The organism is Microbulbifer thermotolerans, assembly GCF_900112305.1.
Classification (GTDB): domain Bacteria; phylum Pseudomonadota; class Gammaproteobacteria; order Pseudomonadales; family Cellvibrionaceae; genus Microbulbifer; species Microbulbifer thermotolerans.
The window spans coordinates 114,685-210,914 of sequence record NZ_FOKT01000008.1 but is presented as its reverse complement, the minus strand read 5'-3'; the positions used below and the strand labels follow the sequence as shown (position 1 = coordinate 210,914).

Sequence of the window (96,230 nt, the reverse complement as noted above, 5' to 3'; positions counted from 1 at the left end):
TGTATGGAAGTGTGGTCCGAGGTTTCGGGCCTATCAGTCATTTTGGCCCGGATCGGGTTCAGATCCACATAGGCCATACAGGCCGCCAGGGCCCGCTCGTCGAGCAATGCCTGAGACTTGAATCTACCTTCCCAGAAACGACCGGTGCAGCCATCCTCCCGATTGGCTTGTCGGGCAATAGATTCATTGAGCATCCGCATAAACCAGCTGATATCCATCAGCCTTGCTCTCCATTCTGCGGCCACCTCCCTCAGCCGGGCCAGTTCTGCGCCGTTCAAGGCTTCGCTGCGAGCAAAACGTTGGGATAGAGGAGAGCCTTTACAGAGTTGATGCCAGCGGTCCACCACCTCGCGCAGCGTCCAGGCTTCAGCCTGTGCAGCATTGATATGCAATACCACGTGGTAGTGGTTGCTCATGATTGCATAGGCACAGATATCCAGCGCAAATACCTCGGCTAATTCCAACAGCCGATCTTCGATCCACTGCCTTCGGTGTTCGAAGCAGCGCCCGGAGCGCTCATCCCATCCGCATAGGAATGCACGGCGTACGCAGCGGGAGACGCAATGATAGTAGGGCGTCGCTTAGAGAGAGCTGGGAATTGCTCGGGCCTCCCATTTGGCTATTCATCCAGCTGTATAGATGAATAGTATTTTCTATGAGCTAAGAAGTGTTGCAATATACCCGGCGCCGAAAGCTTTATATTTTATGTGTGCCTATGAAATTTCCTATGAAATTGTGTTTTACTATGGGTGTCTATGCAATTGCGTTTTGAGTCGTAACGATTGTTTTTCATAGTTGGCACCATCGAGCCAATTATGGCTGAGGCTTGGCGTATAAGGGGACAGAGCATTCTGGTGCCAATTGTGCCTTGGGATATGGGGCGTGGGAGAATTGGTCCAGAGTTACGATATCAATGTTAGTATTTTAGGAGATAAAAGTGCTAAATTTTACATTTAAATTGAATGGCAAAGAAACCACTTACTTGGTTTCAGGTAAGACTAAGTATTTAGCCTACTCCGGTTTAGGCGCACACAAAAACAAACCAGAATTTGTATGCTTGCCAAATAAAGGGCCTATCCCAAAAGGAGAGTATTACATAGTTGATCGAGAATCTGGTGGAAAGCTTGGATGGCTACGAGATTATCTAAGTGGCAAAGATGAGTGGTTTGCCCTTTATGCTAATGACAAAAAAATTGATGATTACACTTTTTGCGAGGAAGTTAAGAGAGGAAACTTTCGGTTACATCCTGAGGGGCCATTGGGAATCAGCAAAGGATGTATAACTCTAACAAGCAAAGTGAAGTACGATGAGCTTAGAAAAAAACTGCTCAAGGCTAAAAAAACGATAATTCCTAACACAAATATTAAAACGTATGGGGTGGTTGTTGTATCATGAAAGCACTATATATTAAGGGAATAGCAATTTTCATAATCACAATAATTTTAGGTGTGTTCTGGTTAAGAAATCCTCAATTATTTCCTAAACCTCCAGAAGATATAGCGCTATTTATAATTAATTTTTTTGGCGCAGAAACACAAGAAAGTATCGCTAACATTGAATTAATATACGTGTTTTTTGTTGCAGCCATAATGTCCACTGTTATTGTAACATTAATACCATATAAAAAAATACTAACAAGTTTGTCAAAAAGACGCTCCTGATGTCGCGCATTTTACAAATGCGCTATGCGAGCTGTACAAACTATGAGTAGTTATCAGTGCTTTGACTGTTCTCGTGTTATTCCGGTAGTTGATGAACAATGTGAGAACTGCCTCCTTTGTGATAGCTCCAATGGGCAAATTATAAGTAATGAGAGGCTTGATGAAGCGTTGAATTCTGGAGAAATTTTTGAAATTGATCCAAAGACAGGAGGGCGTAGAAAAAATAAACGTTAATAGACTTCTACTATTGATTGCTCAAAAGATGGAAGGGAAATTCCAATGAAATATATTTATTTGATTTTGGCCTGTTTGTTCTTTTCAGGGTGTGCGCAAACTTCAGTCTTAATGTTGGAAACATCTGCTTATTATTCGCCAACGAGCAGCGTAGATATAATCGGTGAGCCCCCTAAGCGTCCATACAAGAAAATAGCAATGCTTGAATCAACAGGACCCGTAAATACACCAATGACAAAGCTACTTGAAAGCATGAGACAAAAGGCAATGACTATAGGCGCTGATGCAGTTATGCCTGTTCAAGATGCCAGCTACCAGCAACAACAGGGTGTAATATACAACCCTTGGCTTGGCGGCTATCAAACTACCGCAGGTGGCACTGTTCCTAAAATTAGAGGTATTGCGATCAAATACAGTGAGTAATCGCATAATCAAACGATGCAGGGACGGCCAACGAAAAAATAGGATGAATGAGAAAATATGACACCCATAAATTGAAAAAAATGGCTGGGAGGCTTCTTTATATTCAGTCCGCTGTCGCCAGAGTTTGCTGGAGGGTGTTCAAAATTTTGTGTCAGCCAAATAGTCTCACAGCCAAATAGTCTCACCATTAAAAAATGGACACCCACTAATTGAAAAATTGGTGGGAAATCTGCTCCATTCTTAGTTCACTATTGCCAGAGCTTGCTATACGGATAAGTAGACCCGGAGCCCTGTATGGAATTGCGTCAAACAGCTTTGTTGTGGCGAAGCAGTCCTTCGCAGAAACCCGCGATGGAATTTTTCAAAAGAAAGGCAAAACTTTAGGAAGTGATCGGTGGGGATAGGTAGTAGGGAACGGTGAACAAAATTGGACACCCACTAATTGAAAAATTGGTGGGAAAGCTGCTGCATATTCAGCCCACTATTGCCAGAGCTTGCTATACGGACAAGTAGACCCAACGTCCTGTGAGGAATTGCGCCAAACAGTTTTGTTGTGGAGTAGCAGTCCTTCGCAGAAGCCCGCGATGGCGTTTTTCCGTGACAGGAAAAATTTTAGGAAGTGATCGGCGGGGATAGGTAGCGCTCGCAGTCGCGGATACCGTGAGACCAGCGTTTGCCGAGCTGCTGACAGGCATTGCGCACCGAGTGTGCGGCGCCAAACAAGCACTTGAAGCGGCTTTCAAAGTTTCGGTTCAAGTAGATTCAGTGCCGTGGGTCGATCTGCAGTCGCTCGAGAATCGGCGGCAGTTGTTTGTCGATCGCGCCGCGCTTGTCTTCACGAAGGCAACGGCCACTCCAGTCCACCAGCTCCAGATAGTCCTGCAACTGAAACGGCAGTCCTACAGGCATGGGTTCTCGCGGATTACCAACCAAGGGAAAGAGCTGTTGTGGCTGCTTGCCATCCTGAGCTGCCCATATGCGCCGTTGTATGGAAGTGTGGTCTGAGGTTTCGGGCGTATCAGCCATTTTGGCCCGGATCGGGTTCAGATCTACATAGGCCATACAGACAGCCAGGGCCCGCTCGTCGAGCAAAGCCTGAGACTTGAATCGGCCCACCCAGAAACGACCAGTGCAGCCATCTTCCTGATTGGCTTGCTTGGCAATGGATTCATTGAGCATCCGCATAAACCAACTGATATCCATCAGCCGTTCGCGCCATTCTGCAGCTACTTCCTCCAGCCGGGCCAGTTCCGCAGCGTTCAAGGCTTCGTTGCGGGCAAAACGTTGGGAAAAAGGTGAACCTTTACAGAGTTGATGCCAGCGGTCTACTACCTCACGGAGCGTCCAGGCTTCAGCCTGTGCGGCATTGATATGCAGTACCACATGGTAGTGGTTGCTCATGACTGCATAAGCAAAGATATCCAATGCAAATACCCCAGCCAGCTCCAATAACCGATCTTCGATGCATTGCTTCCGGTACTCAAAACAGCGCCCGGTGCGCTCATCCCGGCCGCACAGGAATGCGCGACGCACACAGCGGGAGACGCAATGGTAGTAAGGGGTAGCTTCGAGAGAGATCAGGGATTTGCGCGGGAGTCCCATTTTGACTATCCATTCATATGTATGGATGAACAGTATTTTCTATGAGGTAGAGAATGTTGCAATATAGCTGGCGTTGAAAGCTTTTTGTTTTGTGGGTGTCCATGATTCGGCGAATTTAAGACATAATTGGATCGTTTGGCTTACAAAGCACTATAAATTGGATACTTTTAAGAGTCCTGTGCCTGATATTAGAAGGGAGGCCTATGAACAAGCAAAGAATGAATCCCAAGGCATAACAAAATTATTAACCTGACATTTTGGGCTACGCTTCGTTCTGTGCATTCGTTACGCTCATTATTGCACAGCACTACACTCCACCAAAATGCAGGTTATAACGGCGTTATGTTTTCTCTGCTAGCAGCGACAAGGGTAAGAGATTCTATATGAGCAGTAAATTTACATATCAATCAGATGATTATGGTCGACAGTCGCAAAGATTTGTGATCCCTTTGTATATCAAGGATGAATTAGAAAATTACGAATATTCATCCACAGCGACACTTGTCAGATATAAAGGCCATCATTTTATAATCTTTGCTGCACACGCATTAGACAGTGGGGTTGAATTTGAGAATGTCTACACTTTCGGTAGCGATGGAGATTTTCATCAGATTATGAGCTTTGCAATAGGCCATCAAGCATTCGAAGAAGAGGATATAGTTATAGTTGATTGCTTTAATAAAGTATTAGAAAATAAGAACTACTTTAATCTTGATATAAACAGCATGAATGGATTTGATAAAAAACGCTTTGCTTGGATTGGGTTTCCAGCAAGTAAGTCTAAATTAAAAAAAGTACATAAAAGCAGTTCTAAAGAATCTTTGAAAAATAAATTTGTATATATTGATGAGGGTGGAAGTTACTTTAAAAATGCTAAGTACTTCACGATAATTTCGAAAATAGTAACAAATAACAAAATTCAGATTTCTGGGATTTATAATAGAAAGGGTGTAAATTTGAGATACCAAGGTGATGTGAGCATGGGGCCGCATCCTCAAGGAATGAGTGGTGGTGCTATGTATTTTTTTTCAAATAACCGTACATTAAAAGATAGCCTTGATGACAGCTTTCGGTTTGCAGGTATAGGTATCGAATACAAAAAAGATAACTCGATTATTGGTGTTTCTAGGCCAAAAATAATTGAGCTAATAGAAAGGTTTGACAGCGAAAAACCCATGCAATTTAAACTTGTTTCAAATAGCCAATCCGAGGTAGAGGCTTCCGAAACATAACAAGCGACTGTGGTTCAAGCGCGAGGGTGTTCAAAATTCTGGAGCCCGATAACAAAAATGGACACCCATCAATTGAAAATTCCCATCAATTGAAAATTTGATGGGAAGGCTACTGCCTATTCAGTCTGCTGTTTCCAAAGCATGCTGTATGAGTAAATAGATCCAGTGTCCTGTGTGGAATTGCGCCAAACAGTTTTGTTGTGGCGCAGCATTCCTTCGCATAAGCCTGCGATGTTATTTTTCAAGGAAAGGTAAAACTTTAGGAGATGATCGGCGGAGATAGATAGCGCTCACAGTCGCGAATACCCTGCGCCCAGCGTTTGCCGAGCTGCTGGCAGGCATTGCGCACCGAGTGTGCGGCGCCAACCAAGCACTTGAAGTGGCTTTCAAAGTTTCGGTTTAGGTAGAGCCAGTGTCGTGGGTCGATCTGCAGCCGGTCGAGAATCGGCGGCAGTTGCTCGTCGATCGCGCCTCGCTTGTCTTCACGAAGGCAGCGGCCGCTCCAGTCCACCAGCTCCAGATAGTCCTGTAACTGAAACCCCACTGGCATGGACTCTCGCGGATTGCCAGCGAAGGGAAAGAGCCGCTGTGGCTGTTTGCCATCCTGAGCTTCTGATATACGCCGTTGTATGGAAGTGTGGTCTGAGGTTTCGGGCGTATCAGCCATTTTGGCCCGGATAGGGTTCAGATCCACATAGGCCATACAGGCCGCCAGAGCTCGCTCGTCGAGCAAGGCCTGAGACTTAAATCGGCCTTCCCAGAAACGACCGGTGCAACCATCCTCTTGATTGGCTTGTCGGGCAATAGATTCATTGAGCATCCTCATAATCCAGCTGATATCCATCAGCCGTGCCCGCCATTCTTTGACTACCTCCTCCAGCCGGGCCAGTTCCGCAGCGTTCAAGGTTTCGTTATGGGCATAACGTTGGGAGAGCGGAGAGCCTTTACAGAGTTGATGCCAGCGGTCCACCACCTCACGGAGCGTCCAGGCTTCAGCCTGTGCGGCATTGATATGAAATACCACGTGGTAGTGGTTGCTCATGACTGCATAGGCACAGATATTCAGCGCAAATACCTCAGCCAGCTCCAACAGCCGATCTTCGATCCACTGCCTTCGGTGTTCGAAGCAGTGCCCGGTGCACTCATCCCGGCCGCACAGGAATGCGCGACGCACGCAGCGGGAGACGCAATGATAGTGGGGCGTGGCTTCAAGAGAGATCGGGGATTTGCGCGGGAGTCCCATTTTGGCTATCCATTCATATGTATGGATAAACAGTATTTTCTATGAGGTAGAGAATGTTGCAATATAGCTAGCGTTGAAAGCTTTTTGTTTTGTGGGTGTCCATGATTCGAAAGGTCTGGGGCACCTTGTTTTAGATGTTTTTCTATATGTTGTGGGTGGCAACGTAAGAGGAAAGGATTAGTGTATATCAGTGAAAAAGTAGAGTTTGGATTTATTCTGTTGGTACTAGTTTTTTGTGGCCTTTCATCCTGCAAGACAGCAAAAATTATTAAGTACGAGCATGAGCAGTCAGCAGAGTTTTATAAGAACTTTGAGTTTGGAGATAGTGCCCTCAACGCTTTCAAAGTTGATGATATTTTACTTGTCGTTGATATAAATAAGGTAACCCACACTAGCTATTTGGTTTGGCTAGGCTTATATTCAGATAAAGCCGGAAAATCTATAAATATTGAGCGTGCTATGGTTATTGGTGATGGTTGGGAAAAGAGCCAAAACTTTAACCGAGAATTGGTTTTAGATGCCTATGTCGATGATCATGAATTGTTCAGGTTTGATAAAGGTTTGAAGCTTTTTGAAGTGGATGAGGGTGACTTGAAGTCGGTTGTAAGTACAGGTGGGGAGTTGTCTTTAACTGTTTTTTATGATGTTGGTGGTGGCACTGAAAGTATAACTTTCATTCTCAAACAAAAAGTTGAGAAGCAGACTGTCTTTTCAACTTAAGAGAACAAAGCTGGACACCCACTAATTGTGAGAAAAAATTGGACATCCACTAATTGAAAAATTGGTGGGAAATCTGCTGCATATTCAGTCCACTATTGCCAGAGCTTGCTATACGGACAACTAGACCCGGAGTCCTGTATGGAATTGCGCCAAACAGCTTTGTTGTGGCGCAGCAAATCTTCGCATAAGCCCGCGATGTTATTTTTCAAGGAAAGGAAAAACTTTAGGAAGTGATCGGCGGAGATAGATATCGCTCGCAGTCGTGAATACCCTGCGCCCAACGTTTGCCGAGCTGCTGACAGGCATTGCGTACCGAGTGTGCGGCGCCAACCAAGGAAGTGAAGCGGCTTTCTAAGTTACGGCTCAGGTAGAGCCAGTGTCGTGGGTCGATCTGCAGCCGTTCGAGAATCGGCGGCAGTTGTTCGTCGATGGTGCCGCGCTTGTTTTCACGAAGGCAGCGGCCGCTCCAGTCCACCAGCTCCAGATAGTCCTGTAACTGAAACGGCAGTCCTACAGGCATGGACTCTCGCGGATTGCTAGCGAAGGGAAAGAGCCGCTGTGGCTGTTTGCCATCCTGAGCTGCCGAAATACGCCGTTGTATGGAAGTGTGATCTGAGGTTTCGGGTGTATCAGCCATCTTGGCCCGGATTGGATTCAAATCCACATAGGCCATACAGGCGGCCAGGGCCCGCTCGTCGAGCAGTGCCTGGGATTTGAATCTACCTTCCCAAAAGCGACCGGTGCAGCCATCTTCCTGATTAGCTTGTCGGGCAATGGACTCATTGAGCATCCGCATAAACCAGCTGATATCCATCAGCCGTTCCCGCCATTCTGTGGCTACTTCCTCCAGCCGGACCAGTTCCTTAGGGTTCAAAGCTTCGTTGCGGGTAAAACGTTGGGAAAGTGGAGAGCCCTTACAGAGCTGATGCCAGCGGTCCAATGATAATAGGGTGTAGTTTAAAGAGAGATCAGAGATTTGCGCGGGCGTCCCATTTGGTCCATTTGTGTGGCTGTATGGATGAACAGTGTTTTCTATAAGGTAGAAAATGTTGCAATATGGTTGGCGTTGAAAGCTTTTTATTTTGTGGGTGTCCATTATTCTTGTACGCGTATCAAGGTCTGCTGGAGTTGATTAAATGAGTATGTGGTCTTGGGGTTTTTCTGTCATTTCTTTATTTATTGCTGAGAATGTTATGGCGGTTGAAGATTTGTTTGAGAAAAATGCAGAGCTTGGGGTTGGTGTTGACTGTCAGAATTTGGAAGTTATTTATAAGCTTAAGAATAAAGGTAGAGGGTATCTTGGTTTTTCTAGATCGGAATTAAACTTAGAGCTCCATATGCCACACATCTTTCTGATTGTGGAAGAGGGTAAGCGTGCATCAGAAGCTTTACGATACAAGGGAAAGGTATCAGTTGAAGTGAAATCTCAAGAGAGATTAAAGTCCTCCTATCTGCTTTACCCCGAAGAGAGCGTGTATATTAGGAATTCGTTGTCGAAATATTATGATGTACAAGTGGGTAAGAATTATTCTATAGAAACGTCAATAAGCTTTAGTCTTCCTGCAGAGAATGCGATTGTTGGCACAATGTTAAGGTTTTCGCTTGACTGCGGTTCTCCAGGCGTTTCTTTAAAGTGGGTTGAATATGAGCTTTTTGATGGCTGGTATATGGATAAAGAAAGGCGCGTAGATTAGTAGAGGGGTAAACCCAAAGAAAAACTGGCAAAAAAACAAAACTGGACGCCAACAAAAAAATGACTGGCAAAAAAACTGGACACCCATTAATTGAAAAATTGGTGGGAAAGCTACTGTATATTCAGTCCACTATTGCTATAGCTTGCTATTCGAGTAAGTAGAGCTGATTTTCCGTGTGGAATTGCGCCAAACAGTTTTATTGGGGGGCAGCAGCCCTTCGCAGAAGCCCGCAGTGGTGCTTTTCAGGCAAAGGCAAAACTTTAGGAAGTGATCGGGGGGGGAGAGATATCGCTCGCAGTCGCAGATTCCGTGGGCGCAACGTTTTTCGAGCTGTTCGCAGGCAGGGCGCACTGAATGGGTGGCACCAACCAGAGACTTGAAGCGGCTTTCAAAGTTTCGGTTCAGGTAGAGCCAGTACCGAGGGTTGATCTGCAGCCGTTCTAGAATTGGTGGTAGCTGTTCGTCGATCGCGCCGCGCTTGTCTTCACGCAGGCAACGGCCGCTCCAGTCCACCAACTCCAGATAGTCCTGTAACTGAAACGGCAGTCCTATTGGCATCGGTTCTCGTGAGTTACCAGCGAAGGGAAAGAGCCGCTGAGGCTGTTTGCCATCCCGAGCTGCCGCAATACGCCGCTGTATGGAAGTGTGGTCTGAGGTTTCGGGCGTATCAGCCATTTTGGCCCGGATAGGGTTCAGATCTACATAGGCCATACAGGCCGCCAGAGCTCGCTCGTCGAGCAGTGCCTGGGATTTGAATCTACCTTCCCAAAAGCGACTGGTACAGCCATCCTCCCGATTGGCTTGTTGGGCAATAGATTCATTGAGCATCCGCATAAACCAGCTGATATCCATCAGCCTTGCTCTCCATTCTGTGGCCACCTCCCTCAGCCGGGCCAGTTCTGCGCCGTTCAAGGCTTCGTTGCGAGTAAAACGTTGGGATAGGGGAGAGCCTTTACAGAGTTGATGCCAGCGATCCACCACCTCGCTTAGCGTCCAGGATTCAGCCTCTCCAATATTGATATGCAGTACCACATGATAATGGTTGCTCATTACTGCATAAGCACAGATATCCAGCGCAGATACCCCGACCAATTCCAACAACCGATCTTCGATCCACTGCCTTCGGTGTTCGAAGCAGCGCCCGGTGCGCTCATCCCGGCCACATAGAAAAGCGCGACGCACGCAGCGGGAGACGCAATGATAGTAGGGCGTGGCTTCAAGAGAGATCGGGGATTTGCGCGGGAGTCCCATTTTGGCTATCCATTCATATGTATGGATAAACAGTATTTTCTATAAGGTAGAGAATGTTGCAATATGGCTGGGGTTGAAGGCTTTTTGTTTTATGGGTGTCCATGACTCGATGGAATCTTGCCTGCATATCAGGCGAGTAATGGCAATGGGTTGGTAGATTTACCGCTTACTGTGTCTGGGGAGATCAAGGTTATATGGAAAAAATAACAATAGGGATATTATGCGTTTGTTTGGCAGGCGCTGGTTCAACTCATATTTTTGACAATATATATTTTGGCTTATTTCCCTATCAATTCGCCCCAAAATGGATAAATGTATATTGGTCGTTATTAGGTTTATTGGATTTTTTTAGTGTATTTTTGCTTCTAAAGTACCGCAATTTAGGTTTGTTGTTTGTGTTAATAATTATGGTTAGCAATGTTGGTATTAACTCTTTTTCTCTATATTCTTTGAAGGTAATTAGTTCCAGTATTCCATTACAAGCACAAACGTTTTTTTTGGGGGTTGTTATTGGCGTCACACCGTGGCTCTGGAAAAGCAAAAACCAGGGAAGTTTTAAGCATGTCATATAGCAAAAGCCAAATTGGAAATTGGATGGAAACTGGATATCCACCAATGGAAAAATTGTTGGGAAGTCTGCTGCATATTCAGTCTGCTGTTGCCAGAGCCTGCTATACGGACAAGTAGAGCCGACGTCCTGTGTGGAATTGCGCAAAACGTTTTGTTGTGGCGCAGCAGTCCTTCGCATAAGCCCGCGATGTTATTTTTCAAGGAAAGTAAAAACTTTAGGAAGTGATCGGCGGAGATAGATAGCGCTCACAGTCACGAATACCCTGCGCCCAACGTTTGCCGAGCTGCTGACAGGCATTGCGTACCGAGTGTGCGGCGCCAACCAAGGAAGTGAAGCGGCTTTCTAAGTTACGGCTCAGGTAGAGCCAGTGTCGCGGGTCGATCTGCAGCCGCTCGAGGATCGGCGGCAGTTGTTCATTGATAGCGCCTCGCTTGTCTTCATGCAGGCAGCGACCGCTCCAGTCCACCAGCTCCAGATAGTCCTGTAACTGAAAAGGCAGTCCTATTGGCATAGGTTTTCGTGGGTTACCAACGAAGGGGAAGAGCTGCTGTGGTTGTATGCCATCCTGAGCCGCCGAAATGCGCCGTTGTATGGAAGTGTGGTCTGCGGTTTCGGGCGTATCAGCTATTTTGGCCCGGATGGGGTTCAGATCCACATAGGCCATATAGGCCGCCAGAGCCCGCTCGTCGAGCAGTGCTTGGGATTTGAATCTACCTTCCCAAAAGCGACCAGTGCAGCCATCCTCCCGATTGGCTTGTCGGGCAATAGATTCATTGAGCATCCGCATAAACCAACTGATATCCATCAGCCGCGCACGCCATTCTGTGGCCACCTCCCTCAGCCGGGCCAGTTCTGCGCCGTTCAAGGCTTCGTTGCGAGCAAAACGTTGGGATAGGGGAGAGCCTTTACAGAGTTGATGCCAGCGGTCCACCACCTCCCGTAACGTCCAGCCTTTAGCGTGTGCTGCATTGATATGCAATACCACATGGTAGTGGTTGCTCATGACTGCATAAGCACAGATATCCAGCGCAGATACCCCGACCAATTCCAACAACCGATCTTCGATCCACTGCCTTCGGTGTTCGAAGCAGCGCCCGGTGCGCTCATCCCGGCCACATAGAAAAGCGCGACGCACGCAGCGGGAGACGCAATGATAATGGGGTGTAGTTTCAAGAGATCAGAGATTTGCGCGGGTGTCCCATTTTTGCTATCCATTCATATGTATGGATAAACAGTATTTTCTATGAGGTAGAGAATGTTGCAATATGGCTGGCGTTGAAAGCTTTTTGTTTTGTGGGTGTCCATGTCCATGTCCATGTCCATGGTGACAAATTCATTCAGAAACTGGTGTTGTAATGAGTGGTGCGGCGCAAGACAAGTATATGGAGATAACGAATATGCGCTTGTATGAGAACGGATCTCTTAGTTCGCAAGATTATGTTTCGGCGGCTGGACAAGCTGGAGTCCATGCATTGAAAAGACATGCCGAGTTGGTTGTCAAGTATGGTGGAGAGAAAAATTTGGCGAGAGAGCAAACGTTGCAGGGAGATAGGTTTCCTGACAAACCAAGGAGTATGTTCTCCGTGACAACAGATATCAATCGCGCACGATACTTTGCTCGTGGAGGAGCGGTGTTTTCGGCCAGAGTTAACAAAAACAAATTGATAGAAACTCCGGTGAAAAGTAGTACTGAGCAAGAATATTTTATCCGAGCCCAAATTCAAATGGAGAGAATTGAATAATGGTTGATTATCAGTTAACTAATTTGCGTCGGCTCGTAGTTGATGGTGAGGATTTTTTTATTCTTGATCCCATAGCAGTTGAGAGGGTTTTATTGGAGGGGGCATCTATTGATGGGGCTTTACTCTTTTCTGAATCTCTTGCTGGTGTGGCTTGGGAAATTGTTAAAAAATATCCTGATCTTGATCTAGGTTTTCATCGTGGTTTGTTTTCTCGGAATAAATGGTGGGCTTGTGTCTTGTTTAACTCTGAAGAGAAAGGCCATCATCGAGTAAATCTTCAGAATGAAGTTTGCAGTAATTGTGGCTGGCAAGGGGTTATTGGTAACCCATTACAGTTTGAAATATATGCAGGTTCTGAAGATAGGGAAAAGGCTTTTGAGCGTGCAAAACAATTAAATCCGGTTAATTGTCCGAACTGTTCAGAGCCATTCCAAGTATTTGCAGTATGGGTTGGCGAGTAGATCTAACGAAAAAGGATGGAGAGGATTGAGTGATGGATAACTTGAACTCTGCTTCCTTACATTCAATCGTTGTAGATGAGGAAGAGATTTATGTTCTTTCAAATGATGAGTCTATAGCGGTTTTGGAAGGGGCTGATATAGGTGGAGTACCTCTTTCAGAAGTTGGCATTCCGCAGTTTTGGTGGAAAATAATTTCTGGCTCCGATCACAAAATTGGACACCCATTAATTGAAAATTTGATGGAAAGGCTCTGCATATTCAGTCCGCTGTTGCCAAGGCGTGCTATTTGGCTAAGTGGGCTCAGAGTCCTGTGTGTAATTGCGCCAAACAGTTTTGTTGTGGTGCAGCAGTCCTTCGCAGAAGCCCGCGATGTTATTTTTCAAGGAAAGGCAAAATTTTAGGAAGTGATCGGAGGAGATAGATATCGCTCGCAGTCGTGAGTACCCTGTGCCCAGCGTTTGCCGAGCTGCTGGCAGGCATTGCGCACCGAGTGTGCGGCGCCAACCAAGCACTTGAAGCGGCTTTCAAAGTTTCGGTTCAAGTAGAGCCAGTGTCGTGGGTCGATCTGCAACCGATCGAGAACCGGCGGCAGTTGCTCGTCGATCGCGCCTCGCTTGTCTTCACGAAGGCAACGGCCGCTCCAGTCCACCAACTCCAGATAGTCCTGCAACTGATACGGCAGTCCTATTGGTATAGGTTCTCAGGGGTTACTAGCGAAGGGAAAGAGCCGCTGAGGCTGTTTGCCATCCCGAGCTGCCGCAATACGCCGCTGTATGGAAGTGTGGTCTGAGGTTTCGGGCCTATCAGTCATTTTGGCCCGGATCGGGTTCAGATCCACATAGGCCATACAGGCCGCCAAGGCCCGCTCGTCGAGCAATGCCTGAGACTTGAATCTACCTTCCCAGAAACGACCGGTGCAGCCATCCTCCCGATTGGCTTGTCGGGCAATGGATTCATTGAGCATCCGCATAAACCAACTGATATCCATTAGCCTTGCTCTCCATTCTGCGGCCACCTCCCTCAGCCGGGCCAGTTCTGCGCCGTTCAAGGCTTCGTTGCGAGCAAAACGTTGGGATAGAGGAGAGCCTTTACAGAGTTGATGCCAGCGGTCCACCACCTCGCGCAGCGTCCAGGCTTCAGCCTGTGCAGCATTGATATGCAATACCACATGGTAGTGGTTGCTCATGACTGCATAAGTACAGATATCCAGCGCAAATATCTCGGCCAACTCCGACAGCCGATCTTCGATCCACTGCCTTCGGTGCTCAAAACAGCGACCGGTGCGCTCATCCCGGCCGCACAGGAATGCACGGCGCACGCAGCGGGAGACGCAATGATAATAGGGCATGGCTTCAAGAGAGATCGGAGATTTGCGCGGGCGTCCCATTTTGTCTACCCATTCATATGTATGGATGAACAGTGTTTTCTATGAGCTAGAGAATTTTGCAATATGACTGGCGTCGAAAACTTTTTATTTTATGGGTGTCCATGATTCGTTTCTCCGGTTAGAGTACGGGGCATGAGCAGTTACAGAATTTAATTTATAGTCTCCGCGAAGAGGGGAAATATGAAAAATTACTTCCTTTTTACCAGGAAGCAACGTTCTTCAGCATTGTTGCTTATTTTCAATGCTGGCGTGGCGCTTCTTCTATATTTGGCCGCACACAAGTATCTCCCTGATTTGACGAGCGATAAAGCTGCGTTAATACAACTTCTTGATGTTCTTGATATCGCCATTTGGGTTGTTGAAGTTATTTTGCTTGGGTTGGCGCTATGGTTTGGGATTGAAAATAAGCAGGTTAGGGTTTGTGTTACACCAACCACTTTGTCTTATTTTGACCCTACCTTCACTGATGTGAGCTGGGAGGTCGACATTTGCGATATTGCGGAATTAAAGCAAGTAAGTGATACAAGGCAAGAGTTTTTTTCAAACTTGATAGTGCTCAAAAATGGAGAGCAGAAGCAGCTAATGTACGGAAATTATCGCGGGTTTGATCGGCGAGCTTTTTTTGACGCACTTGTGTTGGCCAATCCGAACATCATTGTTCCAGAAAGTATATATAGCTACAAAATACAAAGACCGTCATGGGCTAAACGCATTCGGAAAAAGTTAGGATTAGATTAGCCATCACTGAAGAATACAGGAATGCAAGCGGCGGTGCTTCAAATGCTAGCGAAAATATTTAGTACGCTCACTTCCGTTCATTTCATGCTATGGCATTAAAAATCGTCAAAAACTTCGTCATTGCGGCTGTCATGGTGACATTTTTATGTTTCCCCTGTTTAACCAAGTGTCGATAGGTTCTGCCAGATTGCTGGGTTACGCTGGACTGCACTAAGTGTCGCCATATGCAGTGCAGGAATTTCATGGGCTCCCATGGGGTTGTAAATAGCCCCCTCTGGGGGGGTTCTCATATCACCCGCTCTGCAGGTGATTGCTGATTGGAGATTTCCTTATGGATTGTTGTTTTGAGGTGCAATCATTTTGCACTGAAGGTAGGGTCATGTAAAACAATGTTTTTCTTTTCTGGTGACGGATGGATTTATATCCGTAGGTATTTATAAACGATTATAGTGTTCTGCGGCTTTGCTCTTGACTGTGGTGGCGATCTAACAGCATTGCACGCTGATTGCGCTCCCACGCTTGTTTTTTGTGTGTTGCTATGCTTCGGTTTGCACAAAAACGATTTTCGTGATATGCGTGGAAGGGTAAGACGCTTTTCAGTTAGTCCATTGGAGGAATGATTTTGGGAAATGTTGTTGGTGCTGTAAGGTGGACGTTAAGAGCTGAGGGGGCTGCGCTGTTTATTGCTGCCCTCTGCCTTTATGCGAATTTTGAATTTAGCTGGTTGACTTTTGCTATTCTATTTCTTATTCCGGATCTCTCATTTTTGGGTTACCTTATAAATAACAAGGTTGGCGCTATTGCTTACAATTGTGCTCATAGCTTGGTGGGGGCAATCCTGATTTTAGGTTTGGGTTTTTTCAATGAGGTGCAATTGCTTCAGTTGCTTGGGCTGATATGGCTTGCCCATATTGGTTTCGATAGACTGTTGGGGTATGGATTAAAGTATCAGCGCGGTTTTGGTTATACGCATTTAGGGCTTATTGGTAAAGCAAAAAATATATAACCGACACGCTGTACCAGATAAGTGCAGAGATTGTTGTGTTTCTTCACGTGATCGGGGCGGTGGGTTGCTAGCTGTGGTTTTGTGAGGCGGTGTTCCTCTGTGCTTATTCAGTGCCCCCGTCTTCTACTTAGCTTGTCGTATGCAATCTGGCGGGCAGGCCCAGGTGTTAAAATTTAACACCTGGGCCATTCGACGCTCGTAATCAGAAGTGGTTTGATAAGCGGCAATACCAAAAGAACTTCTTCAATCCAGTTACGCGGAGGGTGCCTTTGATCAGTGAGCGCACCTGGCGTTTCAGTTGCTGTGCGGACCTCGCGTGAGGGATTTTCTGGTAGTGGCGCTGTGCTTCACGCAGCAGGGGGCTTACTTTGTTGAAGCGGCTGATAAAGCCTCCGTTGTGTATTGCCATGATGGCCCGGCAGAGGGCTAGAGCGTAGTGTGCCAAGGGGTCCAGTTTGTCTAAGTAAATTTCTGATATTTCCGATACCATTTCGTTCGTTACGCGTTTATTCGTAAGTATCCTGTCGAGGATATGCAGGCAGACGATATCTCCGCGATAGTTGTCTTTCGGCAGTTGATAGGCTGCCTCGAGAATCTCTACGCCAGATTGGTAGTCACCACACTCGCGATGGCTCAGGCTGACAAAGTAGACCATCCAGGCTTCGAGATTGTCTTGGCTCTGCCAGGTGGAATACCAATGTCTCATTTTGAACCACTTGAGTTTCTGGCCCCATAGTAATCCGTAGGTGCCCCAGTTGGGGGTATTTGAGGCAATCAGTGTTTCCAGGATTGGGGTAAAGCGGCGTGAAGGTAATACCTCATGATGTCTCAGCAGGTCCAGGTAGTATTCCAGGGCGCGTTGGGTGAAGGCGTCAGCGTGTTTGAGTTTCAGGAATTGCTTTTCGAACTTTTTGAAACTCATGTGCGATAATTGGTATATCGCCAGGCAATAGCCCGAGTAGGGATGCACGTTGTGATCCTGGCTTCGCAGCGCCTCGATTTTTTGGCTGGCTGCTGCCTGCAGTTCGCAGTCTGTTATGACCTGCCAGGCGGTCTGCATCACCCAATCGTTAGTTTGTTCGTGAACCAGCAGTTGCGACCATGTTTCCAGGAGTGCTGCTTCACCGCGCTCTTCGGCAGCTAAGATTTGCAGTTCACGGGTCAGAACGAAGGCGTCTTCACTGTAGGCCTTAATCAGATCTAACACTTCGCGAGCGCGGGACCAGTCTTTGGTTTCAATCAGCAGGTCAAGGTAGGTGAGGCCGTTGTACTGATTGGATGGCTCCAGGGCGAAGGCCCGTTCCAGTAATGGCAGGATTTCCGCGCTATCTTGCTCCAGGCGCTGCAGCCCTTCGGCGACGAAGGTGAGTACTGAGGCGTCGTTTGGATAGAGCGATTGGCAATGGCTAAGCGCTTCAAGGGCCAGGTTTTTTTCATGGCTATCCATCGCCCAGTTGGCGAGCAGCCGCCAGGCATCGTAGAGGTGGGGCGCCTCTCTGGCGACTTCCCGGATTTGTTCGATGGCCTGGGCGGTCTTGCACTGCTGTTTAGTCAGCCAGGCGCTGCGCAGGCGGATCTCGATTGGGACGGCACCCTTCCAGTAATCTGCTGTACAGTATTGAATCGCTCGCTCAAACTGTCCGGTTTCACCGAGTGCCTGGATTAGGCGGCAGGCGATATCAATATTTTGCGGTTGCACCTTGGCAAAGGCTGCCAGGACTTCGGCTTTCTCATGCAGGTCTTGGCGAAACTCTGCGTCTATCTCTGCCAGCAGGGCACTGTTGGGATAGGTTTGTCGCGCTGTGGCAATGTGCTTTTCGGCTGTTTCTCTTTGACCGAGCTCCTGAGACCACTGGCAGAGTTTGTGCCAGGCCCACCCGTAGGCGGGGTCCAGCTCAACACTTTTGGCTACGGTGTCGAGAGCTCGCTGAGTTTCTCCCTGTTTCCAAAGCAAGTCTGCCAGGTAACCATGAGGGATGGCATCGCAGGGAACTCTCTGGATGGCGGTTTCCAGCAAGGCTATGGCATCGTTGTATTTCCCTTGATATTCAAGCAGGTCTGCCAGTTGGTTGTAGGCTGTTGGCCAATTGGGGGCGAGTTGCAGTGTGTGTCGCAGTTGCTTTTCCGCTCCGCTTAGATTCCCCTGCAAGTGCAATATTTCGGCCAGCTTCAGGTGTAATTGGGGCACTAGAGGAAAGCGTTCTATGGCGGTAGCCAGTGTTTCCTCTGCCTGTTCTAGGTTGCCCTGAATCTGATAGCCGTTGGCCTGCGCCAGCCAGGACTGCCAGAGGTCAGGGCACTGTTGTAGAATCTGGTGCAGGGAGTCGAGCAGATCTTCTGCTGGGAGTAAGTCACTGGCGATCTTCTGGTAGGCGAGCACTCCGTCACCAAAAGTCACTGCAGATGTTAGCATCATTTGAAGGAAGGCGAGCAGCTCCTTTTTGTGCTCCTGGCTGTGAGCGCATTGCAGTAGTGGCTCAAAGGCCATGGTGCAGTCGGGAGACCGATAGATAGCCCGCTGGAGCACGTTAAAGGCCTGTTCTTTTTCCTGGCGCTGGAGATGCACTCGGCCCAACTGTGCCCATGCGTTGCTGTCCGTGCGGGAGATGCGGGTGGCCTCCAACGCATAGTTGAGTGCATCGTCCAAGCGACCGCGCTGCAAACAGATGTCCGCCAGTTTGAGATAGGCCCAGTTGTCATCCGGGTGGCTTTCAATCAATAGCTGACAGTAATTTTCTATCTGATCTATATCTTGGGTGGCCAGCCAGTTCAGGCGCATGCGCTGAAGCTGGTAATTGCCGGGAAATTCCGCGATTTTATTGTTCAGGAAGGTAATGGCTTGCTCATAGTGGCCCAATTCAATATATAGACGAGTTAAAGAATTGCAGGCTTCATAATTGAGCGGTTCACTGCTGAGAATATTTTGCCACAGATCGATAGCCTCACGGCGTTGTAGGCGGTGGGCGCAGATTTCAGCCGCTACCTCTAGGTATCGGTTGGTTTTTGTATGGGGTTTGGCTTTTTCGGCAATTCGCTCTGCTTCATCAGTGCGGTTCAGGTGCAGCAGGCGGCGTGCAGTAAATAGCATTAACTCTCCGTCATCGGGACGCAATGTCATGCCGTGGTAAAGAGTTTGCAGCCCCTCCTCTGTCCGCTCCAGTGCGTCGAGCGCTTGGAATAGGGAAATTGCGGGGCCGGGGGACTTTTTGCCAAATCGCTCGAAGCGGTCACGCAAGAATTCAATGGCTCTGTCGGGGCATTGGCGGTAGCGTTCTGCTCTGAAGTAACTGCTTGCGTAGTGCTCATTGGTTTCTTCGAGGCAGGCGACAAAGCGGTAAATGGCACTGCCGATTTCATACTCGATAGCGTCACAGGTCTGACAGGCATACTGGTAAAGTGTTTGTGGGTGCAGAGGGTTTTGCCGCAGTAGCTCTGACAGCATCTTGTCCACACGCTCTCTGTTTCGGTGGTCAATTCGCAGGCTGTCGGTGAGCCGGCTGCGGATTAAGAAATGGGCTTTCCCGCTTTCTTCCAGCGACTCCATATATTGCAGGGATTTTTGCACCGCGTTTATGCGCGAGAGTGTTTCGATTTTTCCCAGCTGCAGGTTGACGTCTTGGGGAAATTGTTCGAGCAGTTGCTCAGTGACTTGCAGGATTGCGTTGTCGTCTTGGCTGTAATAGGCGAGTTCCAGTTGTGCGTGTAGCGTCAGCCGGTGGTGAGGAGCCCGCGCGCGCATGCGTTCAGCGGTGGCCTGTGCGGCGGAGTAGCGGTGCTGTCTCAGTTCGTGTTGCAGCAGATAGGTCTCGTTATACAGGGCGGATGCACGCAGCTCCATATCGTCTAGCAGGTGTGCTTTTGCTGTTGGCACAACTGCGGTACAGCGCGGACCGCTGGAAGCGTAGTAGCGCTCGCTCTCTTCGATCAATATTTCCTGCAGGCGTGGGTGCGATGGGTCGCGCAGCAGGTAGGTGCCCATGGTGTGGTCGTAGCCGGCGATGACCTGGAGATGTGCGCTGCCCGGCTCTACAGTGCTGAGTAATACAGGGATGTCGCGGTCTATCAGCTGCTTGATCTGGGGAAAGTTGAGCTCAAACTCCTCCAGATGCCAGCCCTGTTCGATAAGCCAGGTGCGCTGATCGTAGTTGCTGGTGCCGTGGTAGCAGATGGCTTCGGCAATTTCATCCTGGTCAGCGGCGTGTCCCCAGTACTGCAATACGGTTGCTATGCTGGCGGGAGCGCAGGTCATATGGCGCTGCTGTATATAGGGCAGCGATAGAATCTTGCGTTGATCGTCTTCTTTCCGTTGGCGGATGGCGTCGGAAACCCGGTTTTGGTAGAAGCCTTTTTGCTCCAGGTAGGGGAGGGCTGCGTCATAGTCGCCGCGTGCGCAGTAAAAGTCCGCCCAGAGATTGTCTTGTTCTCGGCGTAGGTATTTCGGGCAGCCCCTTGCCATGAGCTTTTCCATTTTTTTCAGGCTGTCGTGGGCTGTTTGGAATTGGTGTAGTTCTATGGCGATTTGGCACAGGAGTCGCCCCATTAACAGAGACTGGCTGTTAGCCCAGTGGCGTTCGAGCAGTTCCAGGGCCTGTTGGCTTTGGTCGTTGCGCTGCAGGAGAATGGCATAGGTATGGATTGCGTCGAGATAGTCGGGCTCTGCGTCGCAAATCTGTTTGCACAGTTCCAGCGCCGCTTCGTGCTGATCGGCCTCCTGTAGCCGGTGAACCCGGCGGAGTTTTATCCAGAGCCCTGAGTCGAGTTTTTCGGCCTTTTCCAGGTAGAGGTCTGCGTTGACGAAGTCCCGGAATCTGGAATAGATGTCGGCCTTGATGCACATTAAATAGGCGCGGTCTGCACCCTCGGGAAATCCGTCGGGCGCTCCGCTAAACTCATGTGACTCATATATTTCCCAGGCGCGCAGTGGTCCTTTGCGTGTCAATAAGGCCTGCAGATAGTAGGGAAAGATGAATGGATCACGACCGTATCTTCTCCAAGTGCGGAAAATGATGGCATCTGCTGAACGGTGTAATCCCAAATGGCTTAGTGCTTTGATGGCGAGAATGCGCAGTTTTGTGTGCTGCCATTTCTCCATAGGGCCGTGGTCTTCTTCTGCACGGGCGAGTGCATCCAAATAGCGACCGCGTCTACAAAGTTCTAAGTAGTGGTTAATCTGATCTTTTAGTGGCGCAGAGGTTACTAAGTAGTCTTTTACTTCCATTTGTACTTCTATTTTTTAAACTGCCAGCTGGAGTGATTGATCCGCGTGAGCGCGTAGAGGGTTCGGGAGGGCGAAATCTCTTTGACATCTGAGAGCGAATTAATCAGAAGTCCCCCAATCTATAGGTATTTGGGGTGATATTCGTCGTAGTATTTCACAGAGCATGGATATTGGGGATCTGCCTGCACGCTTTCGGCAGCTTTTTGTGGTCGGGGGTAGGTTGTGGATCACTGGCGCTAACGTGGAAGTCAGGTAGGCGTGATCTCGGCAACAAACTGTTCTGGCTTGTCCGGTGTAATTACCAGGGTGCGCTGGGGAAAGCGCAGCACAACCGATTTGCTCAGGTCGGTAGCGAAGGCACGGTAGCGGCCCAGGCGTCTATTGTGGAACAGGCCGATGTAGCCAAAGAGTCCGCCGTTGCCGAAGATGCGGGTCGAGCCGTGCGTAGCTTGTGGATCTGATTTCACTTCGCTCAGACCCTGCAGAGAAATACGGGTTTTCCAGCCGGGCCGCAGTATAAACAGATTGGTGCCTTCGATGCGGTAGCCGCGAATAGCGAATAGGGCGCTAAGTAAAAGAGTGGCCGGCGGCAACCCTATTGCGACGTTATACAGTGTGGATTGCGCTTGAGGTGCCTTGCTGAGCAGCAGTATAGGGATAGCGAGCAGCAGGCTGGCAGTAATTGTCGTGATCCATTTTAGTTGTCGGCTCCAGGGCGCGCGGAATTGTGTCGGAGTCATTGGTCATCAATCGTGAGTTTGCCAATGGGAGGAATCATAACCCTGTTGTAGTGTTGCTGCCAAAGTGTTGTGTGCTGCTATTTGAACGGAAAGGTCAGTCAATTTGGTCGGAAAATATTCCCGGGTTAATTTTACAATGACCTTAAGGGCAACTATGAGGTTTGTATATGGATATGCCGGTTTCGAGGGAAGGGCAGCCGTCAGCTCTGGTAGTGGAGGGCGGTGCTATGCGCGGTATCTTCGCGGCGGGCGTTCTGGATACTTTTATCGAAGCGGACTATCTGCCATTCGACTTTGCTATTGGTGTTTCCGCAGGCTCGACCAACCTGATTGGTTATTTGGCGGGGGATCATGGCCGCAGCCGCCGGATTCTTCTGGATCATGCCCGCCGGACAGATTTTATCAATTGGCGACGCTACCTGAGAGGTGGGCATTTTTGTGATGTTAGCTGGTTGTGGCACGCTTCTTACGATGAAGTGCCGCTCAATGTCCGTCGCTATCTCGACAACAATGTACCTCTCTATGCGGTGACAACCAGTATTGTGACTGGAGAGGCCTGCTATTTGCGGGTGACCGAGGAAAATATGCATGAGGTCTTTCCCGCTTCTTGCGCTATTCCGCTTTTTTACCGCGACTTTCCGCGAGTGAATGGTGAGCCGATGACCGACGGGGGGCTGGCGGATTCTATCCCTGTGATCCGGGCCTACGAGCAGGGTGCGCGGGATATCGCTGTAGTGCTGTCGCGCCCCTTGGGGTATCGCAAAAGGGTGAGCCCGGCCCCGAAATTCATTCAGCAATTTTTCCATGGCCACGCGCGTCTGTTTGAAGCAGTACTCGGGCGAGCGGAGCGCTACAACCGCGCCTTGGAATTTATCCAGTCGCCACCAGCCGATTGCCGTATCCGTGTGATTGCTCCGCCGGCACACTTTCCCGTAGGGCGCTTTACCCGGGAGGCGGAGTTGTTGGAGCAAGGATATCTGTTTGGCAGGGAGGCGGGAATGGCGCACCTCCGCGGCAGGGGTATTGCAGTTTAAGTCATCGGCTGCAATTGCATATAGATAAATTGCTGCTATAGCCGCCTTTTTTGGAGGCAAGTAGCGTCCGTTTGCTAGCTATCGGAATATTCTTCTGATTTCTGCTGTGTTCATCCCATTGCCTGAGTGCCCTGGAAGCTAATCGCGGCGCTTATGGGGATTGAGCAAGGCTTCATTGGCGCAACAGAATCGCTTATCGGGAGTCCCTGCAGCCTGTCCGGGCAGCCGCAGTGGTGGCCGCTTTCACTCTCCCACCCCGGCTTTCCTATTGCTATACTCCGCGCCTTTTGGCGCCAGCAGCGCGTGTTTTCGGAGAATTCCATGTCTGATTCCCTGAGTGACTCTCTTTGTGATATCGGCTTTATCGGCGCCGGGGTGATGGGTAAAAACCTGATATTGAACCTGGCCGATAATGGTTACCGCGTGTGTGCGTTTGATCTGGACCAGAGCCGACTCAATGCGTTGCTGGATCAGCATATCCGAGAGCGCGGTGATTTGCCGCCCTTGGTGCAGACGTGCAATTCCTACACTGAATTGCTGGCCAAGGTGAAAGCACCACATTTGATCATTCTCTCTGTCCCCGCCGGTGCACCGGTGGACGATGTTTGCAACAAGCTGCTGGATGCCGGGTTGAAGGCGGACGATATCGTGGTAGATACGGGCAATAGCCTGTGGAGCGATTCGGTGGAGCGTTGTAAGCGCTACGAGGGGCGGCTGATTTTCTTTACCACCGCGGTTTCGGGTGGGGAGATGGGAGCCCGCTTTGGGCCGTCTTTGATGCCGAGCGGCGATCCCTACGCCTGGAGCCGTATAGAACCGGTTTGGCACGCCATTGCCGCCAAGGTGGATCCGGCCACGGGCCAGCCGATAGAGCGTTCTGTACCGGGTAAACCGGTAAAAGAAGGGGAGCCCTGTGCGGCCTATATCGGCCCCATAGGTTCCGGCCATTATGTGAAGATGGTGCATAACGGTATCGAGTATGCCGATATGCAAATGATTTGCGAGGCTTACCACGTGATGCGCAGCGCGCTGGGCATGGCGCCGGCGGATATCGCTCAGGTGCTGCGGGAGTGGAATAAAGGGCCGCTCAACAGTTACCTGATTAACATCAGTGCAGAGGTATTGGCCACCAAGGATGGAGAGACGGGGCAGCCGCTGGTGGATGTGATCCTCGACCGCGCGGGCCAGAAGGGCACCGGCTTGTGGACTGCGGTCAGCAGTTTGGAAGTGGGCTGCCCGGCGCCCAGTATCGCCGAGGCGGTTTTCGCCCGCGCGCTGTCTACCCGCAAGGTGCTGCGCACGCGGGCATCCAAAAAGCTGCAGGGGCCGGAGCTGGAGGCGGTCGGGCCGGCCCGGCGTGCCGAGGTAATTGCGCAGCTGCACGATGCTCTCTACTGCGCCAAGATTTGTGTTTACGCGCAGGGATTCGACCTGATGAAGTTGGCGGCACGGGAGCAGGGTTGGCAGCTGAATTTTGCTGAAATTGCACGTATCTGGCGTGCTGGCTGCATTATCCGCGCGGCTTTCTTGCAGTCGATCAGTGACGCCTATGAGCGCGATGTGAAGCTGTCCAACTTGCTGTTGGACGATTTCTTTGCCGGGCAGATTGCCGAGCGTCAGGGAAGTTGGCGCCGGGCGGTGGCGGATGCGACTCTAAATGGGATTCCGGTGCCGGCCCTGTCTTCGGCGCTGAGCTATTACGATGCCTTCCGCACCGAGTCCCTGCCCGCCAATTTGCTGCAGGGGCAGCGGGATTTCTTTGGGGCCCACACCTTCTCGCGGGTAGATCGCCCGGAGCAGGAGAAATACCACGTGCAGTGGAGCCGGCCGGAGCGGCCGGTGGTGACAGTGTGAACCCTGTCGCTCCGCCGCAGGGGCCTGTATCCGGCGGTGGGGCTGACTAGAAGGCCACTTCCTCGACTTCCGCCGCATGCCGCTCGGCCTCGGCGCGTGCGGCGCGCACCATGACTTCTTCGACACTGACGGATTCGGTATTTGCACCGCCGAAGGCGGCGAGCAGATCTTTGAGTAGGGCGGAGATTTCCAGTGTCATTACCGAAAAGTCCGCGTCGAAGCGTTGGGCCGCATTCTCCGAATCAATGCTGTCTGCCTTTTCGAGCAGCGCATCGCTGAATTTCAGCTTTTTGATCGCCAGCTGGTCGTCGACGATAAACTCGACACCCCCGCGCCAGACGAGCCCCAGTTTGTGAACCTGCAGTCCCGCCACTAGGTGATTGTGGATTTCCTCTGCGCAGAGATCCTGGTTTTTGCAGCGAATCACGCTGCCGCTGTCCTTGGGATCGCGCAGTTCTGTTTCGTGACCGAATTCGAACTGGGCCGGTGCCTCAGGTGCGGTTAACCAGTGGGTCATGGTTTGCTGGGGCAGGTTTTTGGCTGCCAGTGGCACCACTGCGAGGCTACTGATGGCCTCGCGCAGGTTTTCCAGCAGCTCTTCGGCAGCCGAGGCTGAGGCGGCATCGATCACGACCCAGCCGTCTTTCGGCGCGATATAGGCGTATTGCAGGCGCGATTTGGCAAAGGCTTTGGGGCGCATTTCCAGCAGCACTTCGTCTTTTAGGTTCTGCCGTTCTTTGCGCCCCACCTGGCGCGCCTCTTTGTCTGAGATAGCCTGAGCTAGCTCTTCCACTTTCTCGTTTACCACGGCAGCCGGGATCACTTTCTCTTGTTTTTTGGCACACACCATCAGGTAACCGTTGGCCGCGTGCACCAGTTGGTTGCCGTGGCGCCCCAGGGGTGGAACCCAGCCGTAACGGGCCGCGTCCTGGCTGCCGCAGGGCACGAACGCGTGCGGTTCCAGCAGTTCGTTCAATTTTTCTGCGGTAAGGGAGAATGCTTTGGTGAGGCGGTAGACGCGGAGATTCTTAAACCACATAGATCGGCCGTTGATTCTGTTGTTCGAAGCAGGCGGCAATTATGCGGAAGGCGAGCGATAACATCCAGGTGCTCTGTCTTGAATTGCTGTTGTTCAGCCGGTTGCTCAGATCTGCGGCGAAAGTTCCGAATTCCGAGAGCAGGGTAATTGCTTCTCCTTCGGCCAGCGCTCAGATGCTGCGCGCATCGCCCGGCACTAGTGACAGATATGAAGTGGCTACCCGCTTCCACCTGACCGAGGGCAAGAGAGGAAGTGGTGACCTGATAGGGTTCCGGGCTCGCGTCCTCAAGGGGGATCTGTGCTGGTGTAGGAAAAGTGGAGCAGGTCGATTTCTCGGGGCCGAAAGCCTGTGCCCGTACTTCCTGCTGGGTATTGTTCTGGCTGTTCGGAGTTGCGCTCAGGTAGAGGGTTCGGAAGTGTCCGTTCCGTCACCTGAGCGGTATTTCCGGGTCTGAAGAATTAGTGCCGGGAGGCGAATAACTCAAGATTTTTTAGTATGTATCAACGACCAAATTGCCGTTCTTGCTTTGATCATAAATTGTATAGGGTAATACAATAGTGTCTGTCGCCGCGGATGCGACACTATCGAACAGATAGAAACCAAGTTCCCATGCGTAATAGATTGAATTGCTGTTGGAGTGCATCTTGCAGAGGTTGTAGGACACTCCACTGTAAACTCTTGGAATGGATTCGCAACTCGAATTTTTTCTTTTGAGATTTGCTGAAATCTGGTGGTCGGATTTGGTTAAAGTGCTAACAGTGCCGCAGGCTGTAAGTGCTGTACAGATGAGTAGTATCCAAATCAGTCTCATTATTGTTCATCCTTTAATTTGTGCAGACTTAAGGAACTTCTGATTAATTCGCGTGGACGCTTTGGTTAGTTCCGTGGGGCTCAGGCAATAGGATGGCCATTTCGAAAACGCACGAGTAATTCCCTGTAGCTCCGACGGATACATCCCTGTATCCGTCGGTTTCGAAATGGCCATCCTGTCACCTGAGCTTCTCATCTAGCTCCAAAGAATTTTTACCGTCAGGAAGCGAATTAATCAGAGATTCCTTAATTTATTAAAGAGGCTCTGATTTATTTTTAGAATACTGTAGCGAATTTAGTGTGCTCAGACAATGAGGCACTTCCTTGTATCCACCGCTTTGGGGGGCTATCCCATTGCTTGAGAGACTTATCCGGGGCTGAAAAATCGCAGGACGCAAATTTATCAGAACCACCGTTGTTGTCAGGGGAAATGCAAAAGGTCCAGCGGATTCTTTCCGCTGGACTTATTGCTTGTGCTCCGATCAGTCTTTGGCGGGAATGGCTTGCACCACTTGCAAGAGATATTCCCAAAAGTTAGCCACGCTCTGAATATGCACCCGCTCCTCTGGTGAGTGGGCCCGGCGGATGGTGGGGCCGAAGGAGACCATATCCCAGTGCGGGTAGGGTTTGGCGAGGAGGCCGCACTCAAGGCCGGCGTGAATGACTTTTACCTCCGGCTCTTCGCCGGTCATTTCCCGGTAGATACTTTTCATTACTGCCAGCAGTGGCGACTGGGGATTCGGCTTCCAGCCGGGGTAGGCGTTGTCCAGCGAGGTTTCGGCGCCGGCCAGTTCAAAGGCGGCGGCGACATTGAGGCCGTGCTGGTCTCGGGCGCTGTCGGACAGGCTGCGCACCAGGCTCTGGATGTGCACTTGGCTTTTTCCGTCCGCAGTTTCCGTCACTACCCGGGCGAGGTTGTTGGAAGTGTCGGCAATGCCTTCCAGCGCGGTGCTCGGGCGTTCCACGCCGTTGGGGCAGCAGCGGATGGCGCGGATCAATTTTTGCTGGGTGTCGCGGTCCATCACAGAAGCGGGCATTTCCGCCGCATCCAGTGAAATGGTCAGCCCGCTTTCGTTGTCGAATTCGGCAATGATGTCCAGTGTTTCCCGCTGGGTGATTTGCACTAGCAAGGCAGCCTTGTCCGCCGGTACGGTCACAACACTGAATGACTCCCGCGGTATGGCGTTGCGCAGGCTGCCGCCATTGAGAGCGGCGATACGCAGATCGGCGATAGCGCGATTGGCCGCATCGAGAATGCGGTTGGCTATTTTATTCGCGTTGCCCCGTCCTTTATCTATGTCCAGGCCGGAGTGACCGCCTCTCAACCCGCGAACGCTGAGTTCGAAGGCCAAGTGCCCCTCAGGCACCGGTTCCGCTGAGTAGGGCAGCAGTGCATTGATATCCACGCCGCCGGCACAACCGATATACAGTTCTCCCTCACCCTCCGCATCCAGGTTCAGCAGCAGTTCTGCTTCGAAGTGGCCCGGTTGCAGATGCTTGGCTCCGGTCATGCCCGCCTCTTCGTCGATAGTGAGCAGGGCTTCGAGCGCGGGGTGGGGAATATCGGTGCTCTCCAAAAGAGCGAGTATGGCGGCCACGCCGATGCCGTTGTCAGCGCCCAGAGTGGTGCCGGTGGCGGTAACCCACTCACCGTCAATGCGCGGGCGAATTGGGTCTTTCAGAAAGTCGTGGTCGGAGTCGGCGTTTTTCTGCGGCACCATGTCCAGGTGCCCCTGCAGGGCAAGAGTTTTACGGTCCTCCATTCCCGGCGTGGCAGGTTTTTTAATAATGACGTTGCCGATTTCGTCCTGCTTCACTTCCAGCCCGCGCTCCCTACAGAAGTCGAGTACGTGGGCGACCACTTTTTCTTCGTGTTTGGAAGGGTGGGGAATCGCGCAGAGTTTGGAGAAGTGTTTCCACAGAGGTTTGGGGGATAGTTCGGCAATGGATGACATAGTGCTTCCTTTTTATCTGGACCGCCGGATGCAGCGGTCTGGGTTATCGCCGGGCTTTTGGCCCGGGACCGGAATTGTGCCCGTTTACCGAGTTCTGCAGTCCCGGTGCAACCGCATTGGCGCACCGGGGTTCTGCTGGAGGCTTATGCGTTTTCGGTGGCGACCAGTTCCAGGGCAATACGGCGCTTGTCGATATCGACAGCGCTTACCTTCACGGTCACTGGCTGGTCGAGTTTGTAAGTGACTTTGTTGTGGGTCAGTTTGAGGTATTTGCCATCAAACTCGGGCAGGTTTTTCTTGTCGCCATTTAGGCGAACAAAGCCGTCAATGCCATTTTCATCCAGCCTTACGCCGAGGCCTGCGCCGTTGACCTGGGTAATTTTTCCTTCGAAGACCTGGCCTGTCTTGTCTTGCAGATACTGTGCGTAGAGCCACTGCTCCAGGGCGCGGTTGGCCTGGCGGCCGCGGATCAGGCTGTCTTGAAGGGCCTCGACTTGCTCGTCACTCAGAGCCTTGGCCTGCTGACTCTGCGCGGCGGCACGCAGTACCCGGTGGTTGTGCAGGTCGTTGTATTTGCGGATCGGTGAAGTGACAGTGGCGTAGGCTTCCAGGCCCAGGCCCAAGTGAGCGCCGGGTTTGTTGGCGAGCTGGCCGGGGCGCAGCATGCGCTTGAGCACCGCGAGCAGGTCCTGCATTTGCGGTTCGCTGTGGTTCTCCAGATGCTTGACCAGCGCCAGGTAATTGTCCAGTTGGTGCAGATCTTTGTCTGCGTATTCCGGCAGGGTTTCCTTGAGCAGGCTTCTGATTTCACCCATGCGTTCGTCGCGGAAACCTAAATGCACGGAGAAGCAGCCCTTTTGCATCGCTGCGAGCTGGCGCCCGACGGAGATATTGGCGGCGAGCATTGCCTCTTCCACCATGCGCTGGGCGACGTTGCGCTCCTGTTTCTCGATGCGTTCGATTTTGCGCTGTTCGTTCAGGAAGATGGCGTAGTCGGGGCGCTCCTCCATAGTCAGCGAGTGGCTGGCGCGGTAGGCCGTACGCGCTGTGCAGAGGTCGGACAGGTTGCGCAGGCTTTCCTTTTGGTCCTCGGGCACGGCGCTGTCATCGCCTTCGATAAAGTTTGCTACCTGCTCGTAGCTGAGTTTGTGGCGGGAGCGGATGGCCGCGAACTCATAGCGGCTGTCGCCGATGGTGCCGTCGCTTTCGATATCGATATGCAGCACCAGAGCGGGGCGCAGCTCGCCCTGCACCAGTGAAAAGAGGTTTTCACACAGATCGTTGGGCAGCATCGGCAGGGTTTCGCCGGGCAGGTATTGGCTGTGGGCGCGCTTGAATGCCTCTTTATCCAGCGGGCTACCTTCTTCGATCAGGCAGGAGGGATCGGCGATGGCAATGTGTAGGGACCAGCCACTGTCGCGCTTGCTGACGGCAAGTGCGTCATCCATATCCAGTGTGGTCGGGGCGTCGATGGTAACGAAGCCCAGCTCCGAGAGATCTGTGCGCTCGGCGGTGATTGCCTCGATTCGCCCTTTGATTTCTTCCGCCTGCTTCATTGCCGCCGGGCTGAAGCGCTCCGGCAACTGGTGTTGGGCGACCACGTAGGCGTGTTCAATACCGGGCATATCCGGTTTGCCGATGACGGTTTCCACCTTGGCCTGGGCCTTGCCGTCCCGGAACGGGTGGCGGCTGATCTTGCAGGCGATGAACTCCCCCGGCTGCGCCTTGCCACGGGCTTTGGGCGGCAGAAAGATCCAGCGGTTCAGCCCCACTTCACTGGGCTGCACAAAGTGCCCCTGGCCCCGCTGTACATACTGGCCGACAAGGAATTTGAGCTCACTTTCCAGCAGTTCGTCCAGTTCGGCTGACAGCTTGCCTTTGTCCTCTTCGGTAAGGCTGACGCGCACCCGGTCACCGGGAAACACACGCTCCATTTCTGCCGGCGGCAGGAAGGCTTCGCGCCCGTCGTCCAGCACGACAAAACCAAACTTGCCGTTGCTGCCACGTACCCGCCCTTCGGCGAATTCCTTGTTGGAGCGGATGTCGGATTTCAGTTGTTTGAGTTTTTGGAGCGCGTCGGCATTCAGCATTGAAACAGTCTCTGCGGGTCGATTTTGCGCGCGGATTCTACCAGACCCCAGTGAAACGGGGTAACGCGCCAGCGCCGGTTTTCGCTCCGTACGGCGCATTGGTAGCGGCCTGCCGCCGTCGCGGGGACGCCAGGGGCGGTTTGATGACTGGGCCGCAAAGAGCGTTTCCGTGTGGTTGTTTATCCTAAATTGGCTGTTATTGCGTGATGTTTTCGCTTTGATTTGATGTTGGCGAGCAAAATTTGCAAACTCTATCTGCCCCAGGTGGATATAATCTTAGCTTCTTATAAAACAGATAAAGACTGTGGTTGTTCCCCAGCAGTGGAACCGGTCTCCGGAGAGGAACAGTAAATGAGTATTTTTTCCCATCCCGCCTATGACAAGCACGAACAGGTGGCTTTCTGCCAGGACGCCAAAAGCGGCCTGAAGGCGATTATTGCGGTGCACAACACCAATTTGGGACCCTCGCTGGGCGGCTGCCGTATGTGGCCCTATGCGGATGACGGTGAAGCGCTGAACGACGTACTGCGCCTCTCCAGAGGTATGACTTATAAATCCGCTATGGCCGGGCTGAAACTCGGGGGCGGCAAGGCGGTCATCATCGGAGATCCGCGCAAGGAGAAGACCCCTGAGCTGCTGCGCGCTATGGGAGACTTCATCAACACGTTGGGCGGCCGCTATATCACCGCTGAGGATTCCGGCACCAGCGTCGCGGATATGCATATCATCGGTGAGCGAACTCAGTATGTTTCCGGCCTGATCGCCGAGTCGGAGCACGGCGGTGATCCATCGCCCTCTACCGCTTACGGTGTATTTGTCGGCTTGAAGGCGGCGGTGGAGCACCGTTGGGGCAAAAGTGATTTGAGTGGCCTCAAGGTCTCCCTGCAGGGGGTGGGCAATGTGGGCTTCCGTCTGGCCAAGCTGTTGAAGGACGCGGGCGCTGAACTCTTTGTTACAGATATCTTCCAGGACAATATCGACCGCGCTGTCAGCGAGTTGGGCGCAACGGCGGTCAGTGCAGATGAGATCTTCGACCTGGACGTGGATCTCTTCGCCCCCTGTGCCCTGGGTGCCGTACTGAATGACGATACCATTGCCCGCTTAAAAGTGGGGGCAGTGGCTGGCGCGGCAAATAATCAGCTGACGGAGATGCGTCACGCTGCGGCCCTCGGTGAGAAGGGCATTCTGTATGCGCCGGATTATGTCATCAACGCCGGCGGCATTATCGATGTTTATTACCAGCAGCAGGGCGACTACGACCCCGCGCGTGTGAAGGCACATATTGAAACCATCGGCAGCACCATGCAGGAAATTTTCCAGCGCGCGGCCGAGACAGGTGAGACCACTGCGCACGTGGCCGACCGCATCGCGGAAGAGCGTTTTGGTCACGAGGACGCGTCAAAAAACATTGACCCGGCGGCCGCTTGATTATTGAGCGGGCATAAGTCCGTTGAGTCACTCTCTCCCCTGGAGCGATTTGCGTCATCGCTTCTCTTTGAGGTATTTATTTGGGCACTTCGGTGCCCGTTTTTTTGTCTGATACACCGCAATATGGCCAAATGCCCGGTGCTACGCTGACTGAAGTGCTAGAGTCCGCTGTAACGGAAGCCGGCGGCCGCCCGAACTACCTCTGGAGATATCCGATCTATGACACTGCGCAGCATTCTTATCATTTTCCTGTCCCTAGGAGCGCTCTCTCTCGGTGCCTGCGGTAAGCCGGATGAGGGGCGCCATCGTGTACAGGCTGTGGCTGGCGAGTCGGTGGATGGCGCCCGCGCGCAGTCCGACAACCCCGCCTATGTGGCGGCGCCCGAATTGGATATTCCGTTTTATAAGGAGAAGCTGGAGAACGGTCTGACAGTAATTGTGCACGAGGACCACAAGGCGCCAGTGGTGGCGGTCAATATCTGGTATAAGGTGGGCTCAAAGGATGAAGTGCCGGGCAAGACGGGCTTTGCACACCTATTTGAGCACCTGATGTTTAACGGCTCGGAAAACTATCCCGGCGAGTACTTCGAACCCTTTCAGCGCTCCGGTGCCACGGATATGAACGGCACCACCAATAATGACCGCACCAACTATTTCGAGACAGTTCCCACCGGGGCCCTGGATATGGCACTGTGGATGGAGTCTGACCGGATGGGCCACTTCGTGGGGGCGATTACCCAGGAGACGCTGGATGAGCAGCGCGGTGTAGTCAAAAACGAAAAACGTCAGCGCGAAAATACGCCATATGGTCAGGCTTTCGAGCGCATTGCCAGTGGCACCTTCCCGCCGTACCACCCCTATTCGTGGACAACCATCGGCTCCATGGAGGATCTGGACAACGCCAGCCTCGAAGATGTGAAGCAGTGGTTCCGGGACTACTATCAGCCAGCCAACGCAATACTGGTGATCGCAGGTGATATCACTGTCGAAGAAGCCATGGCCAAGGCGCGGCAATACTTCGGGAATATTCCCAGCAGTGGCGTGCAGCCGCGACTGAAAAACTGGGAATTGCCAGTGCAGCCCAATAAGCGCGAAGAGATGTTTGATCAGGTGCCGCAGACCCGCATCTACAAAGTGTGGAATGTTCCGGCGGTCGGCAGCGAGGAAGAGGATGCTTTGGACCTGATCACTTCTCTGCTGGCGAACCGCAAAAACTCGCTGTTATACCGCCGCCTGGTGCGCGATGAGCAACTGGCTACCAGCGTCAGCGCCTTTTATTACGGGCGTCAGCTGGCGGGCCAGCTGATGATTATTGTGGATGTCAAACCCGGTCAGTCGGTAGAAAAAGTGGAGGCAGTGCTGGATGAGTCGCTTTGGGCTTTCGTAAATAATGGTGTGGATGCCCGGGAATTGCGCCGTATCAAGCAGAGTGAATTTGCCAGCTTGGTAAAAGGACTGGAAAAAATCGGCGGCTTCGGAGGCAAAAGCGATATCCTCGCTCAGTCCGAGTTTTACTACGGTGACCCCGGTGCGCTGATAGAAGGCCTGCAGCACTACGCTGGTGTCTCCGCGCAGGAAGTTCAAGCTGTTGCCGCCCGTTGGCTCACACCGGAAAGCTATACCTTGATCATTCGCCCGCGGGAAAAGTATGCCACCTCGGAAAAAAAGGTCGATCGCAGCCGTTTACCGCCGGTGGATAAAAAGGTGGAGCTGGAGTTGCCCAAGCAGGAGTCCTTCACACTCGATAATGGCCTGAAAGTGGTGCTGGCGGAACGCCACGATACGCCGGTCGTGCTGATGAACCTGCAATTCAAAAGCGGCGCGGCTGCCGATGGCGACAAGCCGGGTCTGGCTTCCATGGCCGCAAGCATGTTGAGCGAGGGTGCGGGAGACCTGGATGCGCTGGCGTTCAGCGCGCGCCAAGAGGAGCTGGGGGCCAGCATTGGCACCGGTAGTGGATTGGATTACAACAACATCACTTTGAGTGCCCTCAAAAATCAGCTGGAGCCCTCTCTCGAGCTGTTTGCCAAGGTAGTGCTGGAACCGCTGTTCCCGGAGAAAGATCTTGCTCGGGTTAAGTCCAACCGGCTCGATGCTATTGCCCAGGAGAAGGCGCAGCCGCAGGGACTGGCGTTGCGCACCCTGCCGCCGCTGTTGTTTGGCGACAAGCACCCCTACGGGGCACCGTTGACCGGTTCCGGCACTGTTGAGGGAATTGAAGCAATTGAGCGCGATGACTTGGTGCGCTTCCACAATACCTGGGTGCGCCCGGACAACGCGGTTCTGATCGTTGTCGGTGATGTCACCCGGGAGGAGATCCAGGCGTCGCTGAACCGTGCACTGGCGGATTGGCGGGCGCCAAAAACTGAATTGGCGCGTATCGAGGTGCCGACGGTGAAGCGGCCGCAAAAGACCAGGATCTATTTGGTGGACCGTCCCGGTGCCGAACAGAGCTATATTATGGCCGGCCTGGTGATGCCGCCTTGGCAGCCGCAGGGAGCGGAAGCTTTTGAGGCGATGGCGGCGGTAATCGCCGGCAAATTTACTTCACGGGTGAATATGAACCTCCGTGAAGACAAACACTGGACTTACGGTGCCCGCGCTGTTTCTCTGGACACAGAAGGGCAGCGCCCCTATATCCTCTTTGCACCTGTGCAGACCGACAAGACGGCCCCGGCCATTCTTGAATTGTTGAAGGAATACCGCAGCTTCCTCGGCGATAAGCCGGTCACTGAGCGGGAGTTGGCGGACTACAGAGACGATGAAGTACTCAAGCAGAGTGCTCGCTTCCAGACCAAGGGGCAGCTGCTGTCGAGTATTGCCTGGCAGGTGGAGAAGGGCTTGCCGCCGGAGTATATCTCCGAATATCCACAGCGGGTGGAGGTACTGACGGTGGATGAGGTGGAGTCCTCTGCAAGGCAGTTCCTGCAACCAGATCAATTTACCTGGGTAATCATCGGAGACCTGAGTCGGATACAAAAAGAAGTGGAGGCACTGAATATAGGGCCGGTGGAAGTGCTGTCTCCCGGCGATTAGCTGGGCGCGGGTTGCGCTTGGTAAAAGCAAGGGGCCCCGGCCGGTTTCCCGGCGGGCGCCCCGAAATCAGTTGCTGTAGGTGCAAAGTTGATTTGGCGGCTCAAGCCTTGGCACTGGGGCGTGCGCTCAGTTGTCCATGCCAGCGCGCCAGGTGAGGGTACTTTTCCGGGGCGGGCCGCAATTGCACGACTTTGCCGAAATCCAGTATGCACAGCATGCTGAGATCCGCTACCGATAGGTAATCCCCTACCAAGTATTGGTTATCCGCCAGATGGTGGTCCAGCAAGTCAAAAAATTGCAGTGCCTTCTTGCCGCACTCTTCGCCAAAGTCGGGGAATACTTTCATGCGGTCTTTAAAGAAGCCGGTGCCGTGCTGGAAGCAGCCGCCGATATTCATCATCATGTTCAGATCGGCGCGGCGGTGCCACATTTCTACCAGTGCTTTCTCTTTGGGATCGCGGCCAAAGAGGGGTGGTTCTGGGTACAGCTCTTCGAAATAGCGCTGGATGGCGACGGATTCCGCGATGCAGGTACCGTCGTCCAGTTCCAGCACCGGAACTTTGCCGTTAATGTCCCGGCGCCGGTAATCCTCTGTGAGATTTTCCCCCTTGGTGATGTCCACTTGAACAAACTCGATATTGTCGATGCCTTTTTCCGCCAGGTACATGCGTACCCGGCGACAGTTGGGCGCGCTGGCGAACTCGTAGATTTTCATTGGGTTTCCTCTCGACGCGATTCTTGGGGTGAGCATAAGCTTGGGGTACATTGTACGCTTTGTCAGGGGCTCTGATTCATTCGCTTCCCGGCGGTAAAGATAGTTGGAAGTCAAATGAGCTGTGCGGGTGATGGGCTGCACTTCGAAACTACCTGATACCTGATACAAGAAGGTGCCCGGCGGCGCTAAAGGAAAGTACTCGAGCGCTTTTGAAGAGCGCATAGAGCTGACTACAGCGCTCACGCGAAAGAATCAGAGGTTCGCCTGAACGAACGACTTTAAGAGGGATTAAACGGGTGGGGCAATGACAACAAATACCAAAGGAGGCCACTTCCGCAACCGCGCTGCTGCTCTGTTGCTGGCCTTATTGAGCGGCCTGTGTAGCAGCTTGGCATCGGCGGAATCTACGGCGGTCTATGCGGGAAAACTGTTCGACAGCGAGAGTGGCAAGCTGTTGGAAAATCGCACTATTCATATTGTCGATGGCCGTATCGAGTCGGTGCAGAAAGGGTTTGCCAAGCGCGATCGGGAGCGTTTGGTGGATCTGCGCAACTACACAGTGTTGCCGGGGCTGATGGATATGCACACCCATCTGGCCTATGAGTATGGCCCGCGGACCTATATGGAGCCCTTCACCTGGAATCCAGCGGATTACACTTTGCGTGCCGTGGATACGGCGCGGCGCACTCTGCGGGCCGGGTTTACCACGGTGCGGGATCTGGGTGACAGCGACAATGTCACCATCAGTCTGCGCAAGGCGATAGAGGCCGGCACCATTGAAGGTCCGCGGATTTTTACCGCTGGCAAGGCCATCGCTACCACCGGTGGTCACGCCGACCCCACCAACAGCTTCCGTTACGACCTGATGGGTAGTCCCGGCCCCGCGGATGGCGTTATCAACGGTCCGGTCAGTGCTCGCGAGGCCGTGCGGCAACGCTATAAGGACGGTGCCGATTTGATCAAGATCACCGCGACCGGTGGTGTATTGAGTGTGGCCAGGAGCGGCCAGAATCCGCAGTTTATGCAGGATGAACTGGAGGCTATTGTCGCCGCGGCGAGGGATTACGGCTTTACAGTGGCGGTACACGCCCACGGCAAAGAAGGGATGGATCGCGCCATACGCGCGGGTGTCGACTCCATTGAGCACGGCACCTATATGGATGGGGAAACCATTGAGCTGATGCGGCGCCACAACGTCTGGTATGTGCCCACACTACTGGCGGGTGAATGGGTTACACAGAAAGCTATGCTGGACGGTTTTTTCCCCGAGGTGGTGCGGGGAAAAGCGTCCACCATAGGCCCACTGCTTCAAAACACCTTCGCCGATGCCTACAAGCGCGGCGTGAAAATTGCCTTTGGTACCGATAGTGGTGTCAGCCGGCACGGCGACAATGCGCGTGAATTCGCCCTGATGGTGGCCGCTGGTATGACCCCTGCAGACGCCATCCGCAGCGCCACCTGGAATGCGGCGCAGCTGCTAAAAATGGGGGATGAGCTGGGGAGTATCAGTGAAGGTAAGAGAGCGGATATTGTCGCGGTAAGTGGTAACCCGTTGGAAGATATCACTGAGTTGCAGCGGGTGGCCTTCGTGATGAAGGACGGAAAAATTTACAAGGCCCCATGACGCTACTACGCGCTTGCAATATTTCTTGATAAGGTCCGGAAGCCCTGAGTAATCAGCGCTTCCGGGCCACAGTTATCGCAATTCGAATACCAGGTCCAGGTTGACGGACAGGGTGGTTTCTCCGGGGGCTACCGGTGTGGCCGCGCTGTCTTTTGCCGCCGCTATCTCCGCGCGCATCATCGGCATTGGTTGGGGGATACGGCCTCCTTGTTCTGAAATGCTGACGATACGGCGCACCCTCATGTCTAGCGCTTTGGCGTAGGTTTCCGCTCGGGCGCGGGCTATGTCCAGTGCCCGCTTGCGCGCTTCGGCCAACACCGGTTCCGGCTCGCCGATTTCCAGGCTGGGCCCGTGGATTTGGTTGGCGCCGGCTGCGGCCAATGTGTCCAGCACCTCGCCCAGCGCCGGCAGATCGCGCACCTTGATACTGACGGTATTTCTAGCCTGGTAGCCGGTGATTTGGGGTTTGCGGCCCTGTTGGTAGTCATAACGCGGCGACAGGCTGATGCCACTGGTTTGTACATCTTTTTCGTCGATGCCGGCTTTTTTGATCGCCTTTATCAGTTTGTCCATTTGCGTGGCGTTATCGCGCATAGCTTGCTCGCTGTCTTCCGATTCAGTGACCACGCCCGCCGAAATGTTGGCTACATCTGGTGCTTGACTTGCCTCGCCGGTTGCGGAGATGGAAATGAGAGTGCCGCGCTCGGCCGGGGAGCGGTCGCCGCCGCAGGCAGTGGCCAGCAGGGTGAACAGGGCGATGGTGGACAATTTGACAACCTTCATGACGTTTTCCTTGTGGGTTGCAGTGAAAATTTTGTGACAAACAGAAGGCGGAACAGTAACCTCCGTTAGCTGAACAGGCACTGAGCGGGTTGCGTCAGCCGAATACCCGCCGGTAATCTTCCGCTTCGCCGTGATAGATCGCAAAGCCCAGGCGCAGTAACCGCTGGCGTCGGTCGCACAGTACCCCGCGGGATTCGAGTTCCCGCTGCAGCTGTTCCGATTTTTCCCCGCTGCCGCAGTCGAAGGCAAAGAAATGGCCGTGGCCGTTTTCCAGATCGTGACAGATGAGGTTGCTCCGGTTCAGAAGCGGGTGATGGGCTTGGTCCATCGCGGTGAGAAAGCGCCGCTGTGCGGCCAGTACATAGGAATGAATTTTTTCTACGGTGATGCCCTCGCGCTCGAACAGCTCGAAGACCGCAAGGCCTTTGTAAAGGGCTGAGTAATCCATGGTGGCGCCGGCAAAACGCAGCCAGTTGTCGTCAAACTGGACTCTGCCACTGCGGTTTTCCAGCTCCGTTAATTCGGCGAACCAGCCGGTATTCAAGGGGCGCAGTTGGCAGTTGGCGGGAATGGTCATAAAGCACAAACCTTCGCCGGCACCGAGGTATTTGTAGGAACCTGCGGTAAAGTAGACCTTGTCCGCGGCTTCGCTAAGATCAATGGGCAGGGCGAAAAAAGCGTGGTAGCCGTCGATAACAAATTCTGTGGATTGCGGTTTGCGCGCGGCGATCTTGAGCAGTTGGGGAAACTCGACGCCGGAATCAAAGAAAACCAAGCTCGCGTAGGCCAGTTGGTAGTCACCACGCTGGAGTTCCCGCTCGAAGCGGGCGGCCAGGGTAGCGTAGGGTTCTTTGGCAACGCGGGTGACTTCGATCGTTGGCAGCTCCTCCAACCGCTGCAGTTGACGGGCGAAGCTGTAGAATTCGCCATCGGTGGTGAGAATGCGCAGCGGCTTGGTCAAATCGAAGGCGCTGATCAAGCGGAAAACCAACTCGTGGGTATTGGGCGCTATAGCGACCCGGTCGGGGGCTGGTAAACGCAGGGTGCGCGCCACCGCAGCTTGCCAGGCCGGGATCTTCTTCTCGAACAGAAGGCGCCACTTGTCATCGGCCAGCATAGCGGCGTCGCGCCAATACTGTTGCGCTGCTTCGAAGGTCACGTCCGGCCAGTAGTGGTGGGAGTGGCACGCCATGTGCAGCGGGTTTTCAAAGCGGCTGCACTGGGATTGTAAAAATTGTCGATAGTATTTTTGATACATTTGGTTTTGGCGCCGGCAAACCGAGTGTAATAAATTGTTGCCGGCATTTTAGATGGTGACGGATAGAAGGAGTAGTACTGTGGAATATCTGCACACGATGGTGCGAGTTTCGGATCTGGATGAGTCTTTGGAGTTTTATTGCAACAAACTGGGGTTGCAGGAGGTCAGCCGCAAGGATTACGAAAAGGGCCGCTTTACGCTGGTGTTCCTGGCCGCTCCGGGCGATGCGGAAACTGCGCGGGAGAAGCTGGCGCCCTGCCTTGAACTCACATACAACTGGGACCCGGAAACCTATACCGGGGGACGCAATTTTGGCCATTTGGCCTACCGGGTGGATAATATCTACGCAACTTGTCAGCAGCTGATGGATAAGGGTGTCACCATTAACCGTCCGCCGCGGGACGGTCATATGGCGTTTGTGCGTTCCCCGGACGGCATTTCCATTGAGTTGTTGCAGAAAGGTGAGCCGCTGGAACCGCAGGAGCCCTGGGCATCCATGGAAAATACCGGCGAGTGGTAAGCATACCGGCAGGAGTGCTTGCAGGGGCGGGCGCAGTGCCCGTCCGCAAGGTTAGAGAAAGGCAGTGAAAAGATCTAATTGCGTATTACTGGCCGGTAAATCGGCAGCGGATCGCATCCGCGCGGAGGGGTTGCGCCAGGAGCAGTTCTCCACTCTGGTGGGGGCTTCCGGAGGGCCCAAGTGGCTGGTGATCAGTCAGCTTGACAGGGTGCTTATAGGAGAGTTTTTCAAGGGGCGCAGTCGGCCCATCGTAACTCTTGGTTCATCCATAGGCAGTTTCCGCAACCTGTGCTATGCGATGGAGGACTCCCTGGGCGCTCTGGAGCGCCTCGAGTACGGCTATATCAACCAAACTTATGCCTCCGCAAAACCCGCGCCCGCGGAGATCACCGCTGCCGCTGAGAAGATCCTTAAAGAAGTTCTGGGGCGGGGAGGGGCACGAGAAGTCGCGGAAAACCGCCTCTGGCACAGCCACTTTGTCACTGTGCGAGGGCGCGGCCTTCTGGCCAGCGAGCGGCGCGCACTGCTGGCGCCGGCGCTCCTTGCCTCAATGCTGGCAAACGCCCTGTCCAGAGACAGCTTGAGTTGCTTCTGGGACAGGGTGGTATTCCACTCGGGCAGCGCCGCCGGTGTTCGTTTCGACAAGCTGCGAACGATCAATGCGGCGCTATCGGAGGAAAATGTCTGCGATGCCGTATTGGCCAGTGGCTCGATTCCGCTGGTAATGGCCGGGGTGCAAAATCCACGGGGGGCGCCAGCGGGCAACTATCGCGATGGCGGTATCACCGACTATCACTTCGATCTGCGCTTCGAGCATCCGGAGGGGCTGGTCTTTTATCCGCACTTTTTCCCTTTTCTTGTGCCAGGTTGGTTTGATAAAAGCCTGCCTTGGCGCCGCGTCAGGGGGGATGCCATGGAAAACACATTACTGGTAGCGCCGTCCCCGGCGTTCGTTGCTCGCTTGCCCTACGGCAAGATTCCTGACCGCAACGACTTCTACCAGCTCGGCACCGATGAACGGTTGAAGTACTGGAATACCGTGGTGGATATGGGCAGGCGGGTGGCTGATGACTTCTATGAGCTCTGGCAGACGGGGGCCGTCGCCGATCACTTGATCGAAGTTGGGCGAGATGAAAGTCCTCACAAGCTGTCGCAGGTGGCAGCCATATGAGTGGTGCGCGGGAACTGGGAGTGTCCCAGGAGGAATTCCGTACCACCCAGGAGTGGGTCTACCACCAGGTGCGGGAGGCTATTCTGCGTGGAAAATTTTTGCCTGGCCATCCAGTCACGATTCGCGGGCTGGCCGCGGAGCTCGGCTGCAGTCCCATGCCGGTACGCGAGGCGCTGCGCCGCCTTACCTCCGAGCGTGCGCTGGAGTTGTCGGACACGCGGCGGGTGACGGTGCCCACTATGACCCCGGAAAAGCTGGCCGAGATTTGCGCGGCGCGGGTGGCGCTCGAGTGCCAGGCCGCGGAGCGGGCACTGCCCTATGTGGGCCCGGACGAGCTGGAACGGCTGCGCAGTCTGGACGACCGGGTCAGTGCGGCGCTTGCGGATGGAGATACGGAAGCGTATGTCACCGCTAATTTGGAGTTCCACTTCACCCTGTACCGTCTAGGTCGACCGCATATCATCCTGTCCTTGATAGAGAGTCTGTGGCTGCAGACGGCGCCTCTGCAGCACCTGGTTTTCCGGCGCTTTGGCGTGCAGGAACTGCCCGACCGGCACCGGGATCTTCTCGAGGCCATCTCCGCTGGTGACCCCGTGCGGGTGCGCACCGCCATCCGTCAGGATATCGAGGAGGGGCTTGGCTCCATCTCTGCAGAAGAGCTTTTATAACGATGTTTGCATATCTCCATATTGCCTTGCACTTTCTTGTGCCGGTGGGCATTGCCTGGTTTTTCTTCCGCACGGACTGGAAAAGGGCCGCGTTGATCATGCTCGCCGCCAATCTGGTCGATTTGGACCATTTTCTCGCCAGTCCCGTGTACGACCCTAACCGCTGCAGTATCAACTTTCATCCGTTACACAAGATGCTGCCGATCTCTCTTTACGGTGCCATGATGTTTCTGCCCTGGAAGCCGGTGCGCTACCTGGGGATCGGTCTGGTTACCCATATGTTGCTGGATGCCTTGGACTGTGGTGTCTAAAGGGCTGCTTGGCCTCTGTGGGCGCTGAAGTTGGTTTCTCGGCGCTCAAGCCATGCGCTTGTCGAAAAGGCGCTGGTGTCCCCTTGTCACTTGTATCCCCCTAGGGAACCTCTGATTAATTCGCGTGAACCTAGTGGTAGGTTCCGGGGCGCTCAGACAATAGGACGGACATTTCGAAAGCGCACGAGTATTTCCCTGTAGCTCCGTCGGATACCGCCTTGTATCCGACGGTTTCGAAATGTCCGTCCTACCACCTGAGCTTCACATCCGCCCTCGAAGAACCTCTGCCACCAGGAAATGAATTAATCAGAGGCTCCCTAGCTGCTGATTGCAAAGCTTTTATCTCCGTCACCGGTGCCTCTTACCCAACAGCGGAACCAGTGCGTGCGGTTCCGGCAGATCTTGCGCTCCGCCCGAACCCGCCCCTAAAATGTGATCACAAACGGGCCGGGCTGGACTTGGCCGCCGTGAATGACTGATGACGAATCGCATAGAGGCCGGCCCGTTGCCGGTCGTTGCAGCCAGATAGCCAGGAGTGAGCAATGAACAAGAGCGAACTGCAACAACAGGACCGGGAGCACTTACTGCACCCCTTTACCGATTTCCACGAGCTGGGTGAGCAGGGCACCCGGGTGATCACCGGTGCCGAGGGGGTCTATATCACCGATATCGATGGTCACAAAATGCTCGATGGCATGTCCGGCCTTTGGTGCTGTAACCTCGGCTACAGCCGCAGGGAAATTTCCGATGCCATCTATGAACAGCTGAATACCCTGCCTTTCTACAACAGCTTCTTCCAGTGCACCACCGTCCCATCTATTGAGCTGGCGGATGCATTGGCGGCAGTGGCTCCGGCGCACATGAATAATGTCTTCTTCACCGGCTCTGGCAGTGAGGCGAACGATACCAATCTGCGCATTATCCGCCGTTACTGGGACTTGATGGAGCGGCCCGAGAAGCGAATTGTTATTTCACGCAAAAATGCTTACCACGGTTCCACCATCGGCGGTGCCAGCCTGGGAGGCATGAGCGGCATGCACAAGCAGTTTCAGGCCCTGGACTATATTGAGCACATCCAGCAGCCGTACTGGTTTGGTGAGGGTGGGGATATGTCCCCGGAGGAGTTTGGCGTTTACGCTGCCCGCTGTCTGGATGAAAAAATCCAGGAGCTGGGGCCCGAAAACGTGGCGGCTTTTATTGCCGAGCCCATCCAGGGGGCCGGCGGCGTAATTATTCCTCCGGAAACCTATTGGCCGGAAGTAAAGAAGGTGCTGGATCAGTACGGCGATATCCTTCTGGTAATGGATGAAGTGATCTTTGGCTTCGGCCGCACCGGTGAATGGTTCGGCGCCGATTACTATGGCATGCAGCCGGATCTTATGACTTTCGCCAAGGCGGTGACCAACGGGTATTTCCCGCTCGGCGGCACCATGGTGGGGGACCGTGTGGCGGAGGTGATCAAAGCCAAGGGCGGAGAGTTCACCCACGGCTACACTTATTCCGCGCACCCGGCGGCCTGTAAAGCCGGTTTGGCGACTATCAATATCCTGCGCAACGAGAAGATCATTGAAAACGTGCGCGAAAATACCGCCCCTTATCTGGCCAAGCGCTGGGCGGAACTGGCGGATCATCCGATTGTTGGTGAGGCGCGCAGCCTCGGTCTGGTGGGTGCGCTGGAACTGGTCAAGGACAAGTCCAGCCGCGCGCGCTTCGACGACAAGTGCACTGCTGGCGGCGTCTGCCGGGATCTGAGCATCAAAAACGGTCTGGTCATGCGGGCTACTGGCGATACTATGATCATTGCTCCGCCGCTGATTCTGACTAAAGAGCAGGTGGACGAGCTGGTGGAAAAAGCCCGCCGGGCACTGGATGATACAGCCAAGGCACTGGCGTAATGGTCCCGGGATCGGGGACACCGAAAAGGCAATTTATGTCTACAGAAAAAGAACTTGCTCCGCAGACAGGGTTATTGCAGCAATCGCGGCGTTTCCTTGATGAACACTCCGAGCTGAAATGGATTGAGGGCTTTGTGTTCGATATCAACGGCGTGCCCCGTGGCAAATGGCTGCCCGCGGCGTCGGCGGAGAAGCTGCTCAAGGGCGGCCTGCAAATGCCGCGCAGTGCGGTCAGCCTGGATATCTGGGGGCGGGATATTGAAAACAGCCCGTTGGTGTTTGCCAGTGGCGACAGCGACGGGGTCTGTATCCCGGTATCCCCAATCTGCCTGGCACCCTGGCACCGGGAGGCGACGGCACAGCTGCATATGCAGCTGCATGAGGCGGATGGCTCCCCCCTCTATGCAGATCCACGCACCCAGCTGCAGCGGGTGGTGGAGAAATTGAAGGCGCTGGGATATACGGCGGTGTGTGCCACCGAGTTGGAATTTTATCTGCTGCGGGAAGAAGTAGATCACTTGGAGCGGCCGCGACCGGTCAGTGACAATGACGCTGACTTGGTGCCCTCCACCGATGTCTATGATTTGTCCGAGCTGGATGCCCAGCGGCATTTCTTCGCCGATGTGCGCGCAGCCTGTGTGGAGCAGGGGATTCCCGCGGATTCAATTCTCTCCGAGTGCGCTCCGGGGCAGTTTGAGATCAATCTGTTGCACAGTGCCGATGCGGTGCAGGTCGCCGACCAGACGCTGTTGTTCAAGCGTCTGCTCAAAGGGGTGGCGCGCAGCCACGGACTGCGCGTCAGCACCATGGCCAAACCGTTTGGCGGGCAGGCCGGCAACGGTATGCATGTGCACCTGAGTTTGGTCGACAGCCGCGGCAAGAATGTCTTCGATGACGGCAGTGAGCGGGGGTCCGATTTGTTGCGTCACGCTGTTGCTGGCATGCTGGCCAGCGCCAATGATGCTATGGCCTTCTTTGCGCCGCACAGCAACTCATACCGCCGTTTTCAGGAAAGTTCGCATGCGCCGCTCAACCTGTGCTGGGGTTACGACAACCGCACGACCACACTGCGTGTCCCGGCGAGCCAGCCCGAAGCGCGCCGTATCGAGCACCGCATCGCCGGTGCCGATACCAATCCGTATCTGGTGCTGGCGGCGATTCTCGCCGCTGTTTGTCACGGGCTCGAGCACAAGCTGGAGCCGCCGGAAGCGGTCGAGGGCGATGCTTATCAGGTGGAGAGTGAACAGCTCATCAATACCTGGAGCGGTGCGCTCGACCGCTTTGCACGCAGTGCCCTGTGGAAGGAATATCTTGACCCGCGGTTTGTCGAGCTATTCCTATTGTTGAAACACCAGGAGCTGGCGGAGATTGGCGCGCGCGTTACAGACGTGGAGTATCAGAGCTACCTGCACCGGGTGTGAAATTGGTGGCTTTCAGCTATTCGCTGCCTTCGCTGTGTATTGCGCAGGCCCCGGACATCGGATCCCTGCAGATGTTGGACTAGTGAGTCGGTCCGCAATAGCCTGGGAAACGGCTTTAGCGACAAGCGAGGCAGGGTGGAGCATCCTCTGCTATACCTAGTTTAAGCGCGTGACGCGCTTGAGACTCTCCTCCTGAAAGTGTGTTCGAGAAAGCTGGCCCGCCTCTTGGCGGGCATTTTTTTACTGCAGAAATTTGACGGTATTTCTTTCCTCAATTTTACTGGGGACTTGATGCGCTTGGCTGCAGTCGGAAACAGCCTGCCTATACTGGAGGTAGCCGCAGCGGCGGCAAAGGAGCTTTTGAGCGTTACAAGGAGTTGCCCCATGAGATTGAAGTCCCTCCTAGTCCCACTGGCAATGGCGGTTTTCACCGGCCTTGCCGCCCCATCGGTGCTGGCGGGTCCTTCCGGTTACCCGGTTCAGGCGCCGCCTCAAGGGATATACACCGCCGGTACCGTTTTAGTGCGCATTGGCGCTGCTTACATAGAGCCAGACAATAAGGATGTATACGAGGGTACTCAGTCTTTCCTCGTGGAGGATCCGTCCGGTGATGTTGTCGGTGAGGTGCCGGTAGACGTGTTTACCAGAGTGAACCTGGACGACGATACCACCTGGTATATCAGCGGTGTCTGGTTACCGATAGAACACTTTGGCCTGGAGTTGTACTTTGCAGCCGATGGCAGCCACGATGCGTCACTTTTTTCGTCGGCTCGAAGTGAGGGGGCTTTTGTCGGTGATTTTTCTACGGGAATTAGCGATTTTGACAGCTATACGACCAGCCTGTATGCCAATTGGTATCCAATGGACCCGACATGTTTGATACAGCCTTATGTGGGTATTGGCGTCAGTTATGTCGATTTCGAGGATGAATTTATCCGACCGGTGTTCCGAGCATTTGGGGAAGAATTTGGAGTACTCCGTCTCGGCAGCGACTTCAATTGGTCCGCGCAGGTAGGTGTGGATTTTAACTTTGGCCGCGACAATGGTTGGTTGATCAATCTCTCTGCAATGTACGTGAAGTCCGACCCCAGTCTCGAATTGGGCTACGATACCACGACTCAGCCGGCTGGATTTGGTGAGTCGGTAGTGCTTCCGGTACGTATCCGCAGTGATCTGGACTTCGATCCGTGGATAATCAATCTGGGGGTGGGTTACCGCTTTAGCTTCTAGGCGCCGTTTTACACTCCGGCAGCCGGGGCGGCCTGCACTACCACTGTGTAGCTGCGGTTCGCGACGGCGCCGTGATTTTGCTGGCCGGGCGGGCACCCGCACTTTGCCGGGCGGTCGGAGAGCGCCACCTGAGGTGACTGAAAGGTGAAGGAATCGCCTGTTCGGTATTAGCAGTGTTCCATTAATGTGAATTATTTCCTTCTGGCAGTCATTTCTGCACCAGTGTATTCTTCGCACTCGCCATCGGCACCATAACAACGCAAATGGGGAATTCATGACCGCCTTGGAGAATTGTGCAGACGGTCTGCCGGCCGCGGACACGCGGCCGCTGAAAATATGCCTGCTGGGATATCGCAGTCACCCGTACTGCGGAGGTCAGGGAATCTACCTTCACTATCTGAGTAAAGCGCTGGTAGAGGCCGGCCACTCGGTGGATGTGATCTCCGGCCAGCCTTATCCGGAACTGGACCCGCGTGTAAAGCTTATCAAGATGCCGGGCCTGAACCTCTTTGAGGTGGAAAACCCGACCCGCGCTCTGCGCTGGCGGCATCTCTTGTCCTGGACAGATTTCTACGAGTGGTGGACCAAGCTGAGTGGCGGCTTCGCCGAACCCTACACGTTCGGCCGGCGCGCGGCAAAATATCTGCGCCAACACGGCCATCGCTACGACATAGTGCATGATAACCAATCTCTCTGCTACGGACTGCTCAATATAGAAAAGAGCGGTTTGCCGGTTGTCGCCACTATCCATCACCCGATTACCCGCGACCGCCAGCTGGCGCTGGAGGCAGCGCCCGATTGGCGCTATCGCCTGCTGGTGCGTCGCTGGCACAGCTTCCTGAATATGCAAATAAAGGTGGCGCGGAAGCTGCGCAACATAGTTACCGTTTCGCAGCAGTCTAAGCGGGATATTATCGATCAATTCGGTGTGCAGCCTGAGCAGATTCGGCTTATCTACAACGGTATAGATACCGATGTATTCAAGCCCCAACCCCAGATTCAGCGCAGGACACAGCGGATTATGACCACCGCTTCAGCGGATCAGCCGCTCAAAGGCCTGCGTTTTTTGCTCCAGGCAGTGGCTCAGTTGCGCCACAGTCAGCCGGAGCTTGAGTTGCTGGTAGTGGGACGGTTGCAGAAGGGGGGCGCTACCGAACAGCTCTTGCATCAATTGGGACTGCAGGATGCGGTGCACTTTGTTTCCGGTATTTCCAACCAGCAAATGGTGGACTACTACGCGAGTGCCAGCGTGGTGGTATGCCCTTCACTTTACGAGGGCTTTGGGCTGCCGGCTGGGGAGGCCATGGCCTGTGGTGTGCCGGTGATTTCCAGCGATGGCGGCGCGCTGCCGGAAGTTGTCGGCGATGCGGGCATCATTGTGCCTGCCGGAGACAGCGCGGCGCTGGTGCGAGCTCTGAAAAAATTACTGTCTGACGACAAACTCCGCGCGGAGCTTGGTGAGAAGGGCCGACAGCGTATAGAGCAGCAGTTCTCTTGGCGCTTGGCCGCAGCGCACTTGGTAAATTATTACCGCGAGATACTGGGGCAGAAAAAAATTAAATCACTGCCGTTGCGGGAGCGAGGGGCCGCCGGGAACAGTCGTGTGGAGGCTGCTTGATGATCACAGTGGAGCCGCAAAGACTGCACTTACAGCCGGGGCAGAAAGTATTGGATCTAGGGTGCGGGGAGGGGCGCCATGCAATTCACTTATGGCTTTCCGATGCAGTGGATGTTGTCGGGGTTGACCTCAATTTTACCGATGTACGCACAGCCTGTGACCGCGCCCGGCCATTTGCTGAAAATGCGACCCCTCCCGGACGATTACTTCTCGGCGTCGCCGACGGGCAGCAGTTACCCTTTGCAGATAATACCTTTGATGTGGTGATTTGCTCGGAAGTGTTGGAGCATATCGAGGATTACCGCGGGTTGCTGGCGGAAATCGACCGGGTTTTGAAGCCTGCGGGCGTTTTCTCCGCAAGTGTGCCCGCATTTTTTCCCGAGTGGATCTGTTGGCGCCTGAGCGACGAATACCATCAGGTGGAAGGTGGCCATATCCGTATTTTTCGTGAGCGGGTACTGCGCGGCAGTATTGAGGACCTGGGGCACCGCCTTTACTTCCGGCACAAGGCGCATGCTCTGCACTCCCCTTATTGGTGGCTGAAATGCCTGCTCTGGCACAAGCCGGAGTCCAGAGTCCTTGCGGCGTACCACAAGCTGTTGGTGTGGGACATGATGCAAAAACCGCGGCTGACCCGTGTCTTGGAGCGGCTACTGAATCCCCTGTTGGGCAAGAGCATTGTCTTGTATTTTGTGAAGCCCCGCGATTGTGAAACGGCTGGTGCCGAATACCCTCGAGCGGGTGCTTCTGTTGCAGTGGAGGGGCGGTCTTGAACGGTCTCACAATGCCCGCCCTTGTTCCTACAGAATTTTTTCCGGCAGGATTTGTGCGTGACAGTGCTCGATATATTCTGGCACGTCAGCAAACTGACGGCGCCATACCCTGGTTCGATGGCCATTATGCGGACCCATGGGATCATGTGGAAGCGGCCATGGGGCTCAGTATCGCTGGTGAATTTGCCGCGGCGGAAAAGGCCTACCGCTGGCTGGCGGACAACCAGTTGCCCGACGGCAGTTGGTGGGTAGCCTATAAAAACGGTAGGGCACACAACACCGAACGGCGGGAAAGTAATTTTGTTGCCTATATTGCCACGGGTATTTGGCATCATTATTTAATTAGTGGCGACGAAGCATTCTTGCGGCGCTACTGGCCCGTGGTTGAGCGCGCGGTGGATTTTGTACTCGGCTTGCAGACGGAGCACGGAGAAATTCACTGGGCCGTTGACACTGATGGACGCCCTTTGCTGGACGCGTTGATCACCGGCTGTTCCTCCATTTATAAGAGTCTGGAGTGTGCGCTCAATATCGCGCACCGCCTCGGTTGTTCCCGCCCCCGTTGGATGCACGCCAGACGGGCACTTGGTTTTGCCCTACGAGAGAAGCCACAGCGTTTTGATCGCACTTGGGAGAGCAAAGCGCGCTTCTCGATGGATTGGTTTTATCCGGTGTTGACTGGTGTGTTCTCCGGCGCTGCTGCGCGCGCGCGCCTACAGAAAAAATGGGATGAATTTGTGGTTGCTGGCCTCGGCTGCCGTTGTGTAAACGACGAGCCCTGGGTGACGGTGGCAGAGAGTTGTGAGTTGACCATGGCGCTGCTGGCGGTGGGAGAGCGCGGTCGTGCGGCGAAACTTTACCGTGGCTTGCACCGCTGGCAAGACAGGGATGGCGGTTACTGGACGGGTTATGTCTACCGGGATATGGCCATCTGGCCGGAGGAGAAAACCACCTGGACAGTGGGTGCCATGTTACTTGCCGCTGACGCCCTGGCCGGACTGACGCCGGCAAGTAAACTTTTTACTTCTGTGCGGCTGTTGCAGGACCCTGCGCTGGTGGCGCTGAGCTAGCGAGTTTCTGCAAATACGCCTGAGGACTGTGGATAGTTTCGGACCGCTCCTGTGTCTGAAACACTTTTTGTAGGGAGCGGCCCGGGTGCGAACGAATCCGGGGCCCTTCAGATCCTCCGCAGAATTCCGAGAGTATCCACCATCTCCACCAGTTCGAATTGTGCTGATGCCAGGGCCATTTTGTAGATTTCATAGGGCGCCTGTCCGCCGTCGGCGGGATCGGGGAATATATCGTGAATGGCGAGGTAGCCACCGGGCACAATGTGGCGGGACCAACTGCGGTAGTCTGTCATGGCCGCTTCGAGCGAGTGTCCGCCGTCGATAAATACCAGGCCCAGGGGGGTGTTCCAGCAGCGCGCAGCTACCGCGGAAGGCGCAACGATGGGTGCCACCCAGTTTTCGAGGTGCGCCGCTCGGATATTTTCGCGGAAGGTGCGAAAGCTATCCATGAGCTGCGTGTTTTTGTCGAACAAATCGGGGTCGTGGTATTCCTCGCCTGGTTGATGTTCTTCTGAGCCGCGGTGGTGATCCACTGCAAACAGTACCCTGTCTGTCAGTTTGCACGCTGAGGCGAGATAAATTGTGGATTTACCACAGTAACTGCCCACCTCCAGGCTGGGACCAAGACTGCTGGCTTCTGCAGCTAAGTGATAGAGGGCTTCTCCCTCGCGGGCGGCGAGAAAACCTTTGATATTGTGAATATTTATTGGCAGTTTGAGAGACATGGTATACCGCTCTTTTTTTTCAGTGGCGCACACACTAAACCGCATGGAGAGGAAATGCAATTGTGTTTCCAAATGCGCGTTGTTTTCCGTGAGCGTGCATAATATGCCGGGATTAATCAGAGGAGTTTAAGATGCGCAGGGATCATAAGCCCTACTGGTTAAAGCGCTGGCAATATAAGTTGCGAAAATGGCGTGCGCGGTATTTTTTATTGCCGCAATTTGATTCCGTGGGGAAGGATCCGGAAATTATGAATCCAGGTTCGGTGCACGTATTTGGTGGGAATATCCGTTTGGGAGATTACCCGCATCTGATTTCCACGCCGGACAATTGTATCCGCCTGACTACATTGGGCCACAAGGGCGCGGATGCTTTTATCACAATCGGTGATTATGTGCTGATTTCCCCCGGTGTGCGAATTTCCGCAGCTGAATCGATCGCCATTGGCGACGCCTGTATGATTGCTGCCAATGTCTACATTTCCGATTCCGACTGGCATGGGTTGTACAATAGAACACGACCTTTCCGCTGTACGGCACCCGTGAGCCTGGGTAATAACGTTTGGGTGGGGGACAGTGCAATAATTTGCAAGGGAGTTCATATTGGAGACAATTCGGTTGTCGGCGCGGGTAGCGTGGTGACAAAAGACGTGCCCGATAATACTGTGGTGGCTGGCAACCCCGCCCGCGAGATCAAAAAGCTCAATCCCCGCCGGAGAATGATCACCCGCGAGGCCTTGTTCGCTGACGCCTTCCGCCAGGCTCACAATATGGATGCGCTGGATAAGATGCTACTGGATGGCAATTCGCTTTGGGGGTGGTTGCGCTCGCTGGTATTGCCGAGGCGGGGCGATTGATGGTTGCAGCAGTAACTGACTGCCCGCCGGGCAAGTAATAGAATAGCCAAATGAAGAAATACAATAGCATCGTATTAATCGGTATGCCGGGTGCCGGCAAGAGTACTTTGGGAGTATTGCTGGCCAAAGAGCTGGCATTGGATTTTGTCGATACCGACATGTTGATCCAGCTGCGGGAGGGTAAGACGCTTCAGGAGATCATTAATGAGAGCGATTATTTGAATCTGCGCCGCATAGAGGGAGAGGTGATTGCGTCTGCCGATCTGCCAAATCATGTGATTGCTACCGGCGGCAGTGCCGTGTATAGCGAGGAGGGAATGGCCAACTTGAAGCGGTTCGGGCCCGCGATTTTCCTGAATTGTTCTGCAGAGGAGTTGCGCCGGCGTATTCACAATTATGAACAGCGCGGTATCGCCAAGGCGCCGGGGCAGTCGTTCGAGGAATTGTTCGCCGAGCGGCAGGCGCTGTACCGCAAGTATGCGGATATTACCGTTGATTGCGATGGCAGAAGTCTGCAGCAAGTGCTGGATCAAGTATGCAGGGAGCTGGAGGCCCGGATCTAGGTGGCAAGGCCTGTGCACGGACCGGGCCCCGCCGATACTGGCGGGACCTTTACCTCGGTCTCAGTGCGCTTTCCCCAAGCAGAATCAAAGCGGTAGCTGAGTGGTGTACTTCACCTGCTTCAGGGCGAAGGTGGAGTTAACGGAAGCAACATTGGGCAGGTGCACCAGTGAGCGCTTTAACAGCTGTTCGTAGTGCTCTACACTGTCCACAACCACTCGCAGGACATAATCCTTGTCACCACTGGTGGAATAGCATTCCACTACTTCCTGCACATCCTGCACCGCTGACTCGAAGTTGTTTAGGGACTCCTCGTCGTGGTTGTGTATGGTGACATAGCAGTATACTGTGACCCCCAGGTCGAGTTTTCGGGGGTCTAAGAGGGTAACGCGACCGCGGATAATGCCCTCTGCCTCCAGGCGTTTAATTCTGCGCCAGCAGGGTGTGTGGGATAAGCCCACTTTGTCTCCGAGTTCCGCCATGGAATAATCGGCGTTCTCCTGCAGCGCCCGCAGAATCTTGCGGTCGAAATCATCCAAGTCCGCTGAACGCTTCATATAAACTCCTATCCTATAATAATTGTGTTGTTCGAGATTTCTATCATAATTTTACGCATATATGCGTAAATAAAGCAATGCTCTATTGCGTTGAACGCACTAGTATGGTCTGGACAAATCTTCGCACTGGAAGATTTTTTTGTGATTGCCCGCCAGTCCGCTTGCCGGTACGGGACGGCAGACGGCGGAATAGCCGAAAAAATAATGACTAAAAATTCGAAACTGGTTTCGAATTAGACAGATAATCGGAAGTAGGCCTATGAGTGAAATCGCGAGCGGTGTGCAAGATACCGCCCGGGCGCAGGAGTCCGGTCCTGTGAGAGAAGTATCCCTGGACGATCGTTATACCACCCTCAAAGGGCGGGTACTATTGTCCGGTATTCAGGCGCTGGTGCGCCTGCCCATCGACCAGATGCGTATGGATCGGGCCCGGGGGCTCAAGACGGCCGTATTTATTTCCGGTTACCGCGGTTCCCCATTGGGTGGCTACGATCAGCAGCTGGTCCGGGCGAAAAAATTACTCGATGCGCACAATATTCGTTTCCAGCCGGGAGTGAACGAGGAGCTGGCGGCCACGGCGGTCTGGGGTTCACAGCAGGTGGGCCTGTTTGAAGGTGCCGAGGTGGACGGTGTTTGCGGCATTTGGTACGGCAAGACCCCCGGAGTGGACCGCTCCTGCGATGCCTTTCGCCATGCGAATGCGGCGGGTTCCTCGGCACATGGCGGCGCATTGATCGTTGCCGGCGACGATCACGGTTGCAAATCTTCTTCCTATCCCGGTCAGTCCGAGTTCGCTTTCGTTGATATGCATATCCCGGTGCTGAATCCGGCCACGGTGCAGGAGGTGCTGGACTATGGCCATTACGGCCTGGAGTTGTCCCGCTTCAGCGGTTGCTGGGTGGCCATGATCACACTGGCGGAAAATATGGACAGTTCCGCTACCGTCGATGTTGACCCGGAGCGGGTGCAGTTTTCCTATCCCGAAATAGAGCGCCCGGAAGGCGGGCTCAACATCCGCAAACAGGATAACCCACTGGAGCAAGAAGAGCGTCTCTGGCGCTACAAGCGCCCGGCGGCCTTAGCCTTTGCCCGCGCCAACAAATTAAACAGGGTGGTGCTGGAAAACCCCGATGCGAGCCTGGGTATTGTTAGTACCGGCAAGGCGCACCTGGATTTAATGCAGGCCTTTGAGGATATGGGTATCGATGAGCGGAAGGCGAGAGCTCTCGGCATTCGCATCCTCAAAGTGGGCATGACCTATCCACTGGATGTACCAGGCATTCAGGAGTTTGCCCGCGGCCTGGACACCTTGCTGGTGCTTGAGGAAAAACGCAGCCTGATGGAAGTGCAGCTTAAGGAAGAGCTGTACAACGTACACCTGAAAGATCCCCATTTCCCGCGCATCCTGGGCAAAGTGGATGAAAATGACCGCCCGCTGATGCCCATGTACGGCGAACTGTCCCCGGCGATTGTGGCGCAGGTGTTGGGCAAGATTCTCGGGGAAAAACTCGATGAGACGGCCCGGCACAGGCTGAGCCGCCTGGACGCGCTGGCCCAGCGGATCTCGCAGAATGCCGGTGCCAACGTTTCGCGTCTGCCGATGTTCTGCGCCGGTTGCCCACACAACCGCTCCACCCGGGTGCCTGAGGGCAGCCGGGCCTTGGCGGGCATCGGCTGTCACTATATGGCCCAGTGGCTCGACCGCGAAACCTACACTTTTACCCAGATGGGTGGAGAGGGGGTGAACTGGATTGGTCAGTCCGCGTTTACGCGGGAAAAACACGTGTTCGTCAACTTGGGGGACGGTACCTATTTCCATTCCGGTATTCTCGCCATCCGCGCGGCAGTGGCGGCAAAGGTAAATATCACTTACAAGATTTTGTTCAACGATGCCGTGGCCATGACTGGCGGCCAGCCCCATGACGGCGAGCTGACGCCGGATATGATTTGCCGCCAGGTACTGTCGGAAGGCGTGCGCAAAGTTGTGCTGGTTCTGGACAACCTGGACAAATATAAAGGCGCCTTGCATTTTCCTAGAGAAGTAGAGGTTCGCCACCGGGACCACCTGCCGGTGGTTATGGAGGCGCTGCGCGAAATCGAAGGTTGTACCGTTATCCTTTACGACCAGACTTGTGCCACGGAGCTGCGCCGCAAGCGCAAGCGCGGATTGTTGCCGAAGGCCGAGGGGCGCCCGTTTATCAACGAGCGGGTCTGTGAAGGCTGTGGAGACTGTGTGCAACAGTCCAGCTGTATTGCGGTGGAAAAGGTCGAGACGGCATTTGGCGATAAGCGCCGGGTTAACCAAACCGGCTGTAATCAGGATATGTCCTGTGTCAATGGTTTCTGCCCATCTTTTGTCACAGTCAAGGGCGGCGAGTTGGCGAAGCGGGCAGGTGTCGGCGATGTGTTGCTCACCGAGGCGGACAAGCTTCCGCAGCCGGAGTTGCCATCACTGGATGCGCCATACAATCTACTGGTGACTGGCGTTGGTGGCACCGGCGTGGTGACGATTGGTGCACTGCTGGCAATGGCGGCGCACATTGAAGGCAAGGCTAGCAGCACCTTGGATCAAACCGGTCTGGCACAAAAGGGAGGGGCGGTATACTCCCATGTACGCTTGGCCGCGGCGCCGGGCGAACTGAAGGCGGTGCGTATTTCCGACGGTCGCGCGGATGCATTGATGGCCTGCGACCTGATAGCTGCGGGCAATCTCCAGGCCTGTCTGGCCAAGCTGGACGAAACCCACAGCCGTGCGGTGGTGAACACGCACCTGACGCCCACTGCGGCGTCGGTGCTCGGTCGTGAAGATGTGCATTCGCCGCAAGTGGTATTGGATAGCCTGGGTGCGGCGGTGAAAGTGCTGGAAACAGTGGAAGCGCACAAGCTTACCAGCGCGGCGCTGGGCGACACTCTGGCTGCGAATATTTTCATGCTCGGTTTTGCCTGGCAGAAGGGGCTTATCCCTCTCGGTCGGGAGGCTCTGACACAGGCGATTGCCTTAAACGGTGTAGCGGTGGAGGCCAATCTGCAGGGGTTTGCCGCCGGCCGCTTAGCCGCGGCTAACCGTGACAAGTTGGACGCTCTCTTGGCGGGGGCGGCTGAAGAGGTCGGACTGCCCCGAGGCTTGGAAGAAATCGTTGCTCACCGCGTGCACCACCTCACCGGGTATCAGAACAGCAAGCTCGCGCGACGCTACCGCGACCTGGTGGATCGGGTAAAAGCCGCGGAAATTCTCAAAGTGCCTGGCAGTGAAGCGCTAGCGGAGGTCGTCGCCCGCAATTACGCCAAGCTACTGGCATACAAGGATGAGTACGAAGTGGCCCGGCTCTACACTGACGGCGAGTTTGCCAAAGCTCTGCGGGAAAATTTCTCCGGCGATTTTGCCCTGGAATTCAATTTGGCCCCACCACTGCTGTCTCCTTTTGATAAGGCATTGGGCCGTCCGCGCAAGCTCAAATTCGGCGGTTGGATGTACAAAGCTTTTGGCTTGCTGGCAAAACTCAAAGTCCTGCGCGGCACGCCGCTGGATATCTTCGGTTACACGGCCGAGCGCAAAATCGAGCGCACCTTGATCGGCGAGTACGAGCAGCTGGTAGACAGGGTGATCGGAGAACTGAACGCCGAGAACCACGCCGCAGCGATTGAGCTGCTCAGCTATCCGGATGCGATACGCGGTTATGGTCCGGTCAAGGAAGCCAGTCTGGACCGGGCGCGGAAGTTGCGGTCGGCCGCTCTGCGGCGCTTTGAAAATCCGGGGGCGGAGCTAAATGAATCAGCGCCAGTGGCGGTTTTTGATCCAGCCAAGGCACAACAGGTGGGTTAATTCGTGCGGGCGGGTTACCAGCTCGCCTGAGCGCGAAACGCCAGTTGCCTGGTTTTGTCGCCGGTAAATTCATCGTCCCCCAGTACAATGTTGAGCATAAAGCGTACTCGGGGGTTGAGGTAGACATTGACACCCAGCCTGAAGCTGTCCGCCTCCAGGTCGGGAATGTCCTTGTTCTCGATGGTTTCATAGCGGGCGGTCAGCTCCCAGGCACCCCAGTCGCTGTGAGGCTTGGCGGATCTGAATACGCCTTTCGCGCTGTCGTAGGGCTTGTGCTCCCCGGTAATCATCCAGCTGCCCATGATGTACCAGGTCTTCACATCCTGATCGCCGATAAAGCAGCCGTTGTCCGGGTCGCAGGCGAATGTGGGAGGTATGCCGTAGAAGTCCTCGAACACAACCTCTGACAGATAGTAGTCGCCGTCAAATTTGCCATAGGCGTATTCTGATTGCAGATAAACGGGGCCGTAGGTAGCCGCGAACTCCAATCCCGCGATATCGGTCTTGCCGCCTTGGTTGCCAAAGAAGAAGAGCTGATCGCCATTATCGTTGACTTTATCGAAAAAGAAGTCTCTGCCCCCTGGTGTCAGTGCGGTCAGCTGAGTGGGGCCGCGGCGGCCGGCGTATGCGACATCGGCTTCAATGGGATTTGAATTGCGGTTGGCGTTTTCGTGGCTGGCGGAGATACCGAGGTGCACTGTGCTGATTTGGTCGTTGATCGGTGCCCAGGTAATACGCCCGGCGGCGCCAAGACCTTCATTGCGAGGGGCACCGGGATTGCGCAGGTTAAATCCGGCTGCGCCGAAGGTGTAGCAGCCCCAATGGGTGTGCCAGCCGATACCCTGTTGGCGCGATCGATCGAAATAAATACCGCTGGCGCTGGTGAAGGAGCGTTCCATCATTGTAATTTCATTGGAGCTGGTCAGCTCTTCCATGGAGCGGTAGGGTTTGAAATTGCCGATGGTGAGTTTGCCGCCAAGTACCTCCGTGGCGATATATACATCGCGCAGACCACTGGTGCCGCTGGAGGAGAAATCCCGTTCCAGTTTGTATTTCCATTTCCACAGATGCCCCGTCACCGCCAGGCGCACGCGGCGGAATTCCGTCGTACTGATGGGATCTTCGATATCGCTGTCGAATAGGTAGGTGTCAAAGTGGATGCGACCGCCAAGTTCGGCGGAGAAGTTTCCTTCGTTTGCAGAAATCTTTAACCAACTTTTGGTCTCCGGCTGATCCGCAACCGCAGGATGAAATAATGCGGCCCCCATAAAAGAAAAAATAAAGCCGCGGCAATACACCGGACACCTCCCTGTGTGCCAGCTCAGCGAATGTTTCCCTGCTCAATGCCTCCTGAGTTTAGCAACGGCGCAAGGCGCGGCTTGTATTAAATATTGATGTCAAGTAAACGCCTTCTGTCGCAAGAGGCGCAGGAGTACGCCTTACAGTTGTTCAATGTTGTAGCCTTGTCGTTGCAACAATTCTATGACGCTGTGTTCTCCCACCAGGTGGCCGGCGCCGATAATTACGAACTGCGATTTATACGAGTCGCTTGTATGGATGATGCGTTTGGCCATGTCCCGGTTGCGGCGAAAGAACAGTGTTTCATAGAGTGGCTTGAATTCCGGGTGTTCGTTCAGGCTGTCGGCAATGATCAGTTGGTAGAGGTGATCTGCGTCGCCATTTTTCCATGCCTTTACCATGCGCGGTGCAAATGTCTTGATCTCATCCAGTTGTTCCAGTGTCTGCTGCATCAGCAGATCTGGACTTTCCAGTTGATTTAACAGTCGTAGCTGCTGCAGTACGCCCTCCAGTTCTACAATGGGTTTGCCACTCTGTTTCGCTTGCTGAAGAAAGTGGCGATCGATGCCGAGACCGGGGTTTAGCCCCTGTGCCTTCAGCTCCATCATGCTCATAGTGATCATTGCGATGGCGGGGCGTTGACGGATAAACATCGGTTCCGGCAGCTGATGTTTTTGCAGCCATTTCTGCAGTTGGCTGTATACCGTTGGCGACAGGTCGTCGCGCAGGGTGCGCTCGTCCAGATAGAGGGATTCTTGCATGATTTGCTGTTGCAGCGCCGGATCACTTTCCGCAGCCAGAATATCGGCTTCGACTACCAGAACGTCACTGTTTTTGTAGGCCTGTTGGATTTTTTTGCGCAGAGGGTAGAAATCGTCGCTGGCTAAGTGCACTGATCCCAGTAGATACACGCTGTGGCCGTCTTTCTGTGCAAGCCAGAAAAGCCCCTTGTCGTTCGCGCTAGATGCGTATCCGCTGAAGAGCAATAACGCGGTGAGAGAGACGTACCTGAGCAGCTTGATCGGGTTCGAGATTTCCATGGGAGACCTTTCGTCAAGTGATTGAATACAACATCTTAGGGTTTGCCCACACCAAATTCGATAGTGCTTTGCGCCGTAATGGGGGCTGATCCCAAGAAGTGTGATGAGAGGGGCATTTTGCTGCTCGGCAAGCGCCGCGGAATACCGCAAAATAGGCGCCACTTAACAAGGCTAGATGTAACAAAGTTGAGAGTACCCGGGAAACCGGGCGGGATTTATGCGAATTGTTCAATTGCTGCCTGAGCTTGATTCGGGGGATCTGGCGCGCACCACCCTGGATTTTGCCGGCGAACTGTTGCGGCTCGGCCATGAAGCCATTGTGATATCCAATGGTGGCGAGCTGGTGCCGCGTCTCACTTTGCGCGGCGGGCGCCATATCCGTATGCCACTACAGGGAAACCCCTTGTGGTCGCTGCGCCTTGTCCGTCGCTTGAGGCGGACGTTGGCGGAATTGGAGGTGGATGTGGTACACGCCCGCGGTGCGCTTCCCGCGTGGATCGCCTGGCGCGCTTGGCGGGGGATGCCCGCTGACAAGCGGCCGCGTCTGGTTACTGGGGCGCACGATTTTTACCGCAAGAGTTTCTATGGTGCGGCGCTTGCCGCTGGGGAGCGTGTAACCGCTGTCTCCCGGTGTGTGGCAGATTCCCTACAGTTGCACTTTAGTGGGAAATTGAACCAGCCACCACGGGTGGTGCACTACGGTGTAAACACGCGCGAATTTGATCGCGATGCGCCGGTATCCGGTCAGTGGCAGCTGCGTTTGCTCAATCAGTACCCACAGCTTGAGGGCCGGCACTGGCTGCTGATGCCCGCACGTTTGGAGCCTGGCCAGGGGCTGATTCCATTTCTGCGGATGCTGGCTGCTGTGGTTTCGCAGCGGGATGTGTTCGGTCTGATTGTTGGAGATTCCTGTGCGGGTGGAGAAAAGTACTCGCGGAAACTGGAACAAATGGCCGTGGAGCTGGGGCTTGCCGACAGGGTTCTGTTTCTCGGCCCGCGCCGGGATATGCGCGAACTCTACGCGAGCTCGCAGGTCTGCTACAGCCTGGCTGAGCAGCCGGAGCCTTACGGGCGTGTCGCCGCCGAGGCGTTGGCGATGAACTGTCCGGTTGTAGCCTACGCAGACTGCGGCTCTGCGGAGGTGCTGCAGCGGTGTTTTCCCCAGGGATTGGTGGAGCGCGGCAACCCCGATGCCTTGGTGGAAACCACTCTGCGTATCCTCGATCAGCCGCAGATGGTCCGCTTTAGCGATTTTACCCACGAGGATACTGCGGCGCAGACCTTGGCACTGTACCGTGAGCTGCTGCAGACCGCGTGACGCTTGCTTGACAATCGCTTGCGAAGCTAATCGCCCGGAAGCCAAATACAGCAGAGATTCCCATGCGTATCACTCAAGACACAAGTTGTGCGTAGACGCGCCAGATAGCGCGTGCGGTATTGTCCAGTGAGAGTTCATTGGCGGCGCGTTCGAAGGCGGTGCTGAAGTCTTTGTGCAGCCGATCTTTGTTCGTCAGTGCGAAGCGGAGTTTTTTCGCCAAGTGGGCCGGGTCCAGGTTGTCCAAAAGGTATTCCGGGGGCACATAGTCTTCTGCGTCTCCCTCGCGGCTGGCAATGACTGGACAGCGGTTCTGCAGCGCTTCGGCCAGGGCGTAAGGGGGACTCTCATTGCGCGACAATATCACCAGCAGATCGGCAGTGCGCAGAAAGGCACTGGCCTTGTCGGTGCGGCCAACGAATATTACCCGTTTGTCGAGCTTTAATTCGCGGCTTTGCTGTTCCAGGGCGCTTTTTTCGGGACCGTCTCCGAGGATGATTAACTGTACCCCGGACACTTGGTTCAACGCTTGCAGCAGCGGCTCGGTGCCCCTGAGCCTGATTAGGCGTGCGGCCACCAGAGCTTTGGGCTCAGGGGACAGCTGGAGGTCCAGGGGAGCGCTCGCTTGCCACTTTACTTCGATACCGTTGGGAATGATATTCCAATCCAGCCGTGAGTTGGCGACGGCACTGCGGCTGACAGCGATTCTCGCGTCGAAGGCACTGGCGAGTTTGTCCCTAGGGTGGCGCACATTGTGGCGGGTGATAACCTGTCGGGCGTCTGTGTATTTCTGTACTGCCGCGAGCAGCTGTGCCGATTTGCTGCCGTGCCCGTGGGCGATCTGGAAGCCACCGGCGCGGATATGGTTGGCCAAGCGCCAGATCAAAGTCGGGTGGTGGCGGCTGCGGTCGGTATTCAGCGGAATGAAGTTGACCCTTTGATCCAGCGTGTTCTGGTAGCGGGGGTGGGCGATAACCGAGACTTGCGCGTTGGTATTGTGCGCCTGCCAGCGGGAAAGGTCTGCCACGTGTTTTTCCAGCTCGCCGTGCTCGCGGCTCGCCACCAAGTGACAAATGCGTTGAATCGATTTGATGTCGCCGTCCTGGGCATCTTTTCGAGGCGCTGATTTGACTGCGGCAGGGTGGGGCGCAGGGCCAACTGGCGGAATCGTAAAATCGCCGCTCTGTGACGCCGAACGTTTAAGGCTCATAGGTCCCCCCGTGTTCTTGTGCGGGGTATTCTGAATCGGTGACATTACAGAATTTTGATCGGGATGTGACGGTTCCTGTATGCGGTTCCCAGCAAGTGGAAGCGCGCCGTTAATCCGCGCTTGGATGCTTCAACGAGTTCTGCTGTGACAGAGATGACGGTGCGCTGGCAGGGCGGAGATTAGAAACTGAAATGCCCATTCAAAGAGGCAAAGTCGAACCCGGGATTGGGGGTGTTGGTATAGGCATTGGAGAAGTGGCTGTAGCGCAGTGACAGAATATAGCCGTTGCGCAGCCGGTAGCCTGCGGCAAAGTGCAGGGCAAAATTGAGCTTGGTGGATAAGTGGATGTCCCCGAAGTCTTTGTTCGTCAGGTAGGCGGCACCGATGCCGAATTCTCCGAAGAGGCCATAAGCTTCCTGGTGGGGGTACCAGCGCAGTACGGGTTTCAGTTCGATAATATTTTGTTGCTGTGTCTCGCCGCGATAGTCCTGATGCAAAAATGCGTAACTGCCTTGAGCCCACCACTGCCACTGGCCGGAGCCGAAGCTGTGCTCGGAGAAAAGTTGCGCGTAGTTCAGCCCCGCCATTTCGGCGTCAGCAATGGAATCTTGCTGAATCAGTGCGTCCCCCAGTCCTTTTCCGGCACTGAGAATTAGCTCCCGTTCTGCTAAGGCAGGGGGGGAAGACAACAATCCGCAGCAGAGTGTGCAAGCCAGCAGGGACAGAAAGGCGGGCGCGGGCGGATTGTTACACATGACTTATGGAACGTTTATCGCGGAACTGAACAGAGATTCCATAAGCCTAGCGGTATATTCGGCGATGACAAGCGTGATCGGGCGTCGATGTCGAAATCACCTCCACTGGCGCTTTAACTGGCGCAGTGCATCTGCGTGCAGCTGGCGCGCGCGTTCCTGACTGAGCCCCAACTGCTCGCCGATAACGCGGAAGGAGCAGTCGTGGTCGGAGATGAGGCCGTAGCGCAGGTACAGTACTGTGCGCTGCCGCATCGGCAGGCGCGCTACCGCTTCCCGAAGGCGCTCCGCCAGCTCCTGATTGGTAACCAGTTCATCGGTATTGTAGAGCTCGTCCGCTGGTGCATAGTCCAGACGGGTGCTGCTCTGATCTTCAGCCAAGGGTTCGTCCAGCGACCCCGTGGGTCCCGGTAATTTGAGCAGTGCCTGAACCCTTTCGAGGTCAAGACCGGACTGTCTGGCCAGGTTTTCATCGGAGGCGGGCAGCCCTTGCGCGTGCACATCGGCGATTGCTCGGTAGATGGCACGCAGGTCATCCTGCACATTGGCGGGTTGGCGCACCAGGTCGTCGTTGCGGCGCAGGGCCAGCTGGATCTCCTGCTGTATCCACCAGTAGGCGTAAGTGGAGAAGCGGTAACCCATTTGCGGTTTGAAGCGCTCTATGGCCTTCATCAGGCCCACATTGCCTTCCTGGATCAAATCGATAAAGGGGATCGATGGGTTTCGGAAGCGTTTTGCAATGGCGATCACCAGGCGCAGGTTACACTGAATCAGCTTTTGGCGCTGTTCCCGGAAACGCCGCAAGAGGCTCCTTAGGCTGTTGCGGTCTCGCTTGGATAGCCTCTCAGAGGCGAGTAGCTCCTCTGCGTGGGCGATGATCAATCCGTGGTCGTAGGCTCCGGTGCTGCCGCGCTGCTCGACGCCCTCGCTCCGCAGTGCCACCAGTTCCACCCCGCGCTTTTGCAGCAGTGCAATCAGTTTGTCTTCAAGCTCCCGCAATAGACTGGTGGTGCACTGCTCCTCCTCGGGGGTGAGCAGTTGCAGGCGGTATAGATGTTTTAGGTAATTTTGCATTGGAGAGCTGCCGCCCTCCGTACCGTTGTCCTCTACCAGGGGGGCTTTGCTCAAATCCTCGATGGCATTGTCATCCAGCGGCGATGCCTCGGGAGGAGGGGTGTCTGCATCCTTCAGCCAGGCTTCATCCCTTGAGTAAAAATTGTCTCGGGACAAGTGCAAAACCTTCTATTGGCTGTTGGCGTGGCCGCGACAGCACCCGCAACAGGATGGCGCGGAATTCATTTTTAATATAGATGAATGTGGAATGGGGCGCCTTACTTTGTTTGACCAGGGAGTTTTATCTTTGATTGGGCCAAAGTGAACTTTCGCTAAATGACAAAAGCTGGCGGTTATAATCGCCCAAATGGGGGCTGGGGGACTGTGGGAAAAGATCCGAGTGGGGGCTCCTGTAGTAATAGGAGGCTTTGCGGGTGTCTGCGGACACTTCCCTGTAGGCTCGTCCTTTTACCGGGCAGTTCTCGCATGAGCGCCCCGCAATCAGCGACAGCGCTCATACGACTTGAGCGGGGCGCTAGCGAATGCGTTTAACGCGGATCTTGCGCCCGCCATCGGCTTGCTTCATAAAAAAGGAACCCAATAGGCCACGCTCAAGGACGACTGCATCGCCAACCTTCCAGGTCAGCCGCGTACTGTCGTTCTGCCGCCATACCTGCCCGTTGTCCAGAGTGATCAGAGCCTTGTTGTAAGCGGTCTTGCTGATATCGGCGATGGCAGCCTCTATGGTGTCAGGAGCATCTTCAGTGATACGCAACTGTTCTTGGCCGAAGTTTTGTTCAGCGCGCTGGTCGAGGGTTCCACTCAAGGTGTCGTAGCAGGCCAGGCGCTTATCACTTGCCTCAATGGCTGCGCAGGCTCGCAGTTGTTTACTGAGGGTGTCGGCGCTGGCGCCGGCCGCGGCAAGGACCAGGGTAGGGATTATCAGTAGAGTTCGCATAACTTCTGCTTGGGCTGTTGAGTGAGTTTGTGATTCATCTGCTTTTCGGGGCATATTGCATCTCATGCGACTGTTCGGGCGATGAGCCAGGTTTGGCCGCAAATGAGTGTGTCCGTGTGCCCCCTAATGTTCATTTCTCTGAGAGCGCTGCTAAAGGGGTGCTACAGCATGCGCGCACGAATCTGCGGATATATCAGTGAATTTTGCCTTTTAAACTGTTGATCGACAAACAAAAACGTGTCCGTCATCACATTTTTGTCAAGGCCAGCGTGGAAGAATTGAGGCCGATTACAACTATAAATCCGTACCAATTGAAGCCGATAGCAATGATAAATCCACACTATGCAGGGGTCGAAAAATGAAAAAACTGATTGTTCCCGCGATCGCCGTTGCCGCTGTCGGGGGCTACCTCTACTTTCAAAACATGGATTCCGCTGGCGCTGAGGAAACCGTTGCCCGACAGCTGGAGGCTGCGGTGGAAGAGGCCGCAGGGGCGGAGATGTCCGCGGGGGCAGACATGGTCGCCGACAGCGAGATGATGGAGTTCGAGGGTGACGTATTTGCCGATGTCCCCGAGCATATGGTGGATTCCGCGGGCCAAAATGGTGGCGCTGGAGAAACGGTGGATGAAGGTGTACCGCAGGAGGCGACCGGCCGCACGGAGGGGTAATCCACTCCTGCCGTAAGGGCCTCGTATATACCCGGCCAGTCGTAGTGGCCGGGTAGTGTATTGCCCGGGAAAAAGGTGGCCGCTATTGCTGGGCGTTGAATTGCCGCCCGCTCACGCCCCGGCTGTCGTCGCCCATCAGGTACAAATAGGTGGGCATAATCTCTTCCGGAGTGGTAACGGAAGCTGGATTTTCGGCGGGGTAAGCCGCAGCGCGCATGTTGGTGCGGGTGGCGCCGGGATTGACGCTGTTGACACGGATATTGGAAACCCCGTCCAGTTCGTCCGCCAGTACCTGCATCAGGCCTTCGGTTGCGAACTTGGAGACCGAGTAGGCACCCCAGTAGGCGCGTCCTTTGAGGCCGACACCGGAGCCGGTAAAGACAACCGACCCCGCATCAGACTTTTCCAACAGCGGCAGCAGGACTTTAGTAAGGCCAAAGGCCGCATTGACGTTGACTTGCATCACCTGTTGCCAAGTGTCGAAGTGATAGCTGGCGATCGGGGTGCGCTGGCCGAGCAAACCGGCGTTGTGTAGCAGACCGTCGAGGCGGCCGAATTCCTGGTCTACGGCTTCTGCAAAGTGTTCAAAAGCTTCGATGCGCGCTTCGTTCAGGTCCATCGGGAAGATGGCCGGTTGGGGACCCCCGGCGGCTTCAATTTCGTCGTAGACCTTTTCCAGTTTAGGTGTGGTGCGCCCGAGCAGTATCACTGTGGCACCATGGGCGGCAAAGGTTTTGGCGGCGGTACGGCCTATGCCGTCACCGGCACCTGTGACCAGTATGATCTTGTCTTTGAGAAGTTCTTTGGGGGCGTGGTAGTCGCCGATAAACTCAGACATAAGGCTTCCAGATTTCTTCCTATTTTCCGTAGTTCTGCCGGGCCGACAGCGCTCGCCGATAGGGGGGAGCCTCGGGGAGCGATCTTCCGGCCTGCTCGGGAGTCTCCTAAAGAGAGGTTTTCAGCCCAGAGGTGTTGAAGGGGCCCAATTCACTATTTTCAATGTAGTGGCGTTGCAACAGGGGCCAGATTTCCTCCGCGGAGTGCACCAAGTGGTCGGCCCCCCAGCGCGCCGGGTCGTCGCCATTGTCGATATAGCCGTAGCTGCAGGCGATGGTCGGCAGGCCTGCCGCGCGACCTGCGGCAATATCCCGTTCGTGGTCACCGGCGTAGATGGCCTCCTCCGGGCGGCAGCCGATCTGTTGACAGGCGAGTAGTATGGGCTCTGGATCGGGCTTGCGGTTGGCGACATGCTCGGGACAGATCACGGCGCCTGGTGTCGGCAGATGACTGAAGGCCCGCATCAGCGGTGTTGTGTAGGCTTCCGGTTTATTGGTCACTATGCCCCAGGCGATCCCCCGTTCGGAAAGTCTGTGGAGCAGGGGTTCAATGCCCGGGAAGGGTTGGGTTTTTTCGGCCAAGTGTGCGAGATACAAATCCAGCAGGCGCTGGCGCAGCCCCTCAAAGGTGGGATGGTTTTCGTCGGTTCCAAATCCAAGTGTCACTAGTGCGCGAGCACCGTTGGAGACCACTGCGCGTATTTCGCTGTCGGGCAGTGGCGGCAGCTGCTCTTCTCTGCGCAACTGATTCAGCACCCGGATAAAGTCGGGAGCTGTGTCGAAGAGAGTGCCGTCCAGGTCAAATAAAACCGCTTTCATTCTGTTTCCGATCAGCTGTTCCTGGCCTTCACGCCGGTCTGCTTGCATGTACCAGGTAGTTTACGTCCACGTCCCGCGGGTTCAGCTTGTAGCTGCGGGTCAGCGGGTTGTAAGTCATACCGGTTATATCGCGGATCTCCAGGCCGCTTTCGCGCAGCCAGGCGCCGAGTTCCGAGGGACGGATAAACTTGCCGTATTCATGGGTCCCTTTGGGCAAGAGGCGCAATAGGTATTCCGCGCCGACTACGGCGAAGAGCCACCCTTTGGCTGTGCGGTTGATGGTGGAGAAGAACAGGTGGCCGCCGGGTCTGACCAGTTGTGCGCAAGCGCGGATTACCGAGGCCGGGTCTGGCACATGTTCGAGCATTTCCAGACAGGTAACGATGTCGAAGCTGCCCGGTTGCTTTGCGGCCAGCTCTTCCACCGTCAGGCGCTGGTAGTTCACCTGGACGCCACTCTCGGCCGCGTGCAGCTTGGCCACTTTTAGCGGCGCTTCGCCCATATCGATACCGGTTACTTCAGCGCCGCGTTGGGCCATGGCTTCCGTGAGTATGCCGCCACCGCAGCCTACATCGAGCAGTTTTTTCCCGGCTACCGGGGCGCACCGGTCGATATAGTTGGCACGCAGCGGATTGATTTCGTGCAGTGGTTTGAACTCGCCTTCAAGATCCCACCAGCGGCTGGCGATCTGTTCGAACTTGGCGATTTCTACCGGGTCTAGATTGGTCATCTGGTGTCCGTGCTTACTTCTGGGCTCTATGGCGCTTACGGGAGGCAATATCTCCGCATCGGTGTAGGATACGGAGCTCTTTGTAACTCCCATCAGGCTTGGCCTGCGATTCTAGCACGCCACTGCTGTGCCCGCTGAATGACCTCAATCTCGTTTATTGTTTGCAGTTGGCGGTCTCTCAGAAGCCGCCTACCGGCAACCCACACATCACTGACGTTGTGACCGGCGGCGGTATAGATGAGTTGCGATACGGGGTCGTGGAGCGGCTGCTGCTCCAGTTGGCCCAGGTGGATGGCGGCCAGATCCGCACTTTTGCCGGTTTCAAGACTGCCGGTGATTTGGTCGATTCCCAATGCCCGCGCGCCGTTGATTGTTGCCATGGCCAGTACCTGATGTGCGGGTAGGGCGGCGGCGTCACCGCTGACTGCCTTGGCCAGCAGGGCGGCAGTATTGGCTTCGGTGAAAAGATCCAGGCTGTTGTTGCTGGCGGCGCCATCGGTGCCTAAGGCCACGTTGACGCCAGCCTGTAGAAGTCTGGCCGTAGGGCAGAAGCCGGAAGCCAGTTTCAGGTTGGATCTGGGGCAGTGCGCCACGTGAGCGCCGCTGCTTTGTAACAGCTCGATGTCCCGTTCGTTTACTGCTGTCATGTGTACGCACAGGGTCTGTGGGCCCAGCAGCCCCAGGCGCAGCAGCCGTTCGGTTGGCCGCTCACCGGTTTCAGCAAGAGCCCGTTCCACTTCAGTGGCGGTTTCGTGCAGGTGCATCTGCACTGCGATCTGGGCCTCGGCGGCGTATACCGCGATTCTTTCCAGGGTGGCATCGCCGACCGTGTAGGGGGCGTGGGGAGCGAAGACCACATCGATGCGTTCATTGGCTTTGTAGTCGTCGCGCAGAGCGAGGCCTTTTTGCAAGGCGTCTTCGCTGTTCCGGCTCCAGGGGGTGGGAAAGTCGATAACGGGGAAGGCGATCTGCGCGCGCACTCCCGTTTCCCTGGCCACCTGAGCCGTGGCTTCGGGGAAGAAGTATTGATCCGAAAAGGTGGTGGTGCCGCTGCGAAGCATCTCCGCCACCGCAAGACGGCTGCCGTCGGTGGCGAACTCCGGGTCCACCCATTTGCGCTCATTAGGCCAGATGTGATTTTCCAACCACTCCATCAATGGCCGGTCGTCGGCAAACCCACGCAGCAGTGTCATGGCAGCGTGGTTGTGCGTATTGATTAGGCCGGGGATCAGTGCATGCTGATCCAGGTGAATCTCTTCGCTGGCTTCGAATCGCGCGGCGGCCTCCGGGGAGGGAAGTAGGCCGATGATTTTCCCTTTATCGATTGCAAGAGAGCAGTTTTCGTACACTTTTTGTTCGGGTACGACGGGGATGATCCAGCGTGCGTGTATCAGTGTATCGATCATATTCGGGGTGGAAGATGCGGATGACCGACAGATGATACCAGCCCCTTTGGGGGAAGGCTGAATGCCGCGGTGCGGAAGTCCAGGCAGAAACATGGAGATACGGTTGTCGCCCTTTAAGGGCGGGGTAGCTACTCGCCCCGGTGGTGACTGAGTCCCACACTCAAATCTGTGGTAGAATCGCCCGCTTATCCGGGCCAGGTTTCAGCGGCCTGCGTTATAAAAGGAACGCGGTAAGCTATGGGCGAATTAGCCAAAGAAATTTCTCCGATCAATATCGAAGAAGAACTCAAGCAGTCTTATCTCGACTATGCGATGAGCGTGATTGTGGGGCGTGCGCTGCCGGATGTGCGCGACGGCCTCAAGCCGGTACACCGGCGAGTGCTCTTCGCCATGAATGAACTCAAAAACGATTGGAACAAGCCCTACAAAAAGTCGGCGCGTGTCGTTGGCGATGTGATCGGTAAATACCATCCCCACGGCGATACTGCGGTGTACGACACTATTGTGCGCATGGCGCAGCCCTTCTCCATGCGCTACCCCCTGGTTGACGGCCAGGGCAATTTCGGCTCTATCGATGGCGACAGCCCGGCGGCCATGCGGTACACCGAGATCCGCATGGACAAGCTGGCCCACGAGCTGTTGTCTGACCTAGATAAGGAAACAGTCAATTTTATCGACAACTACGATGGCTCCGAGCAGATGCCGGAAGTGTTGCCGTCGCGGGTGCCCAATCTGTTGGTAAATGGCTCCTCGGGTATCGCTGTGGGTATGGCCACAAATATCCCGCCGCACAACATGGGTGAGGTGGTGCGCGCTTGTTTGGCGTTGATCGATAACCCTGATCTCTCCGTCGATGAGCTAATGGAGCATATTCCGGGGCCGGATTTCCCTACCGGCGCTACCATCAACGGCCGCGCTGGTATTTTGATGGCCTACCGCACTGGGCGTGGGCGCATCTACGTGCGGGCAAAAGCGGAAGTAGTCCGCGATGACAAGTCCAATCGCGAGACGATTATTATCACCGAGATTCCTTACCAGCTGAACAAGGCGCGCCTCATAGAGCGCATCGCCGAGCTGGTCAAGGAGAAGAAGATCGAGGGTATCTCCGAGCTGCGCGATGAGTCTGACAAAGACGGCCTGAGGGTGGTGATTGAGCTGAAGCGCGGCGAGCTCGGCGAGGTGGTGTTGAACAACCTCTATTCGCAGACGCAATTAGAGAGTGTCTTTGGCATTAACATGGTGGCCCTGGTAGAAGGGCAGCCCAAGGTGTTAAACCTCAAGGAGTTGCTTGAGCACTTCATCCGCCACCGCCAGGAAGTGGTTACTCGCCGCACCGTGTACCTGTTGCGCAAGGCGCGGGAGCGGGGGCATATCCTCGAGGGGCTGGCAATCGCCATCGCCAACATCGACCCTGTGATCGAGCTGATCAAGTCCTCTGCCACCCCGGCGGATGCCCGCGAGGCGTTGTTGGCCCGGGGCTGGGCTGTTGGAGATGTGCAACAATTCCTGGAACGCGCCGGCGCTGATGCCTGTCGACCGGATGATTTGCCGAGGGAATACGGTCTCCGGGATGACGGCGCATACTATCTGTCGCCGGCTCAGGCCCAGGCTATTTTGGAGTTGCGCTTACACCGCCTGACCGGTATGGAGCACGACAAGCTTCTGGCCGAATACAAGGAGCGCCTTGAGCAGATTGCAGAGTACCTGCATATCCTCGGTAGTTTCGATCGCCTGATGGAGGTGATCCGCGAGGAACTTGAGCAGCTTGATAAAGAGTTCGGAGATGCGCGCCGCACTGACATAGTGGCCTCCCGTCAGGATCTGACTGTAGAGGACCTTATCACTCCGGAAGACAAGGTGGTAACTATCTCCCACAGTGGTTACGCCAAAAGCCAGCCTCTGGCCGATTATCAGGCGCAGCGCCGCGGTGGTATGGGTAAGTCCGCTATCCAGGTAAAAGATGAGGATTTCGTTGAGCATCTGCTGATCGCCAACTCCCACGATACGATTCTCTGCTTCTCCAATAAGGGTAAGGTCTACTGGCTGAAGGTCTACGAAGTCCCCACTGCTGGGCGTGCTTCCCGCGGGCGACCGATGGTTAACATGCTGCAGTTGGAGGAGGGCGAGCGTATCAGCAGTATGTTGCCGGTGTCCGAATATGACGAAGATCATTTTATTTTCTTCGCTACCGCCAATGGCACTGTGAAGAAGACGCCGCTTTCCGCTTTCGCCCGCCCCCGCAGCGTGGGGTTGAAAGCGATAGAGTTGGATGAAGGGGACCGCCTGGTAGCCACTGCCATTACCGACGGCCGTCGCGATGTGTTGTTGTTGACCAGCGCCGGCAAGGCGGCGCGCTTCGCGGAAGAGAATGTGCGGCCTATGGGGCGTGTATCCCGTGGTGTGCGTGGTATCCGTATGCCAGATGGAGTCTCGGTCATCGCCATGGTCATCCCGGAAGAGGGTGGGACTGTAATGATGGTGACTGAAAACGGTTACGGTAAGCGCACTGCCACCGCGGATTTCCCCACCAAGGGTCGTGGCACCCAGGGAGTGATCGCCATTGCCGAGAGCGAGCGCAACGGCGCCCTCGTCGGTGCTTGTCAGGTGTTCCCCGGTGAAGAGATTATGCTGATTTCCGATCAGGGTACGCTGGTGCGGACCCGCGTCGATGAAGTTTCAGTACTGGGCCGAAATACCCAGGGCGTGCGCGTGATTCGCCTCAAGACGGGTGAACAGTTGGTGGGGCTGGCCCGGGTTCAGGAGACGGAAGACCAGGGGGATGAAGAGTGATTCCCGTAAGGACTCTCAAAAAAGGCTGCGATTCTCGCGGCCTTTTTTGACTCTGGTGCCCTAAAAAATGCCGTTTACGAATGATGTTCCTTTCCTTTTTTGTGTTTTTTTGCGTCGCTATATCTAGTTTATTTTGAAACCAAATTTAGCCCTTCTGGAAGTTGATTTATGAGGAAGTTTAATTTCTGCGCCGGCCCCGCTGCGTTGCCGGAGCCAGTTTTGCGCCAGGCGCAGCAAGAGCTGCTCGATTGGGGTGGCCGCGGCTGCTCGGTGATGGAGGTCAGCCACCGGTCAGCGGAATTTCTCGAGGTGGCAGAGCGTGCCGAGCAGGACCTGCGCGACCTCCTGTCAATTCCGGACAATTATAAGGTGCTCTTCCTGCAGGGCGGCGCTACCGCACAATTCAGTGCCGTGCCCTGGAACTTGTTTGGTGTCGGTGACAAGGTTGCTGACTATATTCATTCTGGTCAGTGGGCGGACAAGGCGATTCGTGAGGCCAAGCGTTATGGACAGGTCAATATCGTGGCTTCCGGTGAAGACCGCGGTTTCACCTATGCGCCGGGAGCGGAAAGTTGGACACAGAGTGACAACGCAGCTTATTTCCACTATACGCCCAACGAAACCATCGGCGGGGTGGAATTTGATTATGTGCCGGATGTGACTTGTCCATTAGTCGCAGACATGTCCTCAAATATCCTGTCGCGCCCTATTCCGGTGGAGAAATTTGGTGTGATCTATGCTGGTGCACAGAAGAATATCGGTCCCTCCGGCATTGCAGTGGGGATTGTGCGCGACGACTTGCTGGATCGGGCCATGGAGGGTATTCCCCGCAGTTTGAGTTGGAAGGTCGCGGCGGAAGCGGGCTCCATGGACAACACGCCGCCGACGTTTGCTTGGTACCTGGCTGGGCTGGTATTTCGCTGGCTGAAAGGGCAGGGCGGCGTCGAGGCGATGTCTACTCTGGCGGACAGGAAATCCACCCTGTTGTATGAATTTATCGATCGCAGTGATTTTTATTCTTGTCCAGTGGAGAAATCCAGCCGCTCGCGTATGAATGTCCCCTTCGTATTGGCGGACGAGCGCCTGGACAAGGAATTTCTGCGCCAGTCTGAGGAGGCCGGGTTGCTGAATCTCAAGGGGCACCGTTCCGTGGGTGGCATGCGTGCCTCTCTATACAACGCAGTGCCGCTGGAAGCGGTGGAGGCGCTGGTTTCCTTTATGGCTGATTTCGAAAAGCGCTGTGCGTAGGTTGCACTGCCGCTCTTGGGCGAATATCGCTCTAGTAGTCGCATAGGGTGTTTTAAGGGGAGGGCACTGGTGCCGGGATTTCGTGTGCTATGTGCTGGTTCCTCAGCGCGCTCTGCAATTACTCAGGAAATATGTAGGCAAAACGGATGACAGAAGAAATTGTGAGCAGCGACCGGCGCCTGCTGGAGTTGCGCAATCGCATTGATGAGATTGACGGCGACATTGGCCGTCTGATCAGTGAGCGCGCAAAGTGTGCGCTGGAAGTGGCGGAAGTAAAAAAAGCTTCCGGCGAGGATGTTCTCTATTACCGTCCGGAGCGGGAGGCGCAGGTGTTGCGCCGGGCGATGGAGCGCAATGAGGGGCCGCTGACCGACGAGGAAATGGCGCGGTTGTTCCGTGAAATCATGTCCGCCTGCCTGGCTCTGGAAGAGCCGGTGAAAATCGCCTATCTGGGACCGGAGGGTACTTTTACCCAGCAGGCAGCGCTGAAACACTTTGGGCACTCGGCACAATGCCGTCCCTTGGCTGCGATCGACGAAGTGTTTCGAGAGGTAGAGGCTGGAGCGGTTAGTTATGGTGTCGTACCGGTAGAGAATTCGACCGAGGGGGTGATCAATCACACACTCGATAATTTTATGAATTCCAATCTGAAGATTTGCGGTGAGGTGGAGCTGCGTATCCACCACCACCTGATGATTTCGGATATTACTCGACCGGATGCGATTACCCGCATTTATTCCCACGCCCAGAGTCTGGCCCAGTGCCGCAAGTGGCTCGATTCTCACTACCCGAATGTTGAGCGGGTGGCGGTGGCCAGCAATGCCGAGGCGGCAAAGCGGGTGAAAGGGGAGTGGAATGCGGCGGCCATCGCCGGCGATATGGCGGCTGAGCTGTACGGCCTCAAGGTGTTGGCGGAAAAAATCGAGGATCGCCCGGATAATTCCACCCGCTTTTTGATTATCGGCACCCAGGTGGTGCCCGCCAGTGGTGACGATAAAACTTCCCTGATGGTATCCATGCGCAATGAGCCTGGCGCACTGCATGATCTGTTGGAACCTTTCCGCCGCCACAATATCGACCTCACGCGGGTGGAGACGCGCCCGTCCCAGTCCGGCAATTGGACCTATGTATTTTTTATCGATTTCAAAGGTCACCGCGACAAGCCCGAGATCTCAGAGGCTTTGAAAGAAGTGGGTGCCTGCGCTTCGGACATGAAAGTACTCGGTTCTTATCCCCGCGGTGTTTTGTGATGGGAACGGTGAAGATTGGCCGTCTGCTGGTGGTTGGTATCGGCCTGATTGGCGGCAGTCTGGCCCTGGCTTTGAAGGCCGCCGGCGCCTGTCGCGAGGTAATCGGCGTTGCGCGGCGTCAGCGCACCTGTGAGCAAGCGCTGGAGCTGGGGGTCGTCGATCGGGCAGTGACGGATCTCGGCGCGATTCTGCCGCAGCTTGAACCGGGTGACGTGGTGTTTATCGCGGTGCCTACCCTGGCAGTTGAGCAAGTATTTGTGGCGCTCCGTGAGGGGCTGCCGGCTGGTGTTACCGTTACCGATGGCGCCAGTGTCAAAGGCAACGTTGTCGCTGCGGCGGAAAAAGTCTGGGGTGGGGTGCCGGAATTTCTGGTGCCCGGTCACCCGATTGCCGGTTCTGAGAAGAGCGGGGTCAGCGCTGCGCGCGACGACCTCTATGCCGCCCACCGCATTATCCTGACTCCGCTGGAGAATACCGGATCGGAGCACCTGAGGCGCATTGTAGAAATGTGGCAGGCGACGGGGGCGGAGGTGTTGAGTATGCCGGTGCGGGAGCATGACGAGGTGCTCGCTGCCACCAGCCACTTACCTCATGTAATTGCCTACGGCCTGGTGGATACCCTGGCGCACGATGCCGAGAACGAAAATATATTCCGCTATGCCGCGGGCGGCTTTCGCGATTTCACGCGTATCGCTTCCAGTGATCCGGTGATGTGGCGGGATATTATGTTGGCAAACCGCGAAGCGATCTTGAGGGCAATCGATCTTTACAGCACGAATCTCGCTTCGTTGCGCGGGGCCATTGCCGCTGGAGACGGCGAGCATCTGATGGGGATTTTTACCCGGGCCAAGGCGGCGCGGGACCACTTTACAAAAATGTTGGCCAGAAGAGCGTACACAGAAAATATGCAAGCACAGGAAGTTACTTATATCGCGCAGCCGGGGGGAAAGGTCAGCGGCAAGCTGAGAGTGCCCGGCGATAAATCCATGTCCCACCGCTCCATTATGCTCGGCTCTCTGGCGGATGGCATTACCGAAGTGGAGGGTTTTCTGGAGGGGGAGGACGCTTTGGCGACGTTGCAGGCGTTCCGCGACATGGGGGTGGTGATCGAGGGGCCGGTGGACGGCCGCGTGGTGATTCACGGTGTGGGGCCGCGCGGATTGAAGGCGCCTCCGGGACCGCTGTATCTGGGCAACTCCGGAACTTCCATGCGACTGCTTGCCGGCCTGCTCGCCGGTCAGGATTTTGATGTGACGCTGACGGGGGATGAATCCCTGTCCAAGCGTCCCATGAACCGCGTGGCCGAGCCCTTGCGTCAAATGGGGGCGGAGATCGAGACAGGCCCGGAAGGGCGGCCGCCGTTGTTGATTAAAGGTGGGCGCAAATTACGCGGGATCGACTACCGCCTTCCTATGGCCAGCGCTCAGGTGAAGTCCTGTGTATTGCTCGCCGGGCTCTATGCCGAAGGTGAAACCAGCACTGTCGAGCCGGCGCCGACCCGCGACCACACAGAGCGAATGCTCGCTGGCTTTGGTTATCAAGTGCAGCGAGATGGTGCCCGGGCCACCCTTCGCGGGGGTGGCGGACTCACAGGCACCAAAATCGATGTGCCTGCGGATATTTCCTCCGCCACTTTCTTTATGGTCGCTGCGGCCGTTTCGCCCGGCTCCGATGTGCTGCTGGAGCATGTGGGCATCAATCCAACACGGGATGGTGCAATTCACATATTGCGCCTGATGGGTGCGGATATTGAGTTGCTAAATCCCCGCGAGGTGGGTGGAGAACCGGTGGCGGATATCCGCGTACGCTATGCGCCATTAAAAGGTATCCGTATCCCGGAGGAGCAGGTTCCTCTGGCGATCGATGAGTTTCCGGCGCTATTTATCGCCGCTGCCTGTGCGGAGGGAGAGACGGTGCTTACCGGGGCTGAAGAGCTGCGGGTTAAGGAAAGTGACCGTATTCAGGCTATGGCGGACGGTCTGCGGATTCTCGGCATCGGCGCGGAGCCGACAGCGGATGGCATTGTGATTCGCGGTGCAGGCGAGGGGGCCGTGTTCGGTGGTGGTACCGTCGACAGTCTCGGCGATCACCGGATCGCCATGTCTTTCGCTGTGGCATCCCTGCGCGCCAGCGATACAATCCGCATTCTCCATTGCGCCAATGTGGCGACGTCCTTTCCGAATTTTGCCGAGTTGGCTGGAAAGACGGGCCTTCGGCTGCAGGTTGTTTAAATGATGTCGGGGTCTGGAATGCGGGCCTCAGGGAACTAAATCTTGATGAGTGAAGCCGATAATCAACCACCTGTTATTACTATCGACGGGCCCAGCGGCTCGGGTAAGGGGACCATTGCCAAGCTGCTGGCGGAAAAGTTGAAATTCTCACTGTTGGACTCCGGTGCGCTCTATCGGCTCACCGCGCTAGCGGCGCTGAGTCGCGATATTGATTTGGCCGACGAGGCTGCGCTGACAAAGGTCGCCTCAGGTCTGGATATCCGTTTCGAGCCGCGCGATGGTGAGGTCGCGGTACTGTTGGAAGGGCGGGATGTGAGTCGGGATATCCGTATGGAACGGGTCAGTATGGCGGCCTCTAAGGTGGCCGCCATGCCCGGCGTCCGGGCAGCTTTGCTGCAGCGTCAGCGGGATTTTCTGAAGCCGCCGGGCCTTGTGGCAGACGGGCGCGATATGGGCACCACTGTGTTTCCCGACGCACCGGTCAAGGTTTTCCTGACTGCCAGCGCGGAAGAGCGCGCCCGGCGGCGCTACGAGCAGTTGCGGGAGAAGGGGGTTTCTGTTAGCCTCCGCGACCTGCTGGAGGACATCCGCGCCCGCGACGCCCGCGATATGAACCGCGCCGCTTCGCCCCTGGTTGCCGCCGAAGACGCGGTGGAGCTGGACAGTACCGGGGTGACAATCGACGGAGTCCTGGAAAAGGTATTGCAGCTGGTGCTTGAGCGGATCCGCCTTCCGGGCGCTTGAGTACCGGCAGATCGACAATTTGTTTTGAAAGACAGCGGCCGGGTTCAGCCAGAATCGCCCGGCCGTTGTTGTAATCCGACCCGCGTGCTGGCAGCGCGGTGGGGCAGTGGCTGGCGGTTGACTAGACTAGAGAGTTACCAACGGCTGGGCCCATTTATATAGGTAATGTAATGAGCGAGAGCTTTGCTGAACTTTTTGAAGAGAGCCTGAAAAGCGTAGAGATGGCCCCCGGCGCCATTGTGACCGGTGTGGTAATCGACGTGGACAAAGACTGGGTGACCGTACACGCAGGCCTGAAGTCCGAAGGCGTTATCCCCGCTTCCCAATTCGCGAACGAGAAGGGCGAAGTGGACCTGCAAGTGGGCGACGAAGTACAGGTTGCCCTGGAAGCGGTGGAAGACGGTTTCGGTGAAACCCGTCTGTCCCGTGAGAAAGCCAAGCGCGCTGAAGCCTGGAAGATCCTCGATGCGGCCCATGCCGCGGACGAAGTGGTCAAGGGTGTTATCAGCGGCAAGGTCAAAGGTGGCTTTACTGTCGATGTGGCCAGTATCCGCGCGTTTCTGCCGGGCTCTCTGGTCGATGTGCGTCCGGTTCGCGATACCTCGCACCTGGAAGGCAAAGAGCTCGAATTTAAAGTCATCAAGCTGGATGCCAAGCGCAACAATGTGGTGGTGTCCCGCCGCGCCGTGATGGAAGCTGCGACTTCCGAAGAGCGCGAAGCCCTGCTGGCCAGCCTGCAGGAAGGCATGACCGTGAAAGGTGTGGTGAAGAACCTGACCGACTACGGTGCCTTCGTCGACCTGGGTGGTATCGATGGCCTGCTGCACATCACCGATATGGCCTGGAAGCGTATCAAGCATCCGAGCGAGATCGTCAATGTTGGCGATGAAATCGAAGTTAAGGTGCTGAAGTTCGACCGCGAGCGCCAGCGTGTCTCCCTGGGCCTGAAACAGCTGGGCGAGGATCCTTGGGTATCCATCAAGCAGCGCTATCCGGAAAACAGCCGCGTGAAGGCGACTGTAACCAACCTCACCGACTATGGCTGCTTTGCCGAGCTGGAAGAGGGTGTCGAAGGTCTGGTACACGTTTCCGAAATGGACTGGACCAACAAGAACATCCACCCGTCCAAAGTCGTCCAGGTTGGCGACGAGATCGAGGTGATGATTCTGGATATCGACGAGGAGCGCCGCCGTATTTCTCTGGGTATCAAACAGTGCCAGGAGAATCCTTGGGATGCCTTCGCGCGCAAATATGCCAAGGGCGATCGTATCTCTGGCAAGATCAAGTCAATTACTGACTTCGGCATCTTTATCGGCTTGGACGGCAGCATCGATGGTCTGGTGCATCTGTCCGATATCTCCTGGAACGAGGCCGGTGAAGAAGCGGTGCGCAAGTTCAAGAAAGGCGACGAAATCGAGACCGTTATCCTGGGTATCGACGCCGAACGCGAGCGCATCTCTCTGGGCATCAAGCAGCTGGAGTCTGATCCCTTCTCAGACTATGTGGCTGCCAACGATCGCGGCAGTGTCGTCAAGGGCACCGTGAAGGAAGTTGACGCCAAGCAGGCGGTTATCTCCCTGGCAGATGAAGTGGAAGGCGTGCTGCGCGCTTCCGAAATCAGCCGCGATAAAGTGGAAGATGCACGCAATGTGTTGAAAGAAGGCGACGAAGTCGAAGCCAAAATCACCAGCGTGGATCGCAAAAACCGTGTGATCAGCCTGTCTATCAAAGCCAAGGATCAGGATGAAGAGAAGCAGGCGATCAAGGATCACAGTAAGAAGCAGGCTGAGCAGGTTCAGCCCGCGACTATCGGTGACCTGATCAAAGCGCAGATGAACAACAAAGAGTAATAGCGCTCATTTGTTGTGTGCCCTTGGCTAATAGCTCTGGGTAATATGAAAGCCGGACCGGGGTTGCCCAGTCCGGCTTTCTATTAGATGATTGCCGCCTTAAGCTAGAATAATCAAGCACTTACAAAAGGTTGTGGGGCACATGACCAAATCTGAACTGATCGAAAGGATTGCGTTGCGGTTAGATCAGCTGCCGGTCAAGGATGTCGAGCTGGCGGTCAAGGTAATGCTGGATACCATGTCAGATGTACTGGCTCGGGGGGAGCGGATTGAAATCCGCGGCTTTGGCAGCTTTTCCCTGCACTATCGCGCGCCGAGAACCGGCCGCAACCCCAAGACCGGGGATGCAGTGGCTCTCGCGGGTAAGTATGTGCCTCATTTCAAACCGGGGAAAGAGTTACGCGACAGAGTCAACCGGAGTATGCACGGCGAAACCGAGACCGAAGTATGATTGGGCCAGTCGTGCGATTGTCGCTTTAACCACTCCCTGCGGAACGCGGAGGTTCCCTTGTCTTTTCTGCGCTGGCTGATGCGTCTCATCTATGGGCTGTTGGCCCTCCTGTGTATTGTTGCCGGAGTTTATTTCGCGGCGGACAACCCGGATGTCATCGCTCCCAGGCTTGCGGGCTTCGCCCTGCCTGAAGGGGGTGTTGGCTTCTGGTTGATCGGCTTTCTGCTGATTGGCCTTCTGCTGGGCTTCGTGGCCAGCCTGTTGCCTTTTTATGCCGAGCGGCGACGGGCGCGCGGATTGGAACGGCAGTTGCAGCGACTGGAGCGGGAACTGCACACGGTGCGACGCCAAGTGTCCGGAGACTGAATGGCCGATCTCACGTTTTTCTTTTTTCTGCTCGCCGCCGTTGCCATAGGCTGGTGGCTCGGGCGGTCCAGCACCAGGAAGAATGCGGAGCGCAGTCAACAACAGCGGGCATTGGCGCATTCCTATGCCCAGGGCCTCAACTACCTGTTGAGCGAGCGTCACGACGACGCTATTGATAAGTTTATTGACTCGCTCGAAGTCAGCAGCGCCACCTTCGACACCCATTTGGCTCTCGGCAATTTGCTGCGCAAACGCGGTGAGTACGATCAGGCCATTCGTGTGCATCAGAACCTTCTCGCCCGGCCCAGTTTGGCCCGCCAGAGTCAGCAAAAGGCACAGCTGGAATTGGCGCGGGACTACATTGCTGCTGGTTGGCTGGATCGGGCTGAACGTTTGCTCCAGGAGCTGGTGGAGACGTCCCCAGAGTTGCGTAATACCAGCCTTGAACACTTAGTGGAGGTATATCGCGACGAGCGGGAGTGGGCCAAGGCAATTCACGCGGTAAATTTACTACACGGCCGCCGTTTCAAACGTCTCTCGCCGGAGTGGGCGCCTGTTCAAGCACATTTCTGCTGTGAGCTCGCGCAGGAGGCAATCAACAGTAAGGACTATCTGAGCGCGCGCCGGCATATTGATGCGGCACTTGGTTATGATCGCAATTCAGTGCGGGCCAATTTGCTTTGGGGCAATTTGGAGCATTTGCTCAACCGGCCTCGCGAGGCGATAAAGGTGCTTCAGAGGATCCCCAAGCAGAATCCGGATTATATTCCCGAGATTCTCAAGTTGTTGATTGCCTGTTACGAGCAGGTGGGGGATGAAAAAGGGTTGGATCGCTACCTGGAATCCCTGTTGCGCGAGCATCCGTCCAACAGTGTGCTCATCGCCCTAACAGAGCGTATTCAACATCAGCAGAGTGAGGCGGCCGCAGCCGCCTTTATGGGCAAGCAGTTGGCGCTGCGCCCGTCACTGCGTGGCCTGGGTTATTTCCTCGATTTGCATATTGACAGTACCCAGGGACGCGCGCGGGAGAATCTGTCCCTATTGAAAACACTGATCGATCAGTTGATCGCCAGTCGCCCTCAGTACCGCTGTAGCAATTGCGGTTTCTCCGGTAATCAACTCCACTGGCTATGTCCCAGCTGTAAGCACTGGGACTCTGTACGGTCAGTAAAAGGGGTGGAAGGCGAGTGAGCGGTACATTGCGCCATTGAATTTGATGATAAACAGCGTGCGTATTGCGCATCTCTGAGAGGTACTGTTTTGCAATCCCGAAATTCGTTTAGTCACGTTTCTTCTCCCGTCATCGTCGCGCTGGACTATGACACGGCTGCAGCTGCGCTGGGTATGGTGGATCAGTTGGATCCCGCCCTGTGCCGTGTAAAAGTGGGGAAGGAACTTTTTACCTCCGCTGGCCCTGGACTTGTGCGAGATATAGTGAAGCGCGGCTTCCAGGTTTTTCTCGATCTCAAGTTTCACGATATCCCCAATACTGTCGCTGCGGCAGTCAGGGCCGCGGCTGAACTGGGTGTTTGGATGGTCAACGTCCACGCCAGTGGTGGCGCGCGAATGATGAGTGCCGCTGTGGACGCTCTGCAGTCATTCGGTGACAGCAAGCCACTGTTGATCGGTGTAACCGTGTTGACGAGCACAGCACCGGAAGAGCTGTCTGCGGTTGGTGTTACCCGACCACTGGAAGAGCAGGTATTAGCCCTGGCCGATCTGGCAAAAAGCAGTGGCTTGGATGGTGTCGTCTGCTCCGCGCGCGAGGCACAAGCACTGAAGCGGCAATGCGGAGATGGATTTGCGCTGGTTACACCGGGGATCCGTCCAGCCGGAGCTGCCGCTGATGATCAGCGGCGTATTGTGACACCAGCTCAAGCGTTAGCCTGGGGGGCGGATTATCTGGTCATTGGTAGACCGATTACCGCTGCGGCAGATCCCATGATGGCCTTGCGGAATATCCTGGCTGAGCTCGGTGAAAAAAAATAGGGAACTCTTTTTTGTGTAACACCGTGTAATCAACTGAGGAACAAATTAGCGCTCAAATCTGATAAAGTGTCGCGGCTTTGAGGTAATCGTTTTTCCCGGCCGAAAATAATCGAAAACAGTGGGGCGGCTGTGGAGCTATGAGTTTTGATTGTGAATCATAAGCCCTTCATTGCCTTGCTTTCTTATTTCGGGTTGGCAGTTGCCGATAAGTTGCAGTGGGAGTGAGGTAGGGCCAGTACGGCACCTTAGGGCTTTTTTCTGTACAGGTGAGAAATTCGCATTATAAGGATTTGTTGGGGAAAATAGAAAATGGCGCGCTGGGTTGTGGTTGGCGGTACAGGCTATATTGGAAGGGCATTGTGCCGCCGCCTGAATTCAAGCGGTTGGCGGGTTTTATCTGTATCACGTGCGCCTGATGGCCCTGTAGGCTGTAAGCATTTATCTCTACAGCTGTCACCTGGCAGCGACTTTTCACATATTTTTCAAGCGGGGGATCGTGTTGTTTATGCCGCCGGGTTGGCAAGCCGCGCAGAGTGTGAACGCCATCCGAGACAGGCTTATTGGCTCAATAGCGACTGCCCCTTAATGTTGCTGCGCTGTGCTGAGCGCGCTGGCGCGGAGTCCTTTACTTATATTTCCAGTGTCAAGGCGAAGCGTCCGCCCAGGGGGCGAGTAGCAGGTGAAGACGATGGTGTGCCGGCCACCGATGTGTATGGCCATAGTAAATGGCTCGGCGAGCGATTACTGCTTGCTGAGCTTGGCAATTGCCGTGTCAACCTGATCCGCTCCGCATCCGTTTACGGTATTGATACGGGGGGCAGAGGTTCCCGAGGGAGGGCCGGGCGCTGGCTTGGACTTTTGGGATTTGTCGGAAACATTGCGCCGCTACTTCCCGCCAGTGGCCGGCGCAGTTTTATCAGCCTTTCAGACCTGGTTCAGGCTATTGTCCTACTGGCGGAGGCGCAGCACTGTAATCGGCAAGTGTTTATTGCCGCGGAGCCCACTTTTTATGACTTGGCAGCTATTGTGAGCGCGATCCGCGGTGCCCGTGTGCGAGCCAGTTCTCGCCTGATGCGGCTATTGCTCGCGGCGGCGCGCCCATTGCGTCGGCTGCCAATTGCGCGGACCCTGCTTGAGCTTGAGGAGAGCGAGCTGTATAGCGCTGCCCGGTTGCGCAAAGCACTGCGGTGGCGTGCGGAAGAGCGTTACTGCCACTTTTTGCGGAGTATTTCGTGACAGTGTTTATGGTGGAGTGGATTGTCGCGGTGTTGGCGGGGGCGACGGTGAGTTACGGCCTGACCGCTGTATTGTTGTCTCGTATGGGTGATTTGGCTCTGGATCTGCCCAATCACCGTTCTATGCACCAAACGCCGGTGCCGCGTACAGGTGGCTGGGCGCTGATAGCAGGTTGTGCGGTCGCGTTGGCGATAAGCCCTGCATCCATGCCAATGCCGCTGCTGTCTGGGTTTGCTCTGCTTCTGGCTGTGTCTGTAATCGACGATCTGCGTAATGTCGCCGTGCCAGTACGTTTTGCCGTGCATTTGCTGGCAGTGGCCCTGGTGCTTTTGTCGCTGTCGGGGAGCCTTTCCTGGTGGTGGTATCCCCTGTTGTTGCTGGGCGGCGTGTGGATGGTCAATCTGTACAATTTTATGGATGGTATGGACGGCCTTGCAGGTAGCATGACGGCGGTCGGTTTTGGCGCCCTGGGGCTGGTGGCTGCTTGGCGGGGGCAGGAAGAGCTGGCGGGAGTCTGCGCATTGCTGGTGGTCTCCGCATTGGTTTTTTTGCGCTACAACTGGCCTGAGGCTCGTATTTTTCTCGGGGATGCGGGTTCTACATCGCTTGGTCTGGCCGCGGTTGCCGTCAGCCTGCTCGGTTGGCAAAAGGGGGCTTTCGGCCTGTTGGTGCCAGTTGTAATCTTTGCTCCATTCTGGCTGGATGCCTCTCTCACCTTGATGCGGCGTATTATTTCGGGAAAACGCTGGTGGGAGCCCCATCGCGAACATATTTATCAGCGTAGTGCCCTTCGAATAGGGGTTAAAAAGACCCTTTATTGGCAGCTGGGATTAATGTTGGCCGCATCTATACTTGCATTTTCGCTGGTCTGGCTTGGTATGGCGTAGTGGGGATAAAGCCGCGATGGGGGAGAGTCCCCCGCGGTTGGGAATAATTTTGGGGGGATCTAGTGATACGCATCTGGCGGGCGGTGCAAAAACACCATAAGCCATTTTTGATGCTGCTGTTCGACCAGTTGATGTTGAGCCTCGCTTTTTTTGTGGCTATGGCTATTCGTCTCAACGGGTTGTCCCCGCTATTTGAAGTGGAAGTGCTGCTCTGTCTGGTGCTTACACTGGGGTCCAGCAGTTTTATCTTTCTGCGCTTGGGGCTGTACCGTACCGTTATTCGGTATATGGGGCAGCAGGCCATTGTGGCGGTATTGCAGGGGGTTACAGCCTCTGCTGTGGTACTGGCGGTGGCCTCCTACCTGACCTTTGCTGGCGTGCCGCGTTCGGTGCCGGTGATTTATTGGTGCTTTGCGCTTATTGCTGTGGGCGGTTCCCGCTGGCTAGTACGAATTTATTATCAGATGGCACTGGAGATCCACAAGACCCGCGTCGCTATTTACGGCGCTGGTACTGCCGGCCTTCAAATGTACAAGGCACTAATTCACGGTGAGATCTACAAGCCGGTGGCCTTTTTCGACGACAATGCTTCCAAGCAGAACACCTTGATAGATGGTGTACTTGTCTACAATCCGGCCAATATCCTCGAAGTCGTTGCCGAACGGGATATTGCTGAGGTGCTCCTGGCGATGCCAGGTGTACCTAAGCGCCGTCGCCGGGAGATCACCCGTGGGCTGCGCGAGCGCGGCCTAGTGGTAAAAGTAATACCAGGGGTTGAGGAGCTGGTCGATGGTGCTGGCCGGGTGGCGGATGTCTCGCAAATCTACGAGAACATCCTTGGCCGTGCACCGGTGGAGCCGGAAAAGAAGCTGATCGCCGGCTCCATCAGTGGCAAGGTGGTTCTGGTCACTGGTGCCGGCGGTTCCATTGGCTCGGAGCTGTGTCGGCAGATCGCACACTGGGGGCCCGCGCATCTGGTGATGGTGGAAAACTCCGAATATGCCCTTTATCAAATTGAGCGTGAGCTCGAACAGCAGCAGCAGGACGAAGGGCAGCCGTTAAAAGTGACAGCTTTGCTTGGCGATGTGCGCGACCGCACGCGAATGGCGGAAATTATTGAAAGCTTTTCTGTCAACACTATTTATCACGCGGCGGCATACAAGCATGTGCCACTGGTGGAACAGAATGTGGTGCTAGGCGCCGATAACAATGTGCTTGGGACTCTGTCCGTGCTCGAGGCTGCAGAGGCTTATGGGGTGGAGCAGTTCGTGCTTATTTCCACGGATAAGGCCGTGCGCCCGACCAATGTAATGGGGGCGACCAAGCGTTTTGCCGAATTGGTCTGCCAGGATTTTGGTCGGCGCTTTGCAAAGACTCGTGTGTGCATGGTGCGTTTCGGCAATGTGTTAGGATCTTCCGGGTCTGTTATCCCGCTATTTACAGATCAGATTAACGCTGGTGGTCCGGTCACCGTTACCCACCCCAAGGTCACCCGCTATTTTATGACTATTCCCGAGGCCGCTCAGTTGGTGCTGCAAGCCGGAAGCATGGGGCGTAACGGCGAGGTCTTTGTTTTGGATATGGGCGAGCCGGTACGCATTTACGATCTGGCCAAGCGCCTGATCCAGATTATGGGGCACACCGTGCGGGATGAGGAAAATCCTGACGGTGATATTGAAATTCAAATTACCGGTCTGCGACCGGGTGAGAAACTCTACGAAGAGCTGCTGCTCGGTGACAATGTCTCCGGCACGGACCACCCTATGATTATGCGTGCCGAGGAAGAGCGGCTTTCCAGTGATCGTTTGCAAATATTGGTCGGGGAGTTGCGGGAGGCTTGTAGCCGGCACGACTGCGAGCAGGTACACCGGATTCTGCGGGAAGCGGTAAAAGACTACGCACCCAAGCAAAACTTGGTGGATGTGGTTTGGGAGCAGAAGCGGGAGAGGCAGACTCGGGCCAAGGTGGGGCAGGTAGAGCGCTTGCCGCTGCCGACGGATGGTGCGCGGCGCTGATAAACCTCTAAGGAACCTCTGATTAATTCGCGTGAACACAATGGTAGGTTCCGGGGCGCTCAGGCAGTAGGACGGATATTTCGAAAACGCACGAGTACTTCCCTGTAGCTCCGCCGGATACCGCCTTGTATCCGATTGCTTCGAAATGGCCGTCCTATCGCCTGAGCTTCACATCCGCCCCCGAAGAACCTCTGCCACCAGGAAATGAATTAATTAGAGGCCCCCTAATTCCTATTTATATAGGGGAAGGCCATCGATAGAGCCTCGAGCGGATTAAACCGCGCGTCTCCCTCCACTTTTTATTCTGATGCGAAAGCCCCCTGTACCTCAGCGGGGCTTTTTATTTTCTGCGAGTGGGCAACAGACTGGGTTGCTTTTTCAGCCGCAATACAATAAAAAAGGCCCTCGGCTTTCGCCGGGGCCTTTCTGTTTGGCTCCGCCTGCTGGGCTCGAACCAGCGACCCAGTGATTAACAGTCACTTGCTCTACCAACTGAGCTAAGGCGGAATATCTTTGCGGCCGTTGCCGTTCAGATGGCGCGTATAGTATAGGCGCTTTCTCTGTTGGTCAACCCTTTTTTTTCACTTTAACTTATTGATTTGCCAGTAATTTAATTTCTGCCCTCCGGCTGTCTAAAAAAGCGGCGCAGGATCGTTGGTTGAGCGAATTCTACTGACGTTGTGCGGGCATTTGTGGTGGCCATGGCGACAACCTACAATCGCGGATTGCCTTTAAACTCTAGTCGGCAGTGAGATTATGGAGTCTCGTCCTTTTCAGGTGATATGTAAGTACAGCCCGGCAGGCGACCAGCCAGCCGCGATAGAGCAGTTGGTTGAGGGAGTGGAGGATGGCTTCAGCCACCAGACCCTGTTGGGGGTGACCGGTTCTGGTAAAACTTTCACTATGGCCAATGTCATCGAGCGGTTACAGCGTCCGGCCATCATAATGGCGCATAACAAGACGCTGGCGGCACAGCTATACGGTGAGTTCAAGGAGTTCTTCCCCAAGAACGCGGTGGAGTACTTTGTTTCTTACTATGACTACTATCAGCCGGAAGCCTATGTGCCCTCGTCTGACACCTTCATTGAGAAGGATGCCTCGGTCAACGAACACATTGAGCAAATGCGCCTATCCGCGACCAAGGCTTTGATTGAGCGCCGCGATGTCATTGTGGTGGCGACTGTCTCGGCCATATACGGCCTGGGGGATCCGGATAAGTATTTGAAAATGGTGTTGCACCTGGATCGGGGAGATCTTGTGGATCAGCGCACCATCCTGCGCCGACTGGCAGAACTGCAGTACACGCGTAACGATGCGGATTTTCGCCGGGCCACCTACCGTGTGAGAGGTGACATTATTGATATTTACCCGGCGGATTCGGACTTGGAGGCGGTGCGCCTGTCTCTGTTCGACGAGGAAATTGAAGAGATCACTCTGTTTGATCCGCTTACTGGCGAGCTCCTGAAAAAGGTGCCCAGAATCACTATTTTCCCCAAGTCGCACTATGTAACGCCGAGGGAAACCATTCTCAACGCCATGGAGCAGATAAAGGCGGAGTTGCACGAGCGTCTTGCCCAGTTGCGCGATAACGGCAAGCTGTTGGAGGCTCAGCGTCTGGAGCAGCGCACCAAATACGATTTGGAAATGATGCAGGAATTGGGTTATTGCAATGGGGTGGAAAACTACTCCCGCTACCTCTCCGGCCGTGACGCCGGTCAGCCGCCTCCGACTCTGTTTGACTATCTGCCCCATGACGCTCTGTTGTTTATTGATGAGAGTCACGTCACAGTGCCGCAAATCGGGGGCATGTACCGAGGGGATAGGTCGCGCAAGGAAACACTGGTGGAGTACGGCTTCCGTCTGCCGTCGGCATTGGATAACCGCCCGCTGAAGTTTGAGGAATGGGAGCGGCTGGCACCGCAGACTATTTTTGTTTCCGCTACTCCAGGGCCCTATGAAGAAGAGCATGCCGGGCAAGTGGTCGAGCAGGTGGTGCGTCCCACCGGCCTGGTGGACCCGGAGGTAGAGGTGCGTCCCGCTTCGACCCAGGTGGACGATGTGCTGTCGGAAATACACCGCTGTGTGGATGCCGATCAGCGAGTGCTTATCACTGTGCTTACCAAGCGGATGGCGGAGGATTTAACCGAATATCTGGACGAAAACGGAGTGCGGGTGCGCTACCTGCACTCGGACATCGATACGGTGGAGCGCGTTGAGATAATCCGCGATCTGCGTATCGGTGAGTTCGATGTACTGGTGGGAATCAACCTACTTCGCGAAGGGTTGGATATGCCCGAGGTGGCCCTTGTGGCTATTTTTGATGCCGACAAGGAGGGTTTCCTGCGTTCAGACCGTTCGCTGATTCAGACCATAGGTCGCGCGGCGCGGAATCTCGAGGGGCGGGCTATCCTGTACGCGGACAAGGTTACAGACTCGATGCGGCGCGCTATGGAGGAAACCCAGCGTCGCCGTGACAAGCAGCTGCAGTTCAATGTGGAGCACGGCATCTCTCCTCGGGGAATCCGCAAAAGTGTGGTCGATATCATGGAGGGTGCGGTGGCGCCGGGTGTGCCCAAGTCGAAACGCAAGGTGGCAGAGAAAAAGGGTGTGTTCAAAGTGGACAGGCAGCCGCTGTCTGACAAGCAGCGTTGGATGCGGATCGAGGCGCTGGAAGAGCAGATGTATCAACATGCCAAAAATCTCGAATTTGAAGCGGCCGCCAAGCTGCGTGACGAAATTGCCCGCCTCAAAGAGGGTGGGGAGGCTTGATTGGTTTGGTCACCTAAGGAACCTCTTAATTCGCGTGAACGCTTGGGTTAGTTCCGTGGCGCTCAGGCAATAGGATGGCCATTTCGAAAACGCACGAGTACTTCCCTGTAGCTCCGACGGATACATCCCTGTATCCGACGGTTTCGAAATGGCCATCCTATCACCTGAGCTTCTCATCTAGGGCCAAAGAATTTTTACCGTCAGGAAGCGAATTAATCAGAGGTTCCCTAACAAGAAAGAGGTGCCGATTCTGGTCGCGGCGTTTTTTTTGATTTTGGTGTTCACTAAGTTGTTGAAAACCTTAAGGTTGGGTGCTAAAGTTCGCGCTCCTTGCAGCAAGGGTCTCCCGCTGCAATTTTTAAAAGCTATTGCAGACCCGTAGCTCAGTTGGTTAGAGCGCTGCCTTGACATGGCAGAGGTCAGCGGTTCAAGTCCGCTCGGGTCTACCATCTTCGCAGTGCTTCCGCCAGATGTGGAAGCCCCGCAATATTCAAATTGGTTCATGCGGTCTTTGGTAGGGATCGCCACTGATAAGGAAGTACAATGCCTGTTGTTACGCTCCCCGACGGCGCCCGCCGCGAATACCCTAACCCTGTTTCCGTTAGTCAAGTTGCTGCCGATATTGGTCCTGGTTTGGCCAAAGCTGCACTAGCCGGTGTGGTGGATGGCAAGGAAGTCGATACCAGCTATGTTATTGACCGGGATGTGGAACTGGCCATTATCACTGATCGGCAGCCGGAAGGCCTGGAAATTATCCGGCACTCCACAGCGCACCTGCTGGCGCAGGCAGTGAAGCAGCTGTATCCGACAGCCCAAGTCACCATTGGCCCAGTGATAGAAGATGGCTTCTATTACGACTTTGCCTATGAGCGCCAGTTCACGCCGGAAGATTTGGAGAAGATCGAGAAGCGCATGGAGGAGCTGGCAAAGGAAGACATTCCGGTCAGCCGCCGGCTGATGCCGCGTGAAGAAGCGGTCGAATACTTCCGCGGTATGGGAGAGGAGTACAAGGCGAAGATTATTGCCGATATTCCAAGTGAAGAGGATATCTCTCTCTACCGCCAGGGCGATTTCGAAGACCTGTGCCGCGGCCCGCATGTGCCCTCTACTGGTCGCCTCAAGGCCTTTAAGTTAACTAAAGTTGCCGGTGCGTATTGGCGCGGGGATGCGAACAATGAGATGTTAACCCGTGTCTATGGGACAGCCTGGGCAAACAAGAAGGATCTCAAAGCATATCTGCGCCGTATTGAAGAGGCGGAGAAGCGTGACCACCGCAAGTTGGCGAAAAAATACGACCTCTTTCATATCCAGGAAGAGGCGCCCGGTATGGTTTTCTGGCACCCGAACGGCTGGACCATCTACAGTACTATTGAACAGTACATGCGTCGCCGTCAGAGGGAATATGGCTACAAGGAAATCAAGACCCCGCAGTTGGTGGATTTTACCCTGTGGCGCAAGTCCGGCCATGCGGACAAATTTGCTGACGACATGTTCTCCCTCACCAGTGAGGAGCGCCAGTTCGCAATAAAGCCGATGAACTGCCCCTGCCATGTCCAGGTGTTCAATCAGGGGTTGCGCAGTTACCGCGACCTGCCTCTGCGTCTGGCAGAGTTCGGTTCTTGTCACCGCAGCGAGCCGTCCGGCTCGCTGCACGGTCTGATGCGGGTGCGTGGTTTTGTTCAAGATGACGGCCATATCTTCTGCACCGAAGAGCAGATCCAGTCAGAAGTGTCCGCGTTTATGGACCTGCTGCATTCTGTGTATAAGGACTTCGGATTCGAGGAAGTTATTTACCGCCTGTCTACCCGCCCGGAACAGAGGGTTGGTTCCGACGAGAGCTGGGACAAAGCGGAGAAGGCGCTTGCTGATGCGCTGGACGCTGCGGGCCTGCCCTGGGAGGAATTGCCGGGTGAGGGCGCCTTCTATGGTCCCAAGATAGAGTTCTCTTTGAAGGACTGCCTTGGACGAGTCTGGCAGTGTGGCACCATACAGGTGGATTTTTCCATGCCCGGTCGTCTGGATGCTCAGTATGTGGCGGAAGATGGTTCGCGGCAGACGCCGGTAATGTTGCACCGGGCTGCATTGGGCTCCTTTGAGCGCTTTATCGGTATATTGATTGAGCACTACGAAGGCGCTTTCCCCACTTGGCTGGCTCCCCAGCAGGTGGCAATACTGAATATCACGGACCGCCAGGCGGACTATTGCTGTGATCTGGAGGCGCAACTCGGGGCCCTCCAATACCGAGCCGCAGCCGACTTGAGAAACGAAAAGATCGGCTTTAAAATCCGCGAGCACACGCTGCAGCGTGTTCCTTATCTGCTTGTGATCGGCGATAAGGAAGTGGAGAACCAAACAGTCGCCGTGCGGACACGCAGTGGGGAAGATCTGGGAACTATGACGTTCGAGTCATTCCTGGAGATCCTCAAGCAGGACGTGGATCGCCGCGGCCGTGTGTCTATTGGTTCTCAGAAGTGAAACTGACAGGAGACGACAGCTATTAAACGAGACAGCAAGGGACGGTCCAAAAAGGCCCGCATCAATGATCAGATAGAGGCGTCGGAAGTCCGCCTCATTGGCGCCGACGGCGAACAAGTGGGAATTGTTTCCCTCAATGAGGCGCTTGAAGCTGCGCAGCAGGCCAATCTGGATCTCGTTGAAATTGCGCCGGACTCCAAGCCGATAGTCTGTAAAATCATGGACTACGGTAAGCATGTGTTTGAGGCCAAGAAGGCCAAAGCTGCTGCCAAGAAGAAGCAAAAGCAGCAGCAAATCAAGGAGATGAAGTTCCGCCCGGGCACTGATATTGGTGACTACCAGATCAAGTTGCGCAATCTGACCCGCTTCCTGGAGGCGGGTGACAAGGCCAAGGTTTCTCTGCGATTCCGCGGAAGAGAGATGGCGCACCAGGAGCTGGGTCTGGAGATGATGCAGCGCATTGAGCGAGATCTGGCGGAGCTGGGTACTGTGGAGCAGCGGCCAAAGCTGGAAGGCCGCCAGATGATCATGGTGATTGCTCCTATCAAAAAGAAAAAGTGAGGCCGCGGCTGAGCCGCGGAATCTCTTTGGGAAGTGATTGGGCGACGGCTGCCTCTTCACTCCCGTAACATGCCGCCGTTACCCGGCGGTTATTTTTGTTGTAGGTGCCTGCTTGCAGGTAAACCTTTAATTTTTTGGAGTAAAAAATGCCGAAAGCAAAAACCCATAGCGGCGCTGCCAAGCGCTTCAAAAAGACGGCTGCGGGCTACAAGCACAAGCACGCCAACAAGAGCCACATCCTCACCAAAATGACCACCAAGCGCAAGCGTCAGCTGCGCGGCACTCAGACTATGAATAAGTCTGATGCAGCTCTGGTCGATCGCATGCTGCGCGCCAAGTAATTGGCTCACTCGCAACGAATTTAAGAGGATAGCATTATGGCCCGTGTAAAACGTGGTGTAGAGGCGCGTCGTCGTCACAAGAAAATTCTGAAGCAGGCAAAAGGTTACTACGGTGCGCGTTCACGCGTGTTCCGTGTCGCCAAGCAGGCAGTGATCAAAGCCGGTCAATACGCTTACCGCGACCGCCGCGTTAAGAAGCGTAACTTCCGCGCACTGTGGATCACTCGTATCAACGCACAATCCCGTGCGGAAGGCCTGTCCTACAGCCGCTTGATCGCCGGTCTGAAAAAGGCGGGTATCGCACTGGATCGCCGGGTATTGGCTGATCTGGCGGTATACGACAAAGCCGCTTTTGCTGCCGTAGTTGAAAAAGCCAAGGCAGCCCTGGCAGCGTAAGTTGTCGCTCCAGTTGCAAGACTGGGTATTAAAAATAGGGAAGGGCTGTGGTGGCCCTTCCCTATTTTTTTATAAAGATTCCGCTACTTTTACGTGGTATGGGTGGAGCAGCCCGCCGGTGCACTGAACGCCGGTAGAGCGATGCATAAACAACCAGAGTTAATTTTGAACGGGAACAGTTCGATGCAAGATTTGCAGTCCCTTACCGAACAGGCGCTGGAGCAGGTGGAGAAGGCCGAAGGCCTGGCGGCACTGGATCAGGTGCGCGTGGATTACCTGGGGAAGAAGGGTCAGCTCACCGCGCTGCTAAAAGGTCTTGGCAAGCTGTCGGCGGAAGAGCGCCCTGCTGCCGGTGCCAGGATTAACGAAGCAAAGCAGCAGGTTCAGGAAAAGATCAACGCGCGCAGGAAGCAGCTTGAGGAAGAGGCTATTAACGCCAAGCTGGCGGAGGAAACCATTGATGTCACTCTGCCGGGCCGTGGAGAGGTGCAGGGAAAAATGCACCCGATTACTCGCACTCTGCGCCGCGTCGAGGAGTTTTTTGTGCGAATCGGCTTTTCCGTGGAAAGGGGGCCGGAGATTGAGCAGGACTATTACAACTTTGAGGCGCTCAATATTCCCGCACACCATCCGGCGCGGGCAATGCATGACACCTTCTATATAGATCCGACGACGGTCCTGAGAACGCACACCTCTTCCGTGCAGATACGGACCATGGAAAAGAAAGAGCCGCCGCTGCGTATTATCTGTCCGGGCCGGGTTTATCGCTGTGATTCCGACGTCACTCACTCGCCGATGTTTCATCAGGTTGAGGGCTTGGTCGTAGGCGAGAACATCAGCTTCGCGCACCTGAAGGGGTGTATCGACCAATTCCTGCGCGCGTTTTTTGAAGCCGATGTACCGGTGCGCTTCCGCCCCTCCTATTTTCCATTTACTGAGCCGTCGGCGGAGGCGGATATTCAATGCACCGCTTGCGGTGGTGAAGGTTGCCGTGTCTGTTCCGGTACGGGCTGGCTGGAAATCCTCGGTTGCGGCATGGTGCACCCCAACGTCTTTGCCGCATGTGATATCGACAGTGAGCGTTATTCGGGCTTTGCTTTCGGGTTGGGCGTTGAGCGCCTCGCAATGTTGCGCTACGGGGTCAACGACTTGCGACTGTTTTTTGACAACGACCTGCGCTTTCTCAAGCAGTTTTGACTGGGGCATCGGGGCCTGCCTCTAGGTAGTGGCTCGCTCCATAGAGAAAGGCAGACAGCGCAAAACAGAATTCAAAAAGAGACAGCACTATGAAATTCAGCAATTCCTGGCTGCGGGAATGGGTAGATCCGCAGCTGACCCCACAAGAATTGGCCGATCAAATCACCATGGCCGGCCTCGAGGTGGACAGTGTTGAGGCCGTCGCGGGTGAATTCACCGGTGTTGTGGTGGGAGAAATCGTTGCTTGTGAAAGGCACCCTGACGCGGACAAACTGCGCGTATGTACCGTTGCCGGTCATCCGGACGGCGAGATGCAGGTGGTCTGTGGCGCCCCCAATGCCCGTGCCGGTATCAAGGTCCCCTTTGCGTTGGTAGGAGCCAAGTTGCCGGGAGACTTCAAAATCAAAAAGGCCAAACTGCGCGGTGTTGAGAGTTTTGGCATGCTCTGTGCGCAAACGGAATTGGAGTTGGGCGAAGACGGGGATGGCATCTGGGAGTTGCCGGAAGATGCTCCTACAGGCAAAGACCTGCGGGAATACTTGCAGCTGGACGACGTTGCTATCGAAGTAGACCTGACCCCCAATCGCTCAGACTGCCTCGGCATAGCCGGCATTGCCCGCGAAGTGGGTGTTCTCAACCGCTGCCCGGTAAAGGGGCCGGAAATTGCTCCGGTTGCCGCACAGATTGACGACAGTGTGCCGGTTTCCCTGCTCGCTGGTGACGCCTGTCCACGTTACGTCGGCCGAGTGATCCGCAATATCGATATTACTGCCCCTACACCCCTGTGGATGCAGGAGCGGCTGCGGCGCAGCGGATTGCGTTCTATTGATCCGGTGGTGGATGTGACCAACTATGTCTTGCTGGAGTTGGGGCAGCCGATGCACGCCTTCGATCTGAGCAAGCTGTCCGGTGGAATCAAGGTGCGTATGGCGGAGAAGGGGGAGGAATTGACCCTGCTCGATGGCCAGGAAGTGAAGCTGGAAGAGGGCACCCTGCTGATCGCCGATGAGGATAAGCCGCTGGCTATTGCGGGCGTTATGGGAGGGTTGGAGTCGTCGGTAACAGAGGGCACTCGGGATATTTTCCTGGAAAGTGCTTTCTTCAACCCCCTGGCCGTTGCAGGTAAAGCGCGCTCCTATGGCCTGCACACTGATTCCTCGCACCGTTTCGAGAGAGGGGTTGATTACCGGTTGCAGGAGAGGGCCGTTGAACGCGCCACTCAGCTGTTACTGGAAATTGTCGGCGGGGAGCCTGGCCCGGTACACCTGCGCGAACTGAGTGAAGCGATGCCCACTGAACGGCATATTACTCTGCGCAGACGAAGTGTGTCCCAGCGTCTTGGCGTGACCCTGGCTGACGACGAAATAGTGGATATCCTGACGCGTCTGGGCCTGGAGAAAATCGATGAAAATGCCGAAAGCTGGACCTTCCTCGCTCCGAGCTTCCGCTTCGATATCGCGATAGAGGCAGACCTGCTCGAGGAACTGGCGCGGGTCTATGGCTACAACCGTATTCCGAGTATCAGTCTCACTGCGGCTCTGGATATTGAACCTCGGCCGGAGAGAGCGCTTTCCCGGGACATCCTGGAGCAGACACTGTTGGCCCGCGGATATTCCGAGGCGGTTACCTTCAGTTTTATCGATCGTGAGATAGCCGAGCTCTTTGATCCGGATACACAGCCGGTGGCCCTGCAGAACCCCATCAGTGCTGATCTGGCGGTAATGCGCACTTCCCTGATCCCAGGTCTGTGCAAGGCACTACAGTACAATCTCAACCGTCAGCAGAACCGCGTGCGCCTGTTTGAATCGGGTTTGCGCTTTGTGCCGGGAAGTGAGCTGCGTCAGGAGCCGATGCTGGCGGGGCTGGCTTACGGCGCCCGTTTTGCCGAGAACTGGACCGGCAGCAAGGATGACGTCGATTTCTACGATATCAAGGGGGATGTGGAGGCATTACTGGCTCACTATGCTATAGGAGAGTCAGCTGAGAAGGAGTTCCGCTTCGCTGCTGGCCAACATCCCGCTCTGCACCCGGGACAGTGCGCCCGAATCTATCGGGGTGATCGTGAAGTCGGTGTAGTTGGGGCATTGCACCCACAGCTGCAGAAAAAACTGGATCTGCCCAGGTCTGCATTGGTGTTTGAGTTGAACCTGGAGGCCCTGGGAGAGGCGGTGCTTCCCAGTTTCCGGCCACTGTCCAGGTTCCCCGAAGTACGCCGCGATCTGGCCCTTCTGATCGATGCAGATGTGCCCGCCGCCAACCTGGTGCAGAGTGCCCTTGAGGCTGCGGGTGAAACCTTGACGGACCTCAAGATTTTTGATGTTTATCAGGGCAAAGGTATTGATTTCAATAGAAAAAGTGTCGCCTTGGGGTTGACGTTTCAGCATCCGTCGCGCACCCTTAATGACGAAGAAATCAATACCGCGGTAGATGCGGTGGTCGGAACATTAAAACAAAAATACAACGCCAGCCTGCGCTGATACCGGCGAATAGCTCCGGGGTGCGGGCGGTAGGCATCCCGAGAGCGTCTGCTTCCGGGTTGAAAGCCGCCGCGGTTTGGGCCGCTTCCGATCTGGAGTCGACGCCTCTGAATCTGTTGGT

At 54.9% G+C, this 96,230-nt stretch carries 82 protein-coding genes and 2 tRNA genes; 53 read left to right on the top strand and 31 right to left on the bottom strand.

The features are described 5' to 3' along the window. A partial coding sequence (locus BM155_RS17610; protein WP_437438173.1) for a transposase occupies window positions 1–464 on the bottom strand: 464 nt, incomplete at its 3' end. Window positions 465–937: 473 nt separating this feature from the next. Here BM155_RS17610 and BM155_RS14115 point away from each other — a divergent pair. The 3 genes from BM155_RS14115 to BM155_RS17125 all read left to right on the top strand — a co-directional run bounded on the left by BM155_RS14115 (window position 938) and on the right by BM155_RS17125 (window position 2,319). Next, a complete protein-coding gene (locus tag BM155_RS14115; protein ID WP_074903795.1) occupies window positions 938–1,396 on the top strand; it encodes a DUF2778 domain-containing protein in 459 nt (152 codons plus the stop codon). Beyond that, the gene (locus BM155_RS17130) at window positions 1,393–1,662 is read left to right on the top strand and encodes a hypothetical protein (RefSeq protein WP_139223278.1); all 270 of its coding nucleotides are present in this window, start codon (window positions 1,393–1,395) and stop codon (window positions 1,660–1,662) included. Before BM155_RS14115 ends, BM155_RS17130 begins: the two co-directional genes overlap by 4 nt. Before the next feature lie 279 nt (window positions 1,663–1,941). Next, a complete protein-coding gene (locus BM155_RS17125; RefSeq protein ID WP_139223277.1) occupies window positions 1,942–2,319 on the top strand; it encodes a hypothetical protein in 378 nt (125 codons plus the stop codon). A gap of 612 nt (window positions 2,320–2,931) precedes the next feature. Here the strand turns inward: BM155_RS17125 and BM155_RS17605 are convergent. Next, window positions 2,932–3,075 (bottom strand): hypothetical protein, encoded by a 144-nt coding sequence (locus BM155_RS17605; protein ID WP_254773201.1) that lies wholly within the window; start codon window positions 3,073–3,075, stop codon window positions 2,932–2,934. A gap of 6 nt (window positions 3,076–3,081) precedes the next feature. Continuing rightward, the gene (locus BM155_RS14105) at window positions 3,082–3,921 is read right to left on the bottom strand and encodes a transposase (protein WP_254773200.1); all 840 of its coding nucleotides are present in this window, start codon (window positions 3,919–3,921) and stop codon (window positions 3,082–3,084) included. A gap of 383 nt (window positions 3,922–4,304) precedes the next feature. Here BM155_RS14105 and BM155_RS14100 point away from each other — a divergent pair, with 383 nt between their 5' ends. Further along, window positions 4,305–5,153 (top strand): hypothetical protein, encoded by an 849-nt coding sequence (locus BM155_RS14100; protein WP_074903791.1) that lies wholly within the window; start codon window positions 4,305–4,307, stop codon window positions 5,151–5,153. Between the two features lie 259 nt (window positions 5,154–5,412). Here BM155_RS14100 and BM155_RS14095 read toward each other — a convergent pair whose 3' ends face one another. Beyond that, complete coding sequence (locus BM155_RS14095) at window positions 5,413–6,396, bottom strand: transposase (RefSeq protein ID WP_074903788.1); 984 nt, start codon at window positions 6,394–6,396, stop codon at window positions 5,413–5,415. A 180-nt stretch (window positions 6,397–6,576) separates the two neighbouring features. On the opposite strand from BM155_RS14095, the gene BM155_RS14090 reads away from it, so the two are divergent. Beyond that, a complete protein-coding gene (locus tag BM155_RS14090; protein WP_067152778.1) occupies window positions 6,577–7,116 on the top strand; it encodes a hypothetical protein in 540 nt (179 codons plus the stop codon). Between the two features lie 223 nt (window positions 7,117–7,339). Here BM155_RS14090 and BM155_RS14085 read toward each other — a convergent pair whose 3' ends face one another. Next, window positions 7,340–7,990 (bottom strand): transposase, encoded by a 651-nt coding sequence (locus BM155_RS14085; RefSeq protein WP_175487807.1) that lies wholly within the window; start codon window positions 7,988–7,990, stop codon window positions 7,340–7,342. Between the two features lie 262 nt (window positions 7,991–8,252). Between BM155_RS14085 and BM155_RS14080 the strand changes: the two genes are divergently transcribed. Then, a complete protein-coding gene (locus tag BM155_RS14080) occupies window positions 8,253–8,810 on the top strand; it encodes a hypothetical protein (RefSeq protein WP_074903786.1) in 558 nt (185 codons plus the stop codon). A gap of 135 nt (window positions 8,811–8,945) precedes the next feature. Here the strand turns inward: BM155_RS14080 and BM155_RS14075 are convergent, their stop codons facing one another. Next, window positions 8,946–10,061, bottom strand: a complete 1,116-nt coding sequence (locus BM155_RS14075; protein WP_217641541.1) for a transposase — start codon at window positions 10,059–10,061, stop codon at window positions 8,946–8,948. Window positions 10,062–10,255: 194 nt separating this feature from the next. On the opposite strand from BM155_RS14075, the gene BM155_RS14070 reads away from it, so the two are divergent. Then, a complete protein-coding gene (locus tag BM155_RS14070) occupies window positions 10,256–10,633 on the top strand; it encodes a hypothetical protein (RefSeq protein ID WP_074903783.1) in 378 nt (125 codons plus the stop codon). Between the two features lie 213 nt (window positions 10,634–10,846). On the opposite strand, the gene BM155_RS14065 is transcribed toward BM155_RS14070, so the two are convergent. Further along, on the bottom strand, window positions 10,847–11,767 hold the full coding sequence (locus BM155_RS14065) for a transposase (protein WP_254773199.1): 921 nt from the start codon (window positions 11,765–11,767) through the stop codon (window positions 10,847–10,849). Window positions 11,768–11,987: 220 nt separating this feature from the next. Between BM155_RS14065 and BM155_RS14060 the strand changes: the two genes are divergently transcribed. From BM155_RS14060 to BM155_RS14055, 3 genes are read left to right on the top strand one after another with little or no spacing between them, the layout of a single operon-like run. After that, on the top strand, window positions 11,988–12,374 hold the full coding sequence (locus BM155_RS14060) for a hypothetical protein (RefSeq protein WP_074903781.1): 387 nt from the start codon (window positions 11,988–11,990) through the stop codon (window positions 12,372–12,374). Then, window positions 12,374–12,835 carry a hypothetical protein gene (locus BM155_RS17120; RefSeq protein ID WP_139223276.1) on the top strand — a complete coding sequence of 154 codons (462 nt, stop codon included), beginning with the start codon at window positions 12,374–12,376 and terminating at the stop codon, window positions 12,833–12,835. Before BM155_RS14060 ends, BM155_RS17120 begins: the two co-directional genes overlap by 1 nt. A 32-nt stretch (window positions 12,836–12,867) precedes the next feature. Beyond that, the gene (locus BM155_RS14055) at window positions 12,868–13,236 is read left to right on the top strand and encodes a hypothetical protein (protein ID WP_074903778.1); all 369 of its coding nucleotides are present in this window, start codon (window positions 12,868–12,870) and stop codon (window positions 13,234–13,236) included. On the opposite strand, the gene BM155_RS17600 is transcribed toward BM155_RS14055, so the two are convergent. Both BM155_RS17600 and BM155_RS14050 read right to left on the bottom strand, forming a co-directional pair. Next, window positions 13,233–13,505 (bottom strand): hypothetical protein, encoded by a 273-nt coding sequence (locus BM155_RS17600; protein ID WP_254773198.1) that lies wholly within the window; start codon window positions 13,503–13,505, stop codon window positions 13,233–13,235. The genes BM155_RS14055 and BM155_RS17600 overlap by 4 nt on opposite strands. Before the next feature lie 30 nt (window positions 13,506–13,535). After that, window positions 13,536–14,222: a transposase gene (locus tag BM155_RS14050; protein ID WP_254773197.1), complete on the bottom strand. Its 687-nt coding sequence runs from the start codon at window positions 14,220–14,222 to the stop codon at window positions 13,536–13,538. Window positions 14,223–14,402: 180 nt separating this feature from the next. Here BM155_RS14050 and BM155_RS14045 point away from each other — a divergent pair, with 180 nt between their 5' ends. Together BM155_RS14045 and BM155_RS14040 are read left to right on the top strand one after the other, a co-directional pair. Continuing rightward, window positions 14,403–14,960: a hypothetical protein gene (locus BM155_RS14045; RefSeq protein WP_074903777.1), complete on the top strand. Its 558-nt coding sequence runs from the start codon at window positions 14,403–14,405 to the stop codon at window positions 14,958–14,960. A 622-nt stretch (window positions 14,961–15,582) separates the two neighbouring features. Continuing rightward, a complete protein-coding gene (locus BM155_RS14040) occupies window positions 15,583–15,966 on the top strand; it encodes a DUF4260 domain-containing protein (protein ID WP_217641539.1) in 384 nt (127 codons plus the stop codon). 202 nt (window positions 15,967–16,168) lie between these two features. Here the strand turns inward: BM155_RS14040 and BM155_RS14035 are convergent, their stop codons facing one another. Next, window positions 16,169–21,184 (bottom strand): tetratricopeptide repeat protein, encoded by a 5,016-nt coding sequence (locus tag BM155_RS14035; protein ID WP_074903773.1) that lies wholly within the window; start codon window positions 21,182–21,184, stop codon window positions 16,169–16,171. A 248-nt stretch (window positions 21,185–21,432) separates the two neighbouring features. Further along, window positions 21,433–21,924, bottom strand: coding sequence for a PH domain-containing protein (locus BM155_RS14030; protein ID WP_067152794.1), 492 nt, complete (start codon window positions 21,922–21,924; stop codon window positions 21,433–21,435). Window positions 21,925–22,091: 167 nt separating this feature from the next. Here BM155_RS14030 and BM155_RS14025 point away from each other — a divergent pair, with 167 nt between their 5' ends. Further along, complete coding sequence (locus BM155_RS14025) at window positions 22,092–22,958, top strand: patatin-like phospholipase family protein (protein ID WP_067152796.1); 867 nt, start codon at window positions 22,092–22,094, stop codon at window positions 22,956–22,958. A gap of 321 nt (window positions 22,959–23,279) precedes the next feature. Further along, entirely contained in the window at window positions 23,280–24,812 is a 1,533-nt protein-coding gene (gene gnd / locus BM155_RS14020; protein WP_067157610.1) for an NADP-dependent phosphogluconate dehydrogenase, read from the top strand. Between the two features lie 46 nt (window positions 24,813–24,858). Here the strand turns inward: gnd and rdgC are convergent, their stop codons facing one another. The 4 genes from rdgC to BM155_RS13995 all read right to left on the bottom strand — a co-directional run bounded on the left by rdgC (window position 24,859) and on the right by BM155_RS13995 (window position 30,707). After that, a complete protein-coding gene (gene rdgC / locus BM155_RS14015) occupies window positions 24,859–25,851 on the bottom strand; it encodes a recombination-associated protein RdgC (protein ID WP_067152798.1) in 993 nt (330 codons plus the stop codon). Between the two features lie 491 nt (window positions 25,852–26,342). Further along, a complete protein-coding gene (locus BM155_RS17825) occupies window positions 26,343–26,663 on the bottom strand; it encodes a YceK/YidQ family lipoprotein (RefSeq protein WP_074903769.1) in 321 nt (106 codons plus the stop codon). Between the two features lie 481 nt (window positions 26,664–27,144). Further along, window positions 27,145–28,617 (bottom strand): aminoacyl-histidine dipeptidase, encoded by a 1,473-nt coding sequence (locus BM155_RS14000; protein WP_067152800.1) that lies wholly within the window; start codon window positions 28,615–28,617, stop codon window positions 27,145–27,147. Window positions 28,618–28,760: 143 nt separating this feature from the next. Then, the gene (locus tag BM155_RS13995; protein ID WP_074903767.1) at window positions 28,761–30,707 is read right to left on the bottom strand and encodes a VacB/RNase II family 3'-5' exoribonuclease; all 1,947 of its coding nucleotides are present in this window, start codon (window positions 30,705–30,707) and stop codon (window positions 28,761–28,763) included. Window positions 30,708–31,058: 351 nt separating this feature from the next. Between BM155_RS13995 and BM155_RS13990 the strand changes: the two genes are divergently transcribed. Together BM155_RS13990 and BM155_RS13985 are read left to right on the top strand one after the other, a co-directional pair. Next, window positions 31,059–32,135 (top strand): Glu/Leu/Phe/Val dehydrogenase dimerization domain-containing protein, encoded by a 1,077-nt coding sequence (locus BM155_RS13990; protein WP_074903764.1) that lies wholly within the window; start codon window positions 31,059–31,061, stop codon window positions 32,133–32,135. A 219-nt stretch (window positions 32,136–32,354) separates the two neighbouring features. Further along, window positions 32,355–35,171 (top strand): M16 family metallopeptidase, encoded by a 2,817-nt coding sequence (locus BM155_RS13985; protein WP_082817422.1) that lies wholly within the window; start codon window positions 32,355–32,357, stop codon window positions 35,169–35,171. Between the two features lie 100 nt (window positions 35,172–35,271). On the opposite strand, the gene BM155_RS13980 is transcribed toward BM155_RS13985, so the two are convergent. Next, window positions 35,272–35,886 (bottom strand): glutathione S-transferase family protein, encoded by a 615-nt coding sequence (locus BM155_RS13980; RefSeq protein ID WP_074903762.1) that lies wholly within the window; start codon window positions 35,884–35,886, stop codon window positions 35,272–35,274. A gap of 304 nt (window positions 35,887–36,190) precedes the next feature. On the opposite strand from BM155_RS13980, the gene BM155_RS13975 reads away from it, so the two are divergent. Beyond that, window positions 36,191–37,510 carry a metal-dependent hydrolase family protein gene (locus tag BM155_RS13975; RefSeq protein WP_067152808.1) on the top strand — a complete coding sequence of 440 codons (1,320 nt, stop codon included), beginning with the start codon at window positions 36,191–36,193 and terminating at the stop codon, window positions 37,508–37,510. A 72-nt stretch (window positions 37,511–37,582) separates the two neighbouring features. Here BM155_RS13975 and BM155_RS13970 read toward each other — a convergent pair whose 3' ends face one another. Then, window positions 37,583–38,293 (bottom strand): SIMPL domain-containing protein, encoded by a 711-nt coding sequence (locus tag BM155_RS13970; protein ID WP_067152810.1) that lies wholly within the window; start codon window positions 38,291–38,293, stop codon window positions 37,583–37,585. A gap of 94 nt (window positions 38,294–38,387) precedes the next feature. Continuing rightward, on the bottom strand, window positions 38,388–39,551 hold the full coding sequence (locus BM155_RS13965; RefSeq protein WP_074903760.1) for a hypothetical protein: 1,164 nt from the start codon (window positions 39,549–39,551) through the stop codon (window positions 38,388–38,390). A 79-nt stretch (window positions 39,552–39,630) separates the two neighbouring features. Here BM155_RS13965 and BM155_RS13960 point away from each other — a divergent pair, with 79 nt between their 5' ends. The 10 genes from BM155_RS13960 to BM155_RS13915 all read left to right on the top strand — a co-directional run bounded on the left by BM155_RS13960 (window position 39,631) and on the right by BM155_RS13915 (window position 50,228). Continuing rightward, a complete protein-coding gene (locus tag BM155_RS13960) occupies window positions 39,631–40,071 on the top strand; it encodes a VOC family protein (protein WP_067152814.1) in 441 nt (146 codons plus the stop codon). Window positions 40,072–40,135: 64 nt separating this feature from the next. Next, window positions 40,136–41,242: a patatin-like phospholipase family protein gene (locus BM155_RS13955; protein ID WP_074903758.1), complete on the top strand. Its 1,107-nt coding sequence runs from the start codon at window positions 40,136–40,138 to the stop codon at window positions 41,240–41,242. Next, window positions 41,239–41,910, top strand: coding sequence for a GntR family transcriptional regulator (locus tag BM155_RS13950; protein ID WP_067152818.1), 672 nt, complete (start codon window positions 41,239–41,241; stop codon window positions 41,908–41,910). Before BM155_RS13955 ends, BM155_RS13950 begins: the two co-directional genes overlap by 4 nt. A gap of 2 nt (window positions 41,911–41,912) precedes the next feature. Continuing rightward, the gene (locus BM155_RS13945; protein ID WP_067152820.1) at window positions 41,913–42,221 is read left to right on the top strand and encodes a DUF6122 family protein; all 309 of its coding nucleotides are present in this window, start codon (window positions 41,913–41,915) and stop codon (window positions 42,219–42,221) included. A 542-nt stretch (window positions 42,222–42,763) separates the two neighbouring features. Further along, window positions 42,764–44,116: an aspartate aminotransferase family protein gene (locus BM155_RS13940; protein ID WP_067152823.1), complete on the top strand. Its 1,353-nt coding sequence runs from the start codon at window positions 42,764–42,766 to the stop codon at window positions 44,114–44,116. A 35-nt stretch (window positions 44,117–44,151) separates the two neighbouring features. Then, window positions 44,152–45,537 carry a glutamine synthetase family protein gene (locus tag BM155_RS13935; protein WP_067152825.1) on the top strand — a complete coding sequence of 462 codons (1,386 nt, stop codon included), beginning with the start codon at window positions 44,152–44,154 and terminating at the stop codon, window positions 45,535–45,537. 384 nt (window positions 45,538–45,921) lie between these two features. Further along, entirely contained in the window at window positions 45,922–46,767 is an 846-nt protein-coding gene (locus tag BM155_RS13930; protein WP_175487806.1) for an OmpW/AlkL family protein, read from the top strand. A 274-nt stretch (window positions 46,768–47,041) separates the two neighbouring features. After that, window positions 47,042–48,385: a glycosyltransferase family 4 protein gene (locus BM155_RS13925; protein WP_067152829.1), complete on the top strand. Its 1,344-nt coding sequence runs from the start codon at window positions 47,042–47,044 to the stop codon at window positions 48,383–48,385. Continuing rightward, entirely contained in the window at window positions 48,385–49,158 is a 774-nt protein-coding gene (locus BM155_RS13920; protein WP_083421208.1) for a class I SAM-dependent methyltransferase, read from the top strand. Before BM155_RS13925 ends, BM155_RS13920 begins: the two co-directional genes overlap by 1 nt. 11 nt (window positions 49,159–49,169) lie before the next feature. After that, the gene (locus BM155_RS13915; RefSeq protein ID WP_074903755.1) at window positions 49,170–50,228 is read left to right on the top strand and encodes a prenyltransferase/squalene oxidase repeat-containing protein; all 1,059 of its coding nucleotides are present in this window, start codon (window positions 49,170–49,172) and stop codon (window positions 50,226–50,228) included. 107 nt (window positions 50,229–50,335) lie between these two features. On the opposite strand, the gene BM155_RS13910 is transcribed toward BM155_RS13915, so the two are convergent. Further along, the gene (locus BM155_RS13910) at window positions 50,336–50,953 is read right to left on the bottom strand and encodes a class I SAM-dependent methyltransferase (RefSeq protein ID WP_074903853.1); all 618 of its coding nucleotides are present in this window, start codon (window positions 50,951–50,953) and stop codon (window positions 50,336–50,338) included. Window positions 50,954–51,084: 131 nt separating this feature from the next. On the opposite strand from BM155_RS13910, the gene BM155_RS13905 reads away from it, so the two are divergent. Both BM155_RS13905 and BM155_RS13900 read left to right on the top strand, forming a co-directional pair. Continuing rightward, a complete protein-coding gene (locus tag BM155_RS13905) occupies window positions 51,085–51,807 on the top strand; it encodes an acyltransferase (RefSeq protein ID WP_067152833.1) in 723 nt (240 codons plus the stop codon). A gap of 50 nt (window positions 51,808–51,857) precedes the next feature. Beyond that, the gene (locus BM155_RS13900) at window positions 51,858–52,370 is read left to right on the top strand and encodes a shikimate kinase (protein WP_067152835.1); all 513 of its coding nucleotides are present in this window, start codon (window positions 51,858–51,860) and stop codon (window positions 52,368–52,370) included. Window positions 52,371–52,454: 84 nt separating this feature from the next. On the opposite strand, the gene BM155_RS13895 is transcribed toward BM155_RS13900, so the two are convergent. After that, window positions 52,455–52,925: an Lrp/AsnC family transcriptional regulator gene (locus tag BM155_RS13895; RefSeq protein ID WP_067152837.1), complete on the bottom strand. Its 471-nt coding sequence runs from the start codon at window positions 52,923–52,925 to the stop codon at window positions 52,455–52,457. Between the two features lie 259 nt (window positions 52,926–53,184). Between BM155_RS13895 and BM155_RS13890 the strand changes: the two genes are divergently transcribed. Further along, window positions 53,185–56,748, top strand: a complete 3,564-nt coding sequence (locus BM155_RS13890; protein ID WP_074903753.1) for an indolepyruvate ferredoxin oxidoreductase family protein — start codon at window positions 53,185–53,187, stop codon at window positions 56,746–56,748. A 14-nt stretch (window positions 56,749–56,762) separates the two neighbouring features. Here the strand turns inward: BM155_RS13890 and BM155_RS13885 are convergent, their stop codons facing one another. Together BM155_RS13885 and BM155_RS13880 are read right to left on the bottom strand one after the other, a co-directional pair. Then, on the bottom strand, window positions 56,763–58,016 hold the full coding sequence (locus BM155_RS13885; protein ID WP_074903852.1) for an OprO/OprP family phosphate-selective porin: 1,254 nt from the start codon (window positions 58,014–58,016) through the stop codon (window positions 56,763–56,765). 171 nt (window positions 58,017–58,187) lie between these two features. Next, a complete protein-coding gene (locus tag BM155_RS13880; protein ID WP_067152841.1) occupies window positions 58,188–59,087 on the bottom strand; it encodes a TraB/GumN family protein in 900 nt (299 codons plus the stop codon). Window positions 59,088–59,304: 217 nt separating this feature from the next. Here BM155_RS13880 and BM155_RS13875 point away from each other — a divergent pair, with 217 nt between their 5' ends. Beyond that, a complete protein-coding gene (locus BM155_RS13875; RefSeq protein WP_067152843.1) occupies window positions 59,305–60,405 on the top strand; it encodes a glycosyltransferase in 1,101 nt (366 codons plus the stop codon). A 73-nt stretch (window positions 60,406–60,478) separates the two neighbouring features. On the opposite strand, the gene BM155_RS13870 is transcribed toward BM155_RS13875, so the two are convergent. The 4 genes from BM155_RS13870 to BM155_RS13855 form a co-directional block, all read right to left on the bottom strand. Further along, window positions 60,479–61,612: a glycosyltransferase family 4 protein gene (locus tag BM155_RS13870; RefSeq protein ID WP_175487805.1), complete on the bottom strand. Its 1,134-nt coding sequence runs from the start codon at window positions 61,610–61,612 to the stop codon at window positions 60,479–60,481. 179 nt (window positions 61,613–61,791) lie between these two features. Then, on the bottom strand, window positions 61,792–62,301 hold the full coding sequence (locus tag BM155_RS13865) for an acyloxyacyl hydrolase (protein ID WP_231902486.1): 510 nt from the start codon (window positions 62,299–62,301) through the stop codon (window positions 61,792–61,794). Between the two features lie 162 nt (window positions 62,302–62,463). Beyond that, window positions 62,464–63,594: a sigma-70 family RNA polymerase sigma factor gene (locus BM155_RS13860; protein WP_074903850.1), complete on the bottom strand. Its 1,131-nt coding sequence runs from the start codon at window positions 63,592–63,594 to the stop codon at window positions 62,464–62,466. Between the two features lie 358 nt (window positions 63,595–63,952). After that, the gene (locus BM155_RS13855) at window positions 63,953–64,375 is read right to left on the bottom strand and encodes a hypothetical protein (RefSeq protein ID WP_067152849.1); all 423 of its coding nucleotides are present in this window, start codon (window positions 64,373–64,375) and stop codon (window positions 63,953–63,955) included. Between the two features lie 358 nt (window positions 64,376–64,733). Here BM155_RS13855 and BM155_RS13850 point away from each other — a divergent pair, with 358 nt between their 5' ends. Then, window positions 64,734–65,045, top strand: a complete 312-nt coding sequence (locus BM155_RS13850) for a hypothetical protein (RefSeq protein ID WP_067152851.1) — start codon at window positions 64,734–64,736, stop codon at window positions 65,043–65,045. Window positions 65,046–65,127: 82 nt separating this feature from the next. Here the strand turns inward: BM155_RS13850 and BM155_RS13845 are convergent, their stop codons facing one another. The 4 genes from BM155_RS13845 to BM155_RS13830 all read right to left on the bottom strand — a co-directional run bounded on the left by BM155_RS13845 (window position 65,128) and on the right by BM155_RS13830 (window position 68,836). Beyond that, window positions 65,128–65,883, bottom strand: a complete 756-nt coding sequence (locus BM155_RS13845; protein ID WP_067152853.1) for a YciK family oxidoreductase — start codon at window positions 65,881–65,883, stop codon at window positions 65,128–65,130. Between the two features lie 106 nt (window positions 65,884–65,989). Beyond that, entirely contained in the window at window positions 65,990–66,700 is a 711-nt protein-coding gene (locus tag BM155_RS13840) for an HAD family hydrolase (protein WP_074903848.1), read from the bottom strand. 28 nt (window positions 66,701–66,728) lie between these two features. Next, a complete protein-coding gene (ubiG, locus tag BM155_RS13835) occupies window positions 66,729–67,430 on the bottom strand; it encodes a bifunctional 2-polyprenyl-6-hydroxyphenol methylase/3-demethylubiquinol 3-O-methyltransferase UbiG (RefSeq protein ID WP_067152855.1) in 702 nt (233 codons plus the stop codon). Between the two features lie 92 nt (window positions 67,431–67,522). Further along, window positions 67,523–68,836, bottom strand: coding sequence for a TRZ/ATZ family hydrolase (locus BM155_RS13830; RefSeq protein ID WP_067157623.1), 1,314 nt, complete (start codon window positions 68,834–68,836; stop codon window positions 67,523–67,525). Window positions 68,837–69,073: 237 nt separating this feature from the next. Here BM155_RS13830 and gyrA point away from each other — a divergent pair, with 237 nt between their 5' ends. The 13 genes from gyrA to BM155_RS13765 all read left to right on the top strand — a co-directional run bounded on the left by gyrA (window position 69,074) and on the right by BM155_RS13765 (window position 85,893). Continuing rightward, entirely contained in the window at window positions 69,074–71,626 is a 2,553-nt protein-coding gene (gene gyrA / locus BM155_RS13825) for a DNA gyrase subunit A (RefSeq protein ID WP_074903751.1), read from the top strand. Window positions 71,627–71,794: 168 nt separating this feature from the next. Beyond that, a complete protein-coding gene (gene serC, locus BM155_RS13820; RefSeq protein ID WP_074903749.1) occupies window positions 71,795–72,874 on the top strand; it encodes a 3-phosphoserine/phosphohydroxythreonine transaminase in 1,080 nt (359 codons plus the stop codon). Between the two features lie 146 nt (window positions 72,875–73,020). Then, window positions 73,021–74,124, top strand: a complete 1,104-nt coding sequence (pheA, locus tag BM155_RS13815) for a prephenate dehydratase (protein WP_067152860.1) — start codon at window positions 73,021–73,023, stop codon at window positions 74,122–74,124. Beyond that, a complete protein-coding gene (locus BM155_RS13810; protein WP_074903747.1) occupies window positions 74,124–76,355 on the top strand; it encodes a bifunctional prephenate dehydrogenase/3-phosphoshikimate 1-carboxyvinyltransferase in 2,232 nt (743 codons plus the stop codon). The genes pheA and BM155_RS13810 overlap by 1 nt, the downstream gene beginning before the upstream one ends. Window positions 76,356–76,400: 45 nt before the next feature. Beyond that, window positions 76,401–77,099, top strand: coding sequence for a (d)CMP kinase (cmk, locus tag BM155_RS13805; RefSeq protein WP_067152864.1), 699 nt, complete (start codon window positions 76,401–76,403; stop codon window positions 77,097–77,099). A gap of 170 nt (window positions 77,100–77,269) precedes the next feature. Next, on the top strand, window positions 77,270–78,949 hold the full coding sequence (rpsA, locus tag BM155_RS13800) for a 30S ribosomal protein S1 (protein ID WP_067152867.1): 1,680 nt from the start codon (window positions 77,270–77,272) through the stop codon (window positions 78,947–78,949). 142 nt (window positions 78,950–79,091) lie between these two features. Further along, complete coding sequence (gene ihfB, locus BM155_RS13795; RefSeq protein WP_067152868.1) at window positions 79,092–79,400, top strand: integration host factor subunit beta; 309 nt, start codon at window positions 79,092–79,094, stop codon at window positions 79,398–79,400. A 57-nt stretch (window positions 79,401–79,457) separates the two neighbouring features. Next, window positions 79,458–79,766, top strand: coding sequence for a lipopolysaccharide assembly protein LapA domain-containing protein (locus BM155_RS13790; protein ID WP_231902487.1), 309 nt, complete (start codon window positions 79,458–79,460; stop codon window positions 79,764–79,766). Then, window positions 79,767–80,957, top strand: coding sequence for a lipopolysaccharide assembly protein LapB (gene lapB, locus BM155_RS13785; RefSeq protein ID WP_067152870.1), 1,191 nt, complete (start codon window positions 79,767–79,769; stop codon window positions 80,955–80,957). A 69-nt stretch (window positions 80,958–81,026) separates the two neighbouring features. Continuing rightward, window positions 81,027–81,755 (top strand): orotidine-5'-phosphate decarboxylase, encoded by a 729-nt coding sequence (gene pyrF, locus BM155_RS13780; protein ID WP_067152872.1) that lies wholly within the window; start codon window positions 81,027–81,029, stop codon window positions 81,753–81,755. Between the two features lie 309 nt (window positions 81,756–82,064). Beyond that, a complete protein-coding gene (locus BM155_RS13775) occupies window positions 82,065–82,991 on the top strand; it encodes an NAD-dependent epimerase/dehydratase family protein (RefSeq protein WP_074903742.1) in 927 nt (308 codons plus the stop codon). Then, entirely contained in the window at window positions 82,988–83,878 is an 891-nt protein-coding gene (locus BM155_RS13770) for an MraY family glycosyltransferase (RefSeq protein WP_067152876.1), read from the top strand. The genes BM155_RS13775 and BM155_RS13770 overlap by 4 nt, the downstream gene beginning before the upstream one ends. A 62-nt stretch (window positions 83,879–83,940) precedes the next feature. After that, window positions 83,941–85,893 (top strand): polysaccharide biosynthesis protein, encoded by a 1,953-nt coding sequence (locus tag BM155_RS13765; protein WP_139223274.1) that lies wholly within the window; start codon window positions 83,941–83,943, stop codon window positions 85,891–85,893. A 431-nt stretch (window positions 85,894–86,324) separates the two neighbouring features. Here the strand turns inward: BM155_RS13765 and BM155_RS13760 are convergent. After that, window positions 86,325–86,400 (bottom strand) — tRNA-Asn (locus tag BM155_RS13760). 249 nt (window positions 86,401–86,649) lie between these two features. Between BM155_RS13760 and uvrB the strand changes: the two genes are divergently transcribed. From uvrB to pheT, 8 genes are all read left to right on the top strand, one after another. Continuing rightward, window positions 86,650–88,662 (top strand): excinuclease ABC subunit UvrB, encoded by a 2,013-nt coding sequence (gene uvrB / locus BM155_RS13755; RefSeq protein ID WP_074903740.1) that lies wholly within the window; start codon window positions 86,650–86,652, stop codon window positions 88,660–88,662. Window positions 88,663–89,034: 372 nt separating this feature from the next. Beyond that, window positions 89,035–89,111: transfer RNA gene (locus BM155_RS13750), tRNA-Val, on the top strand. A gap of 94 nt (window positions 89,112–89,205) precedes the next feature. Then, window positions 89,206–91,137: a threonine--tRNA ligase gene (gene thrS, locus BM155_RS13745; RefSeq protein WP_074903738.1), complete on the top strand. Its 1,932-nt coding sequence runs from the start codon at window positions 89,206–89,208 to the stop codon at window positions 91,135–91,137. Between the two features lie 21 nt (window positions 91,138–91,158). Next, window positions 91,159–91,698, top strand: coding sequence for a translation initiation factor IF-3 (gene infC / locus BM155_RS13740; protein WP_074903736.1), 540 nt, complete (start codon window positions 91,159–91,161; stop codon window positions 91,696–91,698). Window positions 91,699–91,844: 146 nt separating this feature from the next. After that, a complete protein-coding gene (rpmI, locus tag BM155_RS13735) occupies window positions 91,845–92,039 on the top strand; it encodes a 50S ribosomal protein L35 (protein WP_067152883.1) in 195 nt (64 codons plus the stop codon). A 36-nt stretch (window positions 92,040–92,075) separates the two neighbouring features. Beyond that, complete coding sequence (rplT, locus tag BM155_RS13730) at window positions 92,076–92,435, top strand: 50S ribosomal protein L20 (protein WP_067152885.1); 360 nt, start codon at window positions 92,076–92,078, stop codon at window positions 92,433–92,435. A 183-nt stretch (window positions 92,436–92,618) separates the two neighbouring features. After that, window positions 92,619–93,632, top strand: a complete 1,014-nt coding sequence (pheS, locus tag BM155_RS13725) for a phenylalanine--tRNA ligase subunit alpha (protein WP_067152887.1) — start codon at window positions 92,619–92,621, stop codon at window positions 93,630–93,632. Window positions 93,633–93,721: 89 nt separating this feature from the next. Next, window positions 93,722–96,109: a phenylalanine--tRNA ligase subunit beta gene (gene pheT, locus BM155_RS13720; RefSeq protein ID WP_074903734.1), complete on the top strand. Its 2,388-nt coding sequence runs from the start codon at window positions 93,722–93,724 to the stop codon at window positions 96,107–96,109. Window positions 96,110–96,230 lie beyond the last annotated feature (121 nt).

Coding starts and splice junctions, on each gene's coding strand:
- BM155_RS14060 (WP_074903781.1), top strand. CDS start 11,988: ATGAGTGGTGCGGCGCAAGACAAGTATATGGAGATAACGAATATGCGC.
- BM155_RS13930 (WP_175487806.1), top strand. CDS start 45,922: ATGAGATTGAAGTCCCTCCTAGTCCCACTGGCAATGGCGGTTTTCACC.
- BM155_RS13935 (WP_067152825.1), top strand. CDS start 44,152: ATGTCTACAGAAAAAGAACTTGCTCCGCAGACAGGGTTATTGCAGCAA.
- BM155_RS17825 (WP_074903769.1), bottom strand. CDS start 26,663: ATGAGACTGATTTGGATACTACTCATCTGTACAGCACTTACAGCCTGC.
- BM155_RS14080 (WP_074903786.1), top strand. CDS start 8,253: ATGAGTATGTGGTCTTGGGGTTTTTCTGTCATTTCTTTATTTATTGCT.
- BM155_RS13975 (WP_067152808.1), top strand. CDS start 36,191: ATGACAACAAATACCAAAGGAGGCCACTTCCGCAACCGCGCTGCTGCT.
- BM155_RS13990 (WP_074903764.1), top strand. CDS start 31,059: ATGAGTATTTTTTCCCATCCCGCCTATGACAAGCACGAACAGGTGGCT.
- BM155_RS13925 (WP_067152829.1), top strand. CDS start 47,042: ATGACCGCCTTGGAGAATTGTGCAGACGGTCTGCCGGCCGCGGACACG.
- pheS (WP_067152887.1), top strand. CDS start 92,619: ATGCAAGATTTGCAGTCCCTTACCGAACAGGCGCTGGAGCAGGTGGAG.
- pheA (WP_067152860.1), top strand. CDS start 73,021: ATGACAGAAGAAATTGTGAGCAGCGACCGGCGCCTGCTGGAGTTGCGC.
- BM155_RS13980 (WP_074903762.1), bottom strand. CDS start 35,886: ATGAAAATCTACGAGTTCGCCAGCGCGCCCAACTGTCGCCGGGTACGC.
- BM155_RS13850 (WP_067152851.1), top strand. CDS start 64,734: ATGAAAAAACTGATTGTTCCCGCGATCGCCGTTGCCGCTGTCGGGGGC.
- BM155_RS14050 (WP_254773197.1), bottom strand. CDS start 14,222: ATGGGACGCCCGCGCAAATCTCCGATCTCTCTTGAAGCCATGCCCTAT.
- BM155_RS13855 (WP_067152849.1), bottom strand. CDS start 64,375: ATGCGAACTCTACTGATAATCCCTACCCTGGTCCTTGCCGCGGCCGGC.
- gnd (WP_067157610.1), top strand. CDS start 23,280: ATGTCTGATTCCCTGAGTGACTCTCTTTGTGATATCGGCTTTATCGGC.
- BM155_RS13840 (WP_074903848.1), bottom strand. CDS start 66,700: ATGAAAGCGGTTTTATTTGACCTGGACGGCACTCTCTTCGACACAGCT.
- ubiG (WP_067152855.1), bottom strand. CDS start 67,430: ATGACCAATCTAGACCCGGTAGAAATCGCCAAGTTCGAACAGATCGCC.
- cmk (WP_067152864.1), top strand. CDS start 76,401: ATGAGTGAAGCCGATAATCAACCACCTGTTATTACTATCGACGGGCCC.
- BM155_RS13885 (WP_074903852.1), bottom strand. CDS start 58,016: ATGGGGGCCGCATTATTTCATCCTGCGGTTGCGGATCAGCCGGAGACC.
- BM155_RS13940 (WP_067152823.1), top strand. CDS start 42,764: ATGAACAAGAGCGAACTGCAACAACAGGACCGGGAGCACTTACTGCAC.
- BM155_RS13995 (WP_074903767.1), bottom strand. CDS start 30,707: ATGCTGAATGCCGACGCGCTCCAAAAACTCAAACAACTGAAATCCGAC.
- BM155_RS14105 (WP_254773200.1), bottom strand. CDS start 3,921: ATGGGACTCCCGCGCAAATCCCTGATCTCTCTCGAAGCTACCCCTTAC.
- BM155_RS14095 (WP_074903788.1), bottom strand. CDS start 6,396: ATGGGACTCCCGCGCAAATCCCCGATCTCTCTTGAAGCCACGCCCCAC.
- BM155_RS14055 (WP_074903778.1), top strand. CDS start 12,868: ATGGATAACTTGAACTCTGCTTCCTTACATTCAATCGTTGTAGATGAG.
- BM155_RS13965 (WP_074903760.1), bottom strand. CDS start 39,551: ATGTATCAAAAATACTATCGACAATTTTTACAATCCCAGTGCAGCCGC.
- BM155_RS13830 (WP_067157623.1), bottom strand. CDS start 68,836: ATGATCGATACACTGATACACGCACGCTGGATCATCCCCGTCGTACCC.
- BM155_RS13905 (WP_067152833.1), top strand. CDS start 51,085: ATGCGCAGGGATCATAAGCCCTACTGGTTAAAGCGCTGGCAATATAAG.
- BM155_RS13875 (WP_067152843.1), top strand. CDS start 59,305: ATGCGAATTGTTCAATTGCTGCCTGAGCTTGATTCGGGGGATCTGGCG.
- BM155_RS13915 (WP_074903755.1), top strand. CDS start 49,170: ATGCCCGCCCTTGTTCCTACAGAATTTTTTCCGGCAGGATTTGTGCGT.
- rdgC (WP_067152798.1), bottom strand. CDS start 25,851: ATGTGGTTTAAGAATCTCCGCGTCTACCGCCTCACCAAAGCATTCTCC.
- serC (WP_074903749.1), top strand. CDS start 71,795: ATGAGGAAGTTTAATTTCTGCGCCGGCCCCGCTGCGTTGCCGGAGCCA.
- BM155_RS17120 (WP_139223276.1), top strand. CDS start 12,374: ATGGTTGATTATCAGTTAACTAATTTGCGTCGGCTCGTAGTTGATGGT.
- BM155_RS13880 (WP_067152841.1), bottom strand. CDS start 59,087: ATGGAAATCTCGAACCCGATCAAGCTGCTCAGGTACGTCTCTCTCACC.
- rplT (WP_067152885.1), top strand. CDS start 92,076: ATGGCCCGTGTAAAACGTGGTGTAGAGGCGCGTCGTCGTCACAAGAAA.
- BM155_RS13970 (WP_067152810.1), bottom strand. CDS start 38,293: ATGAAGGTTGTCAAATTGTCCACCATCGCCCTGTTCACCCTGCTGGCC.
- BM155_RS14035 (WP_074903773.1), bottom strand. CDS start 21,184: ATGGAAGTAAAAGACTACTTAGTAACCTCTGCGCCACTAAAAGATCAG.
- BM155_RS13950 (WP_067152818.1), top strand. CDS start 41,239: ATGAGTGGTGCGCGGGAACTGGGAGTGTCCCAGGAGGAATTCCGTACC.
- BM155_RS13810 (WP_074903747.1), top strand. CDS start 74,124: ATGGGAACGGTGAAGATTGGCCGTCTGCTGGTGGTTGGTATCGGCCTG.
- ihfB (WP_067152868.1), top strand. CDS start 79,092: ATGACCAAATCTGAACTGATCGAAAGGATTGCGTTGCGGTTAGATCAG.
- BM155_RS13895 (WP_067152837.1), bottom strand. CDS start 52,925: ATGAAGCGTTCAGCGGACTTGGATGATTTCGACCGCAAGATTCTGCGG.
- BM155_RS14075 (WP_217641541.1), bottom strand. CDS start 10,061: ATGGGACTCCCGCGCAAATCCCCGATCTCTCTTGAAGCCACGCCCTAC.
- pheT (WP_074903734.1), top strand. CDS start 93,722: ATGAAATTCAGCAATTCCTGGCTGCGGGAATGGGTAGATCCGCAGCTG.
- BM155_RS14100 (WP_074903791.1), top strand. CDS start 4,305: ATGAGCAGTAAATTTACATATCAATCAGATGATTATGGTCGACAGTCG.
- rpsA (WP_067152867.1), top strand. CDS start 77,270: ATGAGCGAGAGCTTTGCTGAACTTTTTGAAGAGAGCCTGAAAAGCGTA.
- BM155_RS13775 (WP_074903742.1), top strand. CDS start 82,065: ATGGCGCGCTGGGTTGTGGTTGGCGGTACAGGCTATATTGGAAGGGCA.
- BM155_RS14070 (WP_074903783.1), top strand. CDS start 10,256: ATGGAAAAAATAACAATAGGGATATTATGCGTTTGTTTGGCAGGCGCT.
- BM155_RS13985 (WP_082817422.1), top strand. CDS start 32,355: ATGACACTGCGCAGCATTCTTATCATTTTCCTGTCCCTAGGAGCGCTC.
- thrS (WP_074903738.1), top strand. CDS start 89,206: ATGCCTGTTGTTACGCTCCCCGACGGCGCCCGCCGCGAATACCCTAAC.
- BM155_RS17130 (WP_139223278.1), top strand. CDS start 1,393: ATGAAAGCACTATATATTAAGGGAATAGCAATTTTCATAATCACAATA.
- BM155_RS13845 (WP_067152853.1), bottom strand. CDS start 65,883: ATGTCTGAGTTTATCGGCGACTACCACGCCCCCAAAGAACTTCTCAAA.
- BM155_RS13870 (WP_175487805.1), bottom strand. CDS start 61,612: ATGAGCCTTAAACGTTCGGCGTCACAGAGCGGCGATTTTACGATTCCG.
- BM155_RS13920 (WP_083421208.1), top strand. CDS start 48,385: ATGATCACAGTGGAGCCGCAAAGACTGCACTTACAGCCGGGGCAGAAA.
- BM155_RS14025 (WP_067152796.1), top strand. CDS start 22,092: ATGGATATGCCGGTTTCGAGGGAAGGGCAGCCGTCAGCTCTGGTAGTG.
- rpmI (WP_067152883.1), top strand. CDS start 91,845: ATGCCGAAAGCAAAAACCCATAGCGGCGCTGCCAAGCGCTTCAAAAAG.
- BM155_RS17125 (WP_139223277.1), top strand. CDS start 1,942: ATGAAATATATTTATTTGATTTTGGCCTGTTTGTTCTTTTCAGGGTGT.
- BM155_RS14000 (WP_067152800.1), bottom strand. CDS start 28,617: ATGTCATCCATTGCCGAACTATCCCCCAAACCTCTGTGGAAACACTTC.
- BM155_RS14045 (WP_074903777.1), top strand. CDS start 14,403: ATGAAAAATTACTTCCTTTTTACCAGGAAGCAACGTTCTTCAGCATTG.
- BM155_RS13890 (WP_074903753.1), top strand. CDS start 53,185: ATGAGTGAAATCGCGAGCGGTGTGCAAGATACCGCCCGGGCGCAGGAG.
- uvrB (WP_074903740.1), top strand. CDS start 86,650: ATGGAGTCTCGTCCTTTTCAGGTGATATGTAAGTACAGCCCGGCAGGC.
- BM155_RS13910 (WP_074903853.1), bottom strand. CDS start 50,953: ATGTCTCTCAAACTGCCAATAAATATTCACAATATCAAAGGTTTTCTC.
- lapB (WP_067152870.1), top strand. CDS start 79,767: ATGGCCGATCTCACGTTTTTCTTTTTTCTGCTCGCCGCCGTTGCCATA.
- BM155_RS13900 (WP_067152835.1), top strand. CDS start 51,858: ATGAAGAAATACAATAGCATCGTATTAATCGGTATGCCGGGTGCCGGC.
- BM155_RS13945 (WP_067152820.1), top strand. CDS start 41,913: ATGTTTGCATATCTCCATATTGCCTTGCACTTTCTTGTGCCGGTGGGC.
- BM155_RS14030 (WP_067152794.1), bottom strand. CDS start 21,924: ATGACTCCGACACAATTCCGCGCGCCCTGGAGCCGACAACTAAAATGG.
- gyrA (WP_074903751.1), top strand. CDS start 69,074: ATGGGCGAATTAGCCAAAGAAATTTCTCCGATCAATATCGAAGAAGAA.